Source organism: Streptomyces sp. NPDC050658 (genome assembly GCF_044457025.1).
Classification (GTDB): domain Bacteria; phylum Actinomycetota; class Actinomycetes; order Streptomycetales; family Streptomycetaceae; genus Streptomyces.
In genome coordinates this window covers 165099-276692 of record NZ_JBITGM010000003.1, presented here as the reverse complement: position 1 = coordinate 276692, position 111594 = coordinate 165099, and the positions used below count along the sequence as shown (strand labels likewise).

Here is a 111594-nt window from a genome sequence, read left to right as displayed (position 1 = left end):
CCGAGAACGACGAAGAGATCATGGAGCTGTACCTGGAGGGCCAGGAGCCCACCGAGGAGCAGCTGTACGCCGCGATCCGTCGTATCACCATCGCGTCCGGCAAGGGCGGGGACACCACGGTGACCCCGGTCTTCTGTGGCACCGCGTTCAAGAACAAGGGCGTTCAGCCCCTGCTCGACGCGGTCGTGCGCTACCTGCCGTCCCCCCTGGACGTCGAGGCCATCGAGGGCCACGACGTGAAGGACCCGGAGACGGTCGTCAAGCGCCGCCCGTCCGACGACGAGCCGCTGTCGGCCCTCGCGTTCAAGATCGCGAGCGACCCGCACCTCGGCAAGCTCACCTTCGTCCGGATCTACTCCGGTCGCCTTGACTCCGGCACCGCGGTGCTGAACTCCGTCAAGGGCAAGAAGGAGCGCATCGGCAAGATCTACCGCATGCACGCGAACAAGCGTGAGGAGATCGAGTCGGTGGGCGCCGGTGACATCGTCGCCGTCATGGGTCTGAAGCAGACCACCACGGGCGAGACGCTCTGTGACGACAAGCAGCCGGTCATCCTGGAGTCCATGGACTTCCCGGCGCCGGTCATCCAGGTCGCCATCGAGCCGAAGTCCAAGGGTGACCAGGAGAAGCTGGGTGTCGCCATCCAGCGCCTCTCGGAGGAGGACCCCTCCTTCCAGGTGCACTCGGACGAGGAGACCGGCCAGACCATCATCGGTGGTATGGGCGAGCTTCACCTCGAGGTGCTCGTCGACCGCATGAAGCGCGAGTTCCGCGTCGAGGCGAACGTCGGCAAGCCCCAGGTCGCGTACCGCGAGACGATCCGTCGGGCCGTCGAGCGCGTGGACTACACCCACAAGAAGCAGACCGGTGGTACCGGTCAGTTCGCCAAGGTGCAGATCGCGATCGAGCCGATCGACAGCGGCGACGCTTCGTACGAGTTCGTGAACAAGGTCACCGGTGGCCGCATCCCCCGGGAGTACATCCCGTCGGTGGACGCGGGTGCGCAGGAGGCCATGCAGTTCGGCATCCTGGCCGGCTACGAGATGACGGGCGTCCGCGTCACGCTTCTCGACGGTGCCTACCACGAGGTCGACTCCTCCGAGCTCGCCTTCAAGATCGCCGGCTCGCAGGCCTTCAAGGAGGCCGCGCGGCAGGCAAAGCCCGTGCTGCTCGAGCCGATGATGGCCGTCGAGGTCACCACGCCCGAGGACTACATGGGCGATGTCATCGGTGACATCAACTCCCGCCGTGGCCAGATCCAGGCCATGGAGGAGCGCAGCGGCGCTCGCGTCGTGAAGGGCCTCGTGCCCCTCTCGGAGATGTTCGGCTACGTCGGAGACCTCCGCAGCAAGACGTCGGGTCGCGCAAGCTACTCAATGCAGTTCGACTCCTACGCCGAGGTTCCGCGGAACGTCGCCGAGGAGATCATCGCGAAGGCCAAGGGCGAGTAACTCACCCGAGTTCACGCTTTAGGCTTGACACCATCCGCCGGGGTTCGATCCCCACAGGGCAAGAATCCCGGCGGCTGGCTTCCCAGCAAAGATCACCTGGCGCCGATGAAGCAAGGCGTACAGAACCACTCCACAGGAGGACCCAGTGGCGAAGGCGAAGTTCGAGCGGACTAAGCCGCACGTCAACATCGGCACCATCGGTCACATTGACCACGGTAAGACGACCCTCACGGCCGCCATTACCAAGGTGCTGCACGACGCGTACCCGGACCTGAACGAGGCCTCGGCCTTCGACCAGATCGACAAGGCTCCCGAGGAGCGCCAGCGCGGTATCACGATCTCGATCGCGCACGTCGAGTACCAGACCGAGGCGCGTCACTACGCCCACGTCGACTGCCCCGGTCACGCGGACTACATCAAGAACATGATCACGGGTGCCGCGCAGATGGACGGCGCCATCCTCGTGGTCGCCGCCACCGACGGCCCGATGCCGCAGACCAAGGAGCACGTGCTCCTGGCCCGCCAGGTCGGCGTTCCGTACATCGTCGTCGCCCTGAACAAGGCCGACATGGTGGACGACGAGGAGATCCTGGAGCTCGTCGAGCTCGAGGTCCGTGAGCTCCTCTCCGAGTACGAGTTCCCGGGCGACGACCTGCCGGTCGTCAAGGTCTCGGCGCTCAAGGCGCTCGAGGGCGACAAGGAGTGGGGCAACTCGGTCCTCGAGCTCATGAAGGCCGTGGATGAGTCCATCCCGGAGCCCGAGCGCGACGTCGACAAGCCGTTCCTGATGCCGATCGAGGACGTCTTCACGATCACCGGTCGTGGCACCGTCGTCACCGGTCGTATCGAGCGTGGTGTCCTGAAGGTCAACGAGACCGTCGACATCATCGGCATCAAGACCGAGAAGACCACCACCACGGTCACCGGCATCGAGATGTTCCGCAAGCTGCTCGACGAGGGCCAGGCCGGTGAGAACGTCGGTCTGCTCCTCCGTGGCATCAAGCGCGAGGACGTCGAGCGCGGCCAGGTCATCATCAAGCCCGGTTCGGTCACGCCGCACACCGAGTTCGAGGCCCAGGCCTACATCCTGTCGAAGGACGAGGGTGGCCGCCACACCCCGTTCTTCAACAACTACCGTCCGCAGTTCTACTTCCGTACGACGGACGTGACCGGCGTCGTGACCCTCCCCGAGGGCACCGAGATGGTCATGCCGGGTGACAACACCGAGATGAAGGTGGAGCTCATCCAGCCCGTCGCCATGGAAGAGGGCCTGAAGTTCGCCATCCGTGAGGGTGGCCGGACCGTCGGCGCCGGCCAGGTCACCAAGATCAACAAGTAAGCTTCGCTTGCTTGAAGATCGGGGAGACCCGGTCGCTCTGAACTGAGCGCAGCGAAGAGCCCCGTTCACCGTTCTGGTGGGCGGGGCTCTTTGCGTTGCGTTTTGCGTACGCGATGGAGTACGGGATTCCGGCCGTGGCAGCTTGACAGTTCGGCTCGATTGGCCTTCGGCGTCCCACGTATGGCACACTGTCCAGGTTGCTCGGTTGAGTGCCGATGCTGCGCGCCTCCCGCCGGGAGGACCGGAAGCGAGTCCCACAGTACTCGTCGCCCTATCTGCCGTTCTGCGGCAGCGCTGGGGCGGACGTACGGGAATCTTCCGGGAAGCGTCAGCGCGGGGTTCAGCCAGGCGCCTGGTGGGTTTCTTCCCCCAGTCCACGTGGCTTCGGCCGCAGCCCTCGGCAGGGAAATCTCTCTGGATTTCTGTCAGCGGGACTGCGACACGCCCGACCGCGTGGGTCGGAGGAAGTGTGAAACAGGGCCCCCAGGTTCCAGAGCGTTTCTACAGACAGGACTACCAAGTAGCCATGGCGGGACAGAAGATCCGCATCCGGCTCAAGGCCTACGACCACGAGGTCATCGACTCCTCGGCGAAGAAGATCGTCGAGACGGTGACGCGTACTGGTGCGTCGGTCGCGGGCCCGGTGCCGCTGCCCACTGAGAAGAACGTGTACTGCGTCATCAAGTCGCCGCACAAGTACAAGGACTCGCGCGAGCACTTCGAGATGCGCACGCACAAGCGCCTGATCGACATCCTCGACCCGACGCCCAAGACCGTTGACTCGCTGATGCGCCTGGACCTTCCGGCCGGCGTTGACATCGAGATCAAGCTCTGAAGGGCGCGGAGAAGATGACCAAGCAGATCAAGGGCATCCTGGGCGAGAAGCTCGGCATGACCCAGGTCTGGGACGAGAACAACCGTGTCGTCCCGGTGACCGTGGTCAAGGCCGGACCCTGCGTCGTTACCCAGGTCCGTACGAACGACAGCGACGGCTACGAGTCGGTCCAGATCGCCTTCGGCGAGATCGACCCGCGCAAGGTGAACAAGCCCCTCAAGGGTCACTTCGCCAAGGCCGACGTGACCCCCCGCCGCCACCTCGTCGAGATCCGTACCGCTGGTGCCAGCGAGTACACCCTCGGCCAGGAGCTGACTGCCGAGACGTTCGAGGCCGGTATCAAGGTCGACGTCACCGGCAAGAGCAAGGGCAAGGGCTTCGCCGGTGTCATGAAGCGTCACAACTTCGCCGGTGGCAAGGCCTCCCACGGTGCCCACCGCGTGCACCGCAAGCCCGGTTCCATCGGTGGCTGCGCCACGCCTGGCCGTGTGTTCAAGGGCCAGCGCATGGCCGGTCGCATGGGCAGCGAGCGGGTCACCACCCAGAACCTGACCGTCCACGCCGTTGACGCGGAGAAGGGTCTGCTGCTCATCAAGGGCGCAGTTCCTGGTCCGAACGGCGGCCTCGTCCTGGTCCGTACCGCGGCCAAGGGGGCCTGAGGTAACCCATGAGCACCATTGACATCCTTTCGCCGGCAGGCGACAAGGCCGGGACCGTCGAGCTCCCCGCGGAGATCTTCGACGTCGAGAAGATCAGCATCCCGCTGATCCACCAGGTCGTCGTCGCCCAGCTGGCCGCTGCCCGTCAGGGCACGCACAAGACCAAGCGCCGCGGCGAAGTCCGTGGTGGTGGCAAGAAGCCTTACCGCCAGAAGGGCACCGGCCGCGCGCGCCAGGGTTCGACCCGTGCGCCGCAGTTCGCCGGCGGTGGCGTCGTGCACGGCCCGCAGCCGCGTGACTACTCGCAGCGGACCCCGAAGAAGATGAAGGCCGCGGCCCTGCGCCACGCCCTCACCGACCGGGCCCGCAACGCTCGCATCCACGTTGTCACCAACGTGGTCGACGGCGAGATCTCCACGAAGGCCGCGAAGACGCTGCTCGGCAAGGTCAGCGAGCGCAAGAACGTGCTCCTGGTCATCGACCGCGCGGACGAGGCTTCGCTGCTCTCCGCCCGCAACCTGCCCCAGGTGCACATCCTGGAGCCGGGCCAGCTGAACACGTACGACGTTCTCGTCTCGGACGACGTGGTCTTCACCAAGGCCGCCTTCGAGTCCTTCGTGTCTGGCCCCAAGGCCAATGAGACCGAAGGGAGCGAAGCCTGATGGCTATTCGTCACCAGAGCATCGCGTCCAAGGCTGCGAAGGCCGCGAAGGCCGCGCGCGTCGCCAAGGCGAAGCGCATCGCGACCGAGGGCAAGATCGCTGTTGAGCCCACCCCGCTGAGCAAGTCCTTCTCGGACCCGCGCGACGTCCTCGTCAAGCCGGTCGTCTCCGAGAAGTCGTACGCGCTGCTCGACGAGGGCAAGTACACGTTCATCGTGGCTCCCGGCTCCAACAAGACCCAGATCAAGCAGGCCGTCGAGGCGGTCTTCTCGGTCAAGGTCACCGGAGTCAACACGATCAACCGTCAGGGCAAGCGGAAGCGTACGCGCACCGGTTTCGGCAAGCGTGCCGACACCAAGCGCGCCATCGTGACCCTTGCTGAGGGCGACCGTATCGACATCTTCGGCCAGGCCTCCTAACGGAGTGCCCTGGTCCGAATATCGGACGAGGACTGAGAAATGGGAATCCGCAAGTACAAGCCGACTACGCCGGGCCGTCGTGGCTCCAGCGTCGCCGACTTCGTCGAGGTAACGCGGTCCACGCCGGAGAAGTCGCTGGTTCGCCCGCTGCACAGCAAGGGCGGCCGTAACAACGCCGGTCGGATCACCGTTCGCCACCAGGGTGGCGGACACAAGCGCGCCTACCGCGTGATCGACTTCCGTCGTCACGACAAGGACGGCGTGCCGGCGAAGGTCGCGCACATCGAGTACGACCCGAACCGCACCGCGCGCATCGCGCTCCTGCACTACGCCGACGGCGAGAAGCGCTACATCCTGGCCCCGCGTGGTCTTGGTCAGGGTGCCCGGGTTGAGAACGGCCCTGGCGCCGACATCAAGCCCGGCAACAACATGGCGCTGCGCAACATCCCCGTCGGTACGACGATCCACGCCATCGAGCTGCGGCCCGGCGGCGGCGCGAAGTTCGCCCGCTCCGCGGGTGCCTCCGTGCAGCTGCTCGCGAAGGAGGGCTCCATGGCCCACCTCCGCATGCCGTCTGGTGAGATCCGCCTGGTCGACGTCCGCTGCCGCGCCACCATCGGCGAGGTCGGCAACGCCGAGCAGTCGAACATCAACTGGGGCAAGGCCGGCCGCATGCGCTGGAAGGGCGTCCGCCCGACCGTGCGTGGTGTCGTCATGAACCCGGTTGACCACCCGCACGGTGGTGGTGAAGGCAAGACCTCCGGTGGTCGCCACCCGGTCTCGCCGTGGGGCAAGAAGGAGGGTCGTACTCGTGATCGCAACAAGGCGAGCAACAAGTACATCGTCCGCCGCCGCAAGTCGAACAAGAAGCGCTAGGAGCGGGTTTAGATGCCGCGCAGTCTCAAGAAGGGACCCTTCGTTGACGGCCACCTCGTAAAGAAGGTGGACGCTCAGAACGAAGCCGGTACCAAGAACGTCATCAAGACCTGGTCCCGTCGCTCGATGATCATCCCGGCCATGCTGGGACACACGATCGCGGTGCACAACGGCAAGACCCACATCCCGGTGTTCGTCACCGAGGCGATGGTCGGCCACAAGCTCGGCGAGTTCTCGCCGACTCGCACCTTCCGCGGCCACGTCAAGGACGACCGGAAGTCGAAGCGCCGCTAACGCGGGGTGGAACGACTATGACTTACACCGAAGGGACAACCATGGAAGCCAGGGCCCAGGCGCGGTACATCCGCGTCACGCCCATGAAGGCCCGCCGCGTGGTGGACCTCATCCGTGGCATGGATGCCACGGAGGCTCAGGCGGTCCTGCGTTTCGCCCCGCAGGCCGCGAGCGTGCCGGTTGGCAAGGTGCTGGACAGCGCCATCGCCAACGCTGCACACAACTACGACCACTCGGACGCCTCTTCGCTGTTCATCAGCGAGGCGTTTGTGGACGAGGGTCCGACCCTGAAGCGGTTCCGTCCGCGTGCCCAGGGCCGTGCCTACCGGATCCGCAAGCGGACCAGCCACATCACCGTGGTCGTCAGCAGCAAGGAAGGAACCCGGTAATGGGCCAGAAGGTAAACCCGCACGGGTTCCGGCTCGGCATCACCACGGACTTCAAGTCCCGGTGGTACGCCGACAAGCTGTACAAGGACTACGTCAAGGAAGACGTCGCCATCCGTCGGATGATGACGTCCGGCATGGAGCGCGCCGGCATCTCGAAGGTTGAGATCGAGCGCACCCGTGACCGCGTGCGTGTGGACATCCACACCGCTCGTCCCGGCATCGTCATCGGCCGCCGTGGCGCCGAGGCCGACCGCATCCGCGGTGACCTCGAGAAGCTCACGGGCAAGCAGGTCCAGCTGAACATCCTCGAGGTCAAGAACCCCGAGGTCGACGCTCAGCTCGTGGCCCAGGCCGTGGCGGAGCAGCTGTCCTCCCGCGTCTCCTTCCGTCGTGCCATGCGCAAGAGCATGCAGTCGTCGATGAAGGCCGGCGCCAAGGGCATCAAGATCCAGTGTGGTGGCCGTCTCGGCGGCGCCGAGATGTCCCGCTCGGAGTTCTACCGCGAGGGCCGTGTGCCCCTGCACACGCTCCGCGCGAACGTCGACTACGGCTTCTTCGAGGCCAAGACGACCTTCGGCCGTATCGGCGTGAAGGTCTGGATCTACAAGGGCGACGTCAAGAACATCGCCGAGGTTCGCGCCGAGAACGCCGCAGCCCGCGCCGGCAACCGTCCGGCCCGTGGCGGCAACGACCGCCCGGCCCGTGGTGGCCGTGGTGGCGAGCGTGGCGGTCGCGGTCGCAAGCCGCAGCAGCAGTCCGCGCCGGCTGCCGAGGCCCCCAAGGCCGAGGCTCCCGCCGCCGCTGCCGCTCCGGCTGAGAGCACCGGAACGGAGGCCTGACCGAAATGCTGATCCCCCGTAGGGTCAAGCACCGCAAGCAGCACCACCCGAAGCGCAGCGGTATGTCCAAGGGTGGCACGCAGGTTGCGTTCGGTGAGTACGGCATCCAGGCGCTCACGCCGGCGTACGTCACCAACCGCCAGATCGAGGCGGCGCGTATCGCGATGACCCGCCACATCAAGCGTGGCGGCAAGGTCTGGATCAACATCTACCCGGACCGCCCCCTCACCAAGAAGCCTGCCGAGACCCGCATGGGTTCCGGTAAGGGTTCGCCGGAGTGGTGGGTCGCGAACGTCAAGCCCGGACGCGTCATGTTCGAGCTGTCGTACCCGAATGAGAAGACTGCTCGTGAGGCGCTCACCCGCGCTGCTCACAAGCTTCCGATGAAGTGCCGCATCGTCCGGCGCGAGGCAGGTGAGTCGTGATGTCGGCCGGTACCAAGGCGTCCGAGCTGCGCGAGCTGGGCAACGAGGAGCTCCTCAACAAGCTCCGCGAGGCCAAGGAAGAGCTGTTCAACCTCCGCTTCCAGGCGGCGACCGGTCAGCTCGAGAACCACGGTCGGCTGAAGGCCGTCCGTAAGGACATCGCGCGGATCTACACCCTGATGCGTGAGCGCGAGCTGGGCATCGAGACGGTGGAGAGCGCCTGATGAGCGAGAGCAACGTGACTGAGACGAACACCGACCGCGGTTTCCGCAAGACCCGTGAGGGTCTGGTCGTCAGCGACAAGATGGACAAGACCGTCGTCGTCGCCGTCGAGGACCGGGTCAAGCACGCGCTGTACGGCAAGGTCATCCGCCGTACGAACAAGCTCAAGGCGCACGACGAGCAGAACGCTGCCGGTGTCGGCGACCGCGTCCTCCTGATGGAGACGCGTCCGCTGTCCGCCACCAAGCGCTGGCGCATCGTCGAGATCCTCGAGAAGGCCAAGTAATTCTCTGAGGGAACTTCCTCAGAGTTCGTTCCGCCAGGCTCGGCAGGGGCCCTCTCGTAAGAGAGAAGCCCCTGCCGGGAACCGGCAGACAAACAGGAGATAGACGTGATCCAGCAGGAGTCGCGACTTCGCGTCGCCGACAACACGGGTGCGAAGGAAATTCTCACCATTCGTGTTCTCGGTGGCTCGGGTCGCCGCTACGCGGGCATCGGTGACGTCATCGTCGCCACCGTCAAGGACGCGATCCCCGGTGGCAACGTGAAGAAGGGTGACGTCGTCAAGGCGGTCATCGTTCGCACCGTCAAGGAGCGCCGCCGTCCCGACGGCTCGTACATCCGCTTCGACGAGAACGCCGCCGTCATTCTGAAGAACGACGGCGACCCTCGCGGCACCCGTATCTTCGGCCCGGTGGGCCGTGAGCTGCGCGAGAAGAAGTTCATGAAGATCATCTCGCTCGCGCCGGAGGTGCTGTAAGCATGAAGATCAAGAAGGGCGACCTGGTCCAGGTCATCACCGGTAAGGACAAGGGCAAGCAGGGCAAGGTCATTGCCGCTTACCCGCGCGACGAGCGCGTCCTGGTCGAGGGTGTCAACCGGGTCAAGAAGCACACGAAGGCCGGCCCGACCGCCAGCGGCTCGCAGGCCGGCGGCATCGTGACCACCGAGGCCCCCGTCCACGTCTCCAACGTCCAGCTGGTCGTGGAGAAGGACGGCAAGAAGGTCGTCACGCGTGTCGGTTTCCGCTTCGACGAAGACGGCAACAAGATCCGCGTTGCCAAGCGGACGGGTGAGGACATCTGATGACGACCACCACCACTCCGCGTCTGAAGACGAAGTACCGCGAGGAGATCGCGGCCAAGCTGCAGGAAGAGTTCTCGTACGAGAACGTCATGCAGACGCCGGGCCTCGTCAAGATCGTGGTCAACATGGGTGTCGGCGACGCCGCCCGTGACTCGAAGCTCATGGACGGTGCCGTCCGTGACCTGACCACCATCACGGGTCAGAAGCCGGCCATCACCAAGGCCCGGAAGTCCATCGCGCAGTTCAAGCTGCGCGAGGGTCAGCCGATCGGCTGCCACGTCACGCTCCGTGGCGACCGCATGTGGGAGTTCCTGGACCGCACCCTGTCGCTCGCGCTGCCGCGCATCCGCGACTTCCGTGGTCTGTCCCCCAAGCAGTTCGACGGTCGTGGCAACTACACCTTCGGTCTCACGGAGCAGGTCATGTTCCACGAGATCGACCAGGACAAGATCGACCGCGTCCGGGGTATGGACATCACCGTGGTCACCACGGCGACCAACGACGCTGAGGGCCGTGCCCTTCTCCGTCACCTCGGCTTCCCGTTCAAGGAGGCGTAAGCGAGATGGCGAAGAAGGCTCTGATTGCCAAGGCTGCTCGTAAGCCCAAGTTCGGTGTGCGTGCGTACACCCGCTGCCAGCGCTGCGGCCGTCCGCACTCCGTGTACCGCAAGTTCGGCCTCTGCCGCGTGTGCCTTCGTGAGATGGCTCACCGTGGCGAGCTGCCGGGCGTGACCAAGAGCTCCTGGTAATTCCCCTCTGTCCTTAGGGACTTGGGAATTACCGGAGGCTCTCGGTAAGTATCTGGTCGGTAGGTGGCCCACCTCTCCATGGCTTAGGCTAGGAGGGTTGGGCGCCTGCCGCCCTGACCGACTTACTACGCCGTAGGTCCCCGCGCCGCACCCGTCCCGCCTCTGAGTGGGGAGAGGGATGGCGCAGATAGGAAACCACGGCGAGAGAGGCCGAAGGCCAATTCATGACCATGACTGATCCGATCGCGGACATGCTGACTCGTCTGCGTAACGCGAACTCGGCGTACCACGACTCCGTGGCGATGCCGCACAGCAAGATCAAGTCTCACATCGCGGAGATCCTCCAGCAGGAGGGCTTCATCACGGGCTGGAAGGTCGAGGACGCCGAGGTCGGCAAGAACCTCGTCCTCGAGCTGAAGTTCGGCCCGAACCGTGAGCGCTCCATCGCGGGCATCAAGCGGATCTCCAAGCCCGGTCTCCGGGTTTACGCGAAGTCCACCAATCTGCCGAAGGTGCTCGGCGGCCTGGGCGTGGCGATCATCTCCACGTCGCACGGTCTGCTCACCGGCCAGCAGGCAGGCAAGAAGGGCGTAGGTGGGGAAGTCCTCGCCTACGTCTGGTAGTCGGGAACGGAGGAATAGCTAATGTCGCGTATTGGCAAGCTCCCCATCACGGTTCCCGCCGGCGTGGACGTCACCATCGACGGCCGTACGGTCGCGGTGAAGGGCCCCAAGGGTTCCCTCTCCCACACCGTCGCTGCGCCGATCGAGATCGCTAAGGGTGAGGACGGCGTCCTGAACGTCACCCGCCCGAACGACGAGCGTCAGAACAAGGCCCTGCACGGCCTGTCCCGCACGCTGGTGGCGAACATGATCACCGGCGTGACCCAGGGTTACGTGAAGAAGCTCGAGATCAGCGGTGTCGGTTACCGCGTGCTCGCGAAGGGCTCCAACCTGGAGTTCTCGCTGGGCTACAGCCACCCGATCCTGGTCGAGGCCCCCGAGGGCATCACCTTCAAGGTGGAGTCCGCGACCAAGCTTTCGGTCGAGGGCATCGACAAGCAGAAGGTCGGCGAGGTTGCGGCCAACATCCGCAAGCTGCGCAAGCCCGACCCGTACAAGGCCAAGGGCGTCAAGTACGAAGGCGAAGTCATCCGCCGCAAGGTCGGAAAGGCGGGTAAGTAAGCCATGGCATACGGTCAGAAGATCGCTAAGGGCGACGCTTACAAGCGTGCGGCTATCAAGCGCCGCCACATCCGTATCCGCAAGCACATCTCGGGTACGGCCGAGCGCCCGCGCCTGGTCGTGACGCGTTCGAACCGCAACATCGTGGCCCAGGTCATCGACGACGTTAAGGGTCACACCCTGGCGTCGGCGTCGACCATGGACACCACGATCCGTGGTGCCGAGGGCGACAAGTCCGCGCAGGCCAAGTCGGTCGGCGCCCTGGTCGCCGAGCGCGCCAAGGCCGCCGGTGTCGAGGCTGTCGTGTTCGACCGTGGTGGTAACCAGTACGCCGGGCGCATCGCCGCCCTGGCGGACGCCGCCCGCGAAGCCGGGCTCAAGTTCTGAGTCCCCGTCGCGCAGCGACTGATGTCACTGCGTAGCTAGCGGAAATCGAAGAGAGGTAATTCCAATGGCTGGACCCCAGCGCCGCGGAAGCGGTGCCGGTGGCGGCGAGCGGCGGGACCGGAAGGGTCGCGACGGTGGCGCTGCCGCCGAGAAGACCGCATACGTTGAGCGCGTTGTCGCGATCAACCGTGTCGCCAAGGTTGTCAAGGGTGGTCGTCGCTTCAGCTTCACCGCGCTCGTCGTGGTGGGTGACGGTGACGGCACCGTAGGTGTCGGTTACGGCAAGGCCAAGGAGGTGCCGGCCGCCATCGCCAAGGGTGTTGAGGAGGCCAAGAAGCACTTCTTCAAGGTCCCCCGTATCCAGGGCACCATCCCGCACCCGATCCAGGGCGAGAAGGCCGCGGGCGTCGTCCTGCTCAAGCCGGCTTCCCCCGGTACCGGTGTTATCGCCGGTGGCCCGGTGCGTGCCGTGCTCGAGTGCGCCGGCGTTCACGACATCCTGTCGAAGTCCCTGGGCTCCGACAACGCGATCAACATCGTGCACGCGACCGTGGCGGCCCTCAAGGGCCTGCAGCGTCCCGAGGAGATCGCGGCTCGCCGTGGTCTGCCCCTCGAGGACGTCGCTCCCGCGGCTCTTCTCCGTGCGCGTGCCGGGGCTGGTGCGTAATGGCGCAGCTCAAGATCACGCAGGTGAAGTCGTACATCGGTAGCAAGCAGAACCACCGTGACACCCTGCGCTCCCTTGGTCTCAAGGGCATCAACACGCAGGTCGTCAAGGAGGACCGCCCCGAGTTCCGCGGAATGGTGCACACCGTCCGCCACCTCGTGACGGTTGAGGAGGTCTGAGATGGCGGAGAACAACCCGCTGAAGGTCCACAACCTCCGGCCCGCCCCGGGCGCCAAGACCGCCAAGACCCGTGTGGGTCGTGGTGAGGCGTCCAAGGGTAAGACCGCTGGTCGTGGTACCAAGGGCACCAAGGCCCGTTACCAGGTTCCGGAGCGCTTCGAGGGTGGCCAGATGCCCCTCCACATGCGTCTCCCGAAGCTCAAGGGCTTCAAGAACCCGTTCAAGACCGAGTTCCAGGTCGTGAACCTCGACAAGCTGAGCGCGCTGTACCCGGAGGGTGGCGAGGTCACCGTCGAGGGTCTCGTCGCCAAGGGTGCCGTTCGCAAGAACAGCCTCGTCAAGGTCCTCGGCCAGGGTGAGGTCACCGTGGCGCTGCAGGTGACGGTCGACGCCGTCTCCGGCTCCGCCAAGGAGAAGATCACCGCCGCCGGCGGCACCGTCACCGAGCTCGTCTGAATTCATCAGGCAACTCGATGACTTGAGCGATTCCCAGCCGGGGATGCCCCACAAAAGGGGCATCCCCGGTTGGTCGTTCCAAGGGGGGCACGGTCGCCGGTAAGGTGGCGTGCACTGTCTAAGCTCCGTGCGGTCTGCCCGCGCGGTTTTCTGACTGATACGTATTCGTCGATCCTCAGACCACTACCTCTGACGCACGCGCGCGGGGGTCGCAGGAGGCACCGTGCTCACCGCGTTCGCCCGGGCGTTCAAGACGCCCGACCTGCGCAAGAAGCTGCTCTTCACGCTCGGCATCATCGTGATCTACCGGATCGGTACGCATGTGCCGATTCCCGGTGTGAGTTACAAGAACGTCCAGACCTGCATGGACGTCGCGAACACCAACCAGGGGCTGTTCGGTCTCGTCAACATGATGAGCGGCGGTGCCCTGCTGCAGATCACGATCTTCGCGCTGGGCATCATGCCGTACATCACGGCGAGCATCATTCTGCAGCTGCTGACCGTGGTGATCCCGCGGCTCGAGGCCCTCAAGAAGGAGGGTCAGGCGGGTACGGCGAAGATCACGCAGTACACCCGTTATCTGACCGTGGCGCTCGCGATCCTGCAGGGCACCGGCCTGGTGGCCACCGCCCGCACCGGCGCCCTCTTCTCCGGCTGCCCCGTCGCCAGCGAGATCGTGCCGGACCAGTCGATCTTCGTCACCGTCACGATGGTCATCACGATGACCGCGGGTACGGCCTGTGTGATGTGGCTCGGTGAGCTCATCACCGACCGCGGCATCGGCAACGGCATGTCGATCCTGATGTTCATCTCGATCGCCGCGACCTTCCCGAGCGCCCTGTGGGCCATCAAGCAGCAGGGCTCGCTCGCCGACGGCTGGATCGAGTTCGGCACCGTCATCGCGGTCGGCCTCGTCATGGTCGGTCTGGTGGTCTTCGTCGAGCAGGCGCAGCGGCGCATCCCGGTCCAGTACGCGAAGCGCATGATCGGCCGCCGGTCCTACGGCGGTACGTCGACCTACATCCCGCTGAAGGTCAATCAGGCGGGCATCATCCCTGTGATCTTTGCCTCTTCGCTGCTCTACATCCCGGCTCTCGTCGCGCAGTTCGCGGGGGGCAACTCGGGGTGGAAGCAGTGGATCGAGGCGAACCTGACCAAGGGTGACCACCCGATTTACATCACGACGTACTTCTTGCTGATCGTGTTCTTCGCCTTCTTCTACGTGGCTATCTCGTTCAACCCCGAGGAAGTCGCGGACAACATGAAGAAGTATGGTGGCTTCATCCCGGGCATCCGGGCTGGCCGTCCGACCGCTGAGTATCTGAGCTACGTACTCAACCGGATCACCTGGCCGGGCTCGCTGTATCTGGGTCTGATCGCTCTCGTGCCGACAATGGCGTTGGTGGGCTTCGGCGCAAACCAGAACTTCCCGTTCGGCGGGACAAGCATCCTGATCATCGTGGGTGTGGGTCTGGAGACCGTGAAGCAGATCGAGAGCCAGCTCCAGCAGCGTAATTACGAAGGGTTCCTCCGCTGATGCGTATCGTCCTCGTCGGGCCGCCCGGTGCGGGCAAGGGAACGCAGGCCGCGTTCCTTGCCAAGAACCTGTCGATCCCGCACATCTCCACGGGCGACCTCTTCCGTGCCAACATCAGCCAGGGCACGGAGCTGGGCAAGCAGGCGAAGTCCTTCATGGACGCGGGCCAGCTGGTGCCGGACGAGGTCACCATCGGGATGGCCAAGGACCGCATGGCCCAGAAGGACGCCGAGCACGGCTTCCTCCTGGACGGCTTCCCGCGCAACGTGTCGCAGGCGCAGGCCCTGGACGACTCGCTCAAGGCGGACGGCCAGAAGCTGGACGCGGTTCTTGACCTTGAGGTCCCCGAGGACGAGGTGGTCAAGCGCATCGCGGGCCGCCGCATCTGCCGGAACGATTCGAGCCACGTCTTCCACGTGACGTACAGCAAGCCGAAGACCGAGGGCGTCTGTGACGTCTGCGGCGGCGAGCTCTACCAGCGCGGTGACGACAAGGAAGAGACCGTGCGCAAGCGGCTCGACGTGTACCACCGCGAGACCGAGCCGATCATCGACCACTACAAGGCCCAGGGCCTGGTCGTCACGATCTCGGCGCTCGGCAAGGTGGACGAGGTCACCAAGCGCGCGATGGACGCGCTCAACGGCGACAAGTAGTCATTACGCTGTTACGGCCGCGGTGCCCCTAGGGGGACCGCGGCCGTAGTGTTGTGTAGGTAGACCCGGTTGTTTCTCGGACGGATGACGGAGAGCGGAAGCCCCATGGTGCAGATCAAGACCCCCGAGCAGATCGCGAAGATGCGTGAGGCGGGCCTTGTCGTCGCCGCCATCCACGCCGCGACGCGCGAGGCCGCGGTGCCGGGTGCGACGACGAAGGATCTCGACGACGTCGCGCGCAAGGTGATCGCCGAGCACGGCGCGAAGTCCAACTTCCTCGGGTACGGCGGCTTCCCCGCCACGATCTGCACCTCGGTCAACGAGGTCGTCGTCCACGGCATCCCCGACGAGAAGACCGTCCTGAAGGACGGCGACATCATCTCGATCGACGCGGGCGCGATCGTCGACGGCTGGCACGGGGACGCGGCGTACACGGCGTTCGTGGGCACCGGTCACGCTCCGGAGCTGATCGAGCTGTCCCGGGTGACCGAGGAGTCGATGTGGGCGGGCCTGGCCGCCATGAAGCAGGGCAACCGGCTGGTCGACATCTCCCGCGCCATCGAGACGTACATCCGCCGGCAGCCGAAGCCGGGCGGCGGCAAGTACGGGATCATCGAGGACTACGGCGGCCACGGCATCGGCACGGAGATGCACATGGACCCCCACCTCCTGAACTACGTCGAGCGCCGCCGCGGCAAGGGCCCGAAGCTGGTCCCCGGCTTCTGCCTGGCGATCGAGCCGATGGTGTCCCTCGGCACCCCGCGCACGGAGGTCCTGTCGGACGAGTGGACCGTCATCACGACGGACGGCACCTGGTCCTCGCACTGGGAGCACTCGATCGCGCTGACGGAGGAGGGCCCCTTCGTGCTGACGTCCCCGGATGGGGGCAAGGCGAAGCTGGCGGAGTACGGGGTGACCGTCGCGCCCGACCCGCTGGGCTGATGCCCCGCTTGCTTAAGGATCTTCCCGATGGGGCATTCTTTCTCGATTCGTCTTTCCGGGTGGCCTGACGTAGACTGACGCGTCGGCTCTCGTGCATCCGTGTGTCTGCATGCGGTGCGTGAAGTCGATCAAGGTAGTCGATTCGAAGGGCGAAGCGTGGCCAAGAAGCAAGGTGCCATCGAGATCGAAGGCACTGTCGTCGAGTCTCTTCCGAACGCCATGTTCAAGGTGGAGCTCCAGAACGGCCACCAGGTCCTGGCACACATCAGCGGCAAGATGCGCATGCACTACATCCGTATCCTCCCTGACGACCGGGTCGTGGTGGAGCTGTCTCCGTACGACCTGACGCGTGGCCGGATCGTCTACCGGTACAAGTAGATCTTGCCCGCACCCCATTCGCGTGGGGTGAAGGCACTGACCCGGAGAACCTCACCCAATGAAGGTCAAGCCGAGCGTCAAGAAGATCTGCGACAAGTGCAGGGTGATCCGCCGTCACGGCCGGGTCATGGTTATCTGCGACAACCCGCGCCACAAGCAGCGCCAGGGCTGACGCACGACTGCAGTTCGCAGATTTTCGCGCGACGCAATTAAGCACATATGCAGGACCCGTCCCTCTTCAGATCCATCGGTAATGGAGGGCGACACCCCCGGTCGGAGGCCGGGGACCCAGGATGTACCTCATACGGCACCTGGGAACGGTCCTGCTGAAGACCTCCGAAAATCAACAGGAGCCTTGAATGGCACGCCTTGAAGGTGTTGACCTCCCGCGCGACAAGCGCGTTGAGGTTGCCCTCACGTACGTGTTCGGCATCGGCCGCACGCTGTCCCAGCAGACGCTGGACGCCACCGGTGTGGACCGCAACACCCGCGTTCGCGACCTGACCGAGGAAGACCTCGTCAAGATCCGCGAGTACGTGGACGCCAACATCCAGACGGAGGGTGACCTCCGCCGCGAGATCCAGGCCGACATCCGCCGCAAGGTCGAGATCGGCTGCTACCAGGGTCTGCGTCACCGTCGTGGCCTGCCCGTCCGCGGTCAGCGCACCAGCACGAACGCTCGTACCCGTAAGGGCCCGCGTCGCGCCATCGCCGGTAAGAAGAAGCCGGGCAAGAAGTAGTCCTCGCTCAGCGGTCTATCGACAGCTGTCGCTGCAGGACCGACCACCTCCCGTAGGAGTTATAGATGCCCCCCAAGGGTCGTCAGGGCGCTGCCAAGAAGGTGCGCCGCAAGGAAAAGAAGAACGTTGCCCACGGGCACGCTCACATCAAGAGCACGTTCAACAACACGATCGTGTCCATCACGGACCCGACCGGCAACGTGATCTCCTGGGCCTCCGCCGGCCACGTCGGCTTCAAGGGCTCGCGCAAGTCCACGCCGTTCGCCGCGCAGATGGCCGCCGAGTCGGCTGCCCGTCGCGCGCAGGAGCACGGCATGCGCAAGGTCGACGTCTTCGTCAAGGGCCCGGGTTCCGGTCGCGAGACCGCCATCCGTTCGCTCCAGGCGACCGGTCTTGAGGTCGGCTCGATCCAGGACGTGACGCCCACGCCGCACAACGGCTGCCGTCCGCCCAAGCGCCGCCGCGTCTGACGCACGGTTGTCTTAGGTTTTCGGGCGGTACGGCTCTTCGGAGGCGTGCCGCCCGTACCCTTGCAATACATCAGGGCATCAAATAGTGGGTGCCCCTGAACTGAAGGAAACACTTCATGCTGATCGCTCAGCGTCCCTCGTTGACCGAAGAGGTCGTCGACGAATTCCGCTCCCGGTTCGTGATCGAGCCGCTGGAGCCGGGCTTCGGTTACACCCTCGGCAACTCCCTGCGTCGGACCCTTCTCTCCTCGATTCCGGGTGCGGCGGTCACGTCCATCCGTATCGACGGTGTCCTGCACGAGTTCACCACCGTGCCGGGCGTCAAGGAAGACGTCACCGACCTCATCCTCAACATCAAGCAGCTGGTTGTTTCCAGCGAGCACGATGAGCCCGTCGTCATGTACCTGCGCAAGCAGGGTCCCGGTCTGGTCACCGCCGCCGACATCGCGCCCCCGGCCGGCGTCGAGGTGCACAACCCCGACCTGGTCCTCGCCACGCTCAACGGCAAGGGCAAGCTGGAGATGGAGCTGACCGTCGAGCGCGGTCGCGGCTACGTCTCCGCCGTCCAGAACAAGCAGGTGGGCCAGGAGATCGGTCGTATCCCGGTCGACTCCATCTACAGCCCCGTGCTGAAGGTCACCTACAAGGTCGAGGCGACCCGAGTCGAGCAGCGCACCGACTTCGACAAGCTCATCGTCGACGTCGAGACCAAGCAGGCCATGCGCCCGCGTGACGCCATGGCGTCCGCCGGCAAGACCCTGGTCGAGCTGTTCGGTCTCGCCCGCGAGCTGAACATCGACGCCGAGGGCATCGACATGGGCCCGTCCCCGACGGACGCCGCCCTTGCCGCCGACCTGGCGCTGCCGATCGAGGAGCTCGAGCTCACCGTTCGGTCGTACAACTGCCTCAAGCGCGAGGGCATCCACTCCGTGGGTGAGCTCGTCGCCCGCTCCGAGGCCGACCTGCTCGACATCCGCAACTTCGGTGCGAAGTCGATCGACGAGGTCAAGATGAAGCTCAATGGGATGGGCCTGGCCCTCAAGGACTCGCCTCCCGGCTTCGACCCGACCGCTGCTGCCGACGCCTTCGGCGCCGACGACGACGCGGACGCGGGCTTCGTGGAGACCGAGCAGTACTGATTTTTCTGCGGACCGGCTTGGGCCGGTCGCGCAGTTCCCCGCGCCCCTTACGGGGCGCGGTCCACTGACCCCGGTACCTGATACGGCCGGGGCAGATCACTAGGAGAAACACCATGCCGAAGCCCACCAAGGGTGCCCGTCTGGGCGGCAGCGCCGCGCACGAGAAGCTTCTGCTGGCGAACCTCGCCAAGCAGCTCTTCGAGCACGGCCGGATCACGACGACCGAGGCCAAGGCCCGTCGTCTGCGTCCGTACGCGGAGCGTCTGGTCACCAAGGCGAAGAAGGGCGACCTTCACAACCGCCGCCAGGTGCTGTCCGTCATCACCGACAAGAGCATCGTGCACACGCTCTTCACGGAGATCGGCCCGCGCTACGAGAACCGCCCGGGTGGCTACACCCGTATCACCAAGATCGGTAACCGTCGTGGCGACAACGCGCCCATGGCGATCATCGAGCTGGTGGAGGCCCTGACCGTGGCCCAGGAGGCCACCGGTGAGGCCGAGGCGGCCACCAAGCGTGCCGTCAAGGAAGACGCCCTCAAGAAGGACGCGCCCGTCGAGGACGCTCCGGTCGAGGCCGCCGAGGCTCCGGCCGAGGAGTCGAAGGACGCCTGAGGCTCTGCCTTGCTGTGAGCGGGTCCGCCCTTCGGGGCGGGCCCGCTTTCGCGTGTACCTGGTGCTGAGAGGATTGCGGTGTGAGTGAAGAGGTAGAGCCCGGGTTCGTGCGGGTACGGCTGGATCTTTCGTACGACGGCAAAGACTTCTCCGGCTGGGCCAAGCAGCGGCAGGGGCAGCGGACCGTCCAGGGCGAGATCGAGAGCGCGCTGCGGACCGTGACCCGGTCGCAGGAGACGTACGAGCTGACCGTCGCCGGGCGGACCGACAGCGGGGTGCACGCCCGTGGGCAGGTCGCCCACGTCGATCTGCCGGAGAGCGTGTGGGCCGAGCACCAGGAGAAGCTGCTGCGGCGGCTCGCCGGGCGGCTGCCGCACGACGTACGGGTGTGGAAGGTGGCCGAGGCGCCCGCCGGGTTCAACGCGCGGTTCGCGGCCATGTGGCGGCGGTACGCCTACCGCGTGACCGATCACCCCGGCGGCGTCGATCCGCTGCTGCGAGGTCATGTGCTGTGGCACGACTGGGAGTTGGACCTCGACGCGATGAACGCCGCCGCCGAACGGCTCGTCGGCGAGCACGACTTCGCGGCCTACTGCAAGAAGCGTGAGGGCGCCACGACCATTCGTACGCTGCAGCAGTTGAGCTGGGAGCGGCGGGCGGATGGGGTGCTCGAAGCCACCGTGCGGGCCGACGCCTTCTGCCACAACATGGTGCGGTCGCTCGTCGGGGCCATGCTGTTCGTCGGCGACGGGCACCGGCCCGTGGAGTGGCCCGCCAAGGTGCTGGCCGCCGGGGTGCGGGACTCCGCCGTGCATGTGGTGCGGCCGCACGGGCTGACGCTCGAAGAGGTGGGCTATCCCGCCGATGAGTTGCTTGCTGCGCGCAGCAAAGAGGCGCGTAACAGGCGGACGCTGCCGGGCGCCGGTTGCTGCTGAGCGCCGAGGGGGCGGTTTGTCCCTGCGGGTTCGTTGTGGTTGCTCGCGCCCACGCGGCGGAGCCGCATATATGTCACTGCCCCGCGCCCCTTCGGGGCGCTACTCCGGCGCGTTTGCCGCTGCGGAGGCCTGGGCCTCGCCCCGCCGGTTGATCTGCTGGAAGGTGAAGCGGCCCAGGACGTCGCCGGTGTCGTAGACCTTGCTGTCCTTCTTCGTGACGTCCCTGTCGCTGGTGAAGCCGGTGGTCGTGAAGTAGGCGTAGCGGCCGTACGCGTTGTAGGTGCCGCGGCAGACCGCCGTACGGCAGAAGCCCGGAACGCCCTTGCCGGGGAGGGAGACGACGAGGCCCTTGTCCGCCTCCTTGTTGACCTTCTCGGCCTGCGCCGCGGTGTCGAAGACGGCCACGCCGACCGTCACCGCGATGTTGCCCTTCACATAGCTGGCCCGGAAGAGCTGGGTGCAGTCGTGCTTGGAGAGGATCGCGCCGAGCGCGGCCTGGGTGACGCTCGCGCACTTCTTCGTGGCGCTCGTCGCGCCCTTCTTGTAGACGTTGTCGCCCGAGGTCAGCGTCTTGCCGGGGAAGAGGGTGTCGGCGCTGAGCGGCGCCTTGTCCTTCTTGGCGCTGGAGATGAACTCCTTGGGGTCCGGCGGGGGCGGCGGCGTGGTCGCCTCGAAGGACGGGCCGGTGTCCTTGCTCGCGCCGGGGATGTCCGCGGTCGTCGGCAGCTCGCTGGCCGGCTTGTTCGACGCGGAGGAGTTGTCGCTGTTCGCGGAGACGACCGCGATCGCGACGGCCGCGGCGACCGCGACCGTGGCGAGCGCGCCGCCGCCGATCATCAGCAACTTCCGGCGTTTGGCGCGCGATTCGGACGCCTCGGCGAGCGCCGCCCAGTCAGGAGTCTGTGAATCGCCCGGACCCCACTGAGGTCCCCCTTGCCCAAAGCTCATGCGCCGCATCTTAGACGGGGAGTTGTGGATGTTGAGCCGGGGTCGGGAGAGGCTTCCGACCTAGCCTGATCGGTATGGATACGGGCAAATCGGCGATTAGTGGGTGGTTGTTGCGACCGGCGGCCTGGCAGGCCTGGGCGGCGCTCGGGGTGGTGCTCGTCGCCGGCGTGCTCCGGGTGGGTCTTCGGGGCCCGGACGGCGGGATGGACAACGCGATCGTGGTGCGCGCCGCCGAGGCCTGGCTGGACGGGCGCTCCCCTTATGCGGACCGGCACTTCCTCTATCTGCCGGGAGCCGTGCTCGCCGCCGTGCCGCAGGCCCTGCTCCCGCAGTCCCTCGTGCGCCATCTCGTGCCGGGCGGGGTCACCGCCGCGCTCGTCTTCGGCTGGGCCTGTGCGCTGCGCATCCACGGGGTGCCGTGGCGCAGCCGGTTCGCGGTGCTCGGGCTGCTCGCGCTCGCGGCGGGGTTCGCGCCGTTCGGGCACCTCGTCGAGCTCGGCAACTGGACCGTGGCCTCGGCGGCCGCGCTGCCGCTCGCGCTGCTCCTCGTACGGAAGGGGAAGTGGGTGGCCGCGGGACTGGTCATCGGAGCGGCCGTCGCCGTGAAGCCGCTGCTCGCGCCGGTCGTGCTGCTCTTCGTCTTCGCGCGCCGGTGGCGGGGGCTGGCGGCGGCCGTGCTCGTGCCGGGGGCGGTGTCGGCGGGGGCGGCGCTCCTGATGCCGGACCCGGCGGGGTTCTTCACGCGGACGCTGCCGTTCCTGCTGCGGGGCGACGACCGTTTCGTACGGCTCTACGAGGCGTCCCCGGCGGCGGTCCTGCCGCGCCTGGGAGTGCCGCAGGGGGCGGCGTCGCTGCTTGCCGTGCTGGCGGCGGGCGCGGGGGTGTGGTGCGCCGGGCGGCGCTGGGGGAGCGGGGACGGGGGGCCGCTGCGGGTGGTGGAGACGGCCGTGATGCTGATGCTGGCGGCGTTCCTGGTGTCCAGGCCCTCGTACGACCACTATCTGCTGGTCGTGCTGCCGCTGCTGCTCGCCGGGGTGCTCGTGCCGGGGGCGGTGGCGCGGGGGCCGTGGTTCTGGCTGGCGCTCGTGCCGCAGATCCCGGGGTTCGCCTGGCCCTGGCTGGAGCCCGGCACCAGGCGGGCCTTCAGGGATTTCGTCACGCTCTCTGTGCTGGCCTGCACGGTCGCCCGGTGCTGTCTGCGGCCGAGGGCGGTTACCTTGGACGGTGCGGAGCCGCCCCGGGCGGCGGAGTCGCCGGCGCCGGTCTCCAGGGCCGCGTTTTGACCCGTAAGGGGCGGCGCGGGTACTCTCGTCGATTGATACGTATTGGCTTCGTCGTTCTCACGCGAAAGGGCCCTTACGTAGGTTCCCTGGAGCAGTTACCAGTGGCTCGCATATGGGCAGCGTCCCCAGCATTGTGAGCCCCAGCTGCATGATCGCTTCCTGGGTGCCGTGTGTCTGGACCCCATCCACTGAAGAAGCGAAGGCTACGAAGTGCGTACGTACAGCCCCAAGCCCGGCGATGTGACCCGCCAGTGGCACGTCATTGACGCCCGGGACATCGTCCTGGGTCGTCTGGCGACCACCGCTGCCACCCTCCTGCGGGGCAAGCACAAGGCGATCTACGCCCCTCACGTTGACACCGGTGACTTCGTCATCATCATCAACGCCGAGAAGGTGCACCTCTCCGGCAACAAGAAGACCCAGAAGATGGCGTACCGCCACTCCGGCTACCCGGGTGGTCTGCGTTCCGTCCGTTACGACGAGCTGCTCGAGAAGAGCCCCGAGAAGGCCATCGAGAAGGCCGTCAAGGGCATGCTCCCCAAGAACACCCTGGGCCGTCAGATGCTCTCGAAGCTGAAGGTCTACGCGGGCGAGAACCACCCGCACGCTGCGCAGCAGCCGGTCCCGTTCGAGATCACCCAGGTCGCGCAGTAGTTCCGGCCACCCCCAAAGACGAAAAGAAATCTGAGGAGAATCGTGGCCGAGACCACCGTTGAGCAGCCGGTCGAAGAGACCGAGGTTGTTGACGTCGAGCAGTACACCACCGAGTCCGAGGCGCCCGTCGAGGGCGAGTACACCTCGGAGTCGAACGCCGCGCGCTTCGGCGACCCGCAGCCGGCCGCCGGCCTGGGCCGTCGCAAGAACGCCATCGCCCGTGTCCGGATCGTTCCGGGCACCGGCCAGTGGAAGGTCAACGGGCGCACGCTCGAGGACTACTTCCCGAACAAGGTCCACCAGCAGGAAGTCAACGAGCCCTTCAAGGTGCTCGAGCTCGACGGCCGCTACGACGTCATCGCCCGCATCTCGGGCGGCGGCGTCTCCGGTCAGGCCGGTGCGCTCCGTCTCGGTGTCGCCCGCGCGCTGAACGAGGCCGACGTCGACAACAACCGTGGCGCCCTCAAGAAGGCCGGTTACCTCAAGCGTGACGACCGTGCGGTCGAGCGCAAGAAGGCCGGTCTCAAGAAGGCCCGCAAGGCTCCGCAGTACAGCAAGCGCTAATCTGCCTGCTTGTACTTTTCGTTCGCCCCGGCGGCACGTTGCGTGCTGCCGGGGCGTTCGTTTATCGGGAACCCTGGTGATCCCTGTGATGCCGGGGCGGGACCCCGGTGATCCCGGGGTGTAAGTCCGGAGGAGGACAGCAGTGGGACGACTCTTCGGCACGGACGGCGTGCGCGGTGTCGCCAACGCGGATCTGACGGCCGAGCTCGCGCTCGGGCTCTCCGTGGCGGCGGCTCATGTGCTCGGCGAGGCCGGCACGTTCGAGGGGCATCGGCCGGTCGCGGTGGTCGGGCGTGACCCGCGCGCGTCGGGGGAGTTCCTGGAGGCCGCGGTGGTCGCCGGTCTCGCGAGCGCGGGCGTGGACGTCCAGCTCGTCGGTGTGCTGCCCACCCCCGCGGTGGCGCATCTCACCGGTGCGCTGGGCGCCGACCTCGGCGTGATGCTCTCCGCGAGCCACAACGCCATGCCGGACAACGGCATCAAGTTCTTCGCGCGCGGCGGCCACAAGCTGGCCGACGAGCTGGAGGACCGTATCGAGGCCGTGTACGAGGAGCACCGCACCGGCGCTCCCTGGCAGCGCCCCACGGGCGCGGGCGTCGGCCGGGTGTCGACGTACGACCAGGGTCTCGACCAGTACGTCGCCCACCTCATCGGCGTCCTGCCGAACCGCCTCGACGGACTGAAGATCGTCCTCGACGAGGCGCACGGCGCGGCCGCCCGTGTCTCGCCCGAGGCGTTCACGCGCGCCGGTGCCGAGATCATCACGATCGGCGCCAAGCCGGACGGCCTGAACATCAACGACGGCTGCGGCTCCACGCACCTGGGCCTGCTCAAGGCCGCCGTCGTCGAGCACGGCGCCGACTTCGGTGTAGCGCACGACGGCGACGCGGACCGCTGCCTGGCCGTGGACCACACGGGCGCGGAGGTCGACGGCGACCAGATCCTCGCGGTGCTCGCGCTCGCCATGCGGGAGCACGGCACGCTGCGCTCGGACACCGTCGTCGCGACGGTCATGTCGAACCTGGGCTTCAAGCTCGCCATGGAGCGCGAGGGCCTGTCCCTGGTGCAGACGGCCGTGGGCGACCGCTATGTCCTGGAGTCGATGAAGGAGCACGGCTTCGCCCTCGGCGGCGAGCAGTCCGGGCACGTGATCATCCTCGACCACGCGACGACCGGTGACGGCACGCTGACGGGCCTGCTGCTCGCGGCGCGCGTCGCCGAGACCGGCCGTTCGCTGGCGGAGCTGGCCGGCGTCATGGAGCGGCTTCCGCAGGTGCTCATCAATGTGCCCGACGTCGACAAGACGCGGGTCACCACCTCCGCCGAGCTGTCGGCCGCCGTCACCGAGGCCGAGCGCGAGCTGGGCGCGACGGGGCGGGTGCTGCTGCGCTCGTCCGGCACGGAGCCGCTGGTGCGGGTCATGGTCGAGGCCGCCGACATCGAGCAGGCCCGGTCGGTGGCCGGACGCCTCGCCGACGTGGTGAAGTCCGCGCTGGGCTAGAGCAGTTGTGGCTTGGTGGTACGTTCGCGCTGCTTGGCCCAGAGCAGTTTCTGGGCCAGCAGCGTGAACGTACCGGCGAGGACGATGCCGAGCAGGTTGAGCAGCAGCTGCTCGGTGGAGCCCCACGCCTGCTTGTACTCGTCGTAGCTGAAGGCGACCGCGGCGTTCGCCGCCGCGGGGACCGTCGTCACGGAGATCGCGACGCCGACCAGGGCGCCCGACTTCGCCGAGGTGAGCGAGAGCGTGCCCGCCGCGCCCGCGAGGACCGCCACCACGAACGAGAACCAGTCGGGGCGGTAGATGAAGTTCGTGTTCGGGCGCTCCGACTTCAGGGCACTGTCGCTGAACAGGTTCACCGCGTCCATGAAGTAGCTGAACCCGACCGTCACCACCATCGCCACCGCGAAGCCCACGATCAGCGCGATCAGTGAGCGCAGGGCCAGGCGGGGCGCGCGCTGGACCAGGGCCGTGCAGAAGCCGGCCAGCGGGCCGAACTCCGGGCCCACCGCCATCGCGCCCACGATCAGGATCGCGTTGTCGAGCACCACACCGCACGCCGCGATCATCGTGGCGAGCGTGATGAACGCGACGTACGTGATCGACAGCGTCGACTCCTCGTGCGTCGCGTCCGTGAGCTGCTCCCACAGGACCGCGTCCGCGCCCTCGCCCGGCGCCTCGTCCTCCGCCTTGTCGGCGCGCCGCGACATCGACAGGTCGATGTTCTCCACCGCGATCGAGCCGCACTTGTCGATGTCGAGCGCGCGCAGGCCGCCGAGCAGGGTGTCACCGGCCTCGCGGGCGACATCGCACATCACCACGTCGCCCGCCGGGTTGCGGGCCGCGCCCGGCATGACGGCCAGATGGGTGGTGCCGACCGTCTTCTCGATCAGGCGCACCACGTCGTCCGTCTTGTCGGCCGGGGTGATCAGGCGCAGATGCAGCATGCGCGCAGGTTAGCCGTCTTCGCGCCGGTGCAGAGCTTTCGCGGGCTCAGAGTTTGCGCAGGCTCAGGCGCTGGACCTTGTGGTCGGGGCCCTTGCGTACGACGAGGGTGGCGCGGCCCCGTGTCGGGGCCACGTTCTCCACCAGGTTGGGCTTGTTGATGGTCCGCCAGGTCGTGCGGGCGTAGTCGAGGGCCTCTTCCTCCGACACCTGGGTGTACTTGCGGAAGTACGAGGACGGGTTCTGGAAGGCCGTCGCGCGCAGCTTGCGGAAGCGGTTCAGGTACCAGCGCTCGATGTCCTCCGTGCGGGCGTCGACGTACACGCTGAAGTCGAAGTAGTCGGCGAGGCCTACGCGGGTGCGGCCGTCCTTGCCGGGGAGGGCCGGCTGCAGGACGTTCAGGCCCTCGACGATGAGGATGTCGGGGCGGCGGACGGAGAGGCGCTGACCGGGCACGATGTCGTAGATCAGGTGGGAGTAGACGGGGGCCGTGACCTCGTCCTTGCCCGCCTTGATGTCCGCCACGAAGCGGGTCAGCGCGCGGCGGTCGTACGACTCGGGGAAGCCCTTGCGGGACATCAGGCCGCGGGCCTCAAGCTCCTTGGTGGGGAGCAGGAAGCCGTCGGTGGTGACCAGCTCCACGCGGGGGTGTTCCGGCCAGCGGGAGAGCAGCGCCTGGAGGAGACGGGCGACGGTCGATTTGCCGACCGCCACCGAACCGGCGACCCCTATGACGAACGGCGTGCCGGACTGGGAGCCCTTCTCGCCGAGGAAGGTGTTGAGCGCGCCGCGCAGGCCGTCCGTCGCGCCCACGTAGAGGTTGAGCAGGCGGGAGAGCGGGAGGTAGATGTCCCGCACCTCGTCCAGGTCGATGACGTCACCGAGGCCGCGGAGCTTCTCCAGCTCCTCCGCCGTGAGGGGCAACGGCGTCTTCTCGCGCAGAGCACTCCACTCGGCGCGGGTGAGGTCGACGTAGGGAGTCGCCTCCGGCTTGTGCCGGTGGGCGCTCCGGGGTGCCGTCGGGGGCACGGAGACCGAAGAGATCACAGTCCATTGTTACGGCTGTTTGAACGGGGCGGGGGGTGGGGTGCGTCACCCTGCGGGGCTTGGGCGGGGGGTGCGTCGGCCTGCGGGGCTTCGGCGGGGAGCGGGGCGTGGGCTCGTAGGGTGCTGCTTGTGAGTATTGGGGTTGGTTGCTCGTGATCATCGGGGTTGGCATCGACGTCGCCGAAGTCGAGCGGTTCGCCGTCTCGCTGGAGCGCAGGACGAGGATGGCCGAGCGGCTGTTCGTGGAGCGCGAGTTGTGGCTGCCGAGCGGGGAGCGGCGGGGCGTCGCCTCGCTGGCCGCGCGGTTCGCCGCCAAGGAGGCGTTGGCCAAGGCCCTTGGCGCGCCTGCGGGGCTGCGCTGGACGGACGCGGAGATCGTCGTCGAGGAGAGCGGGCAGCCGCGGCTGCGGGTGCGCGGGACGGTGGCGGCGCGCGCCGCCGAGCTGGGCGTCCGGCAGTGGCATGTCTCGCTCAGCCATGACGCGGGGGTGGCTTCCGCTGTGGTCATCGCCGAGGGGTAGGAGACACTCGGGGCATGCGTACTGCGTACTCCGTGGAGACGGTCCGGGCCGCTGAGCGGTCGTTGATGGCGCGGCTGCCGGAAGGCGCCCTGATGCAGCGGGCCGCCGCGGGGCTCGCCGTGGTCTGTGCCCAGATGCTCGGCAAGGTGTACGGCTCCCGGGTCGTGCTGCTCGTGGGCAGCGGGGACAACGGGGGTGACGCGCTGTACGCCGGGGCGCGGCTCGCGCGGCGCGGGGCCGGGGTCGGCGCGGTGCTGCTGTCGCCCGAGCGGGTGCATACGAGTGGGCTCGCGGCGTTCCGCGCGGCTGGGGGGCGGGTCGTCGATCCATCCGCCTCGGGTGTGCTGTGCGATGCCGATCTCGTGGTCGACGGGATCGTGGGCATCGGGGGGCAGGGCGGACTGCGGGCCGGGGCCGCCGAGGTCGTGGGGCTTGTGCGGGAGGCGGGGGTGCCTGTCGTCGCCGTGGATCTGCCCAGTGGTGTCGACGCCGACAGCGGGGTCGTGGCCGGGGACGCCGTGCGCGCCGACGTGACGGTCACCTTCGGTGCGTACAAGCCGGGGCTGTTGATCGATCCCGGGCGGGAGTACGCGGGTGTCGTGCGGTTCGTCGACATCGGGCTCGGGGCGGAGCTGGCGGGGGCGGGGCCGGCGGGGGCTGGGGTTCAGGTCGAAGCCCTTCAGTACGACGACGTCGCCTCGTTGCTGCCGTTGCCGACCGGGGAGAGCGACAAGTACCGGCGGGGCGTGGTGGGTGTCGTCGCCGGGTCCGCGCGGTATCCGGGGGCTGCCGTCCTTGCCGTCGCGGGGGCGTTGCGGGGTGGCGCGGGGGCCGTGCGGTATGTCGGGCCCGCCGGGGACGCGGTCATCGCCCGGTTCCCGGAGACGCTTGTCTCCGACGGGGCGCCGGGCAAGGCGGGGCGCGTGCAGGCGTGGGTCGTCGGGCCGGGGCTCGGGGACGATGCCGGGCGGCTCGGGGATGTCGTCGACTCGGATGTGCCGGTGCTGATCGACGCGGACGGGTTGCGGCTCGTCGACGTGGGCGAGGTGCGGGGGCGGTCCGCGCCGACTCTGCTGACGCCCCATGCGGGGGAGGCGGCGGCGCTGCTCGGGGTTTCGCGGGAGTCCGTGGAGCGGGGGCGGCTGGATGCGGTGCGGGAGTTGGCGGGGCGGTACGGGGCGACCGTGCTGCTGAAGGGGTCGACGACGCTGGTGGGTGACGCGGCGGGGGTGGTGCGGGCCAATCCGACGGGGACGTCGTGGCTGGCGACGGCGGGGAGCGGTGACGTGCTGTCCGGACTTGCGGGCGCGTTGCTGGCGGCGGGGCTTTCGGCGGCGGACGCGGGGGCGGTGGGGGCCTATCTGCATGGGCTCGCCGCTCGGCATGCGGCGGATGGGGCGCCGGTGGGGGCGCAGGATGTGGCTGCGGGGATTCCTGCGGCTTGGCGGGATGTGCGGGGGGTTTAGGGCGGGGGGGGGGCTGGTCGTTAGCGGCGGGGTCCGTCCTCGTTGCTCGTGCGATTCGCCTCGGTTGTGGGGCGGGGCCGCGTCGGTATGTCCGTACTCGCCATCTCCTGCTGACTCTTCTCCTGCTTCGGTTCGCGAGGCCTGCGTACCGTGCTCCGTGCGGACATACCGACACGTCCCCTCACCTCTCGATGCGGGCTGACCGTGCGTGGGGGCCGATGCCCGTCGCCTCAGTGGGGTGGGGCGTGCCGCCACCTCCCGAGCGGTAGGGCAAGCACCCGCCCTTTGAGTGAATCCCCCGCGCGGCTCTGCCGTTCAAGGCCGACCGCCGAGGTTCTCTCGTCGCATGGTCAGAAATTACGCCCGGCGGGGTGTCGGGCTGCTGTTTGTTGTTGTTGCCGTGCTGCCCGCCGGCCCCGCCGCCGCCGAACCCCCGCCCCCGCGCCCCGCCGCCCCCTCCGCCCTCGTCCCTGGAGTCCCGCTTCCGCCCCCGCACCCCTGGGAGCAGGACACCCCGGACCAGGACCTGCCGCCGGACGTGTACACGCCCAGCGCCGAAGAGGACGCCGTCGAGCCGGAGCCCGCCCGAAGCGAAGAGCTCATCGAATTCGTGCCGCCGGGGGAAGTCGTCGCCAAGGCCGCCGACCGGTGCAGCCGGAGTACCGGGCCCCATCAGCGGCAGGTCGAGCGGTGGCTCAAGCTTCCCGTGGACGGCCGGCAGTCCGCCAAGGACTGCCGTGCCATCCGGGAGTTCCAGCGGAAGGAAGGCATCCGGCCCGCCATCGGCTTCGCCGGACCCGTCACCTGGGCCCGCATGCGCCTCATCTCCGCCCGCGAGAACCCGAACGCCGCGAAGCAGTGCCCCACGCGCGCGTACCGCCTCGCCTGCGTCGATCTGCGCCGTCAGTTGATGTGGGTGCAGAAGGGGAAGCGGGTGCTGCTCAAACCCGTGCCCATTCGGAGCGGGCGGGCCGGGTATGTCACTCGTGGTGGGTGGCACAAGGTCTACTGGAAGCACAAGAACCACTGGTCGTCGATCTACGACACCCCCATGCCCTACAGCCAGTTCTTCAGCGGCGGGCAGGCCTTCCACGGCATCTACGGGAACATCTACAACCCACCCGGCTCACGTGGCTGCGTGAATCTGCGGATCAGTGACGCGAAGGCTCTCTGGAGGATGTTGGGCAAGGGCGATCGCGTCTATGTGTGGGGGCGCAGGCCCGGTACCTGAGCCGCGCGACTGCGAGGCTGTCAGCGGGCTCTGAGACACTGGTCGGCGATATGACTGAGACCGCACCCCTGCGTGCCCGCGCCGAGATCGACCTGGCCGCCCTCCGGGCCAACGTGCGGACTTTGCGTGCCCACGCGCCGGACGCCGCCTTCATGGCCGTCGTGAAGGCGGATGCGTACGGGCACGGGATGGTCCGCTGCGCGCGGGCCGCCGTCGAGGCGGGAGCCACCTGGGTGGGCACCGCGACCCCCGAGGAGGCGCTCGCCCTGCGCGCCGCCGGGATCCAGGGGCGGCTCATGTGCTGGCTGTGGACTCCGGGCGGCCCGTGGCGGGAGGGCATCGAGGCCGATCTCGACATGTCCGTCAGCGGGTTGTGGGCGCTGGCGGAGGTCACCGCCGCAGCCCGCGAGGCGGGGCGCAGGGCCCGTATCCAGCTGAAGGCCGACACCGGGCTCGGGCGCGGCGGCTGTATGCCGGCCGACTGGGCCGAGCTCGTGGCGCGGGCGCTCCGGGCCGAGGCCGAGGGGCTCGTGAAGGTCACCGGCCTCTGGTCGCACTTCGCCTGTGCCGACGAGCCGGGGCATCCGTCCATCGCGGCTCAGCTCGAACTCTTCCGCGAGATGGTCGGCTCCGCCGAGGCGCGGGGCATCCGGCCCGAGGTGCGGCACATCGCCAACTCGCCGGGGACGCTCACGCTGCCGGAGACGCACTTCGATCTCGTACGACCGGGCATCGCGATGTACGGCATCTCGCCCAGCCCCGAGATCGGCACCCCGCAGGACTTCGGCCTGCGCCCCGTCATGACGCTCAGCGCCTCGCTGGCCCTGGTGAAGCACGCTCCGGGGGGTCACGGCGTCAGTTACGGGCATCACTACATCACCCCCGGGGACACCACGCTCGGTCTCGTCCCCGTGGGGTACGGGGACGGGATTCCGCGCAGCGCGTCCGGCAGCGGGCCCGTGCTCGTCGGCGGCAAGTGGCGCACGGCCGCCGGGCGGATCGCCATGGACCAGTTCGTGGTCGACCTCGGGGGAGACGAGCCCGCGGTCGGTTCCGAGGCCGTCCTGTTCGGTCCCGGCGACCGGGGCGAGCCGACCGCCGAGGACTGGGCGCAGGCCGCGGGCACCATCGCGTACGAGATCGTCACCCGCATCGGTTCGCGTGTTCCCCGCGTCTATGTGAACGAGTGACCCGACCGAGTAGGAGCGGCACGTGAGCGAGACCAGCACGGGGGCGGCCGCCGAAGCGGTGACGGAAGTCGCCGCGGCGGCCGGTAACTGGCGCAGGGCCGGCCTCGCCGGTGCCGCGATAGGCGTCGTCGCCGCGGGTGCCGCGGCCGGTGTCGCCATCGAGCGGCTCACCGTCGGCCGCGGCATGCGCAAGAAGGCACGGCTCGCGCTCGACGCCTCGGGGCCGTATGGATCGCTGCGCGGCATGCCGGGCAAGGCCGCTGCGGACGACGGGACCGAGCTTGCGTACGAGGTCGACGAGGTGGAGTCGGACGGTGCGCAGGCCCCTCGGCGGCGCCGGCTCTTCGGGCGGAAGGCGCCCGCGCCCGTCACCGTCGTCTTCAGCCACGGCTACTGCCTGAGCCAGGACTCCTGGCACTTCCAGCGGGCCGCCCTGCGGGGTGTCGTGCGGTGCGTCTACTGGGATCAGCGCAGCCACGGCCGGTCCGGGCGCGGGGTCGCGCAGCTGGAGGGCGGGACGGCTGTCTCGATTGATCAGTTGGGGCGGGATCTCAAGGCTGTCATCGATGCCGCCGCGCCCGAGGGGCCGCTGGTGCTGGTCGGGCACTCCATGGGCGGCATGACGACCATGGCTCTCGCCGATCAGTTCCCGGAGTTGATTCGGGAGCGTGTTGCCGGTGTCGCTCTTGTCGGTACGTCTTCGGGGCGGCTCGGACAGGTCAACTTCGGGCTGCCGGTGGCCGGGATGAACGCGGTGCGGCGGGTGCTGCCGGGTGTCCTGAAGGCGCTCGGCTCGCAGGCCGATCTCGTGGAGCGGGGGCGGCGGGCCACCGCCGATCTCTTCGCGGGGATCATCAAGCGCTACTCGTTCTCGTCGAAGGACGTGGATCCGGCGATCTCGCGGTTCGCCGAGCGGATGATCGAGTCGACGCCGATCGACGTGGTCGCGGAGTTCTATCCGGCCTTCGCCGAGCACGACAAGGCGGCGGCGCTGAAGAACTTCGCGGCGCTTCCGGTGCTCGTGCTCGCCGGGGAGAAGGATCTGGTGACGCCGAGCGAGCACAGCGAGGCCATCGCGGATCTGCTGCCGGAAGCCGAGTTCGTGCTCGTACCGGACGCGGGGCATCTCGTCATGCTGGAGCACCCCGAGGTCGTCACCGACCGGCTCGCGGATCTGCTGGCGAGGGCAGAGGGAAAGGCGCGCAGCGCGGCAGTGTAAGGGTGGTGGCGGGAGACGGGTGGGTGTGCCGGCGGCGGCGGATGCGCGGACCTCCAGCGGCTAACGTGGGCTGCATGGAAGCACCGCACAGCCCGGCCCCCGCCAACACGCTCAAGATCACCGTCAACTCGCCCGAGCAGATGGGCGAGTTGGGCCGCCGCCTGGCCAAACTGCTGCGCCCCGGCGACCTGGTGATGCTCACCGGTGAGCTCGGCGCCGGCAAGACGACTCTGACCCGCGGCCTGGGCGAGGGCCTCGGCGTCCGGGGCGCCGTCACGTCCCCGACGTTCGTCATCGCCCGCGTCCATCCGTCCCTGGGCGACGGCCCGCCGCTGGTGCACGTGGACGCGTACCGCCTGGGCGGCGGGCTCGACGAGATGGAGGACCTCGACCTCGATGTCTCGCTGCCCGAGTCCGTGATCGTCGTGGAGTGGGGCGACGGCAAGGTCGAGGAACTCTCCGACGACCGGCTGCGGGTGCTGATCCACCGGGCCGTGGGCGATACGACGGACGAGGTGCGGGAAGTGACGCTCAGCGGCGTCGGGGCGCGGTGGGCGGAGGCCGACCTCACGCTGCTGGCCGCCTGAGCCTCCGGCCGGGTGCCCGAGGTCTCGTACGTTCCACTGAAGGTTCCGACAAGCCGTCGGCAAGATGTTGCGCGGCGGGCGTCGCGCGTGTTCACATGGATACCGGTGCTGGTTAGGTCTACCTAACCACGTCTGCCCCCGGAGCCCCAGGAGGCGTCCATGTCGGCTTCTGAACATCGAGATGCAGGGCGGGCCCCTGGGCCTTCGGACGTCTCCATGAGCGTGCTGTTGGCTTCATGCGCGGCCGCCAGGGCGGTTTCCACGCCTCCTCGGGCGCCTGAGCGGCAGGCCCGGGAGCGCAAGAGCGCCTAGGGGTCTGCCTCGGCAAGAGCGCCTAGGGGTCTGCCTCGGGGGGTGCCGTTCGCGGCTGCGGGTTTCTCGTGGTTGCTCGCGCAGTTCCCCGCGCCCCTCACGGGGCTCCCCCGGCGACCAGTCCCTACGGGACCACGACGACCTTCGCGCTGATCGTCGCGAACTCCCACATCGCGTTGCCGTTCGCGCGGGACTGGCGGATGCCGCCCGTCTTCTTGGCCGGGTCCGGCTTCGGGGTGGAGCCGTCCACCGCCGAGCTGAAGCCGATCGCGACGCCGTCCACGCTCGTGAAGCGCACGACGTGCTCGATCGGTACGCCGTCCGTGCCCGTGACCGTCCCGGAGCGGGAGCTGACCGCGTACGTGCCCGGCACCGGGTCCACGGTGCTCGGCGTGACCTTGTACGTGCGCTCCGCCTTGCCGGAGGCCTTGACCAGCCAGACCCGGTCCTCGCCCACGGAGTAGACGACCCGCTCGCCCTTGCCGGACTGCGCGGGGACCGCCTTCGGGTCGGACTTGTCCTTGGGGGAGCGCGGCGTGGCGGCCGACGGGGAGGCGTCCTGCTTGCCGCCGCCCAGGTCGTCCGGCGCGCTCGCCGACGCCTGGTAGGCGAGGAAGCCGACCGCGGCGACCGCGGCGGCGGTGAGCCCGGCCACGATTCCCGAGCTGCTCCTGGACAACCGCTCCACCCTCTTCGTACTCCGTACGGCTACCGGGTTGACGGTAGCAGCAGGTGTGCGGCTTCCCGGGTCGGCCGTGCGCCGGGCGCCGGAGCCGTAGGCTGTTCGCGTGCTCTTGCTCGCCTTGGATACCGCAACCCCCGCCGTCACCGTCGCCCTGCACGACGGGTCGTCCGTCGTCGCAGCCTCCAGTCAGGTGGACGCCCGCCGCCACGGCGAGCTGCTGCTGCCCGCCGTCGACCGGGTGCTCGCCGAGGCGGGGCTCAGACTCGACGCGGTGACCGGCATCGTCGTCGGCGTCGGCCCCGGCCCCTACACCGGACTGCGCGTCGGCCTGATGACCGCCGACACCTTCGGCCTCGCGCTCGGCGTGCCGGTGCACGGCGTGTGCACGCTCGACGGCCTCGCCCACGAGGCCGGCATCGAGGGCGGCCCCTTCGTCGTCGCCACGGACGCGCGGCGCAAGGAGGTCTACTGGGCGCGGTACGAGGACCCCCGTACGCGTGAAGGTGAGCCCGCCGTCGACCGGCCCGCGGACATCGCCGAAGCGGTCGCCGGGCTGCCCGCCGTCGGCGCGGGCGCCGTGCTCTACCCCGAGACCTTCCCGGACGCCCGCGCGCCCGAGAACGTCTCCGCCGCCTCGCTCGCCTCGCTCGCCGCGGAGAAGCTCGCCGCGGGCGAGGAGCTGCTCGCGCCCCGGCCGCTCTATCTGCGCCGGCCGGACGCGCAGGTCCCCAAGAACTACAAGGTGGTCACCCCCAAGTGACCTCCGAGACGACAGTCGTCCTGCGCGAGATGCGCTGGTGGGACATCGATCCCGTCTTCGTCCTGGAGAAGGAGCTCTTCCCGGACGACGCCTGGTCGCGCGGCATGTTCTGGTCCGAACTCGCCCACGCCCGCGGGCCGCTGGCCACCCGCCGCTATGTGGTGGCCGTCGACGCGGACCGGCTTGTCGGGTACGCGGGGCTCGCCTCCTCCGGCGAGCAGGCCGACGTACAGACCATCGCCGTGGCCCCCAGCCACTGGGGCACGGGGCTCGGCTCCCGGCTCCTGACCGATCTGCTGGGCGCGGCGACCGCCTTCGAGTGCGCCGAGGTCATGCTCGAGGTGCGGGTCGACAACACCCGGGCCCAGAAGCTGTACGAGCGCTTCGGCTTCGAGCCCATCGGCTTCAGACGCGGGTACTACCAGCCGGGCAATGTGGACGCCCTGGTGATGCGCCTGACCGACCCCTCAACCTCAGTGAACCCCGTGCAAGGAACCGACTCCCATGGCTGACGAACCCCTCGTACTCGGCATCGAGACCTCCTGCGACGAGACCGGTGTCGGCATCGTCCGCGGCACCACCCTGCTCGCCGACGCCGTCGCCTCCAGCGTCGACGAGCACGCCCGCTTCGGCGGCGTCGTGCCCGAGGTCGCGTCGCGCGCGCACCTCGAGGCGATGGTGCCGACCATCGACCGCGCCCTGAAGGAAGCGGGGGTGAGCGCGAAGGACCTGGACGGCATCGCGGTGACCGCGGGGCCCGGTCTCGCGGGCGCGCTGCTCGTGGGTGTCTCGGCGGCCAAGGCGTACGCGTACGCGCTCGGCAAGCCGATGTACGGCGTCAACCACCTGGCCTCGCACATCTGCGTGGACCAGCTGGAGCACGGCACGCTGCCCGAGCCGACGATGGCGCTGCTCGTGTCCGGCGGCCACTCCTCGCTGCTGCTCTCCGCGGACATCACCTCCGACGTACGTCCGCTGGGCGCGACCATCGACGACGCGGCGGGCGAGGCCTTCGACAAGATCGCGCGGGTGCTCAACCTGGGCTTCCCCGGCGGTCCCGTCATCGACCGGTACGCGCGCGAGGGCGACCCGAACGCGATCACCTTCCCGCGCGGTCTCACCGGGCCGCGCGACCCGGCGTACGACTTCTCCTTCTCCGGTCTGAAGACGTCCGTCGCGCGCTGGATCGAGGCCAAGCGGGCCGCGGGCGAGGACGTCCCGGTGCGTGACGTGGCGGCGTCCTTCCAGGAGGCGGTCGTCGACGTGCTGACCCGCAAGGCCGTGCGGGCCTGCAAGGACGAGGGCGTCGACCACCTGATGATCGGCGGCGGCGTGGCCGCCAACTCCCGGCTGCGGGCGCTCGCCCAGGAGCGCTGCGAGGCCGCCGGAATCCGGCTGCGGGTGCCGCGGCCGAAGCTGTGCACGGACAACGGCGCGATGGTGGCCGCCCTCGGCGCGGAGATGGTGGCCAGGAACCGCTCGGCCTCGTCCTGGGACCTTTCGGCGGACTCCTCGCTGCCGGTGACGGAGCCGCATGTACCGGGCCACTCCCATGATCACGGCCACGGCCACTCGCACGGCCACGACCATGTGCACGAGGTCAGCAAGGAGAACCTCTACTCGTGACCGTCGCGCTGATGTGGGAGGCCCGCGCCGCCGAAGGGCGCGGCGAGGAACTGCTCGCCTGGGCGCGGGCGCAGGTCCTGGACGGTGCGCCGGTCCGGCGGGAGAGCTTCCGTGCCCCGCAGGACCGGGTCCTCGTGCTGACCTGGTGGGACGCCGCGTACGACGCCGACCTCCCCGAACTGCCGGAGCCCGCGCCGGAGTTGGTGACGCGGGCGGTGCACAGGTGGCGGTTCGAGTCGGTCGGCGTCGACGGACCTTAGTGGTCCTCGCGGGCCGGGATCAGCAGGAAGAGGACCGCGGCGCCGAGGCCCGCGGTGAACACCGTCGACAGCAGGGCGAGCGTGCCGAGCGTGCTGTCGAAGTACTGGTCGAGATCGCCCTCGGCGACGTACCCGTACAGGCCGCGCACGTCCAGATAGAGCATCACCAGCGTCAGGACGAGCGCGGCGCCGCGGGCCGCGGGGCGCCCCGCGAAGAGCAGCACGGCGATCACCACCGGCGCCACCACGAGGGCCACCGTGTGGTACGAGGACGCGACCGACGCGGTGTACGAGGCGTCGACCACGTCACGCAGGAACGCGCCGGCCCCTTCGTGCACTTGAGAGCCGCTGGCGACGTACACCTCGGGCCGGGTCAGCCGGTAGATCAGCCAGGCGAGCGACACCGCGCCGCCCACCGCGAGGAGCACGCCCGCCGCGGTGAACCTCGGGCGGGCGGCGCCGGGCGGCAGCGGCGGCCGGCCGAAGCCGTCGGGCGCGTACGCGGGAGGCGGGCCGTAGCCGGGCACCGCGTCGTACGGGGCGGGTGCGCCCGGGGCGATGCCGCCTCCGGGGGTGCTGTCGTACCGCCCCGCACGCGCCATCTCGATCAGCACCGCGATGCCGACGAGGAGCCCGAGGACCCGGAAGGCGATGAGGAGTTGGCCGTGGTCGAGCGCGTCGAGCATGTTCCGGTACGGCTCGGAGACCGCGAGGCCCACCAGCTCCCGCGCGGACAGGCCGATCAGCAGCGCGGCGAGCAGCATCAGCGCGCCGCGTGCGACGCGCCGCCGGGCCAGCGCGATCCCGCCGAAGACGAGCGCGGTCACGATCAGCGCCCAGTCCGTGGGGGTCTGCGCCCAGGGGACGGCCGGCAGCCTGGGGTCGTACACCGTCTTGAAGAAGTCACCGGCGTCCACATGACGCTGCTCCAGCTCGTACCCGATGAAGGCGGCGGCCCCCGTCGCGTACAGGGCGACGAGCGCGCCCATCCGCACATACGCGGCTGACGCCTCCGGAGCCGCGCGGCGCGAACTCCCTTGCCGTATGCCTTGGTTCAGCAGTGCCATCCGATCCCCCGTACTCGCCGGCCGTGTTCAGGTGCGTCCCACCTGCCCCAGAAGCCCGTCGATAACCGCTTCCAGTTGCCTGGACACGTCGTAGTCCGCGGTCAGTTCCAGCCAGCGGTCGGCGAGTGCGGTCATATGGGGGAGTTCGGCGGCATCCGCCTCCGTGAGCAGGCCGGGGAAGTGGCGCTTGCGGTCCGGTTCCTCGGCGCGGCGGGCCATCGCCTGCCGGAAGACCAGATCGCCGTACACGCAGTGCCAGATCGTGCGGTACGCGGCGACGGCCTGGCCCGGCGTGAGGCCGAGCGTCATGGCCGAGCCGATGATCTCCTCGACCATCCACAGGGCGCCCTTGTCGGTGAGGTCGCCGAGGCTCAGCACCTCGACCACCCAGGGCAGTCGGGCCAGCGTCCCGTGCATATGGACGGAGACCGCGAGCATCCGGTCGCGCGGGTCGTCGGGGAGTTCGGGGCGCGGGACGGTGTCGGCCGTGCCGGACAGGGTGAGCATCAGGAGCTCGTCCTTGTCGCGTACGTGGTGGTAGAGCGCCATCGGGGTCGTGCCGACCTCCTTGGCGACCCGGCGCATGCTCAGGGCGGCGACGCCCTCCTCCTGGAGGATGCGGCGCGCGACGTCGACGATCGTGCCGAGGTCGATGCGGCTGGGGCGGCCGCGCTTCTTCTTCTCCCCGGCGGGTTTCGCCGCGCCTTCTTTGTCTTCTGCTTTGGCTGCCACGTGGCTCATTGTCGCGCCCCGGCGGGGGCGGGCGACGTGCGGCGGCACGCTTTTCCCGTTGATTTTCTATACGCGTATAGTAATGTGCCTGGGCATGGTGACAACTGCTGACCCGATGCCCTCGCAACGGAGCCGTTGGCTGCTGCCGGTCCTGCTCACCGTGCAGTTCCTCGTCTCCCTCGACATGTCCGTCGTCAACATCGCGCTGCCCGACATCGGCGACGACCTCGGATTCGGCGCCGATTCACTGATCTGGGTGGTCAACGCCTACGCGCTCGCCTTCGGCGGCCTGCTCATGCTGGGCGGGCGGCTCGCCGATCTGGTGGGGCGGCGGCGCACCCTCATCGCCGGTTTCGCCGTCTTCGGCGTGGCGAGCCTCGCGGGCGGCCTCGCCGGTGCTCCGGGGCAACTCGTCGCCGCGCGGGCCGTGCAGGGCGCCGGAGCCGCCGCGCTCGCCCCCGTCGCCCTCGCCCTGATCACCGTCAACTACGAGGCGGGGGCCGCGCGTTCGCGGGCGCTCGGGCTCTGGGGCATAGCGGGGGCGCTCGGCGGCGCGGTCGGCATCATGGCGGGCGGGCTGCTCACCGACTGGGTGGGCTGGCGCTCCGTGATGCTGATCAATGTGCCCGTGGTGATCGTCGCGCTCCTCGCCGCGCGCTCCGGGGTGCCCGTCGACCGGCGTACGGGACCGGCGCCCCGCCTGGACGTGACGGGCGCCCTGCTCGTCACGGCCGGGATGTCGGTGCTGGTGCTCGGCCTGGTGCGCACGGAGACCTACGGCTGGGGCTCGGGCACCACCCTGGGCACGCTCGGCGCGGCGGCCGTGCTGCTCGCGGCGTTCGTCGCCGTCGAGGCCCGCAAGCGCGAGCCGCTGCTCAGGCTCGGGCTGCTGTCCACCGCCCACCGGCCCGTGCTCTCCGCGAACGTCTTCGTGCTCCTGATGTCATCGGGCCAGTTCGCCGCCTTCTACTTCACCTCGCTCTATCTCCAGGAGGTCCTCGGGTACGGGCCGACTGCGGCCGGTGCCTCCTTCCTGCCGTTCTGCGCGGGCGTCGTCGCCGGGTCGACGCTCGCCACCAAGACCGTGGCGAAGGTGGGGGAGCGGGCGCTGCTCGTGACCGGCGGGCTGCTCGGCGCCGCCGGGTTCGGCTGGTTCGCGCTCGCCGTCGACGCGGACGGCACCTTCCTCTCGTCGATCCTCGGCCCGTCCCTGGTGGCGAGCGTCGGCATCGGCATGTGCTTCATGCCGGTGGGCACGGCGGCGACCTCGGGGGTGGCCGCCGAGGAGGTCGGCATGGCCTCCGGCCTGCTCAACAGCTCCCGCCAGCTCGGCGGCTCGCTGGGCCTCGCGGTCCTGGTCACCGTCGCGGCGAGCGCCACGGGGTCCGGGCGGGGGCCCGCGGACCTCGCGGACGGGCATGCGGCGGCCTTCGCGGTGTCGGCGGGGCTGCTGGTGGCGGCCGCGCTTGCGACGGCGGTGCTGCACGGGCGCCGAGGGGCGCCGGCGTCACCGATGTCACCGCCGCGACCTGCACCGACGTACGCCGCGGAAGAAAGTTCAAAGAATCTCGGCGACGATGTCGAAACGGGCGTCTCCCGTTCGACGCAGGGGTGAGAGGCGAGGAGAAGCCCCCGCCGCCACCGATGGGAGACCACCATGCCGCGCTACCTGACGATGATCCGCATCGACGAGAACAACGTCCCCGAGGGCGGTCCGAGCCCCGAGCTCCAGGAGCGGATGGGCGCGCTGCTCGAGGAGATCACCAAGGCCGGGGTCATGCTCGACACCGCGGGCCTGAAGCCGAGCTCCGAGGGCACCCGCGTCACCTGGGACAAGGGCGAGATCTCCACCACCGACGGGCCGTTCACCGAGACCAAGGAGGTCATCGGCGGCTACTCGATCTGCCAGGCCAAGGACATGGCCGAGGCCGTCGAGTGGACCAAGCGGTTCCTGAAGACCCACGAGGACTACTGGACGATCTCCGCCGAGGTCCGGGAGATCGAGGGCTGAGCCTTTGCGGCGCGGGTGCCGGGGTGTTCTGATGGTTGGCCGTGAGCCATCCGCCGGAGCACCCCCGCAGCACCGTCGAAACCGTCTTCCGCATGGAGTCGCCGCGCATCATCGCCGGTGTCGCGCGGATCGTGCGGGACGTCGGCATCGCCGAGGAGCTGGCGCAGGACGCGTTGGTCGCGGCGCTCGAACAGTGGCCGGACGCGGGGGTCCCCGACAATCCGGGTGCCTGGCTCATGGCCACCGCCAAGCATCGGGCGATCGACCTGGTGCGCCGCCGGGAGCGGTACGCGCGCAAGCTGGCGGAGGTGGGGCGCGACCAGGAGTCCGCGCCGCCGTACCTGGACGAGCCGGCCGACCCCGACGACATCGACGACGACCTGCTCCGCCTCGTCTTCACCGCCTGCCACCCGGTGCTCTCCGCCGAGGCCCGCGTGGCGCTGACCCTGCGGCTGCTCGGCGGTCTGACGACACCGGAGATCGCCCGCGCGGTGCTGGCCCCGGAGCCGACGGTCGCCCAGCGGATCGTGCGGGCCAAGCGGACGCTGGCGGCGAAGGGCGTCGCCTTCGAGGTCCCGTACGGCCCTGACCGCGAGGCCCGCCTCGGGTCCGTCCTGGAGGTCATCTACCTCATCTTCAACGAGGGGTACGCGGCGACCGCGGGGGACGATCTGCTGCGGCCGGGGCTCTGCGAGGACGCGCTGCGTCTTGCGCGGGTCCTCGCCGGGCTGATGCCGAAGGAGTCCGAAGTGCACGGCCTGGCGGCGCTGTTGGAGCTCCAGGCCTCGCGCTCGGCGGCGCGGACGGGGCCGGGCGGTGAGCCGGTGCTGCTCAAGGACCAGAGCAGGGCGCGCTGGAACCAGATGCTGATCCGGCGCGGCTTCGCCGCGCTGGCGCGTGCGCAGGCGGCGTCGCCGGGCTCCCTCGGCCCGTACGCCCTGCAGGCCGCGATCGCCGCGTGCCACGCGCACGCGTATACGTACGAGGAGACCGACTGGGCGCAGATCGCCGCCCTCTACGGCCTGCTGGCGGCCCGTACCCCGTCCCCGGTGGTCGAGTTGAACCGCGCGGTCGCGGTGTCGATGGCCTCCGGCCCGGCGGAGGCACTGCCCCTGGTGGACGCACTGGCGGCCGAACCTTCCCTGCGGGGTTACCACTTGCTGCCGAGCGTGCGCGGCGACTTGCTGGCCCGCCTCGGCCGGAGCGCGGAGGCGCGTGCGGAGTTCGAACGGGCGGCGGGTCTGGCGTCGAACGCGCGGGAGCGGGAGCTGTTGTTGGGGCGGGCGGAGGGGTGCGGGTAGTGCTGGGGCGGATTCCTTCCCCAACCCCACCCCTTCCCGAAGCTTTCCGGCTGCCGCCGGCCGTGAGGTGGCCGTCATCACCGGCTTCGCCGAGTTCGTCCTCAAACGCCGGACGGGCTGAGATGCGCCGTCACCGGGTGGCCGATCAGCATGGTCGGTGCGCCGTCTGCCCGCGTGAGGAACACCGTCGCCGCGTTCGGGCCCTGCGGCTTCACCTTCCTGCGGAGTTCCTCCGGCTCCACCGCCGAACCCCGCTTCTTCACCGTCAGGACGCCCACCTCCCGCTCCCTCAGCAGCGCCTTCAGCTTCTTCACGCCGAAGGGCAGTTGGTCGGTGATCTCGTACGCCACCGCGTACGGCGTCTCATGCAGGGCGTCGGACGTGACGTACGCGATCGTCTCGTCGATCAGTCCGCCCTCGACCCGCGCGGCCACCTCCGCCACCAGATGCGCCCGGATGACCGCACCGTCCGGCTCGTAGAGGTAGCGGCCGACCGGCCGGACCTCGGGGTCCGGCAGCATCTCGGCGAGCGAGGAGCTCAGCGAGGCACCCGACGGCAGCAGCGTCGCGTGGTGCCAGGCGGGGGAGTCCGTGCCGAACCACAGCACCGCCTCCTTCACGTCCCCGCCGTCCGAGATCCACTCCGCGGCGGCATCGGCCGGCACCGCCTCGTGCGGAATCCCCGGCGCGATCTTCAGCGCCGCCCGCGGCGCCTCGCGGGCGGCCTCGACGGCCCAGGACAGCGGCGGCGAATACGCCTCGGGGTCGAAGATCCGGCCCCGCCCCCCGCGCCGCGCCGGGTCCACGAACACGGCGTCGTACGCGGACGTGTCGACCTCGGTGACATCCGCCTCGCGTACCTCGATCAACTCCGCGAGCCCCAACGCCTCCGCGTTCGCCCGCGCCACCGCGCACGTCAGCGGATCACGGTCCACGGCCAGCACCGCGATCCCCGCCCGCGCGAGCGCGATCGCGTCGCCCCCGATGCCACAGCAGAGATCGGCGAGGCTCCGTACGCCCAGGGACTTGAAGCGCTCGGCGCGATGCACCGCCACACTCGTCCGCGTCGACTGCTCGACGCCGTTCGGCGTGAAGAACATCCGCCCCGCGTCCTCGGCCCCGAACTTCGCCACCGCCCGCCGCCGCAGCCGCGCCTGCGCGAGCGCCGCCGAGACCAGCTCCGCCGGATGCTCGCGGCGCAGCCGGGTGGCCACGGCCAGCTCCCGCGCGGGGTCGGCCTCCCGCACCTCGTCGAGATCGAGCAGCGACCGGCCTTCGGGGGTGAGCAGCGCGGCGAAGGAGGTCAGGGCGGAGTCGAGGTCGTTCACCCGGCCCATTGTGGGCCAGTCGGTGGATGGTGCGCGCCCGGCGGCGGTGTCGGCCCCGGATCACTGCCTTGAGCTGCAAAGATCCGGCGCCATGCAACTAGTACGACAAAACGATAAATACGGGAGATGGCGGAGAAACCGGGTGCGCGCCACCGCGGCCGTCCTCACCGTCTCCGCCGTCGCCTCCGGCTGCGCCATCGGGGGCGAGTCGGACGGCGTACGGCCGGCCCCCGGTCAGCAGCGGCTCCAGGACCCGCCCGCCCGCGCCCTCGACTCGTACGCCCAGAAGCTGCACGTGGCCCAGCTCGCCCGCGCCGCCGCCGCGAAACGCTGGGGCCTGGCGAAGACCCCGCTCGCCGCACCCGCCGCGCCCGCGAAGAAGCCGCGGATCACCACCCGCAAGGGCTTCGAGGTGAAGGGGCAGTCGAAGCTGCCGCCCGTCTTCACCACCATCCCGACCAAGCGGAAGGTCGTCTTCCTCACCATCGACGACGGCGCCGAGAAGGACCCGGCGTTCCTGAGGATGATGAGCGACCTGAAGATCCCGTACACCGCGTTCCTCAGCGACTACCTGGTCAACGAGGACTACGGCTACTTCAAGAAGATGCAGAGCCGTGGCGTCGTCCTGAACAACCACACCCTCAACCACCGCTATATGCCGGGGCTTTCGTACGAGGGTCAGCGCCGCGAGATCTGCGGCATGCAGGACACCATCCAGAAGCGGTACGGCAAACGGCCCGAGCTCTTCCGGCCGCCGTACGGCAACTACAACGAGGCCACCCTGCGCGCCGCCAAGTCCTGCGGCATCAAGGCCGTGCCGCTCTGGGCGTCCGAGGGCTTCGCCGACCGCATGGAGTGGCGCGAGTGGGACCGGGACCTGCACCCCGGCGACATCATCCTCACGCACTTCCGGGGCCGCGAGGACTGGAAGGGCACCATGCCGGACATGATCCGCAAGGTCATGAAGACGGTCACCGACAAGGGGTACGCGGTGGCCAGGCTGGAGGACTACCTGTGAGCGGGCGGGCGCGGCGATTCCTGGCCGGGGCCCTCACGGCAGGCGTCCTCGCGCCCGCACTCCTCACCGGCTGCGCCCAGTCGGTGGACCCGATCGAGAGGCTGGGGAGAAAGGCGGCGGAGAAGGTCCCGAAGCCGAAGCCGACGGAGTCGCCGGCCTGTGGGCAGGCGTTCGGCAGGGCGAGTGGGGTCTCCCCTGGTCGAGCGGAGTCGAGAGCTTGGGGAAGGGTGGGCACAGCCCCACCTGCCGGGCCACAGCTGAAACAGGGCCAAGGGCCACGGGAGACGGAACCCCGGACCACGGAGAAACGTTGCCCCGAGAGACGCAAGGCACCCCCCGCCGGTTAAGACCCGCGTCAGCGAATTGGCACTCCGCTTGACCGAGTGCTAATCCCCGTCCTAGTCTCGCTTCTGGCACTCACCACTGGAGAGTGCCAACAGCGACGGGCAGGTCCGGCACCCGCGACGACGGATCCACCTGGTCGCCACCCCAGACTGTTAACCCCGTAGATCTCCGAAGGGGGAGACCGGATCGTGACGACCGCCAGCTCCAAGGTTGCCATCAAGCCGCTCGAGGACCGCATTGTGGTCCAGCCGCTCGACGCCGAGCAGACCACGGCCTCTGGCCTGGTCATTCCGGACACCGCGAAGGAGAAGCCCCAGGAGGGTGCTGTCCTCGCCGTGGGCCCGGGCCGCTTCGAGAACGGCGAGCGCCTGCCGCTCGACGTCAAGGTCGGCGACGTCGTGCTGTACAGCAAGTACGGCGGCACCGAGGTGAAGTACAACGGCGACGAGTACCTCGTCCTCTCGGCTCGCGACGTGCTCGCGATCGTCGAGAAGTAATTCACCCGAAGCAGAAGCATGCTTTGAGCTGCGCCCCTGGTCACCCCGCTGATTGCCGGGCGGCGAGGGGCGCAGTTCGTATCACCCCGAGTTTTCGAGAGGGCTGAACCGCTCCCATGGCGAAGATCCTGAAGTTCGACGAGGACGCCCGTCGCGCCCTCGAGCGCGGCGTCAACAAGCTTGCCGACACGGTCAAGGTGACGATCGGCCCCCGTGGCCGCAACGTCGTCATCGACAAGAAGTTCGGCGCCCCGACCATCACCAACGACGGTGTCACCATCGCCCGTGAGGTCGAGGTCGAGGACCCGTACGAGAACCTCGGCGCCCAGCTGGTGAAGGAGGTGGCGACCAAGACCAACGACATCGCGGGTGACGGCACCACCACCGCCACCGTGCTCGCCCAGGCCCTGGTCAAGGAAGGCCTGCGCAACGTCGCCGCCGGCGCCTCCCCGGCCGCCCTGAAGAAGGGCATCGACGCCGCCGTCAAGGCCGTGTCCGACGAGCTCCTCGCCACCGCCCGCCCGATCGACGACAAGGCCGACATCGCGGCCGTCGCCGGTCTGTCCGCCCAGGACCCGCAGGTCGGCGAGCTCATCGCCGAGGCCATGGACAAGGTCGGCAAGGACGGTGTCATCACCGTCGAGGAGTCCAACACCTTCGGTCTGGAGCTGGACTTCACCGAGGGCATGGCCTTCGACAAGGGCTACCTGTCGCCGTACATGGTCTCCGACCAGGAGCGTATGGAGGCCGTCCTCGACGACCCGTACATCCTGATCCACCAGGGCAAGATCTCCTCCATCCAGGACCTCCTGCCGCTGCTCGAGAAGGTCATCCAGGCCAACGCCTCGAAGCCGCTCCTGATCATCGCCGAGGACGTCGAGGGCGAGGCCCTCTCGACCCTGGTCGTGAACAAGATCCGCGGCACCTTCAACGCCGTCGCGGTGAAGGCCCCCGGCTTCGGCGACCGCCGCAAGGCCATGCTCGGTGACCTCGCCACCCTCACCGGCGGCACCGTCATCGCCGAAGAGGTCGGCCTCAAGCTCGACCAGGTCGGCCTGGACGTGCTCGGCACCGCCCGCCGCGTGACCATCACCAAGGACGACACCACCGTCGTCGACGGCGGCGGCAACGCTGCCGAGGTCGAGGGCCGCGTCGCCCAGATCAAGGCCGAGATCGAGGCCACGGACTCCGACTGGGACCGCGAGAAGCTCCAGGAGCGCCTCGCGAAGCTGGCCGGCGGCGTGTGCGTCATCAAGGTCGGCGCCGCCACCGAGGTGGAGCTGAAGGAGAAGAAGCACCGTCTGGAGGACGCCATCTCCGCGACCCGCGCCGCGGTCGAGGAGGGCATCGTCTCCGGTGGTGGCTCCGCGCTCGTCCACGCCGTCAAGGTCCTCGAGGGCAACCTCGACAAGACCGGCGACGAGGCCACGGGTGTCGCGGTCGTCCGCCGCGCCGCCGTCGAGCCGCTGCGCTGGATCGCCGAGAACGCCGGTCTCGAGGGCTACGTCATCACCTCGAAGGTCGCCGAGCTCGACAAGGGCTTCGGCTTCAACGCCGCGACCGGCGAGTACGGCGACCTGGTCAAGGCCGGCGTCATCGACCCCGTCAAGGTGACGCGCTCCGCGCTGGAGAACGCCGCGTCCATCGCGTCGCTGCTCCTCACGACCGAGACCCTGGTCGTCGAGAAGCCGGCCGAGGAAGAGGCTGAGGCCGGTCACGGGCACGGGCACGGTCACTCGCACTGACCCCGCTCCTGCGCTGACGCGTAGCTGAAACGGAGGCCCGGCACCCCGCTATGGGTGCCGGGCCTCCGTGCGTCTCTTCGGGTGCGGGCCCGTCGTGGGTTGTCGCGCAGTTGCCCCGCAGTGCTTCGGAGCGCCCCTGTCTACTGCGGGCCGTACTTCCGTCCCGTACGCGAAGTGACTCCACCCAGCAGCGCCCTCGGCGTCACCTTCACCACGCCCATCAGGGTCTTGTAGCGGGGGTCCGGGATGGACAGCGTCTTGCCGCGGGCCAAGTCGGCCAGTGCCGCCGCCACCAGCTTGTCGGCGTCCAGCCACATCCACTTGGGGATGTTGGACGTGCCCATCCCGGCCCGCTCGTGGAACTCCGTACGGACGAAGCCGGGGCACAGGGCCATCAGCCGTACGCCGGAACCGGCCAGGTCCTTCGCCGCGCCCTGGGTGAACTGGACGACCCACGCCTTCGACGCGCCGTAGGTGCCGCGCGGCACGAACGCCGCCACCGAAGCGACGTTGACGACACCGCCGCGGCCCCGCTCCCGCATCGACTCCACGGCCGCCGACGTCAGCCGGAGCACCGCCTCGCAGTGCACCTTGAGCATCGTCAGCTCGTCGGCCATCGGTACTTCCAGGTACGCGCCCTTGTTGCCGAACCCGGCGTTGTTGACCAGGAGGTCGACCGGGTTCCTGCGGTCCCGGAGCCGCTTCTCGACGGCGGCGATCCCGTCGTCCGTGGCGAGGTCCGCGGTCAGGACCTCCGCCTCGATGCCGTGCCGGTCGTGCAGTTCGGTCGCCTGTCGCCGCAGCCGGTCGGTGTCGCGTGCCACGAGGACCAGGTTGTGGCCGTCACCGGCGAGCCGCCGGGCGAAGGCCGCGCCGATACCGGCGGTCGATCCCGTAATCAGAGCCGTAGTCATGCGCCAAGGCTAATGAGGTCGGGAGGCCGCCGTGTCGCCCGGACGGCCGCACCGCCCGCCATCGTCAAGAGCCGTACTTCTCCGCGTACTTACGGGCGGATTCAGCCGATTCGGGGTGCAGCGCGGCCCCGGCGGCCAGCAGCCTCGGCAGCAGGTTCTTCTCCGTCGTGACCGCCCTGAAGTGGAAGGCGACGGTGACCTCGTGGTCGGGACGGTGCACGACCTCGATCGCGTCGCCGGCCCGGATCTCACCCGGCTCGATGACCCGCAAGTACGCGCCGGGCACGCCCTGTTGGGTGAAGCGCTTCACCCACGCCTGCTCGCCGACATGCCCCTGGAACGTACGACAGGGAATGCGGCTGGAGGTGACCTCGAGGAGCAGCTCGGGGCCGACCCGCCAGCGCTCGCCGATCTTCGCGCCGCTCACGTCGAGCCCGGACGTCGTGAGGTTCTCGCCGAATCCGCCGTTGGCCAGCGGGCGCCCGATGACGCGCTCCCACTCGTCGAGGTCCTCGCGGGCGAAGGCGTACACCGCCTGGTCGTTCCCGCCGTGGTGCCGCAGGTCACAGACCTCGTCCCCGGCGAGACCGCTGCCGCCGACGCCCTTCTCGCCGGGCGCGCTCACCCGGACGGCCCCCGCCCCTTCAACGGGTCGCTTGTCGATGCCGGTGCCGCCCGAGGGGGCGTCGGTGTAGTCGACGGCCTTGAGCCGCCCAAGGTTCACGGAGAGGAGCTTCATGGAGGCAAGGCTAGGCGGGCGAGCTCAAAGCGTCGACGCAATATTGGGCGCCCGGCCCAAGAGTCGCTTATGCTCGATGCATGATCGAGGCCCGTCATCTCCGCGTCCTGCGTGCGGTCGCCGCCACCGGTTCCTTCTCGGCCGCGGCGCGCGAACTCGGCTGCACCCAGCCCGCCGTCAGCCAGCAGATGAAGGCCCTCGAAGCGTCCGCCGGCACACCGCTGCTGATCCGCACGGGCCGCGAGATGCGCCTGACCCAGGCCGGCGAGGCCCTGGTCCGGCACGCCTCCGGAATCCTGGCCGGGCTCACCGCCGCCGAGGAGGAGGTCGCCGCCATCGCGGGCCTGCGGGCGGGCCGCGTCCGCCTCGTCTCCTTCCCCAGCGGCAGCTCGACCCTGGTGCCGAGCGCGCTCGCCGCCCTGCGCGCCGCGCATCCCGGCACCCGCGTCTCGCTGGTCGACGCGGAGCCGCCGCGTTCGGTGGAGATGCTGCGCGAGGGCGACTGCGACGTGGCGCTCGCCTTCCGGTACGAAGGTGCTTCCGCCGCCGAGGAGTGGGACGACCTGGTCGTACGCCCGCTGCTCGCCGACCGGCTCGTCGGCCTCGTCCCCGAGGGGCACCGCCTCGCGAAGGCCGACGCGGTCGCCATCGGGGAACTCGCCGACGAGCCGTGGATCGCGGGCTGCCCGCGCTGCCGCAGGCAGTTGGTCGAGGTCTGCCAGGGGGCGGGTTTCGTGCCCCGGATCGATTTCGCGACCGACGACTATCCGGCGGTGATCGGCCTGGTCGGCGCGGGCCTCGGGGTGGCGGTGCTTCCCGAGCTCGCCATCGAGTCGGTACGCCCCAAGGGTGCACGCACGGTGACGGTGGAGCCCGCGGTGCAGCGCGAGATCGTCGCGCTCACCCTGCCCGACCTGGCCCAGGTGCCGGCCGTGGCCGCCACCCTCGACCACCTCGCGCGGGCCGCGGAGCGCTGAGCAGCCGCCCGGAGCGCTGAGCGCTCGCCCGGAGCCGGGCGTTTGCGAAGAAACGTTCCTTCAGGAGTGCGAGACCGCGCTTCCGCCGACCGCTGACGCCGTCGCCGACGCCGTGACCAGTCGGTTGCGGGCGCGCCCCATCAGCTCCTCGCGCTCGTCCTCGGTAAGGCCGCCCCACACGCCGTACGGCTCGCGTACCGCGAGGGCGTGCGCCGCGCACTCCGCGCGCACCGGGCACCTCATGCAGACCTCCTTGGCGGAGTTCTCGCGCGCGCTGCGTGCCGCGCCCCGCTCGCCCTCGGGGTGGAAGAAGAGCGAGCTGTCGACCCCGCGGCAGGCCGCGAGGAGCTGCCAGTCCCACAGATCTGCGTTCGGTCCGGGAAGGCGGGAGAAATCTGCCATTGCTTGTCTCCTGGTAGCCGTTCTGGCGCGGATACGTGCCGATGACCGTACATCTACTGTCTAAGGAGATGAAAATATGACTCATTGCGAATCTAGCCACAGACACCAGCAAAAGGGAAGGAAAGCCGCTAAATGGGGCATGGCTTGTGATGAAAGGTTGAGGGTCTTAAGCGCCGTCTGCTCTGTGTCCGCGCCCTCACGTAGAGTGCCGAAGGTGGCCGACCGCCCCGTAACTCTTTCGGGTGACCGTCGTTGAGAGTGCGAGGCGGTTGAAAGAACAAGCGCTCGGGCAGATGTCCGAGAGCGTCAACCGCACAGGTGACGAATATGTACCAGCCTGGAGGCTCAAGGTGACGCGCAGCAGCTGTGAGAGCCGCGGAGGACAGTCATGACATCCGTCCTCGTCTGCGACGACTCCCCGCTCGCCCGAGAGGCGCTCCGCCGCGCGGTCGCGACCGTGCCCGGCGTCGAGCGCGTGACGACAGCGGCCAACGGCGAGGAAGTCCTCCGCCGCTGGGGCGCCGACCGCTCGGACCTGATTCTGATGGACGTACGCATGCCCGGCCTGGGCGGCGTCGAGACCGTGCGGCGGCTGCTGTCCGCCGACCCCGGTGCCCGCATCATCATGCTCACCGTCGCCGAGGACCTGGACGGTGTCGCGCTCGCGGTCGCCGCCGGCGCCCGCGGCTATCTGCACAAGGACGCCTCGCGCGCCGAACTGCGCGCGACGGTGACGCAGGCGCTCGCCGACCCGACCTGGCGGCTGGCCCCGCGCAGACTGCGCTCGGCGGAGATGGGCGCGGCGCCCACGCTCACCGCGCGGGAGATCCAGGTGCTCGAGGGCATGAGCCACGGCCGGTCGAACGCCGAGATCGGACGTGAGCTTTTTCTCTCCGAGGACACGGTCAAGACGCACGCCCGGCGGTTGTTCAAGAAGCTCGGCGCCTCGGACCGCGCGCACGCCGTGGCGCTCGGTTTCCGCTGGGGCCTGGTTCGTTAAGTGTGCCGCCGCGGGGGCGCGACGATCCCCGCCCGCCGTCCGGTGGGCGGGGTGAGGGATGCCCTTCGCGCCTCCGTGCGGGAGCGGTTGCAGCCGCTTCGCCGCCGATGCCGCATCCTTGATGTGTGGAGTTCCTCGGGGACAAGTCGGTCGAGCGGGAGGGGAGGGCGCAGGAGATGAGTTCCGGCGCACCTGCTCATAACGCTTCGGTGCACAACTACGGACGCGGTGCCACGGATCAGTCGGCGCCAAGGCACCATGGTCCGATGCGCGATGACAAGACGACGGTGATCGGTGCCCTCGTCCTTCGCGCCGTCGAAGGCGATGAGCAGGCCACGCACGATCTCCTGGCTCATGTGCACCCGCTGGCGCTGCGTTACTGCCGTACGCGTCTTTCCCGACTGCCCGGTGACGCACGGCACTTCGTCGAGGACCTCGCGCAGGAAGTGTGCGTCGCCGTCCTCCTCGCCCTGCCGCGCTACAAGGACACGGGGCGCCCCTTCGAAGCCTTCGTCTTCGCCATCGCGGCGCACAAGGTCGCCGATCTGCAGCGCGCCGCGATGCGCCATCCCGGCTCCACGGCCGTGCCGTCGGACGAGATGCCGGAGCGCCCCGACGACTCCCTCGGCCCCGAGGAGCGCGCGCTGCTCAGCAGTGACGCCGAGTGGGCCAAGAAGCTCATGGCCAACCTTCCGGAGAACCAGCGGGAGCTGCTGCTCCTGAGGATCGCCGTCGGCCTCACCGCCGAGGAGACCGGGCAGATGCTGGGGATGTCCCCGGGGGCCGTGCGGGTGGCGCAGCACCGCGCGCTGAGTCGTCTGCGGGCACTGGCCGAGCAGTAACGATCAGTGGGTGGTCGACGGCTGTCTTTCGACGCCCTGTCTCACGTGCGAACGTACAAAGATGGCCGATGATCTTGATCGTGGAATGAGACACCCTCCGTTCCCGTTAGCATGGACATCCGCACCGATCAAGGCCATTTGGGGAAGGTGTCATGACTGCAAACGGCGGTTCTTCGACTGGGGTGCCCGAAAAATTCGCGACGCTCGGGCTGACCTACGACGACGTGCTGCTGCTGCCCGGCGCGTCCGACATGGCGCCGGACCAGATCGACACCTCCTCGTTCATCTCGAAGAACGTGCGCGTGAACGTTCCGCTGCTCTCCGCCGCGATGGACAAGGTCACCGAGTCCCGCATGGCCATCGCCATGGCGCGACAGGGCGGCGTGGGCGTCCTGCACCGCAATCTCTCCATCGCGGACCAGGCCAACCAGGTCGACCTCGTGAAGCGCTCCGAGTCCGGCATGGTCACCGACCCGATCACGGTGCACCCGGACGCGACGCTCGGCGAGGCCGACGCGATCTGCGCCAAGTTCCGCATCAGCGGCGTCCCGGTCACCGACGCGGCGGGCAAGCTGCTCGGCATCGTCACCAACCGCGACATGGCCTTCGAGTCGGACCGTACGCGCCAGGTGCGCGAGGTCATGACGCCGATGCCGCTCGTCACCGGCAAGGTCGGCATCTCCGGCGTGGACGCCATGGAGCTGCTGCGCCGCCACAAGATCGAGAAGCTGCCGCTGGTCGACGACGCGGGCGTCCTCAAGGGCCTCATCACGGTCAAGGACTTCGTCAAGGCCGAGAAGTACCCGAACGCCGCCAAGGACAAGGAAGGCCGCCTCCTGGTAGGCGCCGCCGTCGGCGTCGCCGGTGACGCCTTCGAGCGCGCCCAGGCGCTGGTCGAGGCGGGCGTCGACTTCATCGTCGTCGACACCGCGCACGGCCACTCCCGCCTGGTCGGCGACATGGTCGCCAAGATCAAGTCCAATGCCTCGGGCGTGGACGTCATCGGCGGCAACATCGCCACGCGCGACGGCGCCAAGGCGCTGGTCGACGCCGGTGTCGACGGCATCAAGGTCGGTGTCGGACCCGGCTCCATCTGCACGACGCGCGTCGTCGCCGGCATTGGCGTACCGCAGGTAACCGCCATCTACGAAGCCTCGCTCGCCGCCAAGGAGGCCGGTGTCCCGGTCATCGGCGACGGCGGCCTGCAGTACTCCGGCGACATCGCCAAGGCGCTCGTCGCCGGCGCCGACACGGTCATGCTGGGCTCGCTGCTCGCCGGCTGCGAGGAGTCGCCGGGCGAGCTGATGTTCATCAACGGCAAGCAGTTCAAGTCGTACCGCGGCATGGGCTCGCTCGGCGCCATGCAGACCCGCGGCGACCAGCGCTCCTTCTCCAAGGACCGGTACTTCCAGGAGGGCGTCGCCTCCGACGAGAAGCTCGTCCCCGAGGGCATCGAGGGCCAGGTTCCCTACCGCGGTCCGCTCGCCGCCGTCGTGCACCAACTGGTCGGCGGTCTGCGCCAGTCGATGTTCTACGTAGGCGGTCGTACGGTTCCCGAGCTCCAGGAGAACGGTCGTTTCGTACGGATCACCTCGGCGGGCCTCAAGGAGAGCCACCCGCACGACATCCAGATGACGGTCGAAGCACCGAACTACAGCCGCAGCAAGTAGCCGCTGACAGTCGAAAGACACCGCAAGGGGCGGGCCCGGGGTTCCCGGGGCCGCCCCTCGCGTGTGTGTCGGGGATACTGGGAGGCGCTGAAACGCAGAGGGAAAGGCCACACACGTGACTGAGATCGAGATCGGGCGCGGCAAGCGCGGCCGCCGGGCGTACGCCTTCGACGACATCGCCGTCGTCCCGAGCCGCCGTACGCGCGACCCGAAGGAGGTCTCGATCGCCTGGCAGATCGACGCCTACCGCTTCGAGCTGCCGTTCCTGGCGGCTCCCATGGACTCCGTCGTCTCGCCGGCCACCGCCATCCGCATCGGCGAGCTCGGCGGCCTCGGCGTGCTGAACCTCGAGGGCCTGTGGACGCGGTACGAGGACCCGCAGCCGCTGCTCGACGAGATCGCCGAGCTGGACACGGACAACGCGACCCGTCGCCTCCAGGAGATCTACTCCGCGCCGATCCAGGCCGACCTGATCGGGCAGCGCATCAAGGAGGTGCGCGACTCCGGTGTCGTCACCGCCGCCGCGCTCTCCCCGCAGCGCACCGCCGAGTTCTCCAAGGCCGTCGTGGACGCGGGCGTGGACATCTTCGTGATCCGCGGTACGACCGTCTCCGCCGAGCACGTCTCCGGTGCCGCCGAGCCGCTGAACCTGAAGCAGTTCATCTACGAGCTCGACGTGCCGGTGATCGTGGGCGGCTGCGCCACCTACACCGCCGCGCTGCACCTGATGCGGACCGGCGCTGCCGGTGTCCTCGTCGGCTTCGGCGGCGGCGCCGCGCACACCACGCGCAACGTCCTGGGCATCCAGGTGCCGATGGCGACGGCTGTCGCGGATGTCGCGGCCGCCCGCCGTGACTACATGGACGAGTCCGGCGGCCGGTACGTGCACGTCATCGCCGACGGCGGCGTGGGCTGGTCCGGCGACCTGCCCAAGGCCATCGCCTGCGGCGCCGACTCGGTGATGATGGGCTCCCCGCTGGCCCGCGCCACGGACGCGCCCGGCAAGGGCCACCACTGGGGCATGGAGGCCGTCCACGAGGACGTGCCGCGCGGCAAGCGCGTCGACCTCGGCGTGGTCGGCACGACGGAGGAGATCCTCACCGGTCCCTCGCACATCCCGGACGGCTCGATGAACTTCTTCGGCGCCCTGCGCCGCGCGATGGCCACGACGGGCTACAGCGAGCTCAAGGAGTTCCAGCGGGTCGAGGTCACGGTGGCGGATTCGCAGCACAAGCGGTGATGGTCTGACTGGGCGCAGGTCTGCCGAGGGCCCTGGCGCGCGACAGATGACACATGACGGATGTTGAAATCTGTTATCTGCCATCTGCGCGCCGGGGTCCTTCGCGTGTCTCAGAGGCGGTGCGCCGCCCCCGCCGGTGTCGCGCCCCTCGTGTCCAGGAGCAGCTGCGCCTTCACGGCCAGCCCCTGTAGGTCGTACGTCCGGTGGTGCTGGAGCAGGATCGTGAGGTCGGCGTCCGCCGCGGCCTCGTAGAGGGAGTCCGCGCGGGGGACCGGGTGGCCCAGGACGCTCCAGTTCGGTACGTAGGGGTCGTGGTAGCTGACTGCTGCGCCCATCTCCATCAGGCGGGTCGCGATCTCGCGGGCGGGGGAGCCCTGCTGGTCGGCCAGGTCGGGCTTGTAGGTGACGCCGAGCAGTAGGACGCGGGCGCCGCGGGCGGACTTGCCGTGTTCGTTGAGCAGCGTGGCCGAGCGCTGGATGACGTACTGCGGCATACGGTCGTTGACCTGCTGGGCCAGCTCGACCATGCGCAGGGGGCGGCTGCCGCGGGACGGGCCCGGGATGTCCAGGGGGACTCCGTGGCCGCCGACGCCGGGTCCGGGGCGGAAGGCCTGGAAGCCGTACGGCTTGGTCTCGGCGCAGCGGATGACGTCCCACAGGTCGATGCCCAGGTCGTGGCAGAGCACGGCCATCTCGTTGACCAGGGCCATGTTCACGTGCCGGTAGTTGGTCTCCAGGAGGTGGACTGTTTCGGCCTCGCGGGGGCCCCGCGCGCGGACCACCTTGTCGGTGAGGCGGCCGTAGAAGGCGGCCGCCGATTCGGTGCAGGCCGGGGTGATGCCGCCGATGACCTTGGGGGTGCCCGCGTAGCCGTGGGTGCGGTTGCCGGGGTCGAGGCGGCCGGGCGAGTAGGCGAGATGGAAGTCGCGGCCCGCGCGCAGCCCGGAGCCCGTCTCCAGGATCGGGCGCAGGAACTCCTCGGTGGTCCCCGGATACACCGGCGATTCCAGGATGACCGTGGTGTGCGGACGCAGCCGCGCGGCCAGCGCGTGGGCCGCGTCCGCCACCTGGCTCAGGTCGAGCGAGCGGTCCGCCGCCGGTGGCGTGGGGGCGCAGATGACGGCGGTGCGGACCCGGCCCAGCTCGAGCGGGTCGGTGGTCGGCCGGAAGCCCCCCGAGAGCATCCGGCGGACGTCGGCGGCGGTGAGTGTTCCCTCGGCGCCGTCGCAGGGCAGGCGGCCGCCCGCCAGGTCGGTGGCGCGCGCGGGGTCGTAGCCGATGGTGGCGATGCCGCCGGCGACGGCGGCCTGGGCGAGGGGCAGGCCGAGGTGGCCGAGACCGATGACGGCGAGATCTGCGGGCATGGCGGTGGGCCGTCCTCCCAATAGCCGGACTGGGACGAGCGCGCAAGCCCTGTGGACAAGGTGGACGAGCGCAATGTCAGACTAGGAGTAAATATGACCGTTATGCGGCATTGCACTCCCGTGCAGATCCGGAGTGTTGTCCACAGGCTGCGGTCGAGATCGGCGGGCGCGGACGAAATCTGGGCATGATGTGAGTCCGACCACACCCGATCCGAGCGGGAGGCAGCGGTGAGGACAGCGACACTGGGGCCGGCGGAGCGTGCCGAGTCACTTGCGGAAATGGCCGAGCGGGAGCTGGACATCCTGGTCGTGGGAGCGGGAGTGGTCGGCGCGGGCACCGCGCTGGACGCCGTGACCCGCGGTCTGTCCACGGGCTTGGTCGAGGCACGGGACTGGGCGTCGGGCACGTCGAGCCGGTCCAGCAAGCTGATCCACGGCGGCCTGCGCTATCTGGAGATGCTCGACTTCGCCCTCGTGCGCGAGGCGTTGAAGGAGCGCGGGCTGCTCCTGGAGCGGCTCGCCCCGCACCTCGTGAAGCCGGTGCCGTTCCTCTATCCCTTGCAGCACAAGGGCTGGGAGCGGTTGTACGCCGGGTCGGGCGTCGCGCTCTACGACGCCATGTCGATGTCCCGGGGCCATGGCCGCGGGCTGCCCATGCACCGCCATCTGAGCAGGCGTCATGCCCTGCGCGTCGCCCCGTGCCTGAAGAAGGACGCGCTGGTCGGGGCGATGCAGTACTACGACGCGCAGATGGACGACGCCCGCTATGTCGAGACCCTCGTGCGCACGGCGGCGACGTATGGGGCGAAGGTCGCCAACCGGGCGCGGGTGACCGGCTTCCTGCGGGAGGGCGAGCGCGTTGTCGGTGCCCGCGTGCAGGACGTGGAGGGCGGCGGGGAGTACGAGGTCAGGGCCAAGCAGATCGTGAACGCCACGGGGGTGTGGACGGACGACACCCAGGCGATGGTGGGCGAGCGCGGCCAGTTCCACGTCAGGGCGTCCAAGGGCATCCATCTGGTCGTGCCGAAGGACCGGATCAACTCGACGACCGGGCTGATCCTGCGCACCGAGAAGAGCGTCCTCTTCGTCATCCCCTGGGGCCGGCACTGGATCGTGGGCACGACGGACACCGACTGGGACCTGGACAAGGCGCATCCGGCGGCGTCCAGCGCCGACATCGACTATCTCCTGGAGCATGTGAACTCGGTGCTCGCGGTGCCCCTCACGAGGGACGACGTGGAGGGGGTCTACGCAGGTCTGCGGCCGCTGCTCGCCGGGGAGTCGGACGCCACGAGCAAGCTGTCGCGCGAGCACACGGTCGCGCACCCGGCGCCGGGCCTGGTCGTCGTCGCGGGCGGCAAGTACACGACGTACCGCGTGATGGCGAAGGACGCGGTGGACGAGGCGGTGCACGGCCTCGACCAGCGGGTCGCCGAATGCGTCACCGAGGACATCCCGTTGGTCGGCGCCGAGGGGTACAAGGCGCTGTGGAACGAGCGCGCGAGGACCGCCGCGCGCACCGGGCTCCATGTGGTGCGCGTGGAGCACCTGTTGAACCGGTACGGCTCGATGGCCGACGAGGTGCTCGCGCTGATCGCCGACGACCCCTCGCTGGGCGCGCCGCTGCACGCGGCGGACGACTATCTGCGCGCCGAGATCGTCTACGCGGCGTCGCACGAGGGCGCGCGGCACCTGGACGACGTACTGACACGGCGTACGCGCATCTCGATCGAGACGTTCGACCGGGGCACGCGCAGTGCGCGCGAGTGCGCGGAGCTGATGGCGCCGGTGCTGGGCTGGGACAAGGACCAGGTGGAGCGGGAGGTGCAGCACTACGAGAAGCGGGTGGAGGCCGAGCGGGAGTCGCAGCGGCAGCCGGACGACCTGACGGCGGACGCGGCGAGGCTGGGGGCGCCGGACATCGTGCCCCTGTAGCCCCTGTAGCCCGTGTAGCGGCCAGTCGTCTCAGGTGCAGAACTCCGCCGACAGGAGGGTCTGTTCGAGTGTCGGGTCCGCTATCCCGTCCGTGTTGACGCGGTACGTCAGGACGCGGTCGCCGTCGCGGGTGGCGGCGGTGCGGACGTAGCTGCCCGCGATATGGCCGTTGTGGCCCCAGACGGTGGTGCCGCAGGGGAGCTTCTGCGGGTAGAGGCCCATGCCGTAGCGGCCTTGTGTGGCGCGGGTGTTCAGCATCTGGGCGAGCTGGGCGGCGGGGAGCAGCCGGCCGCCGAGCAGGGCGGCGTAGAAGCGGTCCAGGTCGGCGAGGGTGGAGATCAGCTCGCCCGCGGCGCCCGCGACGCGCGGGTTGAGGGCGGTGACGTCCTCGCCCTCGCTGGAGTACGCGCGGCCGTGCGGGGCGGGCAGGGTGGTGCGGGCGCCGGGGAAGGAGGTGCCGGAGAGGCGGAGCGGGGTGATGATGCGGCGCGCGGCCTCGGTGGCGTACGAGCGGCCGGTGACCTGCTTGATGACCATGCCGAGTACGACGTAGTTGGTGTTGGAGTAGGACCAGCGGCCGGGCGTGGTCGCGGGGCGGGCGAGGGCGGTGCGGACCGCCTGGGCGGGGGTGAGGGGGACGAGGCCTTTGGTGTCGGCGGTGTAGTCGGGCAGTCCGCTGGTGTGGGTCAGCAGGGCGCGCAGGGTGAGGTCCCGGCCGTCGAGATCCTCGCCGCGCAGCAGGCCGGGCAGATGGTCCTCCACGGGGTCGGACAGGGAAAGCCGGTGTTCGGCGGCGAGTTGGAGCACGACCGTCGCTATGAACGTCTTGGTGATGCTGCCCGCGCGGAAGTGGTCGGTGCGGCGGATGCCGGGGGTGGTTCCCGGGCCCGTGGTGGCGGTCGTGTCGGCGGTCGTGCCGGAGGCCGTGTCGCTGCCGGCGGTGGCCGGTGTGGCCCGGGTGAAGTGCCAGCGCGGCCAGGGGTCCTCGCGGGTCAACAGCGCGGCGGCCGGGGCCTTGCCTCGGGTCACGAGCAGCGGAAGAGTGACGTCCGTCGCCGGGGCGGCGGCGAGCGGCGCGCTGGCGGCAGGAAGCCAGACAAGGGCCACTACGAGGGGTATGACCTGCAGTGTCCGCTGAATGGGCATGACCGTCCCTCCTTGTGCGAGCCCATCATGAGGGACGGTGGACCCTGGGCGTGGAGCGGTCCCCGAGTAAGGGACAATGGAGGCTCTGTCAGGGCGGGTTGCGCGGGTAGCAGCGGTAGCAGCAGAGGGGACGCATGTCGGACGCGGAGAAGACGGGCCAGTCCCGTCAGGACAAGAGCGAACGTCTCCTCTCCGGGCGCTACCGGCTGGGAGAAGTGCTCGGCCGCGGCGGAATGGGAACCGTCTGGCGCGCCAAGGACGAGACACTCGGCCGTACGGTCGCGGTGAAGGAGCTGCGCTTCCCGTCGAGCATCGACGAGGACGAGAAGCGGCGCCTCATCACGCGTACGTTGCGCGAGGCGAAGGCGATCGCGCGGATCCGCAACACCAGCGCGGTGACCGTCTACGACGTGGTCGACGAGGACGACCGGCCGTGGATCGTGATGGAGCTGGTCGAGGGCAAGTCGCTCGCCGAGGCCATCCGCGAGGACGGCCTCCTCACGCCGAGGCGCGCGGCCGAGGTCGGCCTCGCCATCCTCGACGTGCTGCGCTCGGCGCACCGCGAGGGCATCCTGCACCGTGACGTGAAGCCGTCGAACGTACTGATCGCCGAGGACGGCCGGGTCGTCCTGACCGACTTCGGCATCGCCCAGGTCGAGGGCGACCCGTCGATCACGTCCACCGGCATGCTCGTCGGAGCGCCGTCGTACATCTCGCCGGAGCGGGCGCGCGGCCACAAGCCGGGCCCCGCGGCCGACCTCTGGTCGCTCGGCGGTCTGTTGTACGCGGCGGTGGAGGGTGTGCCGCCGTACGACAAGGGGTCGGCGATCGCGACCCTCACCGCGGTGATGACCGAGGACGTCGAGCAGCCGGTGAACGCCGGGCCGCTGGAGAAGGTCATCTACGGCCTGCTGGCCAAGGACCCCGAGCAGCGGCTCGACGACGCCGCGGCGCGGGCGCTGCTCCTCGACGTGATCCACGCGCCCGAGGCGAAGGACGATCCGGAGCCGGTCGACGCGACGAAGGTGGTGCCGCTGCCTCCGGTGCCGCCGGAGAAGCCGGCGCGGGCCTCGCGCTCGCCGCTGGGCGGCATGGGCAAGCGGTTCGGCAAGGGCGCGGGGGCGGCCGGTGCCGGTGCCGCGGCTGCCTCGGCCGCGGTCGGTGCTCCGGGGACGAAGGGCGAGGCGGACAAGGCGCCGGGTGCCGAACCGGCCTCGGACGCGGCCGGCTCGGGGACGGGTTCGGGGACGAAGGCGGCGGCTGCCGCCGGGGCCCCCGCGGCAGCCGCCAAGGGCGACAAGGGCGACAAGAGCAAGAAGGCCGAGGAGGCCGCCGAGCGGCTGCGCGGCGCGCTCAACTCCGTGCGGAAGGCCGCGGCGTCCGCGACCGCGCGCGGCGCGGAGCCGAACGGTGGCGCGGCCGGTGCGTCCGGTACGGCGGCCGGGCACCCCGAGGGCGCCCCGCCGGCCCCCGCGACGTCGCCGCGCGTCCCGCCGAAGGCCTCGCTGACCGATGTGGTGCCCCGGCGCACGCTCGTGATCCTCTCCGTGGTCGTCGCGCTCGCCGTGCTCGGGACCGTGCTCGCCCTGGCGCTGAGCGGCGGGGACGACGGCGGCGCGCGGGACAGCAAGGGCGGCGGCGACAAGGCCGCGTCCAGCGGTGCGACCGCCGGCGGCGGCGAGAAGGACCAGGAGAAGGGCGGTGGCGCCGGGCAGGACGGCGGCGCCGAGAAGGAGGAGGACGGGAAGGACGGCGCGGGCGCCGGTTCCGACGCCGACTCCGGTTCGGGCAACGACCCGAGCAAGGGCGACGAGCCCACCAAGAAGCCGGACGACGGCGCGGCATCGACGTACAAGCACTCGCAGGGATTCTCGGTGGGGCTGCCGAAGGGCTGGAAGTACCAGTCCACGGGGTCCGCGGGGGCGCGGTTCACCGGGCCCGACGGGCAGAAGCTGCTGATCGGCTGGACGTCGACGCCCAAGGACGACCCGGTGGGCGACTGGAAGAACCAGGAGTCCTACATGGTCCGCTCGCAGTACAAGCGGATCCGGATAGAGAAGGTCGGCTACCGCGGCTGGAACACGGCCGACTGGGAGTTCACGTACGTCGACGGCGGCACGAAGTACCGCTCGATAGACCGCGGCTTCGTCGTCAACGGCGGCCTCGGCTACGGAATGATGTACACGGCGAAGGCCGCCGACTGGGACACCGACAAGCGCAAGGACGCGTGGCGGACCTTCACGCGGACGTTCCAGCCGAAGAAGTGACGCGCGGGCCAGGCAAGTGACGTTCGGGCCGGGCAAGTGACGCTCGGGCCGGGCGGCGGAGGGGTCGCCGCCCGGCCAGTCGTCCTGTGAGATCTCGCATCCCCTCAATACGCTTCGGCTCCGGCACGTATCGTGAGTGCCTGCGGACCGTACGCAGCCGCAACAGGGCGTAAGACGAACGGAATTGACCACCGGGCGGACGGGGGAGGCGTCGTGGACGAATATGCGGGGCGGGTACTCGCCGACCGCTATCGCCTGCCGCTGCCTCCCGCGGACGAGTACGAACTCGCCGAGACGCGGGCCTTCGACACCTACAGCGGGCAGGAAGTCCTGGTCAGACAGGTGCCGTTGCCCGAGGTCGTCGACGCCGAGGTGCTCGAGCTCGACGAGCGGAACTTCCCGGACGGGGAGTTGCCCGAGGGCTTCGTGAGCGCGGGCGCGGTGCGGCGCCCCTCGGCGCGTACGACCCGCAGGCCGTCGGATCCGGCGGTGCGGCGGGCGATAGAGGCCGCGCAGGCCGCCGCGCAGATCCCCGACCACCCTCGGCTCGACCAGGTCTTCGACGTGTTCGCCGAGGGCGGTTCGCTGTGGATAGTCAGCGAGTTGGTCGCCGCGCGGCCGCTCGCGGCGCTGCTCGCTGAGCGGCCGCTGAGCCCCTACCGGGCGGCGGAGATCGCCTCGGACGTGGTGACGGCCCTGCGGGTGCTGCACGCGCACGGCTGGGTGCACCGGAACATCACCGCGCGCACGGTCCTGGTCTGCGACGACGGCCGGGTGGTCCTGACGGGCCTCGCGGCGGGCGCGGCCGAAGAGGCGCTGTGCGGGTACGACCCCCGCCCCGAGGAGATCCTCGGCGGATTCGAGGCCGCCCCCGAGCCCGACGCCCCGTCCTACGAGCGAGAACCCGAGCCTGAGCCCGCCCCCGAGCCAGCCCTCGAGCCCGAAGTCGACGCGCGGGCCGCGCGCGCCGGTGCGATAGCCGCCTACCGCGCGGGCACGACGCGCGCGGCGGCCCGGCTGAGCGAGGGCGACGCGGCCAATGGCCAGGGGGCGGCGGAGCCCGAGCCCGAGGTGGCAGGGCGGATCCTGGACCCCTACGGAGTGGCGGGCACGAAGCCGTGGCACGGGGCGGTGCCCAGAGGCGGCGGCGCCGGTGCCTCCGGCGGCAGGACCGCCGTACCGAACCAGGGTGGCCCGAAGCCGCCCGCGCACCGGGAACCCGCCCCGGACCGCACCCCCGAGACCACCCCCGCCCGAGGCACCGAGGCCGCGACCGGTCACAGCTACTGGGACTCTCTCGTCGCGGAACGCAGCGGCGCCCGGCGCGGTCCCGCCACCGCGTTGGCAGCCGAGCGGGCCCGGCACGCCCGGATGACCGTCGTGGGCGCCGTCACCGAGCGGTGGGCGCCCGAGCAGGCCGGCCCCGTGCACGAGAACTGGCAGCTGGCCGCGCCCATCGGGCCCGCCACGGACCTCTGGGCGCTGGGCGCGCTGTTGTTCCGCGCGGTGCAGGGGCACGCGCCGTATCCGGAAGAGAGCACGTTCGAGCTCGTCCAGTTGGTCTGCGCCGAGCCGCCCGCCTTCGCCGAGGAGTGCGGACCGCTGCGGCCCGTCGTCGAGTCCCTGCTGCGGCAGGACCCGACCGAGCGGCTCGACTTCGAGGAACTGAACGGCTGGCTGCGGTCGTTGGTCCGCTCCGCGCCCGAGCCCGAGGCCGGCGCCAACGTGGTGCCCGCGCCGCCGTTCGACGCCCGCCGACTGCCCGTCATACGCCGCAGGGGCGACCTGGTGCGCCGCCGCAGGAGCGCCGCTCGGGCCGCTGCCGCCGCGGCGCGGCAGAACGGGAACGGACGGCACAAGAACAGGCACAAAGCCAAGGCCAAGGCCAAGGCCGCCAAGCGGAGCCACGAGACCACCATGGCGTCTCCGTCGGCCGCCGCGCCCCCGAGACGGACCGCGCCCCCCAGACAGAGCGCGGCGCCCAGGCGCAGGCCGGCGCCCGCACGCAACACCGCGCCCAGGCGCCCGCGTTCCCTGGGGCGCCTGCTGCTCCTGCTGATCCTCGCGGGGCTCGTCGCGGCCGTCGCGTACGCCATGGTCTTCATGCCCAAGTCGGGCGAGAAGGACGGTGACGGCGGGCGGGCCGGTTCCGCGGGGGACGTCGGCAGCAGCCAGGCACCGGGACCCGGCAGCAGTGCGAGCGCCGGGCCGAGCAAGTCGGCGGAGCCGAGCGACAAGCCCGAGAAGAGTCCCGGTTCGGAGCAGCCGCAGACCAGCGGGCCCTCGGTGCCGCAGGGCTTCACCCTCCGCAAGGACGCCGAGGGCTTCCGGGTCGCCGTGGCCAGCGGCTGGGACCGGCAGTCCAAGAACGGGCGCGGGCAGGTCCTTTACGCCGACGGTGACTTCGAGCTGATCGTCGTGCCGGGGCGGGACGGCACGGACGAGTACGGCAGCGACCCCCTGAAGTACCAGCGGGAGCACGAGCGGGAGCTGCAGCCGTTCCGCGACTCGACCTGGGCCGAGTCGGGCGGGATGCGCAGGATCGAGGTGGGCGGGCAGGTCATGGGTGAGGGTCAGTTCACCTGGCAGGGCCCGGACGGCGGCGAGATCTTCGTACGCAATCGAGCGATCATCGTGGGCGGGAAGTATCACGTCGTGCAGGTCCGCGGCCCCGAGGCCGAGCGGGACAAGGTGGACCGGCTGTACGAGCAGGCGACGAAGACGTACCAGGTCGTGGACTGACTTCTACTGGGCTGATCGTGGACTGACTTCTACTGGGCTGATCGTGGACTGACTTCTACAGGGCTGATCGTGGACTGACCTCTACAGGGTTGATCGTGAACTGACCGATCTGGCGCGGAGTCTGATAGTCCGTGACCTGTGGCTTCGGATGTCCGGCCGTCGCGCAAGGCGGCGCGCGGGCACTGCGTGAAGCGTCACAGTGCGATCTCCGTGCACCCCCGGCGGTTCCCTGAGCGCGGCGCGCTCCCTAATCTTGGCCTTGTCAAGACCAGATGCGGGGGATCGTGAATCAGATGCAGGGCCTGCTCCTCGCGGGCCGCTACCGGCTCGGTGAGTCCATCGGGCGCGGTGGCATGGGACGGGTGTGGCGGGCGCGGGACGAGGTCCTGCACCGGGCCGTCGCCGTCAAGGAGCTGACGGCCGCGCAGTTCGTGCAGGAGGCGGACCGCGCGATCCTCTTCGCGCGCACCAACGCCGAGGCCCGGGCCGCGGCCCGCATCAACCACCCCGCGGTCGTCACCGTCCACGACGTCCTGGAGTACGACGACCGCCCCTGGATCGTGATGGAGCTGGTCGAGGGCCGCTCCCTCGCGGACGCCGTCAGGGACGAGGGCCGCGTCGAACCCGTGGAGGCCGCCCGCATCGGCCTGTGGACCCTGCGGGCCCTGCGCGCCGCGCATGCCGCGGGCGTCCTGCACCGCGACGTCAAGCCCGGCAACGTGCTCCTGGCCGACGACCGGCGGATCCTGCTCACCGACTTCGGGATCGCCGCGATCGAGGGCGACACGACGATCACGCGGACCGGCGAGGTCGTCGGCTCCGTCGACTATCTGGCGCCCGAGCGGGTCAGCGGCGCCAACCCCGGCCCCGCCTCCGACCTGTGGGCGCTCGGCGCCACGCTCTACACGGCGGTCGAGGGGATCTCGCCCTTCCGGCGTACGTCGCCGCTGGGCACCATGCAGGCCGTGGTCGGCGAGGAGCCGCTGCCGCCCGAGTACGCGGGTGCGCTTGCGCCGGTCATCAGCGCGCTGCTGCGCAAGGACCCGGAGACCCGGCCCACCGCGGAGGAGGCCGAGCTGATGCTGGCCGAGGCGGCGGAGGGGCGGCGGCCGAGTGGGGCGCAGGCGTATGTCCCCACCCAGGTGCACGCGACGTCCCGGCAGCCGGTCCAGCAGCCCGCGCAGCCGGTCCAGCAGCCCGCGCAGCCGGTCCAGGAGTCCCCGCAGCCCGCGCAGCCGGTCCAGGAGTCCTCGCAGCCGTTCCAGCACCCCACCCACGGTGCGCCCGCCCCGCAGCCCCCGTACGAAGCCGCACGTCAGCCCGGACACCCCGCGGAGTCCGGCACCTTCGTACACGGCGGTGGAGGCGGGACTCCCGCGTCCGGCACGGTCGTGCACACCCAGCAGCCCCCGAAGCGCCGCAAGTGGCCCGTGATCGTCGCCGTGGTCGCGACGGCCGCGCTGCTCGGCGGTGGCGGTGCCGCCGCCTATCTGTACCTCGGGGACGGCAAGAAGGGCACCGGCACGGAGCAGGCCGGGGACGCGAACGGGGGCAAGACGGTCGGCGGCATTCCCGCCGACTGGAAGCGCGTCACGGACCCCGAGGGGTTCAGCCTGCGGCTGCCCAAGGGCTGGGTGCGCGAGATGGACGGCAACCAGATCGACTACACGCCGGACCACGGACGGCACTTCGTACGCATCGCCGTCGACCCCAAGACGACCTGGGAGAGCCCCTACCGGCACCAGATCGACCTGGAGAAGAACCTGAAGGTCAAGCTGCCTGAGTACCGGCGGCTCGAGCTGAACTCGAACACCTTCCGCGACCGGCCGGGCGCCCTCTGGGAGTTCAGCTGGACTGCGGGCGCGAACGACACGACGGCGGGCCCGCGCCGCGCCATCGAGCAGACCTACCTCAGCCGGGACGGCATCGAGTACGTCATCTACATGTCGTCCCCCGCCGAGGACTGGAGCACGGCCCGGCAGCAGTTCGACGCGATCCTCCTCGGGTGGCGCGAGCCGGGGAACTGAAGCAGGCGAACTGAAGCCCGGGAACTGAAGCAGGGGAAGTGAAGCAGGGGAAGTGAAGCCCGGGAACTGAAGCAGGGGAGCTGAAGCAACGGGGCGCGAGGGACAGGCGGCCGGAACCAGCCCGCCGCACGGGCCGGTAGGGTCCGGCCCGGCACCCGTGGGGCATGATGGCCGCATGGGGAGCGTGGGGGACAACGCCCGGGTCATAGCTGGCCGTTACCGCCTTGAGGCGCGGCTCGGCCGGGGCGGCATGGGCGTGGTCTGGCGGGCCACCGACCAGTTCCTCGGACGCCGGGTCGCGGTCAAGGAACTCGCCCTGGACGAGACGCTCTCCGACTCCGAGGCGCTGGTGCAGCGCGAGCGCACTCTGCGTGAGGCGCGGGCGGCCGCGCAGTTGCGGCATCCGCACATCATCGTCGTACACGATGTCGTGGTGCAGGGCGGACACCCCTACATCGTCATGGAGTTGATCGAGGGCGGCTCGCTCGCCGGGCGGATCGCGCGGTCCGGGCCGATGGACGCGCGGACCGTGGCGCGGATGGGCATCGATCTGCTCGGGGCGCTGCGCGTCGCGCACGCCGCCGGGGTGCTGCACCGCGACATCAAGCCCGCGAACGTGCTCCTGGAGGAGGAGACGGGCCGTGTCGTCCTCACCGACTTCGGGATCGCGCAGGTCAGTGGGGCGACGACGCTCACCGAGACCGGATCGTTCGTGGGCTCGCCCGAATACACCGCGCCCGAGCGGATGTCCGGCGAGATCACCGGGCCCGCGTCCGACCTCTGGTCGCTGGGAGCGCTCCTCGTCGCCGCGGTGACCGGCGAGTCGCCGTTCCGCAGGGACTCGATCGGCGGTGTCCTGCACGCCGTCGTCTTCGACGAGATCCGGCCGCCGGCCGCCGCCGCGCCGCTGCTCCCGGCGGTGCTCGGACTCCTGGAGCGCGATCCGGAGCGGCGCCTGGACGTGACGGAGGCGGAGCGGCTGCTGCGGCTCTACGTCGACACGGGGCGGATGCCGTCGACGGCCGCGGGCCGGGCGGGCGGTCAGCCGTCGGCGCGGCCCGGCGGCTACCCGCCCACCCAGCGCGACCTGCCGCTGCGCCCTTCGGGGCGGCCCCTCGCCAACGCCCGGGGCCGTGGCCGGGTGATGCTGATCGCCGCCGCGCTGGTGGCCGCGGTGGCGGGGGCCGCGGTGTCCGCCGCGGCGCTCCTGATGGGCAGGGACGGCGACGGGGGTACGCCGACCACGACGCCGTCCCGCACCTCGCAGAGCGCGACATCGGCGTCGCCGACCCCCACCGTGACGGTCACGCGCGGCACCCGTACGCCGAAGCCGTCCACGCCCGCCGCGCCCGACGGGTACCGCATCGCGAAGGACCCCAGGGGCTTCACGCTCGCGGTGCCGGAAGGATTCGCCCGCGAGGTCGACGGGCCGCGCACCTTCTACAAGTCGCCCGGCGGCACCTACCGCATCGGCATCAAGGAGAGCGACCGGCAGCCGGGCGGTCCGCTCGCCGTGCAGCGCCGCTCGGACGCCAAGGGGCCGGAGAACAACCCCGGCTACCGGGACGCCGAGGTCACCCAGACCACGCACAACGGCCGGCCCGCCGCGCTGTGGCAGTTCACCTGGGACGGCTTCACCGACGCGGAGGGCGCCCGGCACACGTACGACCTCGCCTGGGAGGAGGGCGGGCGGCTGTACGAGGTGTGGGTGTCGGCGCCGGTCGGCAGGGTCGAGGAGAGCAGGCGGTTCTTCGACACGGCGGTGGACACGTTCGTGGGGCGGCGCGGTACGGGGTGAGGGCGCGGGGCAGCGGTATGCGGGGCGGGGGCGCGGCGTGAAGTTCCGTGCCGGGCCGCCGCGGATGCATCACCCCGGTCACAAGTCAGTGACCCGAGTGGAACCGGAGGGTCCCGGCAGGGTACTGATGTGGGCATGAGTAACGACGGGGGAGCCTCTTACGGCCCGTATGAACCCACCACTTTCGGGCTGCAGCCGCCGCAGGTTCCGCAGCACCAGCAGCAGACCGCCATGCACCAGCACTCCGCGGGACCGCAGCAGCCCGGCGCGCCGACGCCGCCCCCGTCGCCGTACGCCCAGCCGACCCAGATGGTCCCGAACCAGCCGTCCGAGCCGGACCCGGGCGCGGGCCGGCTGATCGCGGGCCGCTACCGCCTGCTGTCCAAGCTCGGGCACGGCGGCATGGGCACGGTCTGGCGGGCGAAGGACGAGACGGTGGACCGCGAGGTCGCCGTCAAGGAGCCCCGCATCCCCGACCATCTGCCGGAGCGGGAGCGCGCCAACGCCTTCGAGCGGATGCGCCGCGAGGCGCGCGCCGCGGCCCGGCTCGACCACCCGGCCGTGGTCAACGTCCACGACGTGGCCCTGGAGGACGGCCAGCCGTGGATCGTCATGGAGCTGGTCAAGGGCCGCTCGCTCGGCGCCGCGCTCCAGGAGGGCACCCTGGGCGCCCGCGAGGCCGCGCGCGTCGGTCTCGAAGTGCTCAACGCGCTCGACGCCGCGCACCAGGCGGGCATCCTGCACCGTGACGTGAAGCCGGACAACGTGATGCTCGGCTCGCACGGCCGCGTCGTCCTCACCGACTTCGGCATCGCCCAGATCGAGGGCGAGACGAACCTGACGGACACCGGCGGTTTCGTCGGCTCGCCCGAATTCATCGCCCCGGAACGGGTGTTGGGCCAGCGGCCCGGCCCGGCCTCCGACCTGTGGTCGCTGGGCGTGGTCCTGTACGCGGCGACGGAGGGCGTCTCGCCGTTCCGCCGCACGAATACGCCGGCGACGCTGCAGTCCGTCCTGAACGCGACACCGGCGGCACCGGCTTCGGCGTCGGGGCCGTTGGCCGACTCGATCAACCGCCTCCTGACCAAGGAGCCGGCCCAGCGCCCGAACGCGGGGCAGATCCGCACCCTCCTGGAGGAGGCGGTGCAGCCACCGCCGGTGGCACCGACGCAGGTCGTCCAGATCGGTGGCGGCAGCAGCGGCGGCGGCAAGGGCGTCACCATCGGCCGCAAGGGTCTGATCGGCATCGGCGCGGTGGTCGTGGCCGCGGTGGTCGCCGGTGTCCTGGTGGTCATGAACCCCTTCGCCGCGGCCGAGGGCGACGACTGGAAGGACCACGAGGAGAAGGCGCTCGGTGCGACCATCGCGGCGCCGCCGGAGTATGTGAAGTCCGTGTCGGACGGCATCGACAAGACGGAGCACTGGGTCAGCTACACCGACCCGAGCACCGCGATCTCGATCACGCTGAGCCTCGACAAGAAGTCCGAGGACGACCTCAACGAGATCTCGGGCTCCTCGGCCGCGCAGGCGTACAGCGACGGCGAAAAGATCGAGGGCGGCGACGAGAGCGGCATGGCCGACGAGCCCGCTCCCCGGAGCAAGACGGCGAAGACCTCGTACGAGGGCCGGGAGTCCGCCGAGAACACGGTCACGTACGTCGACGACTCGGACTCGGACACGGTCAAGCCCCGCGAGGCCAAGGTCTTCTACTACAAGACCAAGTCCGGCGACATGTACAAGCTCTGGATCGACTACCCCGGCAAGGGCGACTTCACCGAACGCGGCCGCGAGGTCGCCGACACCGCCATCGCGAACCTGAAGATCGCGAAGCCCTGACCCGGCATGGCCGATGACGGGGGACGTCTGATCGGAGGCCGCTACCGCCTCGCGGAACGCATCGGCTCCGGCGGCATGGGCACCGTATGGCGTGCCGTCGACGAGCTGGTCGGCCGGGACGTGGCGGTGAAGCAGCCCCGGCTGCCGGGGGACCCGAACGACGCGGCGCAGCGGCGTGCGTACGCGCGGCTGCGCCGCGAGGCGCGGGCCGCCGCGCGGGTGGAGCATCCGGCGGCGGTCGCGATCCACGACGTGGTCGTGGAGGACGAACTGCCGTGGATCGTCATGGAGTTGATCCGCGGCGAGTCCCTGCACGAACTCCTGAAGCGGGGCGCGCTGCCGCCCGCCGAGTCCGCGCGGATCGGCCTCGCGGTCGTCGGCGCGCTGGACGCGGCGCACGCCAGGGGCATCGTGCACCGTGACGTGAAGCCGGCGAATGTGCTCATGGGCCCGCACGGCCGGGTCGTGCTCACCGACTTCGGCATCGCGCACATCCAGGGCGAGGAGTCGCTGACGGTCAGCGGCGAGTTCGTCGGCTCGCTCGAATTCATCGCGCCCGAGCGGATGTCGGGCGCGACGGCGGGACCGGCCTGCGACCTGTGGTCGCTCGGCGTACTGCTGTACGCGGCCGTGGAGGGCTGGTCGCCTTTCCGGCGTACGACCTTGGAGTCCACGCTGGCCGCGGTGCTCTCCGCAAAGGTGCCGCCGCCGGTGCGGGCCGGTGAACTGGGCCCGCTGATCGAGCGGTTGCTGTCCAGGGACCCCGCCGTGCGGCCGGACGCGGCAGGGGTCGCGCTCGCCCTTGAGGCGGTGGCGCAGGGGCGGCCGCTGCCGGAGCCGTTCGGGGGCGTGGTGGCGCAGGACCCTTCGGGGCTGCGGGAGTTGGCGGACGACGTGGGGACGGTGCGGCTCGCGCCCGGCGCGCGGCCCGCGCCGGACACGGGCGAGACCTCGTCCGCCGCGCCGGACGCCGCGCGGCCGAGGCGCGCCAGGGGACGCGTGGTCATCGCCGCGCTCCTGGGTGTCGTACTCGTCGGAGGAGGCGTCTGGCTCGGCACCTCGCTGGGCGACGACGAGAAGAAGGAGCAGGTGCAGGGGGAGAGCAAGGGCAAGGGGAGCCACAGTCCTGCGCCCGGCGGCGTGAAGGACCCGGCCCCCTCGCCCGACGGTGACTGGACCGTCCACAAAGAGCCGAAGGTCGACGCCGAGATCTCCGTCCCCTCGACGTACACCGAGATCATCCGCGACCCGGCCAACCCCATCGTCGAGTACTCGGAGCCGAACGGCCGGATCTCGCTGCGCGTCACCAAGCCCGTGAACGCCGCCACCCCGGCCATGACCTGGGCGAACGCCGAGGCCGAGGAGTTCGAGGGCGATCCGTACGAGGCGGTGAACACCGAGACGACGCCGACCAGCTTCCACGGCCACGACGCGGCGCTGCTCGACGCCACGTACACGGAGCCGGTGGAGGACGATCTGGCCGAGCCGACCGTCACGCGCGAGCTGCACCTCCTGATCGTCACGGACGCGGGGGAGCACTTCGACCTGATGGTGCGGATGCCGAAGGGCGTCAAGACGTACGAGAAGCAGGGCACCGACCTGTTCAAGGCGGCGCGCGACCGGCTCGGCGTGGGGAATCCGACGGTCGGCGGCGCAGCGGGGGCCCCGGCCCCGAACAGTTGAGAACAGTTCGGAAGGAATGAGAACGGCTTGATCAACTCTGGTTAAGGCCCTGATCAGGGGCTTTGCCGCCAGTGATCGCTGGCATCGTGTGTGCGCCCGGTGAAAGCTGATTACCGACGGGTACCCAAAACGATGACCTGCGCCTACGCTCACCCCCATGACGGACTCGCAGGCCACCGCAGCGCCCCTCGGAACGAACCCGACCGCCACCGCTCCCGCAGGCGCGCGCACCGCCGCCGACGTGGTGACGCCCGAGCTGATCGCGCAGCTCACCCGGGACGTCGTCGGCTCCGGCCGGACCGCCAACCACACGCCGTTCACCGGCGAGAAGCTGGCCGACCTGCCCGAGTCCACCCCCGAGGACGTGGCCACCGCCTTCGAGCGCGCCCGCGTCGCCCAGGTCGCCTGGGAGCGCACCCCGGTCCGCCGCCGCGCCGCCGTCCTGCTCCGCTTCCATGACCTGGTCCTTCAGCGCCAGGCCGAGGTCCTCGACCTGATCCAGCTGGAGACCGGCAAGGCCCGCCTGCACGCGCACGAGGAGCTGCAGGCCGTCGCCGTCGCGGCCCGGCACTACGGCCGCAAGGCCCCCGCGTATCTGAACCCCAAGCGGCACACCGGTGTCGTACCGACCCTCACGAAGGTCACCGAGAACCGGCAGCCGCGCGGCGTGGTCGGCCAGATCGCGCCCTGGAACTACCCCTTCGAGCTGTCCATCGGCGACGCGCTCCCCGCCCTCGTCGCGGGCAACGCCCTGGTGATGAAGCCCGACACGGAGACCTGCCTGACCGCCCTGTGGGCCCGTGACCTGATCATCGAGGCCGGTCTGCCCGCCGAGGTCTTCCAGGTCGTCCTGGGCGACGGCCCGGTCGTCGGTCCCGAGATCGTCAAGCACGCCGACTACGTCTCCTTCACCGGCTCCACCCGCACCGGCCGCGAGGTCGCACAGGGCGCGGCGGGCCGGCTGGTCGGCGTCTCGCTCGAACTCGGCGGCAAGAACGCCATGCTGGTGCTGCACGACGCCGACATCGAGAAGGCCGCGGCGGGTGCCGTGCGCGCCTGCTTCTCGTCGGCCGGACAGCTGTGCATCTCCATCGAGCGTCTGTACGTCCATGAGTCGATCGCCGATGAGTTCGTGGAGCGGTTCGCGGCGCGGACCAAGGCCATGCGGCTCGGCAAGTCCCTCGCGTACGGCGCCGAGATGGGCTCGCTGGTCGGCGAGCGCCAGCTGGAGACGACCCAGCGGCACGTCGACGAGGCGGTCGCCAAGGGCGCCACGCTCGTCGCGGGCGGCGTCGCCCGGCCCGACATCGGCCCGTACTTCTTCGAGCCGACGATCCTGGACGGCGTCGAGTCCCCGATGGCGGTCTGCGCCGAGGAAACGTTCGGCCCGGTCGTCTCCATCTACCGCTTCACCGACGAGAACGAGGCCGTCGAGCTCGCCAACGCGACGCCGTACGGCCTGAACTCCTCGGTCTGGACGAAGGACGGCGGCCGCGGCCGCAAGATCGCCGCCCGTCTGCGCACCGGCACGGTGAACGTGAACGAGGGCTTCGCGCCCGCCTACGGCAGCGTGCAGTCCCCGATGGGCGGCATGAAGGACTCCGGTCTCGGCCGCAGGCACGGCTCCGAGGGCATCCTCAAGTACACCGAGGCGCAGACCGTCGCGCATCAGCGTCTGATGCCGCTCGCGCCGTCCTTCGGCATGGACGACGAGAAGTACGCGGCGTTCATGAGCCTGAGCCTGAAGGTCATGAAGTCCCTGCGCCTGCGCTAGGCCCGACGCCGGGCGCGGGTGGTCAAGAGCCGTTCTCTAGGGGTTAGTTCTCAACGAGGAGAGTCGATGTCACAGGAGAGCTCTGTCCAGAATCAGCCGGACAGTGAGGGAGGCGGGTACGAGGATGCCGCGTACGACTATGACGTCATCGTCGTCGGATCCGGCTTCGGCGGCTCCGTCTCCGCCCTGCGGCTGACGGAGAAGGGCTACCGCGTCGGCGTGCTCGAAGCGGGGCGGCGCTTCACCCGCGATTCGCTCCCGAAGAACTCCTGGGACCTCAAGAACTACCTGTGGGCACCCGCGCTCGGGCTCTACGGCATCCAGCGCATCCATCTGCTCGGCAATGTGATGGTGCTGGCGGGGGCGGGCGTCGGCGGAGGTTCGCTGAACTACGCGAACACGCTCTACGTGCCCCCCGCGCCGTTCTTCAACGACCCGCAGTGGAAGGACATCACGGACTGGCAGGACGAGCTCAGCCCCTATTACGAGCAGGCCAAGCGCATGCTCGGGGTGCGGCTCAACCCGACCACGACACCGTCCGACGTCCATCTGAAGGCGACCGCCCAGGCCATGGGAGTGGGCGACAGCTTCCACATGGCGCCGGTCGGCGTCTTTTTCGGAGACGAGCAGGACGCCTCAGGATCTTCAACGGCCAAGCCCGGCCAAGAAGTTCCCGACCCGTACTTCGGTGGCGCCGGCCCGTCCCGCAAGGCCTGCACCGAGTGCGGCGAGTGCATGACCGGCTGCCGGCACGGTGCGAAGAACACCCTCAACGAGAACTACCTCTACCTCGCGGAGAAGGCCGGCGCCGTCATCCACCCGATGACCTCCGTCGTCAGCCTCACCGAGGACTCGCGCGGCGGATTCGCCGTCGCCACCCTGCCCACGAACGAGAAACGCAAGGGCAAGGGACGTACGTTCACCGCCCGCCGCGTCGTTGTCGCGGCCGGCACCTACGGCACACAGACGCTCCTGCACCGCATGAAGGACAGCGGCCTGCTGCCGCGCATCTCCCCGAAGCTCGGTGCGCTGACCCGCACCAACTCCGAGGCCCTGGTGGGCGCGCAGACCACCGACCGCCGCTACCGCAAGGCGCACGGCGGGACGAAGCCGGACTTCACCAAGGGCGTCGCGATCACCTCGTCGATCCACCCGAACGAGAACACGCACATCGAGCCCGTCCGCTACGGCAAGAAGTCCAACGCCATGGGCGGCATGACCATCCTCCAGGTGCCCTTCAGCGCGAAGGCCCGCGTCTCCGGGTGGGTCGGCAATGTCGCCAAGCACCCCTGGCTGATGCTCCGCTCGCTCTCCAACCGGCGTTGGTCGGAGCGGACCATCATCGGCCTGGTCATGCAGTCGCTTGACAACTCCTTGATCACGTACCGCAAGGAGAAGGGCATCGGCAAGGGCCTGCTGACCGCACGGCAGGGCCATGGCGCGCCCAACCCGACGCAGATACGCGAGGCCACCGAGGCCGCGACACTGCTCGCCAAGGAGATCAACGGCTTCGCCGGTTCGAACGTCGGCGAGCTCATGGGCACCCCGCTGACCGCGCACTTCCTGGGCGGCTGCCCGATCGGCGACTCGGCGGACAGCGGGGTCATCGACCCCTACCACCGGCTGTACGGCCACCCGGGGATCTCCGTCGTCGACGGCGCCGCGGTCTCCGCGAACCTGGGCGTGAACCCCTCGCTGACCATCACGGCACAGGCCGAGCGCGCGATGTCCTTCTGGCCCAACAAGGGCGGCGAGGACACCCGTCCCGAGCAGGGCACGGAGTACGTCCGGCTCGCCGCCGTCGAGCCGAAGACCCCGGCGGTGCCTGCGGACGCGTTCGGCGCGCTGAAGCTGCCGTTCCTGGGGATGCCGGCGATGCCGGCGAAGAAGTAACCGCCCGTACCCCTGGGCTTCGTACGTACGCGAAAGGACCTGCACCCCCCTCCGAGCGCAGGTCCTTTCGCGAGCCTTACGAGCCGCTGAGAGCGGCCATGAGCCGTTACGCGGCGGCGTCGGCCTTCTTGCGGCGGACGACGAAGACCGCGCCCGCACCGGCGACGACGGCGACACCGCCGACGAGACCGATGGTCGGCAGCATCGAGCTGGAGCCGGTCTCGGCGAGGTTGCCGGTGGCCGGGATCTCCTTGGCGCCGCCCTGCGGTTCCTTGCCGCCCTGCGGCTTCTTGCCGTCGTGGCCCGGCTTCTCCTCGGCCTCGCCCGGGTTCTCGTTGTTGCTGCCGGCCTTCAGGACCGTGAACTCGTAGAACGCGAACGAGTTGTGCACGCAGTTCTGCTCGGAGTCCAGGTAGCCACCGAGGCCGAGCGCGTAGCCGTCACCGGCCGGGGCCTTGGCGCTGATGTTGAGGCGCAGCTTGATGTCGACCTTCTCCTTGGCACCGAGCTCGGTGGTGCCGAAGTAGAGACCGCCCGTGACCTCGTCCTCGATGGACTCCCAGGACTTGGTGTCCGGGTTGAAGTACTGGATCTGCGCGTACGTGCTCAGCCAGTCCCGCTCGTCCTCGCTGTCCGCGAAGTTGTCCACGGCCGCGAGCCACTGGACCTCGCCGAGGTCCTCGTCGCTCGGGTTGGCGGCGGTCAGGTTGAACTGGTGCCAGCCGCTGCCCGCGACGATCTTGCCGGGCAGGCCGGAGAGGTTGAGCTGAAGCTGGGAGTCGGCGTCCTCGCCGTTCTCGTCGACCGGGCACTCGGTCGGGGCCTCGGTGGGCTCCTCGGTCGGCTTGGCCGTCTCGGTCGGCTTCTCGGTGGGCTTGGCCGTCTCGGAGGGCTTCTCCGTCGCGGTCGGGGTGGCCGATTCGGTCGGCTTCTCCGTCGCGGTCGGGGTCGCCGACTCGGTCTCCGTCGCGGACGGGGTCGGGGTTCCGGAGGGCTCGGCCGTCTCGGTGGCCGACGCGCTCGGGGAGGAAGTGGTGGTGTCCTCGGTCGCGAAGGCGGCAGGGGCCGACAGCAACGCGATCGGGGCTATGGCGGCGGTCGCGGCCGCGGCGGCCATGACACGGCGAAGCTTCATGAAGACCTCAGGAAGTCCGGCGTACTGCCTGGTGAGCAGTACGGAGGTGGAGGCCTCCGCGGTGGGGCGCGGGTGTGGCCGTTGTTACGCATGCATGACCAGCGCCCCCTGTGAATGGTTGTCCTCGAACTCACAGAATTCTTATGTGGCTTGGATCACATGGTTGGCGTGGTGTGTGAACCCGGCTTGTGCGGTCGTCGGGGGGTGCCGTAGAACTTCCTCCGCTCGGCGGCGATCCGCCGCGGGCGCAGGGCGTCTGGAGGGGGCGGTGTGACGGCACGGGACGAGATGCCGGAGAGAAGGCCGGACGGGATGCCGGAGGAGATACCCGACGACGTGTGGGAACGCTTCGAGCGCGACAGCCTGCGCGACATCCGTTCCTCCGCGCCGAAGGAGCCCTCCGCGCGGGCCCGCATGGTGGCCGAAAGACTGCGCCGCCTGGACGAGGAGGCGGCACGGCAGCAGGCCGCCGAGGCCAGGGGGCTGAGCCGGATGCGCCGCAAGCGCCGCAGGATGGCGGACGCGGATCCGTGGCGGCCCGACGAGTGGCGTTCCGCGCCCACCGGGCCGCGCCGCAGCGCGCGTTCGGAGCGCAGTCGTCGGGTGTGGAGCGTGGTGATCGTGGTGGGCGGCATGGCCCTGGCCATCGTGCTGCTCAGCCCGTTCCGCTTCTGGTTCTGGTCCTGGGGATAGCCCGTACGGGGGTTGGGCGGCCCCGAAGCGGAACCGCTCGGGATGATCTTCCGTCGTACGAGGGGTGCGGCTGACTCCGCACGGTGCGATACGAACGTGAGAGTGCGGGAAAGTGGGGGAGCGGGACATGAAGGCAGCTGTGTCACGTGGTGTGGTGGCGGTCTCGGTGCTCGCGGCGCTCGGCCTGACGGCGGCGTGCAGCGGGAGCGGCGACGCGAAGGGCGACGACAAGAAGCCGTCGAACTCCGCGGAGGCCGGTGGCGGTTCCGCCGCCGAGCGTCTTGAGAAGTCCGCCCTCGCCACGGGTGACGTCAAGAAGTACAAGGTCGAGAAGGCGTCCGCGGGCGACGCGACGCCGCCCGCCGCGGCCGTGCGCCCCGGTGCGTGCCGATCACTTTCGGACATGCTCAGGGCGACCGCTCCCGCCGGGGCGAAGGCCAATGTCGTCCGCACACTGAGCAGCACCGACCTCGCGGACGAGACGATCACCGACGTGGAACTGCTCGCGTACGGCAAGGCGGACGCCGAGCGGACCATGGACACGCTGCGGACGGCGACGAAGTCGAAGAAGTGCGCCACCTTCGGGGCCGGCGGACACCGCTACTTCGGCGTGCGGCCGCAGCCGGCGTCGGTCGGCGGCGACGAGTCCGTCTCCTTCAAGCTCGCGAGCCGTACCGGTGAGTTCCTGCGGCGGGACAAGGTCACCGTCGTACGCAGCGGTTCGACGCTGATGTCCTTCCACGCGTCGAACGTCTTCGACCCGAAGAGCGCCAAGTCCGCCGAGGACGGCCGGAAGGCCGGGGTGCCCGAGGAGTTCGGCGACGGCAAGGTGCCGGCCGATCCCGAGGTGTCCGAGGCGATCGTCGACGCGCAGTTGGCGAAGGTGAAGTAGGCGAAGCAGGTGAAGTAGGCGAAGCAGCGGAACGGCCGGGAACCGGCAGAGCGAAGGGCCCCGCGGGACGGATCCGCGGGGCCCTTGGCTGTCAGCACCGACGTCAGGGCTGCGTCGGTGCCACGGAGCGGCGCCGGGGGGAGTGCGCCGCGAGTTTCTGGGGTGCCGGTGGCCGACCCGGCGCACGAGGGGCGCTCACGTGGTCTCGACCAATGGCAATGGAATTGTGGAGTGCCGGATCTGCGGCCCGTCCCTCTAGGCATCGTGCTGGATCGCGCATTGCCTGCGCAACCGGTTCGACCAGATCTAGAACGAAAAGGGACGGCTGGGGCTGGGGCGGCTGAGGGCTCGGGGTGGCTGAGGGCTCGGGGTGGCCGGAGACTCGGGCGGGACTCGGCCGCGGACTCGGTGGGGACTTTGTCGGGGGACTCTCGGTGGGGGACGGAGGCCGGCCGGCTTCGGGCGTCCCCGAAGCCGACCGTTCTCTTGGGTGACCGGGCTGCTGTCCCCTGCCGTCCGGTCACGTCTCTGGAGCGAGGTCCCACGGCGTACACAGTGTGTGCGCCTCATCGCTCCAGCGGAGCCACGCGTGGTTTTCCCGTGCCCGCCCCTGGCTGGCACGGACATCGGGACCAACGAAGCCTCCGCGGAACCGGTCACGCGCCGTACGGGTGAGAGCGGACCCGAACTCAGGTCCGGTGGCACAAGGGTTCCGGGGCGTGACGCGAGGCTGGGCGGGGGCGGCTCAGACGCGGCCCCGGCACAGCTCCAGGAGCGTCATCGCGAGCGATGTGCCGGGCTTGCCGAGCGCGTCCCTGTAGTGGGCGAGCACCTCCATCTCGCGCGAGAGGTTCACGCGGCGGCCGCCGGAGGTGATGCGCGCCTCCTGGATCACGGCCGATACGGCCATCCGTTCCTGGATGAGACCGATGATGCGGTCGTCGAGCGCGTCGATGCGCTCGCGTGCGTTCTCGATCACGCCGACGGCCTCGGGGGTGTGGGCGCCGGTCTTGTCGGTGGCGGTGACGGTCATCTGGGGCTCCTGGTGTCGGAAGGGGAACCCCGGAGCGGCAAGGTCCGCGAACGACAGAGCGCCCCGGGCCTTGTCGGCCCGGGGCGCCCGGTAAGTCGCTTGTCAGTGGATTCAAGCAGCTCGACCATGGCAGCCGGTGGGCCGGTTGCCATAGGTAAAGAGGAAGCCGAGGTGCTTGTTCACGGGGCCAGTATGCCCCCAGGCGCGGCCGCCCGGTCAACACGGGCCCGGCCGCGGCTCGGATGGTGAGACGGGCGTCCGGCCGACGGGACCGGTGGGGCGGCCCCGTCGGATGCGACGAAGAGGGACCTGACGGGCCCGTTAGAATCGACAAAACAGACCCCCGCACACGCACTGAGCCCCAGCTCACGCTCAACGCCGGAAGGCCGCCGCCGTGCCATCAGCGTCCCCCGCTGCCGCCGCTCCCGACACCGTCCTGGTCGTCGACTTCGGAGCGCAGTACGCCCAGCTCATCGCCCGTCGCGTCCGTGAGGCCCGGGTCTACAGCGAGATCGTGCCGAGCACCATGCCGGTCGCCGAGATGCTCGCCAAGAACCCCGCGGCGATCATCCTCTCCGGCGGCCCGTCCTCGGTGTACGCGGACGAGGCGCCGCGCCTGGACCGTGCGATCTTCGAGGCCGGCGTCCCCGTCTTCGGCATGTGCTACGGCTTCCAGCTGATGGCGACCACCCTCGGCGGCACCGTCGACAACACCGGCGCGCGCGAGTACGGCCGTACGCCGCTCGCCGTGTCCAAGCCCGGCTCGACGCTCTTCGAGGGCACCCCGGCCGAGCAGTCCGTGTGGATGTCGCACGGCGACGCGTGCAGCGCTGCGCCCGAGGGCTTCTCCGTCACCGCGTCCACGGACGTCGTGCCGGTCGCGGCCTTCGAGAACGACGAGAAGAAGCTGTACGGAGTGCAGTACCACCCCGAGGTCATGCACTCCACGCACGGCCAGCAGGTGCTCGAGCACTTCCTCTACCGGGGCGCGGGCCTGAAGCCCGACTGGACCACCGGCAACATCGTCGAGGAGCAGATCGCCTCGATCCGCGAGCAGGTCGGCAACAAGCGCGCGATCTGCGGCCTCTCCGGCGGCGTCGACTCCGCCGTGGCCGCCGCCCTCGTGCAGAAGGCCATCGGCTCGCAGCTGACCTGTGTGTATGTCGACCACGGTCTGATGCGCAAGAACGAGACCGAGCAGGTCGAGAAGGACTTCGTCGCGGCCACGGGCGTCCAGCTCAAGGTCGTCGACGCGCAGGAGCGCTTCCTCACCGCGCTGGCCGGTGTCTCCGACCCGGAGCAGAAGCGGAAGATCATCGGCCGCGAGTTCATCCGCGTCTTCGAGCAGGCCCAGGCGGAGATCGTCGCCGAGGCGCCGGGCGACCAGCCCGTCGAGTTCCTGGTCCAGGGCACGCTCTACCCGGACGTCGTCGAGTCCGGCGGCGGCACGGGCACGGCGAACATCAAGTCCCACCACAACGTGGGCGGCCTCCCCGAGGACCTCGAGTTCAAGCTGATCGAGCCGCTGCGCCAGCTCTTCAAGGACGAGGTGCGGATGGTCGGGCAGGAGCTCGGTCTGCCGGACGAGATCGTCCAGCGCCAGCCCTTCCCGGGCCCCGGCCTCGGCATCCGCATCGTCGGCGAGGTCACCAAGGACCGCCTCGACCTGCTCCGTGAGGCCGACGCGATCGCCCGCGAGGAGCTGACCGCCGCCGGTCTCGACCGTGACATCTGGCAGTGCCCCGTCGTGCTGCTCGCGGATGTGCGCAGCGTGGGCGTGCAGGGCGACGGCCGGACGTACGGCCACCCGATCGTGCTGCGTCCGGTCTCCTCCGAGGACGCCATGACCGCCGACTGGTCGCGTCTTCCGTACGACGTCCTGGCGAAGATCTCGACGCGCATCACGAACGAGGTCGCCGACGTCAACCGCGTCGTCCTCGACGTGACGAGCAAGCCGCCGGGCACCATCGAGTGGGAGTAGTCCCTGGGGGAGCGATCCCTGGGGGAGTAGTCCCTGGGGGAGCGATCCCGCAGAGCTGAAACGGCGCCGTCCACTGTGGTGGGCGGCGCCGTTCGCGTACGTCACGTACGCCTGGTCGTCCGCGCCGGTGCGCCCGGCTTCCACAGCCGCACCGCCAGATACTTCTCGTCCTTGATGTACGTGCGGACCACCTCCGTCAGTTCCGTGCGGAACAGGTGGAACTCGGACGGGTCCGGCGGCTCGACCTGCCCGACGTACCCGGCCCGTTCCTCGGGGTCCGTGACCTCGATCGCGCGCCCCGCGATCCGGATGTCGCCGCCCGCCATCTCTGTGCCCGAACCCGGATTGGCCTGCAGCGAGAAGCGCGGGTCGCGGCGCAGGTCCACTGCCTTCATCGAGCCCGGCATCATGCCGAGCCACAGCTCGCCGTGCAGGAAACGGACCTCGAGGCCGGTCGTGCGCGGCGATCCGTCCTTGCGGAGCGTCGCCAGGATGTGGTGGGTGAACAGGCCGAACCGCTCTTCCGCGGTCCGGGCGAAGTCGGGTTCTGCCGCGGCGAAGGCGGCCCAGTTCGTCGTCCTCGTCTTCGTCGTCATAGGGAGAGTGTCCCGCCCCAACCAGACATCCGCTGTCCGGATTTACGTCCCCTTCGCGCACTCTCTTCACAGGCATCCCCTGTCTTCCTGCGCTGACCGGCGGTAACTTCCGCTCCGTACCGCGAGGAACGGAGGAACCATGCAGGCGCCCACACCGATACCCGTCGAACGGCTGCAGTTCGCGATGCCGCCCGTCCATGACTCGGCGGCCGACGAACGGCGCTACCGCAAGGAGCGGCTCGCCGGGGCGCTGCGGGTCTTCGGGCGGCTCGGCTACGAGGACGGGGTGTCCGGGCACATCACGGCGCGGGACCCGGAGTACACCGACTGCTTCTGGGTGAACCCCTTCGGGATGCCCTTCAAGCACATCACCGTGGGCGATCTGGTCCTCGCCAACGCGGAAGGGCAGGTCGTGGAGGGCCGCCACCACGTCAACCAGGCCGCCTTCACCGTGCACGCGCAGGCGCATCTGGCGCGGCCCGACGTCGTCGCCGTCGCGCACTGCCACTCGCTGCACGGTCGCGCGCTCTCCACCCTCGGCGAACTCCTCGACCCCCTCACCCAGGAGTCCTGCGCCTTCTACGAGGACCACGCGCTGTACGACGGCTACACCGGTGTCGTCGTCGACGCGGAGGAAGGGCGGCGCATCGCCTCCGCGCTCGGCGACCACAAGGCCGTCATCCTGCGCAACCACGGGCTCCTGACGGTCGGCGACTCCGTGGACGCCGCCGCCTGGTGGTTCCTCGGCATGGAACGCTCCTGCCAGGTCCAGCTGAGCGCGCGGGCCGCGGGCCGTCCGATCCTGATCGGCCACAAGCAGGCGGTGGCCACCCGCGAGCAGCTCGGCAGCGATCTGGTGGCGTGGATCAACTACCAGCCGCTGTGGCAGGACATCAGCCGCAGCGAGCCGGATCTGCTGACCTGAGCCGCGGCTCCCAGCCGCGTCCCGCCGCGTCAACCCCGGTGACCTGCCCTCACCCGCCCTGACCTGACCCGAGCGCCCCCGGCGCCTTCCCGTACGGCACAATCCCCTTTCATCGCAAGGAAGTTCACGGACCGGCGCTCGGCCGAGGGCGGGGTCCAGGGCGGGGAAGGCGGCGTACGCGGTGGCGGTGCAGGAGGCGCGGCAGGGCGCGCACGGGGGCGGCTGCACATGCGGTGACTGTCCGCACGGTGCGCGCGAGGGGCACCGGCGCGCCGTGGCGGAGTTCCTCGCCAAGCGCGACGGGCTCGCGGCCGGGGAGGGGCTGCCCGCGGCGGTCGCGCACTCCGCGGGCGCCTCCCGGCAGTGGGTGTCGGACGAGCTGACCCAGTCCGCGCGGGCCGTCGCCGAACGAGGCCGGGCCGAGGGCGAGGCCTGGCTCGGCCGGCTCTGGCACCGCACCCTCGCCGTGGTCTGGGGCGCGGTGGTCCTGCTGCTCCTCGTCGAGGCGCTCACCGCGATCGGCGCCGGGTGGACCCTCGCCCGGACGGCGGGACTGCTCGCGGCCGTCGTCGTGGGCGGCCTGCTGACCGGTGCGGGATACGCGCACCGGGCGCGCGGCGGCATCCTCGCGCCGGTGATCGGTGAGGACAACCGGCTCTCCACTTCCCGTGCCGTGGCGGCCTGTTGGGTCCTCCTCGTCGTCTTCGCGGTGCTCGTCCTCGCCGGGCAGCTGGCCGGAGCGTCCGGACACCGGGAGCGGGACGCGCTGATCGGCGGTCTCGAACTCGCCCGCGCCGCCGGTGCCGTGACGGTCCTTGCCGTGGTCTGCGGCGTCGCCGTCCTCGTACGCCGTGTGGTGGGCCTGCGGGTCCTCGGCCAGCGGCTGCAGAAGGTGCCGGCCGACCGCCCCCGCGCCGCCGACCTGCTCACCGACGACGCGGGCCGCGGCAGCTTCGCGGACGCGCAGTATGTGCTCGTCAGCGCCGTCGCCATGGTCTTCGCCGCCGTACGCCTCGCGCGCCGCCCCGAGCAGCTGCCCGATCTGCCGTGGGGGCTCGCGCTGCTCGTCCTGGTCTCCGCGGCGACATACCTGGCCGGCAAGTACGCCGAAGGAGGGCGGCCCGTGATCCTCTCCGTGGTGCGCTCCCGCGAGGCGGGCGACCTCGACGCCCCCATCCGCACCGGCGACGACATCGAGATCCGCGGCGCCGGATTCGTGCCCCCGGGCGCGCAGAGCGCCGACCGGCTCGCCCGGATGGTCGTCCGCATCGGAACCGTCCACGTCCATGTCCCGCTCGTCCCCGTCCCCGGCGGATTCACCAACCCGACCGACACCGTCCTCACCGTCCCGGTCCCGGTCGACGTCGAGCCGGGCCGCGTCGACGTCCAGGTGATCACCGCGGCGGGCGTGGAGACGAACCGCTGCGCGATCGACGTCACGGACTGAGCCGCGTCCGTACTTGGGAAATCGGCGTACGCCACTGAGCGGGTCCCCCTGTTCCTACGTATCGTCTGATGACGGGTCACCGGGCGAGACGGTCAACGGGAGAGGCGGCGAGAGCGATGGCTCACGGCATGCGCACCGACAGCCACACCAGCTACGTCAGAAGCACCGGGTGGCGGGAGAGCGCCTCCCGGTACGCACTGCTCCCGCTCCGGATCTTCCTCGGCGTCACCTTCATCTACGCCGGCCTCGACAAGCTCACCGACAGCGCCTTCATGGCGGACAGCGGCGCCGGGTCCATCGGCGAGATGATGGAGGGCGTCCGGGACATCTCCGCCATCCCGGCCCTCGTCGACCTCGCCCTCAGGAGCCCCGTCGGCTTCGGCTACGCCATCGCCCTCGGTGAACTGGCCGTCGGCATCGGCACCCTGATCGGCCTGTTCGCCCGGATCGCGGCGCTCGGCGGCGCCCTCATCTCGCTCAGCCTCTGGCTGACCGTGAGCTGGTCCACCGAGCCCTACTACTACGGCAACGACCTCGCCTACCTGATGGCCTGGCTGCCCCTGATCCTCGCCGGGGCGTCCGTCTTCTCCGCAGACGCGATGCTCGCCACCCGGCGCAGGCGGGCCTCGGGGCTCGTCTAGCCGTCCTCCGGGTCGGACACGGCGCCCGGCGGGGCATCCGCCGCGGAGCCTGCCGGGCGGTGGCCCGACCTGCCGCGTATGCCGTAGGCCACGGCTGCCGTCGCGCCCCCGAGCAGCAGACCCGCCAGGGTCAGCGGGAACGCCAGGAACCACGGGGTCTCCCAGGCGCCGCCCGCGTCACCCGCGTAGGCGATCGCCGCTATCAGCAGGAAGAGGCCCAGGACCAGCTTGCCGGGACGAAACTCATGACGTAGCACGGATCACCTCCGCCTGTCCGATGCCGACTTCGACGGTCAGCTCCAGCGTGCCGCCGTCCTTGCTGCCCGCGGGCGGGTCCAACGTCTCCGTCTTCTCCTTGCCCGGAGCGATGTCCACGTCTCCGTTGCGATCGTCCGGCAACCGGATGTCGCCCACGCCCACTTCGACGCTCAACTTCACCGTGCTGTCCTTCGGCACGATCACCTTCAGCCGTCCGGCACCGACCTCGGCACTCGTCGTCAGTGTCTTGCCCTTGCCGGGACCGGCGCGGGTCAGATCCAGCGTGCCTACCCCGGCCCCCAGCTCGTAGTGGGACCTGACCTGGGATGCCGCCGTCGGCGTCCAGGTCGTGCGCGCCCATGTGGTGCCGATGTCCTTGGGCAGCGCGGCCGCGCCCGCGAGCAGCATGGCCGTGATCACCGCGAGGACGACCGAGCCCGCTCCCGTACGCCCGGCGAAGGCGCTGACGGCGATACCGATCGCGAACACGCCGAGCGCCAACGCGAGTCCGGTCTGCAGGCTGGTGCCGAGCGCCTGGTCCTCCCACGTCAGGCCGGTGCCGAGGCCGCCGGCGAGCAGCGCCGTCAGGAAGACCGTGCCGCCGATCCAGCGCGGGCCGCGCGGCCTGGGCTCGGGGGGCGGGGCCGCTGGCTCGCGCTCCCGTATCCGACGGCCGTGCGGCGGATCAGGTCGGTACTCGACGGTCACACCCTCCGGCCCCCAGAAATAGCCCGAGATCCCGTCGTGCGTGCCGTCCTTCACTATCGGGTCCCGCCACCACGAAGGGGCCCCGGCCACCGGCGGCGCTTTCGCCTCGGGCGGGGCGTCCGCCACTGTCTGGGCCGCCACCGGGTCGGGGTCGGTCAGGCCGCGCTGCTGCGACCAGTACCCCGCGCCCGCCAGGAGCAGGGCGAGCACCGCGGCGAAGGTGAGCGCCCCGCCGTTGTTCAACAGCGAGAGGAAGACGCCGCAGCCGACGAGCGCGAAGAGTATGGCGGTCATCGCCTGGCCGTCGACCCGGCCTGAGAGCAGCCTGCGCGCCTCGTTCTCCTCCTCGTCCTCGTACGGCACGAACAGCCATGCGAAGCCGTAGAAAACAAGGCCGAGCCCGCTGGTGAGGGAGAGGACGGTGAGGCCGATCCGGAAGATCACCGGGTCCATGTCGCACTGCCGCCCGAGCCCCGCGCACACCCCGCCCAGCTTCTTGTGCCGCCGGTCGCGGCGGAAGCCGCGCACGCCGGCCGGCCCGCCCGGCTCCTGCGCCGGGGCGGACAGCGGATCGCGCGGCGCGGCCTGCGGGCCCGTCGCGGCGGGCTGCTCGTCTGTCATGTGTCCATGGTGACGGGCGGGAGGCCGTGACGGCAGTCGGGACAACCCTGGCCGAACCCTGATATCACCCCTGACACAGCCCTGCCCCGAGCTAGGCCCGCCGTCCGTCGGGGTCGGAGATCAGGGGAGTCTCGGGGGTCGACCCTGATGCCCGCGCCCGCGTACGCGTGTGAATATCGGAGACATGCCGGAAGCCGCAGCAGGAACCATCGAAGACGAGCGGCCGCTGCGAAAGCTCTACCGCAGCGGTGACGGCCGTTGGCTCGGCGGGGTCGCGCGCGGCCTCGCCGGGCACCTCGGCCTGCCCGTCGTCTGGGTGCGGCTGATCTTCGTCGGCCTGTTCACGGCGGACGGACTTGGCGCGTTGCTGTACGCGGCCTTCTGGTTCTTCGTGCCGCTCGGCGTCGGAGGCGTCGACGCCGAGCGCCCGCCCTCCGCCGTCACCACCGAGACGACGCCCGACGGCCGCCGCAGACTCGTGGCACGCAAGCCCGACAAGGGCCAGCTCGTCGCGCTGCTCGCGATGGTCGTCGTCGCCCTGGTCTTCGTGGGCAACGTGGACCTGGGCAACTCCACCAAGGCCTATCTCGTGCCGACCCTGCTCGTCGCCGCCGGTGTCGCCCTGGTCTGGCGCCAGGCCGACAACGCCCGCAGGGCCCGCTGGATGGCGGTGGGCCGCCGCAGGCGCACGCTGACCATCGCCCGCGCGGCGGCCGGTGTGCTGCTGGTGGGCGCCGGTGTCTCCGGCATCGTCGTGCTGCAGGGCTCGACCTCGCACCTCAGCTCCGTGCTGCAGGCGGCGCTCGCGGTGCTCGTCGGCATCGCGCTGCTCGCCGGCCCCTATCTCATCCGCATGATGCAGGACCTCTCCGAGGAGCGGCTGATGCGCATCCGCGCCCAGGAGCGCGCGGAGGTCGCCGCCCATGTGCACGACTCGGTGCTGCACACCCTGACCCTGATCCAGCGCAACGCGGAGAACGCGGGAGAGGTCCGCCGCCTGGCCCGCGCCCAGGAGCGCGACCTGCGCCAGTGGCTCTACAAACCGGAGGGCACCGGCAAGGACGAGGACGAGGAGCCCGACACCCTCGCCGAGGCCGTCCGGCGCAACGCCGCGGAGGTGGAGGACAAGCACGGCGTCCCCATCGAGGTCGTCATCGTCGGCGACTGCCCGCTCGACGAAAGGCTGTCCGCGCAGATGCAGGCCGCGCGGGAAGCAATGGTGAACGCCGCCAAGTACGGTGGCGAGGGCGGTGCGGTGCAGGTCTTCGCCGAGGTGGAGGGGGAGACGGTGTTCGTGTCCGTCCGGGACCGTGGCCCCGGCTTCGACCTGGATTCCGTGCCGGACGACCGCATGGGCGTACGAGAATCGATCATCGGCCGTATGCAGCGCAACGGCGGCACGGCGCGGCTGCGCGCGGTGCCCGGGGGCGGCACGGAAGTCGAGCTGGAGATGGAGAGGACGGCGACGACATGAGCGACACCAACGACGCGGGTGAGCCGGGCGGGGCGACGGGCGCGGACGGGGCGGCCGAGACCGAGGCCCCGGCGGTGGACGGCGGGGACGTGGCGCGCCGGGTGCGCGTGGTCCTCGTGGACGACCACCGGATGTTCCGTACGGGCGTCCAGGCGGAGATCGGCAGGACGCCGATCACCGGGGTCGAGGTCGTGGGCGAGGCCGCCGACGTCGACCAGGCGGTCACGGTCATCACCGCGGAGCGTCCGGAGGTGGTGCTCCTCGACGTCCACCTTCCCGGGGGCGGCGGCGTCGAAGTCCTGCGCCGCTGCGCGCCGTTGATGTCCGACGCCGAGAACCCGGTGCGGTTCCTCGCGCTGTCCGTCTCGGACGCCGCGGAGGACGTCATCGGGGTCATCCGCGGCGGCGCCCGCGGCTATGTCACCAAGACCATCACCGGCACGGACCTGGTCGACTCCATCTTCCGGGTGCAGGACGGCGACGCGGTGTTCTCGCCGCGCCTCGCCGGCTTCGTCCTCGACGCCTTCGCGTCGACGGACGCGCCGCCGGTCGACGAGGACCTGGACCGCCTCACCCAGCGCGAGCGCGAGGTGCTGCGGCTCATCGCGCGGGGGTACGCGTACAAGGAGATCGCCAAGCAGCTCTTCATCTCCGTGAAGACGGTCGAGTCGCATGTGTCGGCGGTGCTGCGGAAGCTGCAGCTGTCGAACCGGCACGAGCTGACGCGGTGGGCGACGGCGCGGCGGCTGGTCTGACGGTCCGGGCTGGTCTGACGGTCCGGTCTGGTCCGACGGTCAGGGCCGGTCCGACGGTCAGGGCGGGGCTGACGGTCCGCGCTGGTCCGGCGGTTCGGCTCCCTCAGCGGTGCGTGCCGCCCGCGATCGGGGACACCTTTCGGACCGCCCATCGGTAGTGTCCTACCGCCTTCGCGATGCCGATCAGGCCGGTCAGCCACAGGACCAGGCCCGCGCCCATGCCGAGGGCGACATCGCCGTAGGAGTCCCGGCCAGGCTCCGCGTACGCGGCGGCGGCGAAGGACGCCCACAGGCCCAGCGTGCACAGCAGGAAGGACCCCAGGAGCCAGCAGAGGCTGAGGGCGGGGGCGCGGAGCGCGGCGGCCGCCTCCGGGTGGCTGTCCAACTCCAGCCAGCTCTCGGTGAGTTCGCGCAGCTTCCGGTCCCGCCGGATGCCGAGGACGACGCCGATCACCGAGGGGACGAGCGCACCGAGGCCGAGGACGGCGCAGAGCGGACCGAACACGATGACCATGACCTCCTCGTCCTCGACCATCTGGATCGGCAGCGCGAGCAGCGACCACCCGATGACGCCGCCGAGCCCCAACAGCCAGAGCAGCAGCAGCCGGTGGATGCCCAGGGTGCGCCTGCGGAGCTCCGCGAGCGCCAGGCCCCGGTCGGCGATGAGCGCGTTCCGGTCCGGCCAGGTGCGCAGATGGACGGGCGGCGGAGGGGGCGGCAGCGTACGGCGGGACATGAGCCAGAACAGTACCTTCGGGCCTGTTCAGCGCTCCGCGAGGCCCCTCAGGCCAGCGCTCCGTGGGGCCCTCACGCCGTCCCGAACCCCTCACGCCGTCCCGAACCCCTCACGCCACCCGCGTCGCCCCCGCGAACGGCATCTGGCTGATCGGCGCGAGGCGGACCGGCGCGCTCGGGTTGGGGGCGTGGATCATCTGGCCGTTGCCCACATAGATGCCGACATGGCTGATGCCCTGGTAGAAGAAGACCAGGTCGCCCGGCTGGAGTTGGGAGCGCGAGACCTTGTTGCCCGCCGCGATCTGCGCATACGTCGTACGCGGGATGGAGACCCCCGCGGAGCGGTACGCGGCCTGGGTGAGCCCCGAGCAGTCGAAGGCGTTGGGCCCGGTCGCGCCCCAGACGTAGGGGCTGCCGAGCGCCTCGTACGCGTACGCGACGGCCGCCTGGGCGCGGGCGCCCACACCCTTCGCCGGGGTGTTCAGGGCATCGCGGCCGGCTTCGCGGGAGGCCCTGTCCCGGCCGCCGTCGCCGCCCGCGAGCCGCGCACGCTCTTCGGAGGTCAGCCGGGCGAGGAGCTTCTTGGCGGAGTCGAGCTTTCCGTTGACCGTCTTCTTGTGCCGCTGCAGCTCCGCCTGGCGGGACTTGAGGCGGGCGAGTGTGCCGTCGGCCTCGCTGTGCAGCTGGTCGATCTCCTGGAGCTGTTTGCCCACGCTCCGGACGGCCGAGGCCTGGCGGTTGCCCGCCCGGTCGGCGAGCGCGGCCCGCTCCAGGAACTGGTCCGGGTCGGAGGAGAGCGCGAGCTGCACGGCCGGATCGACGCCGCCGCTGCGGTACTGCGCGGCGGCGATCGAACCGAGGCCCTCGCGCGCCGAGTTGAGCTTCTCCGTCTTGCGGGCCGCCTCGTCCCGCAGCTCGCCCAGGGACTCCTCCGCCTTGTCGGCCTTCTCCTTGGCGCCGTTGTACTTCTCGGTGGCGACCTCCGCCTCGCGGTAGAGCGCGTCGACCTTGTTCTTCACCTCGGCCGGGCTGAGCCGGGGCTCCGCGTGGCCCGTGCCGTCGAAGGCGGTCGCCGTCGCGGCCCCGGCAAGGGCGATGGTGGCGGCGGTACGGGCCGTATGGCCACTGAGTGAGCGCCGGCTGGGCTTGCGGTGCGCTGCCACGGGTGCTCCTTAGGGTCCGGCGGCGGCCCGCACAGGGGGAACAGGCCGCCGCCGGCTTCTCGGCGGTGGTGGCCGACTGCCGCCCCTGGTCCGGACGGCGGTGGGGAGCCGGTCACCTGACGAAGGACGCTAAACCTGGCCGTCACGGCTTGGTGACGGGATGCACTCAACTGACGGAAGTGCGCCGACCGGTGACCGTATGTGACTGCGCGTACCGCCGGGACGCGCCCCCTTCGAACGGGCCCGTGACCGATGCGGCGCTTGTGGCCCGCCCGGTGGCAGTGGGGTGGTACGGAGGGGCGGGAGGGCCCCGGCTAGGCTCCGGAACCATGGACGTACTCACCCATGTCTTCGTCGGCCTGCACATCATCGGCATCGCTTCCCTGCTGGGCGGCTTCCTCACCCAGATGAAGCAGATGGGCCAGGGCACGGCCCGTTTCACCCCGGCGATGCTGCACGGCGCGCTGACCATGCTGGTCACGGGCGTGATCCTGGTGGGCCTCAATCAGGCGGACGACAACCCGGTCAACAACCTCAAGATCGGCATCAAGATGGCCGTGCTGATCGTGATCCTCGCGCTGGTCTATGTGAAGCGGGACGAGGAGAAGGTCGACAAGGGCATGTTCGGGGCGGTGGGCCTGCTGACGGTCGTGAACATCTTCATCGCGGTGCTCTGGACCTGAGCCGACCGCAGAAGACTTGAGCCGGTCCGCAGAAGACCTGAGCCGACCGCAGAAAACGGCCTCCACGCACGCGTGGAGGCCGTTTTCGTGTGTGACGGTTACGCCGGCCGCACCACGCTGTGGATCGGCATGTAGTAGATCGACTCGACGCGGACGTTCGTGCCCGGCTTCGGGGCGTGGATCATCTTGCCGTCGCCGATGTAGATCCCGACGTGGCTGATGTCGTCGTAGAAGAAGACCAGGTCGCCCGGCTTGGCGTCGGCCGTCTTCACCGTCGTGCCGACCTTCACCTGGTCCCACGTCGTACGCGGCAGGTCGATCCCGGCGGCCTTCCACGCGTCCTGGGTGAGCCCGGAGCAGTCGTAGGAGTCGGGGCCCGTCGCGCCCCACACGTACGGCTTGCCGATTTGCGCCTCCGCGAAGTCGATGACCTTCGCGGCCTTCGTCGCGTAGCCGCTGTCGGCGTCCCCAGAACCGGTGCCGGAGCCGGTGTCCGGGGTCTCCGTGCTGTCGCCGGTCCCGTCGGTCCCGTCGTTCTGCTGCTCTTCCTCGCGCTCCTTCTGGGCGGCCTCCTCGGCCGCCTTGCGCTTGGCCTCCGCCTCGGCCTCGGCCTTCTGCTTGGCCGCCAGCTCCGCGGCCTTGCGCTTGGCCTCTTCTTCCTTCTTCTTCTCGATCGCCGCGAGCCGCGCCTTCTCCTCGGCGGTCAGCTCCGAGAGCAGCGTCCGCGCCTTGGTCAGCTTCTCCTGGACGGCGGCCTTGCTCGTCTTCAGGTCGTCCCGGGAATCGCTCAGCGTCTCCAGGGACTTGGCGGCCTTCGTACGCTGCTTCGTCGCCGACGCCTGCTGCGTCTGGTAGTCGTCGACGGCCTTCTTCTGGCGCTCGGTCAGCCGGTCCGAGAGATGGTTCTGGTCGAAGTACCCCTGCGGGTCCTCGGCGAGCATCATCGTGGCGGTCTCGGAGACGGCGCCGGTGCGGTACTGGGCAGCGGCGAACGAGCCGAGTTCCTGGCGGGCCTCGTTCAGCTTGTCCGTGCGCTTGGCCACGTCGTCCAGGAGCGTGTCGACCTTCTTGCGCTGCTTCTCGGTGCGCTCCTTGGCCGAGTTGTACTTCTGGGTGGCCACGCCGGCCTGGTGGTAGAGGTCGTCGACCTTCTTCTGGACCTCTTCGAGGCTGGGCTTCTGCGGCGCGGAGGGGGCAGCGTTCGCGCTCTGCGACAGGAGGGCCACGGAGGTGAGGGCCGCCGTCGTGATGCCGATGGCGGGAGTGGTGCGTATTCCGGCAATGCGGGTCCGCGGCTTGCGGTGCGACGCCAAGGGAGGCGACTCCTTCCGTAGACCGCCTACCGGGTTAGCTGTCGGGTTCGGGCGGGTGGTTCGGAAGGTTGCCCTACAGTCCCGTACTACGTACGGGACCGATTCACCCCAAGGTCATGGTGGGTCCCCGGCTCCGAGGTGATCGGACTCGGCGGAGGCCACCCGTTCCCGGCGGGGTTCGCCGGTGGGAGTACGAGCAGCCCGCGGAGCACGCTAGCCAACTCGTGTGGCTCATGTGAAGGTTGATGTGCGATATGCCCGATACATTTTCGTGACTTTACGAAGCTCTTGACGCGGGCACGTCGTGTCGTAGCGGAGTGTCACCGTCCGCGGGCGGGGTGTAGGCGGGGTTCGTGGCCGGAACCCGGGGCGGGTTGTCAGTGGGGCGGCCTAGACTCGGGAGGCGATGAGCAGCCTCTTTGATGACAGCTTCCTGGCGGACCTCCAGCCCTCGCGGGCATCGGAGGAGGAGCCCCCGCCGCCGCCCGAGGACAGCGCTCCGGAGCCCATTCCGGATGATCTGTTCGACGGGGAGTTCGACGCGCCCGCACCCCGGGACGCGCATTACCGGGACGGCGCCCCCCGACCGGTGATCGACCCGGCGGCGCTGATCTTCGGGCTGAACGAGAACCAGCGGGCGGCCGTCCTGCACGCCGACTCCCCGCTGCTCATCGTGGCCGGTGCCGGCTCAGGAAAGACCCGCGTCCTCACCCACCGCATCGCGTACCTGCTGGCCGCGAGGAACGTGCATCCGGGACAGATCCTGGCGATCACGTTCACGAACAAGGCCGCGGGCGAGATGAAGGAGCGCGTCGAGCAACTCGTCGGGCCGCGCGCCAACGCGATGTGGGTGTCGACCTTCCACAGCGCGTGCGTCCGCATACTGCGCCGCGAGGCGAAGACGATCGGGATGACCTCCTCCTTCTCGATCTATGACGCCGCGGACTCCAAGCGGCTGATGGCCCTGGTCTGCCGCGACCTGGACATCGACCCGAAGAAGTTCCCGCCGAAGTCCTTCAGCGCCAAGATCTCGAACCTGAAGAACGAGCTGATCGACGAGGAGACCTTCGCGGGTCAGGCCGCCGACGGCTTCGAGAAGACCCTCGCCCAGGCGTACGCGATGTACCAGTCGCGCCTGCGCGAGGCGAACGCGCTGGACTTCGACGACCTGATCATGACGACGGTCAACATGTTCCGCGCGTTCCCGGACGTCGCCGAGCACTACAGGCGCCGCTTCCGCCACGTGATGGTCGACGAGTACCAGGACACCAACCACGCGCAGTACGCCCTGGTGCGCGAGCTGGTCGGTCCCTCCGGAGGCGAGGGCGACGACCCCGCCGAGCTCTGTGTCGTGGGTGACGCGGACCAGTCGATCTACGCCTTCCGGGGCGCCACGATCCGCAACATCCTCCAGTTCGAGGAGGACTACCCGGACGCGACCACGATCCTCCTGGAGCAGAACTACCGCTCCACCCAGACGATCCTGACGGCGGCCAACGCCGTGATCGAGCGCAACGAGAGCCGCCGCCCCAAGAACCTGTGGACCAACGCGGGCGCGGGCTCGCGCATCACCGGCTATGTCGCCGACACCGAGCACGACGAGGCGCAGTTCGTCGCCGACGAGATCGACCGGCTCACCGACGCGGGCGAGGCGAAGGCCGGCGACGTGGCGATCTTCTACCGGACGAACGCGCAGTCGCGTGTCTTCGAAGAGATCTTCATCCGCGTCGGCCTGCCCTACAAGGTCGTCGGCGGCGTCCGCTTCTACGAGCGCAAGGAGGTCCGGGACGTCCTCGCGTATCTGCGCGTGCTCGCCAACCCGGAGGACTCCGTCCCGCTGCGCCGCATTCTCAACGTACCCAAGAGGGGCATCGGCGACCGCGCGGAGGCGATGATCGACGCGCTCTCGCAGCGCGAGAAGATCTCCTTCCCGCAGGCGCTGAAGCGCGTCGACGAGGCGTACGGAATGGCGGCCCGCTCGGCGAACGCCGTCAAGCGTTTCAACACGCTGATGGAGGAGCTGCGGACCGTCGTGGAGTCCGGCGCGGGCCCCGCCGTCGTCCTGGAGGCCGTGCTCGAACGGACCGGGTATCTCGCCGAGTTGCAGGCGTCGACCGACCCGCAGGACGAGACGCGCATCGAGAACCTCCAGGAACTGGCCGCCGTGGCCCTGGAGTTCGAGCAGGACAGCGGGGCCGCGGAGGGGGCCGAGGGCGAAGGTGAGGCCGCCGGCACCGGTGTCTCCGGCTCGCTCTCCGAGTTCCTGGAGCGGGTCGCGCTCGTCGCCGACTCCGACCAGATCCCGGACGAGGAAGACGACGGCTCCGGAGTCATCACGCTGATGACGCTGCACACCGCCAAGGGCCTGGAGTTCCCCGTCGTCTTCCTGACCGGCATGGAGGACGGCGTCTTCCCGCACATGCGCTCCCTCGGCCAGGTCAAGGAGCTGGAGGAGGAGCGCCGTCTCGCGTACGTGGGCATCACGCGCGCGCGGGAGCGGCTCTACCTGACGCGGTCCTCGATGCGCAGCGCCTGGGGCCAGCCCTCGTACAACCCGCCGTCGCGCTTCCTGGAGGAGATCCCGGAGGCCCAACTGGTCTGGAAGCGGACGGGTTCCGTCGGCGCACCGGTGTCGTCCTCCGGGCCCGCCGCGGGAATCACCTCTTCCCTGTCCTCGTCCCGCTCGCGTGCCGGGGGCGCGCAGGGCTTCGCCACGCGCCGCGCGACCGAGAAGCCGGTGGTCTCGCTGGCGGTCGGGGACCGGGTGACGCACGACCAGTTCGGCCTCGGCACCGTGGTCGGGGTGAAGGGCTCGGGGGCCAACGCGGAAGCGACGATCGACTTCGGAGAGCCCAAGCCGAAGCGGCTGCTGCTGAGGTACGCGCCGGTGGAGAAGCTGTAGCCGGGAACAGCGCTGTAGCCGTGACGGCCCTGTAGCCGTAAAGGCGGGGGCGGCGGCCTGAGTGACGTCAGGTCGTCGCCGCAGCGGCATGCCAGGTCGTCGCCGCAGCGGCGGCCCGGCAGTCGTGGGTTACGTCGGGTCGAGGTCGTGGCTGCGCAGCCACGGCAGCGGGTCGATCGCCGAGCCGCCGCCGGGGCGCACCTCGAAGTGCAGATGCGGGCCGGTGGAGTTGCCGGAGTTCCCGGAGAAGGCGATGACGTCGCCCGCCTTGACGGGACCGCTGGAGATCTTGTGCGTGGAGAGGTGGCAGTACCACGTCTCCGTGCCGTCCTTGGCGGTCACGATCGCCATGTTTCCGTAGGCACTGTTCCACTTCGTGGAGACGGTGCCGTCGGTCGCGGCCATCACTTCGGTGCCGTACGACACCGGGAAGTCGATTCCGGAGTGCTGCGACATCCAGTTGATGCCGGCCTGGCCGTAATAGGCGCTCAGCCCCTGCTGCTTGACCGGCAGTGCGAACTTGGGGCGCAGCCGCTCCTTGCGGGCGGCCTCCTCGGCGGCCTTCTTCTCGGCGGCCACCTTCTGCGCCTTGAGGTCGATGCGCTCCTGGGTGCGGCTCGCCCGGTCCGCGAAGTCGCCCGCGTCCGCCGAGAGGTTCGCCAGCTGCGTGTCCAGCTTGTTGTTGGCGGCCGAGGGCTTCACCGACGTCGGGTCCGGGGCGGAAGCCTGTGTCTCCTTGCCGTCGTCACCGCCGAAGTCACCCACGGAGGCGGCGGCGATACCGGCGACGCCCATCACACAGGCCGAGGGCACGGCCACCGTGAGGAGAGCGGAACGCTTGGCGGGGGTGCGGCGGCGGGTCCGCGAGCGGGAGCCCCGGGAGCGGTCCAGGATCGGCGGCTCGTCGTCGGTGTCGCGGCCGAGCCCCGGCTGGATCGGGCCGAGCGGCTCGGCGGGCGCCTCGTCGGGGGTGAACTCGTGCTCGGCGGGGGTCGGTTGGGCGTAGGACCCGGAGGCGTAGGAGTCGACGGCGTCGGCCGCGTAGGGCGACTCGGCGGCATCGGGTGCCCCGGTCGCGTACGCCGCGTGCTCGTAGGCCTCGGGAGCCTCGACGGATTCAGGGGTTCCGTACGTCTCGGGGGCCGCGGGGGAGTTCCACGCGGTCGCGTCGTACGCGCCGGTGTCGAACGCCTGCGTCTCCCACTGGCCGGTCTCCCACTGACCGGTCTGCTGCGGCTGGTTCCAGGCGGTGGCGTCCCACTGGCCGCTGGTGTCCGGGCCCGGCTGGGCGGGGATGTCCGCGGCGAGGGTCTGATAGCCGCCGGTCGACCAGACTCCGCTGGTGTCGTAGCCGCCGGTGTCGTAACCCGTGCTGTCGTACGCGGCTTGGTGCTGCGTGGCGTACGGGTCGTAGTCGACGGTCTGCTGGGTGCCCGTGGTGGACCACTGACCGGTGTCGTACGCACCGCCGGGCATGTCGCCGAAGAGCGGGTCGGACGCGAAGGTTCCGGTGTCGGTGCCCGTCGTGTCGTAACCGGTGGTGGCGAAGGCGCCGGTGGCGTAACCGTCGTACCCGGTGTAGCCGCCGTGCTGCGCGCCCTCGTCGTACGACGCGTAGGACGCATAGTCGGCGGGTGCCGAGGCCGGGGGGGTGGGGGTCCCCGACGGGTGACGGTCGTTCACCAACTTCTCTTTCGCCTCGGCAGCAGGGGGCAGAGCAGTGCGGTGACTGTACCCGGCGGTACGCGGGCGCGACAATCTTCGGCAGGTTTCCCGATCTCAGGAAACGGGCATTCGGCCGCCTTTCGGCGGACTGTGGGCACAGCTTTGGCCCTGCGTTCGAGAAACGTTCGATGAATCGTGGGGAACGCGGGTGCGGGAGCCGCTGCTCAGGCCCCCGCACCGATCAGTTCCGCGTCCCCGTCCCGGCCGGCGTCACGCCACCGTCAGTCCGTTCAGCGCGCCCGCGTCCCGATCGCCCTTCGCCGGCTGGTCGATCGCCTGGCGAATTCCCGTGGCCACGGCGGGATGCACGGGCAGGGCGAGGTGACCGATGCCCGAGACGCGTACGTTCTGCGCGTTCAGGTCGGGATGGTCCACACAGGCTGTTTCCAGCGGGACCATCAGCTGGTCGAGGTCGCTCCAGAAGCTCACGAAGCGCGTGCGGCACCCCGGCGCGGGTTCGCGCAACTCCTCGATCACATCTGAGCCGGGGCGCATCTGGCGCACGATGGGGTGTGCGTCGGCCAGCGGCACCACCCGTGTGCCCGAGTGCGGCGTGCCGAGGGTGACGAGGGTGCGTACGCGGTTGTCGCCGCCGAGGCGCTGGGCGTAGTAGCGGGCTATGAGTCCGCCGAGGCTGTGGCCGACGATGTCGACCCGGGCGTGTCCCGTGCGCTCGCAGATCTCCTCTATATGGCGGCCGAGCAACTCGGCGGCGGTGCGGATGTCGCAGGTGAGGGGGGAGTAGTTGAGGGACTCCACATGACGGCTGCCGTGCTGGGCGAGGGAGCGGCGCAGCAGGACGAAGACCGAGCGGTTGTCGATGAAGCCGTGCAGGAGGACGACCGGGGGCCTGCTCTTGGTGGGGAGCTGCTGGGCCTCGGGCGGGGACTGTTCGGGGGCGGCCCTGCGTTCCGGGACGATGCCCGACGGGTAGAGGAGCAGATGCCCGGCGAGGATGGCCAGCTCCAGGGCGGTCGCCTTCAGCAGGGTCAGGGAGATCCCCGCCAGTCTGACGGGGAGCACGGAGCAGAGCGGGCGAAAGGGCAGCACCCTCGTGACGGTCATGGTCGACCTCCCGGTCGGCACGCGGGAGGACGGCTCCGGCCCCCGTGTGCCCGTAGGGGGAAGGCGCGGCGGAGGTCGGGCGGCGGTGTGCTGCGGTCGCCGGTGGTGCACCGGCGGCCGGCGCGATCGCCGGTGCGCCGCACCATCACGCCGCGCGGCTGACCGCGTGGTGGTGCGGCGACCTCTGTGCGGCTCCCCTCGCGCCGTCCCGGAGGCGGTCCGAAGGCCGCCGGATACGGGAGTGGCGCGCAGCGAACGTGTCCCATCGTGTGATTTCCCCCTCGCTCTCCACCGTGAAACTGCCGGGTGAGAGATGCTGGAGATAACGTTCGTTCACTTCCCCGGCCGGTGCGGCACGGGGTGCCAGTGCTCGGACAGATGGATATCGGTACATGGAGGCAGTGATGGGTGTGGCAGCCGGTCCGATCCGCGTGGTGGTCGCCAAGCCGGGTCTCGACGGTCATGATCGCGGGGCCAAGGTGATCGCGCGGGCACTGCGTGACGCCGGTATGGAGGTCATCTACACCGGACTGCACCAGACGCCCGAGCAGGTCGTGGACACCGCGATCCAGGAGGACGCCGACGCGATCGGCCTGTCCATCCTCTCCGGTGCGCACAACACGCTCTTCGCGCGCGTGATCGAGCTGCTCAAGGAGCGCGACGCGGAGGACATCAAGGTCTTCGGCGGCGGCATCATCCCCGAGGACGACATCACGCCGCTCAAGGCGAAGGGCGTCGCGGAGATCTTCACGCCCGGCGCGACGACGGCTTCGATCGTGGACTGGGTGCGGGCGAACGTGCGGCAGTCGACGGGGGCCTGAGGCGGGCGGTTCCGTGCGGAGTCGGTCGGTTCCTGAACCGGTCGGCTCTGTGCGGGTGGGGGCGTCGGTGGTCATCGCGTCCCCTGTTCTGGCTGCTCTGGCTGGTTTGGCTGGTTCGGCCGTTCTGGTTGGTCCGGCACTGGCATCGGCGGCTGCGGGGCCGCGCCCAGTTCCGCCCGCATCGCCGCGCGCAGCCGCAACGTACTGACCAGGCGCTGGAACGCCTCCGACCAGTAGCCGCCCGCGCCCGGTGACGCGTCCTCCGGCTCGTCCGGAATCGCGGTGAGCGCGTCGAGGCGGACCGACTCCGCCGGGTCGAGGCAGCGCTCCGCGAGGCCCATCACGCCGCTGAAGCTCCATGGGTAACTGCCCGCGTCCCGCGCGATGTTCAACGCGTCCACCACGGCCCGGCCCAGCGGCTCCGACCACGGCACCGCGCAGACACCGAGCAGCTGGAACGCCTCCGAGAGCCCGTGCGCCGCGATGAACCCCGCGACCCAGTCGGCCTGCTCCCCGGCCGACAGCGCGGCCAGCAGCTTCGCCCGCTCGGCGAGCGAGGCGGCGCCCGGCCCCGCCGCGTCGGGGGACGCGGGAGCGCCGAGCAGCGCCCGGGACCAGGCCGCGTCGCGCTGCCGCACGGCGGCACGGCACCACGCGGCGTGCAGCTCGCCCCGCCAGTCGTCGGCCACCGGTAGCGCCACGATCTCCTCGGGCGTACGACCACCGAGATGCCGCATCCAGGCGGTGAGCGGGGTCGACTCCACCAACTGGCCTAGCCACCAAGACCGTTCACCGCGCCCGGCGGGCGGCGTCGGCGTGACGCCGTCGCGCTCCATGCCCGCGTCGCACTCGTGCGGGGCCTCGACCGTGAGGGTCGGCGTGCTCCTCGTGCCGTTCGCGTGGTCGATGGCCACGCAGGACGCGGCGCGGTCCGCCATCCGCGCGGCGAGCGCGGAGGAGGGGAGGGCGGAGAGCAACTCGGCCGCCGTCGCCCGGACGTTGCGGCTGCGGTCGGTGAGCGCCTGCTCCAGGAACGGCTCGTCGGCGGGGTGGAGCCGCGCCCGCAGGGAGTCGAGGAACATCAGGCGGTCCTCCGCGCGCTCCGTGCCCCATGATCCGGCGAGCAGCTCCCGCGCGGCGTCCGGATCGTGCGCCCGCACGGCGGCGAGCAGGGCGACGCGCTCGGCGAACAGGCCCTCCTCCCAGAGCTGCCGGACCCGCCCCGTGTCCTCCGGGGCGGGCAGCGCGACTCCGCCGCCCGGAGTGGAGCGCAGCGCGAACTTCCAGTCGGGGTTGAGCCGCGCGAGCCACAGCGCGCGCGGCCCGGCGAAGGCGAGGGCCTGAGGGCGCAGGTCGGTGCGCCCACGGGCCGCGTTCAGAAGCGCGGGCAGCAGCTCCGGGGGCGGGGCGAAACCCCGCTCGTTGGCCAGCGTCAGCCACTGCGGCAGCAGTTCCATCAGATCGGGCACCGCGCCGCGCCGGCCGCTGGCCGTGCCGGGCTGCTCGGTGAGCAGCGTGGCCAGGCGGCGGCCGGCCAGGGGCGGCACCCTGGGCCTGGGGTCGTCCGCCGCGGGCTCGGGCGGCACGGCGGCGGGCGCGGGGCACAGGCCTGCCCTGCGCCGGACGGTCTGTACGGCGGCCGCGTCAAGCAGGGCCGACGGGGCGTTCCTGCCCGGAACCGCGACGGGGGGTGTGCGGCGGTCGGTCCCCAGGAGCGCGGCGGTGACCAGCTCTTCCCAGGAGGTGGCGGCGGCCTCGCCGAGCGGGGTCGTGCCGGTCATGAGGTCTCCTTCCTGTTCCTGTGGGGTGCGGGTCGTTTCGGCTGAAGCTCCGGTCGGTTCAGCACAACGGCACCGCTTCTCCCGTTCCTTGCGGCCAGCCCGTCAGGGGTGTGAAGCCCTGGTGGCCACATTCGCCGAACACCGTCACCGGAGCGCCTCCGGAGAGTGCCACCAAGCGCCACAGCCCAGGTCGGGAGCTTGCGGCCGGGGTGATCGGGAGAGCCATGTCGCCCTCTGCGGCGGCCAGTTGCCAGCCGTCCGCGTGCGGTGTCGGTATCACCTCGCGCAGCGTCACCGGCCAGGAGTCCAGCCAGGGATCGCCCCGCAGCGCCTCTCCGTAGCGGGCCGCCGCCTGCGTCACGTCGACACCCGGTGGCCGGACGGTCGTGGGGGACGGCGGCGCGAACTGCTCCCCCAGGTCCGTCCGCAACTGCCCCGCGCCCGGGTACGAGGTCAGCTCGGCGTCGAGTGCCAGGCCGACCGGCAGTGCGAGGGCGGGGGCGCGACCTGCCGCTCCGTACGAAAGGACGAGGGCCGTACGCCCGCTCTCCGTGCCGTGCAGCCAGATGCGGCGGGTGGTGAGCTTGCTGTCCGCCGTGTCGTACTGCGCGAGCACCAGCCAGTGGTCCCGCACCGGCGGCCCTTGCGCGGGTGTCGGCAGGCCCACGCGGGAGCGGACGGTCGTGGCCAGCGCGTCCGGCAGCCGCTCGCGGTTGAGCCACCCCTGGTCGAGGAGGTGGATCAGCGCGCACTCCTCCAGCATCCGCACCGGCCAGCCGGGCCCGGAGGACGGGATGGCCCCCAACTCCCGGACCCGCGCGGCGAGTCCGGGTGCCTGGGCGTCGACCATGCGGGCCGCTGTCTCCTCCCACAGCCCGTACCCCGACTGCTCGGCGGCGGCCAGGCCGCCGCGCAGCAGGTCGGAGAGGCGCTGCTCCAGCTCCGTCGCCCCCGCCGTGACCCGCTCGGCCCGGCGCTCCGCCCTGCGGCGCGCGGCCTCGGGATCGGCGGGCGCCGGCGGGCCCGGCTCGGCGGCCGGTGCCCGCTTCGTCTCCGCTCTCTTACGCCGCGCAGCGAGCCAGTCCTGCGCCCACTCCGGCGGACGCGCATCGGGAACCCTTCCATCCGCTCCCGTCGTCCAGAGCAGCAGCAGCCCGAGCGCGTGCTTGCACGGGAACTTGCGGCTCGGGCAACTGCACTTGCAAGCCGGTCCCGACGCCCCCGTGATGTCCGCGATGTCCACGACCGTCTGATACGGCCGACTGCCGCTTCCCTTGCACAGACCCCATACGACCCCCTCGCTCGAACTGCCTGCCTCTGACCACGGCCCGGCGATGCCGAGCCTGCTTCCCGCCTTGCGTGACGAGGCGTCAGGTGCCAATGCCAGCACCTGATCCGCCGTCCAGCGGACCCCCTGCTGAGTCATGTCTACGACGGTAGGTCCCACCACTGACAATCCACCTGACGCTCGGCATTCTCGCAGGTCAGAGCGGTTTGAGGGGTGATTGTCAGTGCTGTGGTGCACCGTTGGAAACACATCCGGGCAAGGCGTGCCCGGACGAGCTGGAGGGGGATCGCGCCATGACCGTTTCCGTCGACGGGACGACGACCGACGACGAGTCCGCGGATGCGTCAGCGGCTGCGTCAGCTGCGTCCGCTGTGTCCGCTGCGTCAGCATCCGCGCCCGCGGGCGAGCCGCAGGTGCTGCGCCCGCACGCCGAGCACGCCTTCGCGGCCGAACTCGCCGCGCTCGCCGCGCAGGACGACCGGCCGCGGCCCGCCCGCTGGCGGCTCTCGCCCTGGGCCGTCGCGACGTATCTGCTCGGCGGCACCCTGCCGGACGGCACGGTGATCACGCCGAAGTACGTGGGGCCGCGCCGCATCGTCGAGGTCGCCGTCAGCACCCTCGCCACCGACCGCGCCCTGCTCCTGCTCGGCGTGCCCGGCACCGCGAAGACCTGGGTGTCCGAGCATCTGGCGGCGGCCGTCAGCGGGGACTCGACGCTGCTGGTGCAGGGCACGGCGGGCACGCCGGAAGAGGCGATCCGGTACGGCTGGAACTACGCGCAGCTGCTCGCCCACGGCCCGAGCCGCGACGCGCTCGTGCCCAGTCCCGTCATGCGGGCCATGGCCGAGGGCATGACGGCGCGGGTCGAGGAGCTGACCCGCATCCCCGCCGACGTACAGGACACGCTGATCACGATCCTGTCGGAAAAGACCCTGCCCATCCCGGAGTTGGGCCAGGAGGTGCAGGCCGTCCGCGGCTTCAACCTGATCGCCACGGCCAACAACCGCGACCGCGGGGTGAACGACCTGTCGAGCGCGCTGCGCCGCCGCTTCAACACGGTGGTGCTCCCGCTGCCGGAGAGCGCGGACGCCGAGGTCGAGATCGTCTCGCGCCGCGTCGACCAGATCGGGCGCTCGCTCGATCTGCCGGCGGCGCCCGACGGGATCGACGAGATACGCCGCGTCGTCACCGTCTTCCGCGAGCTGCGGGACGGCATCACGGAGGACGGGCGTACGAAGGTGAAGTCGCCCAGCGGCACGCTGTCGACGGCTGAGGCGATCTCCGTGGTCACCAACGGCCTTGCTCTGGCGGCCCACTTCGGGGACGGCGTGCTGCGCCCCGGCGATGTCGCGGCGGGCATCCTCGGCGCGGTCGTCCGCGATCCGGCGGCGGACCGGGTGATCTGGCAGGAGTACTTGGAGGCGGTGGTCCGGGAGCGTGACGGCTGGAAGGACTTCTACCGCGCGTGCCGCGAGGTGAGTGTGTGACGGACGTCGACGAGGCCTGGGTGAGAGGGGGTGCGGGGCATGAGTGACGAGGCGCGCGGGGGCGTGGCGCGGGGCGGGGAGCCGCTGCTGCTCGGGGTGCGGCATCACGGGCCGGGGTCGGCGCGGGCGGTGCGGGCCGCGCTTGAGGCGGCGGCTCCCCGAGTGGTGCTGATCGAGGGGCCGCCGGAGGCCGACGCGCTGGTGGCGCTCGCGGCGGACGAGGGGATGCGGCCGCCAGTCGCGCTGCTCGCGCATGTGGTGGACGAGCCGGGCCGCTCGGCGTTCTGGCCGCTCGCCGAGTTCTCCCCGGAGTGGGTGGCGATCCAGTGGGCCGCAGGGGCGGGGGTCCCCGTCCGGTTCATGGACCTCCCGGCGGCGCATTCACTGGCATGGGAAGAGGCGGCGGACGAGGAGAACTCGGGGGAGAGCGAGGGGCGTTCGAGCCGGGTCGATCCGCTCGGGGTCCTCGCGGAGACCGCCGGGTACGACGATCCCGAGCGGTGGTGGGAGGACGTCGTCGAGCATCGGGGCGCGGGCGGGGACGCGTTCGCACCGTTCGAGGCGCTGGGCGAAGCCATGGGGGTGCTGCGGGAGGAGGACGAGGCCGGCGCGGATGCCGGGTCCGACCGTGACCTCGTGCGCGAGGCCCAGATGCGCATCCAGCTGCGGTCGGCGCAGCGGGAGTTCGGGCCGGGGCAGGTCGCTGTGGTGTGCGGGGCCTGGCATGTGCCGGCGCTGCGGCGGAAGGTGACGGTGGCGGCCGACCGTGCGCTGCTGAAGGGGCTGCCCAAGGCCAAGGTCGACATGACGTGGGTGCCGTGGACGCATCGCCGCCTCGCCCGGGCGAGCGGGTACGGGGCGGGGATCGCGTCGCCCGGTTGGTACGGGCATCTGTTCAACGCCCCCGACCGGCCCGTGGAGCGCTGGCTGACGAAGGTCGCGCGGCTGCTGCGGGACGAGGACAGGGTCGTGTCCTCCGCGCATGTCATCGAGGCGGTGCGGCTCGCGGACACGCTCGCCGTGCTGCGGGGGCGTCCGCTGCCGGGGCTCACCGAGACGACGGACGCGGTGCGGGCGGTGCTGTGCGAGGGCTCGGACGTGCCGCTGTCCCTGGTGCACGACAAGCTCGTCGTCGGGGACGTCCTCGGGGAGGTGCCGGACTCGGCGCCGGCCGTGCCGTTGCAGCGGGACCTCACGCGGTTGCAGCGGAAGCTGCGGCTCAAGCCGGAGGCTCTGGAGCGGGAGTTGGAGCTGGATCTCCGCAAGGAGACGGACGCGGGGCGCAGCAGGCTGCTGCATCGGCTGCGGCTGCTCGGGGTCGGCTGGGGGGAGCCTGTCGAGTCTCGGGGGAGTACGGGGACGTTCCGGGAGACGTGGCGGCTGCGGTGGGAGCCGGAGTTGTCCGTGCGGGTGGCTGAGGCGGGGGTGTGGGGGACCACGGTGCTGGCCGCGGCCACCGCGAAGGTGGAGTCGGAGGCGGTGGGGGCGGGGGCGCTTTCCGAGGTGACCGCGCTTGCCGAGCGGTGTCTGCTGGCGGAGTTGCGGGATGCGTTGCCGGTGGTGATGCGGGTGCTTGCGGATCGGGCGGCGTTGGACGCTGATGTGGGGCATCTGGCGCAGGCGTTGCCTGCGTTGGTGCGGGCGCTTCGGTATGGGGATGTGCGGGGTACGGGGGCGGGGGCGTTGGGCTCGGTGGCGGTGGGGCTTGCCGAGCGGGTGTTTGTGGGGTTGCCCCCGGCGTGCGTCGGGCTTGATCAGGACGCGGCGTTGGCGATGCGGGGGCATGTTGATGCGGTGCATCAGGCGGTGGGGCTGTTGGGGGAGTGGGAGTCGGCGCCTGCTTCATCGGAGCCCGGCAGTGGGGCGTTGTACCCACCTGTTCCGCTGTGCGGAACGCCTGCCCACAATGAGAACGGGCGCGGAGGGGTGGCGCCTGTCCACGGCGGGGGCGGGCGGGGAGAGGTGACACCCGCCAATGGGGGCGGGGGCGGAGGGCTGGTGTCTGTCCGCGGTGGGGGCGGTGGTGGTGCCGATGGGTTGCGGTTGCGGTGGTTGGGCGCGTTGCGGGGGTTGGGGGAGCGGGAAGGGGTTGCCGGGGTTGTTCGGGGGCGGTGTGTGCGGTTGTTGTTGGATTGTGGGGAGTTGGGGAGTGGGGAAGCCGGGCGGTTGATGGGGGTTGCTCTTTCTCGGGGGAGTGAGCCTGGGGAAGCCGCCGCCTGGATCGAGGGGTTTGTCGGGGGTGGGTCCGGGGGCGGGATGTTGCTCGTGCACGACGAGCGGCTGCTCGGGCTCGTCGACGACTGGCTGAGCGGGGTTTCCGACGGCTCCTTCACCGATGTGCTGCCGCTGCTGCGGCGTACGTTCTCCGCCTATGAGCCGGGCGTGCGGCGGACGTTGGGGGAGCTGGTGCGGCGCGGGCCCGCGGCGGGCGGCCCCGCCCCTGCCGCGGCCGGTGGGATACCCGGCTTCGGGGCGGAACTCGACGCGGCGCGGGCGGACGCCGTACTGCCGGTGGTCGGACTGTTGTTGGGGGAGGGGCAGGGGTGATGGAGAGGAGTGCGATCGACGTGGGTGAAGAGGGGGTCGTCGATGCCGGCGAGGAGCGGCTGCGGCGGTGGCGTCTTGTGCTGGGTGGCGGCGCCGCGGACGGTACGGGGCAGGCGCTCGCCGGGCGGGACGCGGCGATGGACGGGGCGCTCACCTCGCTGTACGGCGGTGGGGCGGAGAAGGGGGAGAAGAGGGGTGGGGGTCGGGAGCGTACGGCGGGGCTCGGGGCTTCCGCGCCGTCCGTGGCGCGCTGGCTCGGGGACATCCGGACGTACTTCCCCTCGTCCGTCGTCCAGGTGATGCAGCGGGACGCCATCGAGCGGCTCGGTCTCTCCACGCTGCTCCTGGAGCCGGAGATGCTGGAGGCGGTGGAGGCCGACGTCCACCTGGTGGGGACGCTGCTCTCCCTGAACAAGGCCATGCCGGAGACGGTCAAGGAGACCGCGCGCACCGTCGTGCGCAAGGTGGTCGACGACCTGGAGCGGCGGCTCGCCACCCGCACCCGGTCCACCCTCACCGGCGCGCTCGACCGTAGCGCGCGCGTCAGCAGGCCGCGCCACCACGACATCGACTGGAACCGCACGATCGCGGCCAACCTCAAGCACTACCTGCCGGAGCACCGGACGGTCGTGCCCGAGCGGCTCGTCGGGTACGGGCGGGCGTCGCAGTCCGTGAAGAAGGAGGTCGTCCTCTGCGTCGACCAGTCGGGGTCGATGGCCGCGTCCGTCGTCTACGCCTCGGTGTTCGGCGCTGTGCTCGGGTCGATGCGGTCCATCGACACCCGGCTCGTCGTCTTCGACACGAATGTGGTCGACCTGACCGATCAGCTCGACGATCCCGTGGAGGTGCTCTTCGGTACGCAGCTCGGCGGCGGCACGGACATCAATCGGGCGCTCGCGTACTGCCAGTCGCAGATCACCCGGCCCGCGGACACGGTCGTCGTACTGATCAGCGACCTCTACGAAGGGGGCATACGGGACGAGATGCTGAAGCGGGTCGCGGCGATGAAGGCGTCCGGAGTGCAGTTCGTGACGCTGCTCGCGCTGTCCGACGAAGGAACACCGGCGTACGACCGCGAGCACGCGGCGGCGCTCGCGGCGCTCGACGCACCGGCGTTCGCCTGCACCCCGGATCTCTTCCCCGAGGTGATGGCAGCGGCGATCGAAAGGCGCCCTCTTCCCATACCGGACATGAATACGCATCGGTAACAGGGGACTTGCGCGAGGGCGGGCGCCCCGTGCGAGGATCGGCGGGCTTCATTCCGCCGTGCGCTTCACGCCACCTCGGACTCGACCCAGCAGAGGATCCCCCTCGTCTTGAACCCCGCAGCAGCCGTTCTGCCCGATGCCGCCGTGCGCCTGGTGCGCGCGGTGGCCGGGCGGCGTGCGCTGCAAGTGATGCTGCTGCTCGCGGGGTTGCTCGTGCTCGGCTTCCTCTGCGGTGAGCGGGCACAGGCGGCGGACGGACTGCCGACGGCGCCCGATCGCGTGGAATCCGCGCGCTCGGTCGATGCGGATACGGCAGATACAGCAGATACAGCAGATACGGCAGATACGGCAGATACGGCAGTTTCAGCGGATTCGGCGGATTCGGCGGATTCAGGGGTGCGGGACGCGCGCTCGACTGTGCGCGAGGCTCCCGAAAAGCTTGCCGCCGGTGCCCAGGCCGCCGAGCGCGCCGTCGACGGCGTGCGTGACGTCGCCGTGCGCGGTGTCGTGCGGCCCATCGTCGACGAGGTCACCGGGCTGCTCGACGGTGCGCCCCAGCGGGTGCTGCCGGGCATGCCGCAGATGCCGGAAGCACCGGCGCTTCCGGCCCCCGATACCGGCATCGGTGCCGGTGCCGGTGCCGGTTCAGGCCCGTCCGATGGCGTCGCCGGGTCCGGTGGCGACCAGGGCGCGGCGCGTGCCGCCGCGCACGAGGGGCGGAAGTCCCATGCGCCGCGGGCCGAGTCCTCGTACGGCACAGGCGACGCGGCGTATCCCTTCGGCGGGACAGCGCGAGGCGAGCGTTTCCCCGGCGACGGCGGTGGTGACTCCGCCGATGCCCACCGTGGCGGGCACGCCCCCTTCCCCGCGCCCGGCGATCCGGTGCGGACGCTGGGCGGGCCTTCGGCCGGTGACGGAAGTTCGACACGGCACGGCGAGCCGGGTGCCGCCTCGGGTGCCGACCGTGCGCCGGTGCGGCTGATGCCGGGTGCGGGGGCCTCTCAGGTCTCCGCGCCGATCCGCGACAGACACCGGGACATCCCCGAATTCCCTGGCTAGGGCAGCCCTTCTCCCCGCGATGACCTGCCGCGCGGGGGCGGAACAGGTCTGCCCGCCGGCCCCCTTCCCGGACATCCCCGGACCGGGCCGGATCCACAGCCGGAGCTCGCGCGCATGCCAGAGCTCGAATTCGAAGGATCTGACGCAAGCATGAACAAGAACATCCGCCGTTCCATCGTCATAGCCGCCGGTGTCACGGGTGCCTGGGCGCTCGGCTCCGCCGTCGCCAGTGCGGACGAGCTGCCGCAGCACTCCATCGCCCTGCCGGACCAGGCCGCCGACGCGGTCGACGCGGTGGACGACGTAAACGTTGTCGACGACGTGAGCGTCGACGACGTCTCCGTCTCGGGCGCCAAGGGCGACGTCGCCGAGGTCAAGGAGAAGGCGAAGTCCACCGTGGCGGAGGCCGAGTCCACCGTCGCCGACGTCAAGGCCGCCGCCCCCAAGGCCGACCTCCCCCAGGTCGACGCCCCGGCGGTGACCACCCCGGACGTCAGCACCCCCGAGGACTCCGTCGACTACCTCTTCGGCCCTCTCTCCGCCTTCGCCCCGGAGCTGGAGAACACCACGGCGAACGCCACCGCGACGGCCACGACGACGGCCACCACGACCGCCGCGCCCATCGTCGACGAGACGGCCACCGCCGTGCTGCCGCCCGTCGCCGCCACCGCCGTGGCCGGTGTCGTGCCGGTCGCGGGCCAGGCGGTCAATGACGTCACGTACCTGGCGCAGGGCGTCGTCGGCGACGTACAGCCGTTCGCGGGCGGTGTCGTCGGCGAGGTCACGCCGTTCGCGCAGAGTGTCGTCGCCGACGACGTGCAGCCCTTCGCCGGTGGCGTCGTCGGCTCGGTCTCGCCGCTCGTGCGGACCGTCACCGACCAGGTGAGCCCCGTCGTGCAGGGTGTCGGCGGCAGCGCGGACCAGCTCGCGTACGGCGTGACGGGCGACGTGGCGCCGTTCGCCGGCGGTGTCGTCGGACAGGTCCAGCCGTTCGCGCAGGACCTGACCGGCACGGTCGCCCCCGACGCGCAGTCGCTCGCCGGGAACGCCGTCACGGGCGTCCAGGGCGTGACCGACTCGGTGGCCCCGAGCTACCTGCCGACGTACGAGCAGGCGTACAACGCGACGCACAACGCGACGTACAACGCGACGCACAACGGCTGATCAAGAACGAGCCACCCGTACGGCAGCACCAGCCCTACCTGTAGTAACGGGTGCAAACGGGCGGCCCCTGGAAGCTCAGGGGCCGCTCACCCCCGTAATCAGGCGGCTGTGAGGGCGGAATCTGTGACAGTCATCACCGCCCAAATGTGATCCGCGATTTAGGGACCCGCCTCCCTCGGCGATAACCTGCGAGACGGACATGCCGCGTACCGGACTCCGTCCTACGCCTCCCTTGTGACAGCGCAGTCACGTTGCCCTCCGCGGCACGCCCACGCAGACAGCTGACCACAAAGCAGCGAGATCGCAGCGAGATCACGGAAAAGGGACGGACGCGCGTGGACCTGTTCGAGTACCAGGCGAGGGACCTCTTCGCCAAGCACGGTGTACCGGTGCTGGCCGGTGAAGTCATCGACACGCCTGAGGCGGCGCGTCAGGCCACCGAGAAGCTGGGCGGCAAGTCGGTCGTCAAGGCGCAGGTGAAGGTCGGTGGCCGCGGCAAGGCCGGCGGCGTGAAGCTGGCGGCGAACCCGGACGAGGCCGTCGCTCGCGCGACGGACATCCTCGGCATGGACATCAAGGGCCACACGGTCCACAAGGTGATGATCGCCGAGCTGTCCCCGGAGATCGAGGCGGAGTACTACGTCTCGTACCTCCTGGACCGCACCAACCGCACCTTCCTCGCCATGGCGTCGGTGCAGGGCGGCATGGACATCGAGGAGGTCGCGGAGAAGACCCCCGAGGCCCTCGCGAAGGTCCCGGTCAACGCCGTCGAGGGCGTGACCATCGAGAAGGCCCGCGAGATCGTCGCCCAGGCGAAGTTCCCGGCCGACGTGGCCGAGGGTGTCGCCGAGGCCATGGTGACCCTGTGGGAGACCTTCGTCGCCGAGGACGCGCTCCTCGTCGAGGTCAACCCGCTGGTGAAGACCAAGGACGGCCGCATCCTGGCCCTTGACGGCAAGGTCTCGCTCGACGAGAACGCCGACTTCCGCCAGCCCGACCACGAGGCCCTCGAGGACAAGGACGCAGCCAACCCGCTCGAGGCTGCCGCCAAGGCCAAGAACCTCAACTACGTCAAGCTCGACGGCGAGGTCGGCATCATCGGCAACGGCGCGGGTCTCGTCATGAGCACCCTCGACGTCGTCGCGTACGCCGGTGAGGCGCACAACAACGTCAAGCCCGCCAACTTCCTCGACATCGGCGGCGGCGCCTCGGCCGAGGTCATGGCGAACGGCCTGGAGATCATCCTCGGCGACCCGGACGTCAAGTCCGTCTTCGTCAACGTCTTCGGCGGCATCACCGCGTGCGACGAGGTCGCCAACGGCATCGTCCAGGCCCTGGAGCTCCTCAAGTCCAAGGGCGAGGAAGTCACCAAGCCGCTGGTCGTGCGCCTCGACGGCAACAACGCGGAGCTGGGTCGCAAGATCCTGAGCGACGCCAACCACCCGCTCGTGCAGCGTGTGGACACCATGGACGGCGCGGCCGACAAGGCCGCCGAGCTCGCGGCCGCGAAGTAAGGGACGAGGGACAGAACAGCCATGGCTATCTTCCTCAACAAGGACAGCAAGGTCATCGTCCAGGGCATGACCGGTGCCACGGGCATGAAGCACACCAAGCTCATGCTGGGTGACGGCACGAACATCGTCGGCGGCGTGAACCCGCGCAAGGCCGGCACCGAGGTCGACTTCGACGGCACGTCCGTGCCGGTCTTCGGCACGGTCAAGGAGGCCATGGAGGCGACGGGCGCCAACGTCTCCGTCCTCTTCGTGCCGCCGGCCTTCTCCAAGGCCGCCGTGGTCGAGGCGATCGACGCCGAGATCCCGCTCGCCGTGGTCATCACCGAGGGCATCGCCGTCCACGACTCCGCCGCCTTCTGGGCGTA

At 70.3% G+C, this 111594-nt stretch carries 109 protein-coding genes and 1 riboswitch (2 of these 110 running past the window's edge); of the genes, 85 read left to right on the top strand and 24 right to left on the bottom strand.

Features of this window, described 5'->3' with window-relative positions; translation table 11 throughout:
* From fusA to truA, 33 genes are all read left to right on the top strand, one after another.
* Positions 1 to 1451: the 3' portion of an elongation factor G gene (gene fusA / locus ACIBKX_RS12835; RefSeq protein WP_363272930.1), read on the top strand. It extends 676 nt beyond the left edge of the window; only the last 1451 of its 2127 coding nucleotides appear in the window; its start codon lies beyond the left edge, outside the window; the stop codon is at positions 1449 to 1451.
* A gap of 145 nt (positions 1452 to 1596) precedes the next feature.
* Complete coding sequence (tuf, locus tag ACIBKX_RS12830; RefSeq protein ID WP_363272931.1) at positions 1597 to 2790, top strand: elongation factor Tu; 1194 nt, start codon at positions 1597 to 1599, stop codon at positions 2788 to 2790.
* A 526-nt stretch (positions 2791 to 3316) separates the two neighbouring features.
* Positions 3317 to 3625 carry a 30S ribosomal protein S10 gene (gene rpsJ / locus ACIBKX_RS12825; protein WP_003948644.1) on the top strand — a complete coding sequence of 103 codons (309 nt, stop codon included), beginning with the start codon at positions 3317 to 3319 and terminating at the stop codon, positions 3623 to 3625.
* Between the two features lie 14 nt (positions 3626 to 3639).
* Complete coding sequence (gene rplC, locus ACIBKX_RS12820) at positions 3640 to 4284, top strand: 50S ribosomal protein L3 (RefSeq protein ID WP_055564825.1); 645 nt, start codon at positions 3640 to 3642, stop codon at positions 4282 to 4284.
* An 8-nt stretch (positions 4285 to 4292) separates the two neighbouring features.
* Complete coding sequence (gene rplD / locus ACIBKX_RS12815) at positions 4293 to 4946, top strand: 50S ribosomal protein L4 (protein WP_363272932.1); 654 nt, start codon at positions 4293 to 4295, stop codon at positions 4944 to 4946.
* The gene (gene rplW, locus ACIBKX_RS12810; RefSeq protein WP_055553493.1) at positions 4946 to 5365 is read left to right on the top strand and encodes a 50S ribosomal protein L23; all 420 of its coding nucleotides are present in this window, start codon (positions 4946 to 4948) and stop codon (positions 5363 to 5365) included. The genes rplD and rplW overlap by 1 nt, the downstream gene beginning before the upstream one ends.
* Before the next feature lie 39 nt (positions 5366 to 5404).
* Positions 5405 to 6241 (top strand): 50S ribosomal protein L2, encoded by an 837-nt coding sequence (rplB, locus tag ACIBKX_RS12805; protein ID WP_135332553.1) that lies wholly within the window; start codon positions 5405 to 5407, stop codon positions 6239 to 6241.
* Positions 6242 to 6253: 12 nt separating this feature from the next.
* Positions 6254 to 6535: a 30S ribosomal protein S19 gene (rpsS, locus tag ACIBKX_RS12800; RefSeq protein WP_360768516.1), complete on the top strand. Its 282-nt coding sequence runs from the start codon at positions 6254 to 6256 to the stop codon at positions 6533 to 6535.
* A 41-nt stretch (positions 6536 to 6576) separates the two neighbouring features.
* Complete coding sequence (gene rplV, locus ACIBKX_RS12795; protein WP_135332555.1) at positions 6577 to 6924, top strand: 50S ribosomal protein L22; 348 nt, start codon at positions 6577 to 6579, stop codon at positions 6922 to 6924.
* Positions 6924 to 7763, top strand: coding sequence for a 30S ribosomal protein S3 (gene rpsC, locus ACIBKX_RS12790; RefSeq protein WP_363272933.1), 840 nt, complete (start codon positions 6924 to 6926; stop codon positions 7761 to 7763). The genes rplV and rpsC overlap by 1 nt, the downstream gene beginning before the upstream one ends.
* A 5-nt stretch (positions 7764 to 7768) precedes the next feature.
* A complete protein-coding gene (gene rplP, locus ACIBKX_RS12785; protein WP_135332557.1) occupies positions 7769 to 8188 on the top strand; it encodes a 50S ribosomal protein L16 in 420 nt (139 codons plus the stop codon).
* Positions 8188 to 8412 carry a 50S ribosomal protein L29 gene (rpmC, locus tag ACIBKX_RS12780; protein ID WP_010036720.1) on the top strand — a complete coding sequence of 75 codons (225 nt, stop codon included), beginning with the start codon at positions 8188 to 8190 and terminating at the stop codon, positions 8410 to 8412. Before rplP ends, rpmC begins: the two co-directional genes overlap by 1 nt.
* On the top strand, positions 8412 to 8696 hold the full coding sequence (gene rpsQ / locus ACIBKX_RS12775; RefSeq protein ID WP_360768521.1) for a 30S ribosomal protein S17: 285 nt from the start codon (positions 8412 to 8414) through the stop codon (positions 8694 to 8696). Before rpmC ends, rpsQ begins: the two co-directional genes overlap by 1 nt.
* A gap of 105 nt (positions 8697 to 8801) precedes the next feature.
* The gene (rplN, locus tag ACIBKX_RS12770; protein ID WP_003974257.1) at positions 8802 to 9170 is read left to right on the top strand and encodes a 50S ribosomal protein L14; all 369 of its coding nucleotides are present in this window, start codon (positions 8802 to 8804) and stop codon (positions 9168 to 9170) included.
* A 2-nt stretch (positions 9171 to 9172) separates the two neighbouring features.
* On the top strand, positions 9173 to 9496 hold the full coding sequence (gene rplX, locus ACIBKX_RS12765) for a 50S ribosomal protein L24 (protein WP_363272934.1): 324 nt from the start codon (positions 9173 to 9175) through the stop codon (positions 9494 to 9496).
* A complete protein-coding gene (gene rplE / locus ACIBKX_RS12760) occupies positions 9496 to 10053 on the top strand; it encodes a 50S ribosomal protein L5 (RefSeq protein ID WP_135332558.1) in 558 nt (185 codons plus the stop codon). The genes rplX and rplE overlap by 1 nt, the downstream gene beginning before the upstream one ends.
* A gap of 5 nt (positions 10054 to 10058) precedes the next feature.
* Positions 10059 to 10244, top strand: coding sequence for a type Z 30S ribosomal protein S14 (locus ACIBKX_RS12755; RefSeq protein ID WP_003956452.1), 186 nt, complete (start codon positions 10059 to 10061; stop codon positions 10242 to 10244).
* Between the two features lie 224 nt (positions 10245 to 10468).
* Positions 10469 to 10867 (top strand): 30S ribosomal protein S8, encoded by a 399-nt coding sequence (gene rpsH / locus ACIBKX_RS12750; protein WP_030359017.1) that lies wholly within the window; start codon positions 10469 to 10471, stop codon positions 10865 to 10867.
* 21 nt (positions 10868 to 10888) lie between these two features.
* Positions 10889 to 11428, top strand: coding sequence for a 50S ribosomal protein L6 (gene rplF / locus ACIBKX_RS12745; protein WP_363272935.1), 540 nt, complete (start codon positions 10889 to 10891; stop codon positions 11426 to 11428).
* Positions 11429 to 11431: 3 nt separating this feature from the next.
* On the top strand, positions 11432 to 11815 hold the full coding sequence (gene rplR, locus ACIBKX_RS12740) for a 50S ribosomal protein L18 (RefSeq protein ID WP_363272936.1): 384 nt from the start codon (positions 11432 to 11434) through the stop codon (positions 11813 to 11815).
* 64 nt (positions 11816 to 11879) lie between these two features.
* Positions 11880 to 12482: a 30S ribosomal protein S5 gene (gene rpsE / locus ACIBKX_RS12735; protein WP_135332562.1), complete on the top strand. Its 603-nt coding sequence runs from the start codon at positions 11880 to 11882 to the stop codon at positions 12480 to 12482.
* Positions 12482 to 12661 carry a 50S ribosomal protein L30 gene (gene rpmD / locus ACIBKX_RS12730; protein WP_052580766.1) on the top strand — a complete coding sequence of 60 codons (180 nt, stop codon included), beginning with the start codon at positions 12482 to 12484 and terminating at the stop codon, positions 12659 to 12661. The genes rpsE and rpmD overlap by 1 nt, the downstream gene beginning before the upstream one ends.
* Before the next feature lies 1 nt (position 12662).
* The gene (rplO, locus tag ACIBKX_RS12725) at positions 12663 to 13118 is read left to right on the top strand and encodes a 50S ribosomal protein L15 (protein WP_363272938.1); all 456 of its coding nucleotides are present in this window, start codon (positions 12663 to 12665) and stop codon (positions 13116 to 13118) included.
* Between the two features lie 223 nt (positions 13119 to 13341).
* Positions 13342 to 14655 (top strand): preprotein translocase subunit SecY, encoded by a 1314-nt coding sequence (gene secY / locus ACIBKX_RS12720; protein ID WP_266869988.1) that lies wholly within the window; start codon positions 13342 to 13344, stop codon positions 14653 to 14655.
* Positions 14655 to 15308 carry an adenylate kinase gene (locus ACIBKX_RS12715; protein WP_363272939.1) on the top strand — a complete coding sequence of 218 codons (654 nt, stop codon included), beginning with the start codon at positions 14655 to 14657 and terminating at the stop codon, positions 15306 to 15308. Before secY ends, ACIBKX_RS12715 begins: the two co-directional genes overlap by 1 nt.
* Before the next feature lie 105 nt (positions 15309 to 15413).
* Positions 15414 to 16250 carry a type I methionyl aminopeptidase gene (gene map / locus ACIBKX_RS12710; RefSeq protein ID WP_363272940.1) on the top strand — a complete coding sequence of 279 codons (837 nt, stop codon included), beginning with the start codon at positions 15414 to 15416 and terminating at the stop codon, positions 16248 to 16250.
* 156 nt (positions 16251 to 16406) lie between these two features.
* Entirely contained in the window at positions 16407 to 16628 is a 222-nt protein-coding gene (gene infA / locus ACIBKX_RS12705) for a translation initiation factor IF-1 (protein WP_003948620.1), read from the top strand.
* 58 nt (positions 16629 to 16686) lie between these two features.
* A complete protein-coding gene (gene rpmJ / locus ACIBKX_RS12700; protein WP_003974245.1) occupies positions 16687 to 16800 on the top strand; it encodes a 50S ribosomal protein L36 in 114 nt (37 codons plus the stop codon).
* Between the two features lie 187 nt (positions 16801 to 16987).
* The gene (gene rpsM, locus ACIBKX_RS12695) at positions 16988 to 17368 is read left to right on the top strand and encodes a 30S ribosomal protein S13 (RefSeq protein WP_360768545.1); all 381 of its coding nucleotides are present in this window, start codon (positions 16988 to 16990) and stop codon (positions 17366 to 17368) included.
* Between the two features lie 65 nt (positions 17369 to 17433).
* On the top strand, positions 17434 to 17838 hold the full coding sequence (gene rpsK / locus ACIBKX_RS12690) for a 30S ribosomal protein S11 (RefSeq protein ID WP_003948617.1): 405 nt from the start codon (positions 17434 to 17436) through the stop codon (positions 17836 to 17838).
* A 116-nt stretch (positions 17839 to 17954) separates the two neighbouring features.
* On the top strand, positions 17955 to 18977 hold the full coding sequence (locus ACIBKX_RS12685; protein ID WP_016645160.1) for a DNA-directed RNA polymerase subunit alpha: 1023 nt from the start codon (positions 17955 to 17957) through the stop codon (positions 18975 to 18977).
* 113 nt (positions 18978 to 19090) lie between these two features.
* Complete coding sequence (gene rplQ, locus ACIBKX_RS12680) at positions 19091 to 19591, top strand: 50S ribosomal protein L17 (protein ID WP_363272941.1); 501 nt, start codon at positions 19091 to 19093, stop codon at positions 19589 to 19591.
* A gap of 80 nt (positions 19592 to 19671) precedes the next feature.
* Entirely contained in the window at positions 19672 to 20526 is an 855-nt protein-coding gene (gene truA / locus ACIBKX_RS12675) for a tRNA pseudouridine(38-40) synthase TruA (RefSeq protein WP_363272942.1), read from the top strand.
* Between the two features lie 99 nt (positions 20527 to 20625).
* Here the strand turns inward: truA and ACIBKX_RS12670 are convergent, their stop codons facing one another.
* A complete protein-coding gene (locus tag ACIBKX_RS12670; RefSeq protein ID WP_363272943.1) occupies positions 20626 to 21474 on the bottom strand; it encodes a hypothetical protein in 849 nt (282 codons plus the stop codon).
* Between the two features lie 74 nt (positions 21475 to 21548).
* Between ACIBKX_RS12670 and ACIBKX_RS12665 the strand changes: the two genes are divergently transcribed.
* The 4 genes from ACIBKX_RS12665 to glmM all read left to right on the top strand — a co-directional run bounded on the left by ACIBKX_RS12665 (position 21549) and on the right by glmM (position 25476).
* The gene (locus ACIBKX_RS12665; RefSeq protein ID WP_363272944.1) at positions 21549 to 22757 is read left to right on the top strand and encodes a glycosyltransferase family 87 protein; all 1209 of its coding nucleotides are present in this window, start codon (positions 21549 to 21551) and stop codon (positions 22755 to 22757) included.
* 210 nt (positions 22758 to 22967) lie between these two features.
* Positions 22968 to 23411, top strand: coding sequence for a 50S ribosomal protein L13 (gene rplM, locus ACIBKX_RS12660; protein WP_363272945.1), 444 nt, complete (start codon positions 22968 to 22970; stop codon positions 23409 to 23411).
* 42 nt (positions 23412 to 23453) lie between these two features.
* Positions 23454 to 23975, top strand: a complete 522-nt coding sequence (gene rpsI, locus ACIBKX_RS12655) for a 30S ribosomal protein S9 (RefSeq protein WP_363272946.1) — start codon at positions 23454 to 23456, stop codon at positions 23973 to 23975.
* 142 nt (positions 23976 to 24117) lie between these two features.
* Entirely contained in the window at positions 24118 to 25476 is a 1359-nt protein-coding gene (gene glmM / locus ACIBKX_RS12650) for a phosphoglucosamine mutase (RefSeq protein ID WP_363272947.1), read from the top strand.
* Here glmM and ACIBKX_RS12645 read toward each other — a convergent pair.
* Complete coding sequence (locus tag ACIBKX_RS12645; RefSeq protein ID WP_363272948.1) at positions 25473 to 26420, bottom strand: DUF389 domain-containing protein; 948 nt, start codon at positions 26418 to 26420, stop codon at positions 25473 to 25475. The two genes, glmM and ACIBKX_RS12645, sit on opposite strands and share 4 nt — an antisense overlap.
* Positions 26421 to 26466: 46 nt before the next feature.
* Positions 26467 to 27447, bottom strand: coding sequence for a type I pantothenate kinase (gene coaA / locus ACIBKX_RS12640; protein ID WP_360769024.1), 981 nt, complete (start codon positions 27445 to 27447; stop codon positions 26467 to 26469).
* Positions 27448 to 27617: 170 nt separating this feature from the next.
* On the opposite strand from coaA, the gene ACIBKX_RS12635 reads away from it, so the two are divergent.
* The 6 genes from ACIBKX_RS12635 (at position 27618) to tsaE (ending at position 33679) form a co-directional block, all read left to right on the top strand.
* Positions 27618 to 27986 (top strand): holo-ACP synthase, encoded by a 369-nt coding sequence (locus tag ACIBKX_RS12635; protein WP_363272949.1) that lies wholly within the window; start codon positions 27618 to 27620, stop codon positions 27984 to 27986.
* A gap of 14 nt (positions 27987 to 28000) precedes the next feature.
* Positions 28001 to 29452, top strand: coding sequence for an NAD(P)H-hydrate dehydratase (locus tag ACIBKX_RS12630; protein ID WP_363272950.1), 1452 nt, complete (start codon positions 28001 to 28003; stop codon positions 29450 to 29452).
* A gap of 346 nt (positions 29453 to 29798) precedes the next feature.
* Entirely contained in the window at positions 29799 to 30683 is an 885-nt protein-coding gene (locus ACIBKX_RS12625; RefSeq protein WP_363272951.1) for a L,D-transpeptidase family protein, read from the top strand.
* Between the two features lie 50 nt (positions 30684 to 30733).
* Positions 30734 to 31873, top strand: coding sequence for an alanine racemase (gene alr, locus ACIBKX_RS12620; protein WP_363272952.1), 1140 nt, complete (start codon positions 30734 to 30736; stop codon positions 31871 to 31873).
* Positions 31874 to 31895: 22 nt separating this feature from the next.
* A complete protein-coding gene (locus tag ACIBKX_RS12615) occupies positions 31896 to 33092 on the top strand; it encodes an alpha/beta hydrolase (RefSeq protein ID WP_363272953.1) in 1197 nt (398 codons plus the stop codon).
* 74 nt (positions 33093 to 33166) lie between these two features.
* On the top strand, positions 33167 to 33679 hold the full coding sequence (gene tsaE / locus ACIBKX_RS12610; protein WP_363272954.1) for a tRNA (adenosine(37)-N6)-threonylcarbamoyltransferase complex ATPase subunit type 1 TsaE: 513 nt from the start codon (positions 33167 to 33169) through the stop codon (positions 33677 to 33679).
* A 436-nt stretch (positions 33680 to 34115) separates the two neighbouring features.
* Here tsaE and ACIBKX_RS12605 read toward each other — a convergent pair whose 3' ends face one another.
* Positions 34116 to 34670, bottom strand: coding sequence for a hypothetical protein (locus ACIBKX_RS12605; protein WP_363272956.1), 555 nt, complete (start codon positions 34668 to 34670; stop codon positions 34116 to 34118).
* A 109-nt stretch (positions 34671 to 34779) separates the two neighbouring features.
* Between ACIBKX_RS12605 and tsaB the strand changes: the two genes are divergently transcribed.
* From tsaB to ACIBKX_RS12585, 4 genes are read left to right on the top strand one after another with little or no spacing between them, the layout of a single operon-like run.
* On the top strand, positions 34780 to 35436 hold the full coding sequence (gene tsaB / locus ACIBKX_RS12600; RefSeq protein WP_363272958.1) for a tRNA (adenosine(37)-N6)-threonylcarbamoyltransferase complex dimerization subunit type 1 TsaB: 657 nt from the start codon (positions 34780 to 34782) through the stop codon (positions 35434 to 35436).
* A gap of 29 nt (positions 35437 to 35465) precedes the next feature.
* Positions 35466 to 35948 (top strand): ribosomal protein S18-alanine N-acetyltransferase, encoded by a 483-nt coding sequence (gene rimI / locus ACIBKX_RS12595; protein WP_363273050.1) that lies wholly within the window; start codon positions 35466 to 35468, stop codon positions 35946 to 35948.
* Positions 35941 to 37062 (top strand): tRNA (adenosine(37)-N6)-threonylcarbamoyltransferase complex transferase subunit TsaD, encoded by a 1122-nt coding sequence (gene tsaD / locus ACIBKX_RS12590; RefSeq protein WP_363272960.1) that lies wholly within the window; start codon positions 35941 to 35943, stop codon positions 37060 to 37062. Before rimI ends, tsaD begins: the two co-directional genes overlap by 8 nt.
* Complete coding sequence (locus ACIBKX_RS12585; RefSeq protein WP_363272961.1) at positions 37059 to 37322, top strand: hypothetical protein; 264 nt, start codon at positions 37059 to 37061, stop codon at positions 37320 to 37322. The genes tsaD and ACIBKX_RS12585 overlap by 4 nt, the downstream gene beginning before the upstream one ends.
* Here the strand turns inward: ACIBKX_RS12585 and ACIBKX_RS12580 are convergent.
* Entirely contained in the window at positions 37319 to 38389 is a 1071-nt protein-coding gene (locus ACIBKX_RS12580; RefSeq protein ID WP_363272962.1) for a hypothetical protein, read from the bottom strand. The two genes, ACIBKX_RS12585 and ACIBKX_RS12580, sit on opposite strands and share 4 nt — an antisense overlap.
* Before the next feature lie 27 nt (positions 38390 to 38416).
* Positions 38417 to 39130 carry a TetR/AcrR family transcriptional regulator gene (locus ACIBKX_RS12575; protein ID WP_399375743.1) on the bottom strand — a complete coding sequence of 238 codons (714 nt, stop codon included), beginning with the start codon at positions 39128 to 39130 and terminating at the stop codon, positions 38417 to 38419.
* Positions 39131 to 39215: 85 nt separating this feature from the next.
* Between ACIBKX_RS12575 and ACIBKX_RS12570 the strand changes: the two genes are divergently transcribed.
* The 3 genes from ACIBKX_RS12570 to ACIBKX_RS12560 all read left to right on the top strand — a co-directional run bounded on the left by ACIBKX_RS12570 (position 39216) and on the right by ACIBKX_RS12560 (position 42433).
* A complete protein-coding gene (locus tag ACIBKX_RS12570; RefSeq protein WP_363272965.1) occupies positions 39216 to 40736 on the top strand; it encodes an MFS transporter in 1521 nt (506 codons plus the stop codon).
* Positions 40737 to 40778: 42 nt separating this feature from the next.
* Positions 40779 to 41132 (top strand): YciI family protein, encoded by a 354-nt coding sequence (locus ACIBKX_RS12565; protein ID WP_363272966.1) that lies wholly within the window; start codon positions 40779 to 40781, stop codon positions 41130 to 41132.
* Positions 41133 to 41224: 92 nt separating this feature from the next.
* Positions 41225 to 42433 (top strand): DUF6596 domain-containing protein, encoded by a 1209-nt coding sequence (locus ACIBKX_RS12560; protein ID WP_363272967.1) that lies wholly within the window; start codon positions 41225 to 41227, stop codon positions 42431 to 42433.
* Between the two features lie 101 nt (positions 42434 to 42534).
* Here the strand turns inward: ACIBKX_RS12560 and ACIBKX_RS12555 are convergent, their stop codons facing one another.
* Positions 42535 to 43770, bottom strand: coding sequence for a methyltransferase domain-containing protein (locus ACIBKX_RS12555; RefSeq protein WP_363272968.1), 1236 nt, complete (start codon positions 43768 to 43770; stop codon positions 42535 to 42537).
* Positions 43771 to 43852: 82 nt separating this feature from the next.
* Between ACIBKX_RS12555 and ACIBKX_RS12550 the strand changes: the two genes are divergently transcribed.
* The 3 genes from ACIBKX_RS12550 to groL all read left to right on the top strand — a co-directional run bounded on the left by ACIBKX_RS12550 (position 43853) and on the right by groL (position 47366).
* Positions 43853 to 44779 carry a polysaccharide deacetylase family protein gene (locus ACIBKX_RS12550; protein ID WP_363272969.1) on the top strand — a complete coding sequence of 309 codons (927 nt, stop codon included), beginning with the start codon at positions 43853 to 43855 and terminating at the stop codon, positions 44777 to 44779.
* 533 nt (positions 44780 to 45312) lie between these two features.
* Positions 45313 to 45621 (top strand): co-chaperone GroES, encoded by a 309-nt coding sequence (groES, locus tag ACIBKX_RS12545; RefSeq protein WP_006347174.1) that lies wholly within the window; start codon positions 45313 to 45315, stop codon positions 45619 to 45621.
* 116 nt (positions 45622 to 45737) lie between these two features.
* A complete protein-coding gene (gene groL, locus ACIBKX_RS12540; RefSeq protein ID WP_363272970.1) occupies positions 45738 to 47366 on the top strand; it encodes a chaperonin GroEL in 1629 nt (542 codons plus the stop codon).
* A gap of 140 nt (positions 47367 to 47506) precedes the next feature.
* On the opposite strand, the gene ACIBKX_RS12535 is transcribed toward groL, so the two are convergent.
* Both ACIBKX_RS12535 and ACIBKX_RS12530 read right to left on the bottom strand, forming a co-directional pair.
* A complete protein-coding gene (locus ACIBKX_RS12535; protein WP_363272972.1) occupies positions 47507 to 48280 on the bottom strand; it encodes an SDR family oxidoreductase in 774 nt (257 codons plus the stop codon).
* Positions 48281 to 48344: 64 nt separating this feature from the next.
* On the bottom strand, positions 48345 to 49019 hold the full coding sequence (locus ACIBKX_RS12530) for an MOSC domain-containing protein (RefSeq protein WP_363272973.1): 675 nt from the start codon (positions 49017 to 49019) through the stop codon (positions 48345 to 48347).
* Positions 49020 to 49099: 80 nt separating this feature from the next.
* On the opposite strand from ACIBKX_RS12530, the gene ACIBKX_RS12525 reads away from it, so the two are divergent.
* Positions 49100 to 49996: a LysR family transcriptional regulator gene (locus ACIBKX_RS12525; RefSeq protein WP_363272975.1), complete on the top strand. Its 897-nt coding sequence runs from the start codon at positions 49100 to 49102 to the stop codon at positions 49994 to 49996.
* 60 nt (positions 49997 to 50056) lie between these two features.
* Here the strand turns inward: ACIBKX_RS12525 and ACIBKX_RS12520 are convergent, their stop codons facing one another.
* Positions 50057 to 50398, bottom strand: a complete 342-nt coding sequence (locus ACIBKX_RS12520; RefSeq protein ID WP_363272976.1) for a WhiB family transcriptional regulator — start codon at positions 50396 to 50398, stop codon at positions 50057 to 50059.
* Between the two features lie 388 nt (positions 50399 to 50786).
* On the opposite strand from ACIBKX_RS12520, the gene ACIBKX_RS12515 reads away from it, so the two are divergent.
* The 4 genes from ACIBKX_RS12515 (at position 50787) to ACIBKX_RS12500 (ending at position 55150) form a co-directional block, all read left to right on the top strand.
* Entirely contained in the window at positions 50787 to 51398 is a 612-nt protein-coding gene (locus ACIBKX_RS12515; RefSeq protein ID WP_003948568.1) for a response regulator transcription factor, read from the top strand.
* 266 nt (positions 51399 to 51664) lie between these two features.
* Positions 51665 to 52240, top strand: a complete 576-nt coding sequence (locus ACIBKX_RS12510; protein WP_055549856.1) for a sigma-70 family RNA polymerase sigma factor — start codon at positions 51665 to 51667, stop codon at positions 52238 to 52240.
* A 152-nt stretch (positions 52241 to 52392) separates the two neighbouring features.
* Entirely contained in the window at positions 52393 to 53910 is a 1518-nt protein-coding gene (gene guaB, locus ACIBKX_RS12505; RefSeq protein WP_363272977.1) for an IMP dehydrogenase, read from the top strand.
* 115 nt (positions 53911 to 54025) lie between these two features.
* Positions 54026 to 55150 (top strand): GuaB3 family IMP dehydrogenase-related protein, encoded by a 1125-nt coding sequence (locus tag ACIBKX_RS12500; RefSeq protein WP_135333560.1) that lies wholly within the window; start codon positions 54026 to 54028, stop codon positions 55148 to 55150.
* A 110-nt stretch (positions 55151 to 55260) separates the two neighbouring features.
* On the opposite strand, the gene ACIBKX_RS12495 is transcribed toward ACIBKX_RS12500, so the two are convergent.
* Positions 55261 to 56514: a nucleotide sugar dehydrogenase gene (locus ACIBKX_RS12495; protein WP_363272978.1), complete on the bottom strand. Its 1254-nt coding sequence runs from the start codon at positions 56512 to 56514 to the stop codon at positions 55261 to 55263.
* 228 nt (positions 56515 to 56742) lie between these two features.
* On the opposite strand from ACIBKX_RS12495, the gene ACIBKX_RS12490 reads away from it, so the two are divergent.
* Positions 56743 to 58449 carry a glycerol-3-phosphate dehydrogenase/oxidase gene (locus ACIBKX_RS12490; protein ID WP_363272979.1) on the top strand — a complete coding sequence of 569 codons (1707 nt, stop codon included), beginning with the start codon at positions 56743 to 56745 and terminating at the stop codon, positions 58447 to 58449.
* A 30-nt stretch (positions 58450 to 58479) separates the two neighbouring features.
* Here the strand turns inward: ACIBKX_RS12490 and ACIBKX_RS12485 are convergent, their stop codons facing one another.
* On the bottom strand, positions 58480 to 59595 hold the full coding sequence (locus ACIBKX_RS12485; protein WP_363272980.1) for a serine hydrolase domain-containing protein: 1116 nt from the start codon (positions 59593 to 59595) through the stop codon (positions 58480 to 58482).
* Between the two features lie 134 nt (positions 59596 to 59729).
* Between ACIBKX_RS12485 and ACIBKX_RS12480 the strand changes: the two genes are divergently transcribed.
* The 8 genes from ACIBKX_RS12480 (at position 59730) to ACIBKX_RS12445 (ending at position 75615) form a co-directional block, all read left to right on the top strand.
* Positions 59730 to 61862, top strand: coding sequence for a serine/threonine-protein kinase (locus tag ACIBKX_RS12480; RefSeq protein ID WP_363272982.1), 2133 nt, complete (start codon positions 59730 to 59732; stop codon positions 61860 to 61862).
* A 213-nt stretch (positions 61863 to 62075) separates the two neighbouring features.
* Entirely contained in the window at positions 62076 to 64604 is a 2529-nt protein-coding gene (locus ACIBKX_RS12475) for a protein kinase (protein ID WP_363272983.1), read from the top strand.
* A 293-nt stretch (positions 64605 to 64897) separates the two neighbouring features.
* Complete coding sequence (locus tag ACIBKX_RS12470) at positions 64898 to 66631, top strand: serine/threonine-protein kinase (protein ID WP_363273051.1); 1734 nt, start codon at positions 64898 to 64900, stop codon at positions 66629 to 66631.
* A gap of 175 nt (positions 66632 to 66806) precedes the next feature.
* Positions 66807 to 68429: a serine/threonine-protein kinase gene (locus ACIBKX_RS12465; RefSeq protein WP_363272984.1), complete on the top strand. Its 1623-nt coding sequence runs from the start codon at positions 66807 to 66809 to the stop codon at positions 68427 to 68429.
* Positions 68430 to 68564: 135 nt separating this feature from the next.
* On the top strand, positions 68565 to 70265 hold the full coding sequence (locus ACIBKX_RS12460) for a serine/threonine-protein kinase (RefSeq protein ID WP_363272985.1): 1701 nt from the start codon (positions 68565 to 68567) through the stop codon (positions 70263 to 70265).
* A 6-nt stretch (positions 70266 to 70271) separates the two neighbouring features.
* A complete protein-coding gene (locus ACIBKX_RS12455) occupies positions 70272 to 71948 on the top strand; it encodes a serine/threonine-protein kinase (RefSeq protein ID WP_363272986.1) in 1677 nt (558 codons plus the stop codon).
* Between the two features lie 157 nt (positions 71949 to 72105).
* Positions 72106 to 73722 carry a succinic semialdehyde dehydrogenase gene (locus ACIBKX_RS12450; RefSeq protein ID WP_363272987.1) on the top strand — a complete coding sequence of 539 codons (1617 nt, stop codon included), beginning with the start codon at positions 72106 to 72108 and terminating at the stop codon, positions 73720 to 73722.
* A gap of 66 nt (positions 73723 to 73788) precedes the next feature.
* Positions 73789 to 75615 carry a GMC family oxidoreductase gene (locus tag ACIBKX_RS12445; protein WP_363272988.1) on the top strand — a complete coding sequence of 609 codons (1827 nt, stop codon included), beginning with the start codon at positions 73789 to 73791 and terminating at the stop codon, positions 75613 to 75615.
* Between the two features lie 106 nt (positions 75616 to 75721).
* On the opposite strand, the gene ACIBKX_RS12440 is transcribed toward ACIBKX_RS12445, so the two are convergent.
* Positions 75722 to 76750 (bottom strand): LAETG motif-containing sortase-dependent surface protein, encoded by a 1029-nt coding sequence (locus tag ACIBKX_RS12440; RefSeq protein WP_363272989.1) that lies wholly within the window; start codon positions 76748 to 76750, stop codon positions 75722 to 75724.
* 270 nt (positions 76751 to 77020) lie between these two features.
* On the opposite strand from ACIBKX_RS12440, the gene ACIBKX_RS12435 reads away from it, so the two are divergent.
* Positions 77021 to 77443 (top strand): hypothetical protein, encoded by a 423-nt coding sequence (locus ACIBKX_RS12435; protein WP_363272990.1) that lies wholly within the window; start codon positions 77021 to 77023, stop codon positions 77441 to 77443.
* A gap of 127 nt (positions 77444 to 77570) precedes the next feature.
* Complete coding sequence (locus tag ACIBKX_RS12430; protein WP_363272992.1) at positions 77571 to 78335, top strand: hypothetical protein; 765 nt, start codon at positions 77571 to 77573, stop codon at positions 78333 to 78335.
* A gap of 745 nt (positions 78336 to 79080) precedes the next feature.
* Here ACIBKX_RS12430 and ACIBKX_RS12425 read toward each other — a convergent pair.
* Entirely contained in the window at positions 79081 to 79368 is a 288-nt protein-coding gene (locus ACIBKX_RS12425; protein ID WP_363272993.1) for a chorismate mutase, read from the bottom strand.
* Between the two features lie 394 nt (positions 79369 to 79762).
* Between ACIBKX_RS12425 and guaA the strand changes: the two genes are divergently transcribed.
* Positions 79763 to 81349 (top strand): glutamine-hydrolyzing GMP synthase, encoded by a 1587-nt coding sequence (gene guaA / locus ACIBKX_RS12420; protein WP_363272994.1) that lies wholly within the window; start codon positions 79763 to 79765, stop codon positions 81347 to 81349.
* Positions 81350 to 81450: 101 nt separating this feature from the next.
* On the opposite strand, the gene ACIBKX_RS12415 is transcribed toward guaA, so the two are convergent.
* Positions 81451 to 81945, bottom strand: coding sequence for a pyridoxamine 5'-phosphate oxidase family protein (locus tag ACIBKX_RS12415; RefSeq protein ID WP_363272995.1), 495 nt, complete (start codon positions 81943 to 81945; stop codon positions 81451 to 81453).
* Between the two features lie 139 nt (positions 81946 to 82084).
* On the opposite strand from ACIBKX_RS12415, the gene ACIBKX_RS12410 reads away from it, so the two are divergent.
* The 3 genes from ACIBKX_RS12410 to ACIBKX_RS12400 all read left to right on the top strand — a co-directional run bounded on the left by ACIBKX_RS12410 (position 82085) and on the right by ACIBKX_RS12400 (position 84958).
* On the top strand, positions 82085 to 82870 hold the full coding sequence (locus ACIBKX_RS12410; RefSeq protein WP_363272996.1) for a class II aldolase/adducin family protein: 786 nt from the start codon (positions 82085 to 82087) through the stop codon (positions 82868 to 82870).
* 181 nt (positions 82871 to 83051) lie between these two features.
* Positions 83052 to 84317 (top strand): hypothetical protein, encoded by a 1266-nt coding sequence (locus tag ACIBKX_RS12405; protein WP_363272997.1) that lies wholly within the window; start codon positions 83052 to 83054, stop codon positions 84315 to 84317.
* 116 nt (positions 84318 to 84433) lie between these two features.
* Positions 84434 to 84958: a DoxX family protein gene (locus ACIBKX_RS12400; protein ID WP_363272998.1), complete on the top strand. Its 525-nt coding sequence runs from the start codon at positions 84434 to 84436 to the stop codon at positions 84956 to 84958.
* On the opposite strand, the gene ACIBKX_RS12395 is transcribed toward ACIBKX_RS12400, so the two are convergent.
* Together ACIBKX_RS12395 and ACIBKX_RS12390 are read right to left on the bottom strand one after the other, a co-directional pair.
* Positions 84955 to 85215, bottom strand: coding sequence for a hypothetical protein (locus ACIBKX_RS12395; protein ID WP_363272999.1), 261 nt, complete (start codon positions 85213 to 85215; stop codon positions 84955 to 84957). The two genes, ACIBKX_RS12400 and ACIBKX_RS12395, sit on opposite strands and share 4 nt — an antisense overlap.
* Positions 85202 to 86545, bottom strand: a complete 1344-nt coding sequence (locus ACIBKX_RS12390) for a PspC domain-containing protein (protein WP_363273000.1) — start codon at positions 86543 to 86545, stop codon at positions 85202 to 85204. The genes ACIBKX_RS12395 and ACIBKX_RS12390 overlap by 14 nt, the downstream gene beginning before the upstream one ends.
* Before the next feature lie 184 nt (positions 86546 to 86729).
* Here ACIBKX_RS12390 and ACIBKX_RS12385 point away from each other — a divergent pair, with 184 nt between their 5' ends.
* Together ACIBKX_RS12385 and ACIBKX_RS12380 are read left to right on the top strand one after the other, a co-directional pair.
* A complete protein-coding gene (locus ACIBKX_RS12385) occupies positions 86730 to 88019 on the top strand; it encodes a PspC domain-containing protein (RefSeq protein ID WP_363273001.1) in 1290 nt (429 codons plus the stop codon).
* The gene (locus ACIBKX_RS12380; protein ID WP_363273002.1) at positions 88016 to 88774 is read left to right on the top strand and encodes a response regulator transcription factor; all 759 of its coding nucleotides are present in this window, start codon (positions 88016 to 88018) and stop codon (positions 88772 to 88774) included. The genes ACIBKX_RS12385 and ACIBKX_RS12380 overlap by 4 nt, the downstream gene beginning before the upstream one ends.
* Positions 88775 to 88877: 103 nt before the next feature.
* Here the strand turns inward: ACIBKX_RS12380 and ACIBKX_RS12375 are convergent, their stop codons facing one another.
* Positions 88878 to 89510, bottom strand: coding sequence for a hypothetical protein (locus tag ACIBKX_RS12375; protein ID WP_363273003.1), 633 nt, complete (start codon positions 89508 to 89510; stop codon positions 88878 to 88880).
* A 109-nt stretch (positions 89511 to 89619) separates the two neighbouring features.
* Positions 89620 to 90672 (bottom strand): NlpC/P60 family protein, encoded by a 1053-nt coding sequence (locus ACIBKX_RS12370; protein WP_363273004.1) that lies wholly within the window; start codon positions 90670 to 90672, stop codon positions 89620 to 89622.
* Between the two features lie 329 nt (positions 90673 to 91001).
* Between ACIBKX_RS12370 and ACIBKX_RS12365 the strand changes: the two genes are divergently transcribed.
* Positions 91002 to 91355 carry a hypothetical protein gene (locus tag ACIBKX_RS12365; protein ID WP_363273005.1) on the top strand — a complete coding sequence of 118 codons (354 nt, stop codon included), beginning with the start codon at positions 91002 to 91004 and terminating at the stop codon, positions 91353 to 91355.
* A gap of 98 nt (positions 91356 to 91453) precedes the next feature.
* On the opposite strand, the gene ACIBKX_RS12360 is transcribed toward ACIBKX_RS12365, so the two are convergent.
* Positions 91454 to 92668 (bottom strand): NlpC/P60 family protein, encoded by a 1215-nt coding sequence (locus tag ACIBKX_RS12360; protein WP_363273006.1) that lies wholly within the window; start codon positions 92666 to 92668, stop codon positions 91454 to 91456.
* Positions 92669 to 92675: 7 nt separating this feature from the next.
* Positions 92676 to 92832, bottom strand: a riboswitch (cyclic di-AMP (ydaO/yuaA leader).
* A 242-nt stretch (positions 92833 to 93074) separates the two neighbouring features.
* On the opposite strand from ACIBKX_RS12360, the gene pcrA reads away from it, so the two are divergent.
* Positions 93075 to 95570 (top strand): DNA helicase PcrA, encoded by a 2496-nt coding sequence (gene pcrA, locus ACIBKX_RS12355; RefSeq protein WP_363273007.1) that lies wholly within the window; start codon positions 93075 to 93077, stop codon positions 95568 to 95570.
* Between the two features lie 129 nt (positions 95571 to 95699).
* Here the strand turns inward: pcrA and ACIBKX_RS12350 are convergent, their stop codons facing one another.
* Together ACIBKX_RS12350 and ACIBKX_RS12345 are read right to left on the bottom strand one after the other, a co-directional pair.
* Positions 95700 to 97253, bottom strand: a complete 1554-nt coding sequence (locus ACIBKX_RS12350; RefSeq protein ID WP_363273008.1) for a M23 family metallopeptidase — start codon at positions 97251 to 97253, stop codon at positions 95700 to 95702.
* 252 nt (positions 97254 to 97505) lie between these two features.
* Positions 97506 to 98360 (bottom strand): alpha/beta fold hydrolase, encoded by an 855-nt coding sequence (locus ACIBKX_RS12345; protein ID WP_363273009.1) that lies wholly within the window; start codon positions 98358 to 98360, stop codon positions 97506 to 97508.
* A gap of 404 nt (positions 98361 to 98764) precedes the next feature.
* On the opposite strand from ACIBKX_RS12345, the gene ACIBKX_RS12340 reads away from it, so the two are divergent.
* Positions 98765 to 99181 carry a cobalamin B12-binding domain-containing protein gene (locus ACIBKX_RS12340; protein WP_363273010.1) on the top strand — a complete coding sequence of 139 codons (417 nt, stop codon included), beginning with the start codon at positions 98765 to 98767 and terminating at the stop codon, positions 99179 to 99181.
* 71 nt (positions 99182 to 99252) lie between these two features.
* Here the strand turns inward: ACIBKX_RS12340 and ACIBKX_RS12335 are convergent, their stop codons facing one another.
* Both ACIBKX_RS12335 and ACIBKX_RS12330 read right to left on the bottom strand, forming a co-directional pair.
* Positions 99253 to 100962 (bottom strand): DUF5691 domain-containing protein, encoded by a 1710-nt coding sequence (locus tag ACIBKX_RS12335; protein WP_363273011.1) that lies wholly within the window; start codon positions 100960 to 100962, stop codon positions 99253 to 99255.
* A 58-nt stretch (positions 100963 to 101020) separates the two neighbouring features.
* Complete coding sequence (locus ACIBKX_RS12330) at positions 101021 to 102388, bottom strand: SWIM zinc finger family protein (protein ID WP_363273012.1); 1368 nt, start codon at positions 102386 to 102388, stop codon at positions 101021 to 101023.
* A gap of 155 nt (positions 102389 to 102543) precedes the next feature.
* On the opposite strand from ACIBKX_RS12330, the gene ACIBKX_RS12325 reads away from it, so the two are divergent.
* The 7 genes from ACIBKX_RS12325 to sucD form a co-directional block, all read left to right on the top strand.
* Positions 102544 to 103737: an AAA family ATPase gene (locus ACIBKX_RS12325; RefSeq protein WP_363273013.1), complete on the top strand. Its 1194-nt coding sequence runs from the start codon at positions 102544 to 102546 to the stop codon at positions 103735 to 103737.
* 39 nt (positions 103738 to 103776) lie between these two features.
* Positions 103777 to 106284, top strand: coding sequence for a DUF5682 family protein (locus ACIBKX_RS12320; protein ID WP_363273014.1), 2508 nt, complete (start codon positions 103777 to 103779; stop codon positions 106282 to 106284).
* Positions 106284 to 107492, top strand: coding sequence for a VWA domain-containing protein (locus tag ACIBKX_RS12315; RefSeq protein ID WP_363273015.1), 1209 nt, complete (start codon positions 106284 to 106286; stop codon positions 107490 to 107492). Before ACIBKX_RS12320 ends, ACIBKX_RS12315 begins: the two co-directional genes overlap by 1 nt.
* A 108-nt stretch (positions 107493 to 107600) precedes the next feature.
* Positions 107601 to 108551 carry a hypothetical protein gene (locus ACIBKX_RS12310; protein ID WP_363273016.1) on the top strand — a complete coding sequence of 317 codons (951 nt, stop codon included), beginning with the start codon at positions 107601 to 107603 and terminating at the stop codon, positions 108549 to 108551.
* Positions 108552 to 108701: 150 nt separating this feature from the next.
* Entirely contained in the window at positions 108702 to 109715 is a 1014-nt protein-coding gene (locus ACIBKX_RS12305; RefSeq protein WP_363273017.1) for a hypothetical protein, read from the top strand.
* A gap of 335 nt (positions 109716 to 110050) precedes the next feature.
* Entirely contained in the window at positions 110051 to 111229 is a 1179-nt protein-coding gene (sucC, locus tag ACIBKX_RS12300; RefSeq protein WP_363273019.1) for an ADP-forming succinate--CoA ligase subunit beta, read from the top strand.
* Positions 111230 to 111250: 21 nt separating this feature from the next.
* Positions 111251 to 111594: the 5' end (the start) of a succinate--CoA ligase subunit alpha gene (sucD, locus tag ACIBKX_RS12295; RefSeq protein ID WP_360768732.1), read on the top strand. The gene runs 541 nt beyond the window's last position; 344 of the gene's 885 nt are visible here — the first part of the coding sequence; it begins with the start codon at positions 111251 to 111253; the stop codon falls past the right edge of the window.

Excerpts from the sequence above, each read along its gene's own strand:
- rpsJ (WP_003948644.1), top strand. The coding sequence starts at position 3,317 with ATGGCGGGACAGAAGATCCGCATCCGGCTCAAGGCCTACGACCACGAG.
- rplC (WP_055564825.1), top strand. The coding sequence starts at position 3,640 with ATGACCAAGCAGATCAAGGGCATCCTGGGCGAGAAGCTCGGCATGACC.
- rplD (WP_363272932.1), top strand. The coding sequence starts at position 4,293 with ATGAGCACCATTGACATCCTTTCGCCGGCAGGCGACAAGGCCGGGACC.
- rplW (WP_055553493.1), top strand. The coding sequence starts at position 4,946 with ATGGCTATTCGTCACCAGAGCATCGCGTCCAAGGCTGCGAAGGCCGCG.
- rplB (WP_135332553.1), top strand. The coding sequence starts at position 5,405 with ATGGGAATCCGCAAGTACAAGCCGACTACGCCGGGCCGTCGTGGCTCC.
- rpsS (WP_360768516.1), top strand. The coding sequence starts at position 6,254 with ATGCCGCGCAGTCTCAAGAAGGGACCCTTCGTTGACGGCCACCTCGTA.
- rplV (WP_135332555.1), top strand. The coding sequence starts at position 6,577 with ATGGAAGCCAGGGCCCAGGCGCGGTACATCCGCGTCACGCCCATGAAG.
- rpsC (WP_363272933.1), top strand. The coding sequence starts at position 6,924 with ATGGGCCAGAAGGTAAACCCGCACGGGTTCCGGCTCGGCATCACCACG.
- rplP (WP_135332557.1), top strand. The coding sequence starts at position 7,769 with ATGCTGATCCCCCGTAGGGTCAAGCACCGCAAGCAGCACCACCCGAAG.
- rpmC (WP_010036720.1), top strand. The coding sequence starts at position 8,188 with ATGTCGGCCGGTACCAAGGCGTCCGAGCTGCGCGAGCTGGGCAACGAG.
- rpsQ (WP_360768521.1), top strand. The coding sequence starts at position 8,412 with ATGAGCGAGAGCAACGTGACTGAGACGAACACCGACCGCGGTTTCCGC.
- rplX (WP_363272934.1), top strand. The coding sequence starts at position 9,173 with ATGAAGATCAAGAAGGGCGACCTGGTCCAGGTCATCACCGGTAAGGAC.
- rplE (WP_135332558.1), top strand. The coding sequence starts at position 9,496 with ATGACGACCACCACCACTCCGCGTCTGAAGACGAAGTACCGCGAGGAG.
- ACIBKX_RS12755 (WP_003956452.1), top strand. The coding sequence starts at position 10,059 with ATGGCGAAGAAGGCTCTGATTGCCAAGGCTGCTCGTAAGCCCAAGTTC.
- rpsH (WP_030359017.1), top strand. The coding sequence starts at position 10,469 with ATGACCATGACTGATCCGATCGCGGACATGCTGACTCGTCTGCGTAAC.
- rplF (WP_363272935.1), top strand. The coding sequence starts at position 10,889 with ATGTCGCGTATTGGCAAGCTCCCCATCACGGTTCCCGCCGGCGTGGAC.
- rplR (WP_363272936.1), top strand. The coding sequence starts at position 11,432 with ATGGCATACGGTCAGAAGATCGCTAAGGGCGACGCTTACAAGCGTGCG.
- rpsE (WP_135332562.1), top strand. The coding sequence starts at position 11,880 with ATGGCTGGACCCCAGCGCCGCGGAAGCGGTGCCGGTGGCGGCGAGCGG.
- rpmD (WP_052580766.1), top strand. The coding sequence starts at position 12,482 with ATGGCGCAGCTCAAGATCACGCAGGTGAAGTCGTACATCGGTAGCAAG.
- rplO (WP_363272938.1), top strand. The coding sequence starts at position 12,663 with ATGGCGGAGAACAACCCGCTGAAGGTCCACAACCTCCGGCCCGCCCCG.
- ACIBKX_RS12715 (WP_363272939.1), top strand. The coding sequence starts at position 14,655 with ATGCGTATCGTCCTCGTCGGGCCGCCCGGTGCGGGCAAGGGAACGCAG.
- map (WP_363272940.1), top strand. The coding sequence starts at position 15,414 with ATGGTGCAGATCAAGACCCCCGAGCAGATCGCGAAGATGCGTGAGGCG.
- rpmJ (WP_003974245.1), top strand. The coding sequence starts at position 16,687 with ATGAAGGTCAAGCCGAGCGTCAAGAAGATCTGCGACAAGTGCAGGGTG.
- rpsM (WP_360768545.1), top strand. The coding sequence starts at position 16,988 with ATGGCACGCCTTGAAGGTGTTGACCTCCCGCGCGACAAGCGCGTTGAG.
- rpsK (WP_003948617.1), top strand. The coding sequence starts at position 17,434 with ATGCCCCCCAAGGGTCGTCAGGGCGCTGCCAAGAAGGTGCGCCGCAAG.
- ACIBKX_RS12685 (WP_016645160.1), top strand. The coding sequence starts at position 17,955 with ATGCTGATCGCTCAGCGTCCCTCGTTGACCGAAGAGGTCGTCGACGAA.
- rplQ (WP_363272941.1), top strand. The coding sequence starts at position 19,091 with ATGCCGAAGCCCACCAAGGGTGCCCGTCTGGGCGGCAGCGCCGCGCAC.
- ACIBKX_RS12670 (WP_363272943.1), bottom strand. The coding sequence starts at position 21,474 with ATGAGCTTTGGGCAAGGGGGACCTCAGTGGGGTCCGGGCGATTCACAG.
- ACIBKX_RS12665 (WP_363272944.1), top strand. The coding sequence starts at position 21,549 with ATGGATACGGGCAAATCGGCGATTAGTGGGTGGTTGTTGCGACCGGCG.
- ACIBKX_RS12645 (WP_363272948.1), bottom strand. The coding sequence starts at position 26,420 with ATGCTGCATCTGCGCCTGATCACCCCGGCCGACAAGACGGACGACGTG.
- ACIBKX_RS12630 (WP_363272950.1), top strand. The coding sequence starts at position 28,001 with ATGCGTACTGCGTACTCCGTGGAGACGGTCCGGGCCGCTGAGCGGTCG.
- ACIBKX_RS12625 (WP_363272951.1), top strand. The coding sequence starts at position 29,799 with ATGGTCAGAAATTACGCCCGGCGGGGTGTCGGGCTGCTGTTTGTTGTT.
- alr (WP_363272952.1), top strand. The coding sequence starts at position 30,734 with ATGACTGAGACCGCACCCCTGCGTGCCCGCGCCGAGATCGACCTGGCC.
- tsaE (WP_363272954.1), top strand. The coding sequence starts at position 33,167 with ATGGAAGCACCGCACAGCCCGGCCCCCGCCAACACGCTCAAGATCACC.
- rimI (WP_363273050.1), top strand. The coding sequence starts at position 35,466 with ATGCGCTGGTGGGACATCGATCCCGTCTTCGTCCTGGAGAAGGAGCTC.
- tsaD (WP_363272960.1), top strand. The coding sequence starts at position 35,941 with ATGGCTGACGAACCCCTCGTACTCGGCATCGAGACCTCCTGCGACGAG.
- ACIBKX_RS12580 (WP_363272962.1), bottom strand. The coding sequence starts at position 38,389 with ATGGCACTGCTGAACCAAGGCATACGGCAAGGGAGTTCGCGCCGCGCG.
- ACIBKX_RS12575 (WP_399375743.1), bottom strand. The coding sequence starts at position 39,130 with ATGAGCCACGTGGCAGCCAAAGCAGAAGACAAAGAAGGCGCGGCGAAA.
- ACIBKX_RS12570 (WP_363272965.1), top strand. The coding sequence starts at position 39,216 with ATGGTGACAACTGCTGACCCGATGCCCTCGCAACGGAGCCGTTGGCTG.
- ACIBKX_RS12565 (WP_363272966.1), top strand. The coding sequence starts at position 40,779 with ATGCCGCGCTACCTGACGATGATCCGCATCGACGAGAACAACGTCCCC.
- ACIBKX_RS12560 (WP_363272967.1), top strand. The coding sequence starts at position 41,225 with ATGGAGTCGCCGCGCATCATCGCCGGTGTCGCGCGGATCGTGCGGGAC.
- ACIBKX_RS12555 (WP_363272968.1), bottom strand. The coding sequence starts at position 43,770 with ATGGGCCGGGTGAACGACCTCGACTCCGCCCTGACCTCCTTCGCCGCG.
- ACIBKX_RS12550 (WP_363272969.1), top strand. The coding sequence starts at position 43,853 with ATGCAACTAGTACGACAAAACGATAAATACGGGAGATGGCGGAGAAAC.
- groL (WP_363272970.1), top strand. The coding sequence starts at position 45,738 with ATGGCGAAGATCCTGAAGTTCGACGAGGACGCCCGTCGCGCCCTCGAG.
- ACIBKX_RS12535 (WP_363272972.1), bottom strand. The coding sequence starts at position 48,280 with ATGACTACGGCTCTGATTACGGGATCGACCGCCGGTATCGGCGCGGCC.
- ACIBKX_RS12530 (WP_363272973.1), bottom strand. The coding sequence starts at position 49,019 with ATGAAGCTCCTCTCCGTGAACCTTGGGCGGCTCAAGGCCGTCGACTAC.
- ACIBKX_RS12525 (WP_363272975.1), top strand. The coding sequence starts at position 49,100 with ATGATCGAGGCCCGTCATCTCCGCGTCCTGCGTGCGGTCGCCGCCACC.
- ACIBKX_RS12520 (WP_363272976.1), bottom strand. The coding sequence starts at position 50,398 with ATGGCAGATTTCTCCCGCCTTCCCGGACCGAACGCAGATCTGTGGGAC.
- ACIBKX_RS12515 (WP_003948568.1), top strand. The coding sequence starts at position 50,787 with ATGACATCCGTCCTCGTCTGCGACGACTCCCCGCTCGCCCGAGAGGCG.
- ACIBKX_RS12510 (WP_055549856.1), top strand. The coding sequence starts at position 51,665 with ATGCGCGATGACAAGACGACGGTGATCGGTGCCCTCGTCCTTCGCGCC.
- guaB (WP_363272977.1), top strand. The coding sequence starts at position 52,393 with ATGACTGCAAACGGCGGTTCTTCGACTGGGGTGCCCGAAAAATTCGCG.
- ACIBKX_RS12495 (WP_363272978.1), bottom strand. The coding sequence starts at position 56,514 with ATGCCCGCAGATCTCGCCGTCATCGGTCTCGGCCACCTCGGCCTGCCC.
- ACIBKX_RS12485 (WP_363272980.1), bottom strand. The coding sequence starts at position 59,595 with ATGCCCATTCAGCGGACACTGCAGGTCATACCCCTCGTAGTGGCCCTT.
- ACIBKX_RS12480 (WP_363272982.1), top strand. The coding sequence starts at position 59,730 with ATGTCGGACGCGGAGAAGACGGGCCAGTCCCGTCAGGACAAGAGCGAA.
- ACIBKX_RS12470 (WP_363273051.1), top strand. The coding sequence starts at position 64,898 with ATGCAGGGCCTGCTCCTCGCGGGCCGCTACCGGCTCGGTGAGTCCATC.
- ACIBKX_RS12465 (WP_363272984.1), top strand. The coding sequence starts at position 66,807 with ATGGGGAGCGTGGGGGACAACGCCCGGGTCATAGCTGGCCGTTACCGC.
- ACIBKX_RS12460 (WP_363272985.1), top strand. The coding sequence starts at position 68,565 with ATGAGTAACGACGGGGGAGCCTCTTACGGCCCGTATGAACCCACCACT.
- ACIBKX_RS12455 (WP_363272986.1), top strand. The coding sequence starts at position 70,272 with ATGGCCGATGACGGGGGACGTCTGATCGGAGGCCGCTACCGCCTCGCG.
- ACIBKX_RS12450 (WP_363272987.1), top strand. The coding sequence starts at position 72,106 with ATGACGGACTCGCAGGCCACCGCAGCGCCCCTCGGAACGAACCCGACC.
- ACIBKX_RS12445 (WP_363272988.1), top strand. The coding sequence starts at position 73,789 with ATGTCACAGGAGAGCTCTGTCCAGAATCAGCCGGACAGTGAGGGAGGC.
- ACIBKX_RS12440 (WP_363272989.1), bottom strand. The coding sequence starts at position 76,750 with ATGAAGCTTCGCCGTGTCATGGCCGCCGCGGCCGCGACCGCCGCCATA.
- ACIBKX_RS12430 (WP_363272992.1), top strand. The coding sequence starts at position 77,571 with ATGAAGGCAGCTGTGTCACGTGGTGTGGTGGCGGTCTCGGTGCTCGCG.
- ACIBKX_RS12425 (WP_363272993.1), bottom strand. The coding sequence starts at position 79,368 with ATGACCGTCACCGCCACCGACAAGACCGGCGCCCACACCCCCGAGGCC.
- ACIBKX_RS12415 (WP_363272995.1), bottom strand. The coding sequence starts at position 81,945 with ATGACGACGAAGACGAGGACGACGAACTGGGCCGCCTTCGCCGCGGCA.
- ACIBKX_RS12410 (WP_363272996.1), top strand. The coding sequence starts at position 82,085 with ATGCAGGCGCCCACACCGATACCCGTCGAACGGCTGCAGTTCGCGATG.
- ACIBKX_RS12400 (WP_363272998.1), top strand. The coding sequence starts at position 84,434 with ATGGCTCACGGCATGCGCACCGACAGCCACACCAGCTACGTCAGAAGC.
- ACIBKX_RS12390 (WP_363273000.1), bottom strand. The coding sequence starts at position 86,545 with ATGACAGACGAGCAGCCCGCCGCGACGGGCCCGCAGGCCGCGCCGCGC.
- ACIBKX_RS12385 (WP_363273001.1), top strand. The coding sequence starts at position 86,730 with ATGCCGGAAGCCGCAGCAGGAACCATCGAAGACGAGCGGCCGCTGCGA.
- ACIBKX_RS12380 (WP_363273002.1), top strand. The coding sequence starts at position 88,016 with ATGAGCGACACCAACGACGCGGGTGAGCCGGGCGGGGCGACGGGCGCG.
- ACIBKX_RS12375 (WP_363273003.1), bottom strand. The coding sequence starts at position 89,510 with ATGTCCCGCCGTACGCTGCCGCCCCCTCCGCCGCCCGTCCATCTGCGC.
- ACIBKX_RS12365 (WP_363273005.1), top strand. The coding sequence starts at position 91,002 with ATGGACGTACTCACCCATGTCTTCGTCGGCCTGCACATCATCGGCATC.
- pcrA (WP_363273007.1), top strand. The coding sequence starts at position 93,075 with ATGAGCAGCCTCTTTGATGACAGCTTCCTGGCGGACCTCCAGCCCTCG.
- ACIBKX_RS12345 (WP_363273009.1), bottom strand. The coding sequence starts at position 98,360 with ATGACCGTCACGAGGGTGCTGCCCTTTCGCCCGCTCTGCTCCGTGCTC.
- ACIBKX_RS12340 (WP_363273010.1), top strand. The coding sequence starts at position 98,765 with ATGGGTGTGGCAGCCGGTCCGATCCGCGTGGTGGTCGCCAAGCCGGGT.
- ACIBKX_RS12335 (WP_363273011.1), bottom strand. The coding sequence starts at position 100,962 with ATGACCGGCACGACCCCGCTCGGCGAGGCCGCCGCCACCTCCTGGGAA.
- ACIBKX_RS12330 (WP_363273012.1), bottom strand. The coding sequence starts at position 102,388 with ATGACTCAGCAGGGGGTCCGCTGGACGGCGGATCAGGTGCTGGCATTG.
- ACIBKX_RS12325 (WP_363273013.1), top strand. The coding sequence starts at position 102,544 with ATGACCGTTTCCGTCGACGGGACGACGACCGACGACGAGTCCGCGGAT.
- ACIBKX_RS12320 (WP_363273014.1), top strand. The coding sequence starts at position 103,777 with ATGAGTGACGAGGCGCGCGGGGGCGTGGCGCGGGGCGGGGAGCCGCTG.
- ACIBKX_RS12315 (WP_363273015.1), top strand. The coding sequence starts at position 106,284 with ATGGAGAGGAGTGCGATCGACGTGGGTGAAGAGGGGGTCGTCGATGCC.
- ACIBKX_RS12305 (WP_363273017.1), top strand. The coding sequence starts at position 108,702 with ATGAACAAGAACATCCGCCGTTCCATCGTCATAGCCGCCGGTGTCACG.